The sequence below is a fragment of the Caulobacter segnis genome, assembly GCF_023935105.1.
In the GTDB taxonomy this organism is placed as follows: domain Bacteria; phylum Pseudomonadota; class Alphaproteobacteria; order Caulobacterales; family Caulobacteraceae; genus Caulobacter; species Caulobacter segnis_B.
Window position 1 is genome coordinate 164305 of record NZ_CP096040.1, and the last position, 111645, is coordinate 275949.

Below are 111645 nucleotides of genomic sequence, written 5' to 3' on the forward strand. Positions count from 1 at the left end.
AGGGCCGGTCGGTCAGGCCGTCGAACACCGCGTCGGTCGACAGATGCACGAACGGCAAGTCGCGCTCGGCGCAGGTTTTCGCCATCTCGCCCGGCGCGATCGCATTGACGGCGAAGGCCTCGTCCGGCCGCGCCTCGGCCGGGTCGACCTGGGTGAAGGCGGCGGTGTTGAGAACCAGGTCGCAGTCGGCGGCCAGGATCGCGGCGCGGATCGCCTCGGGATCTTGCAGGTCGCAGTCGGCGCGGGAGAGAGCCATCACCTCGGCGCGCCCTTGGGCGCTGGCCTGGACGGCGGTGGCGACCTGGCCGGTCCTGCCGAACTGCAGGATCCTCATTCAGCCCATCTTCACTTGAGGGCCGGGACGCGATCACCCAGCACCTGGGCGACGAAGGCCCGCAGGTTGCCGCCCTTGAACAGATAGCCTGGCATGCCGGCGCGGTTGCCGGCCTCCACGTCGATGTGGCGGTCGCCGATGATCACCGCTTCCTCGGGCTTGAGGTTCCATTCGGCCAGGCCGCGCAGGACCATGCCGGGATTGGGCTTGCGATCGGGGTGGTCGGCGACGCGATAGGCCTCGACGATCGCCGTCTCATGGAAGGGCGAGTAGTAGAAGGCGTTGATCTGCCCTCCCAGCTCGGCCAGCTGGTCTTGCATGGCGTCGTGGAACCGGTCCATCGCCGCCTCGTCGAAATAGCCGCGGCCAATCCCCGACTGGTTGGTGACGACCAGGACCTTCAGTCCCGCCTTGGTCATCGCCGCCACCGCCTCGCGAGCGCCGTCGATCCACTCCAGCCGGGCCGGATCGAAAACATAGCCATGGTCTATGTTCAGGACGCCGTCCCGGTCCAGGAACACGGCCTTCAAGGGCGAAGCAACGGACGTGTCGATCATGACTTGAGCACTACTCCGGGCGGCGCCGAATCGCCAGAGCGACATCTTGGCCTGGACACACGATACGCTCTAGAAGGAGGCGCTTCTGGGAGCCTTCGATGACCAACGCCTTCGCCGACGCCGCCCGCCTGCGCGACCGCCTCAAGACCTGGGCGACCGAGGCCGCCTATCCGCTGTGGTGGGACAAGGGCGCCGATCCGGCCGGCGGCTTCTTCGAGAAGCTCTCGCTGGAGGGCGATCCGGTCCAGGGCCCACGTCGGGGCCGGGTCCTGCCGCGCCAGATTTATTCGTATTCTGTCGCCGGCGATCTGGGCTGGAGCGGCCCCTGGCGGAAGGCCGTCGAGCACGGCCTGTCCTTCTATCTGTCGAACTATCGTCGCCCGGACGGTCTGTTCCGCGCCCTGGTCGGACCTGACGGCGCCAGCCTGGACGACTCGGCCGCCCTCTACGACCAGGCCTTCGCGATGTTCGCCGCCGCCGCCGTGGCGCGGGTCGCGCCGGAGCGCGCGGACGCGATGCGCGCCCTGGCGACCGAGGTCCGCGGCAAGCTGATCGCCACGCGCAAGCATCCCCAAGGCGGCTTCTACCTGACCGATCCGCCCAGCCCGCCGCAGGGCTCCAACGAGCACATGCACCTGCTGGAGGCCTGCCTGGCCTGGTCCGAGATCGACGCCGATCCGGTCTGGCGCGCCCTGGCCGACGAGATCGCCGAGCTGACCTTGGCGAAGTTCATCCAGGCCGAGAGCGGCATGCTGCGCGAGTTCTTCGACCTGGACTGGAATCCCGCCTCCGGGCGCGAAGGCCGGATCTGCGAGCCGGGGCATCAGTTCGAATGGGGCTGGCTGCTGCTGCGCTGGGGCAAGCTCGCCGGCCGCGCCGACGCCACGGCCGCCGCCTTGCGGATGATCGAGGCGGGCGAGACCCACGGGATCAATCTGGAGAACGGCGTGGCGATCAACGCCCTGCTCGACGACTTCTCGATCGACGACGCCAACGCCCGCCTGTGGCCGCAGACCGAACGGATCAAGGCCGCGGTCCTGGCCGCCGAGATCACCGGCGAGGACAAGTATTGGGCGATGGCGGCGGCCGGCGCGGAGGGCCTGATGGCCTATCTGCGGACCCCGGTTCCGGGCGTCTGGCGCGACAAGATGCGGCCCGACGGCGACTTCATCGACGAGCCGGCGCCGGCCAGCTCGTTCTACCACATCCTCTGCGCGATCGTGGAGTTCGACCGGGCGGTCAGCGCGCATCCCGCCAAGGCGTGAACGGTTTGATGGAATGCGCGCCGGCGAAAGCTAGCGCGCCTTCGTGACCAGCAGGGTCGCCGCGCCGATGGCCCGGGCCCGGACCTCGGCCTCCAGCGGGATGATGGCGCCGGCGGCGTAGACGTCGCCGTCCATCTCCAGCACGCCTTCCAGCAGCTGCACGGTCGAGGCCGGCAGGGCGAAGGTCTCGCCGGCCGGGGCGCGGCGCAGCTCGACATCGAAGCCGTCGGTCGTGACCAGGGTCTCGATCCCGTTCGGCTGAGCGCTCTTGCGCGAGGCGATCGAGCGGCCCTTGGCCTTCAGGCCATCGACCAGGACCTTCACGGCCTGGCTGTCCTTGCGGTGGCAGACCAGCACCGCGTCCGGCTCGGCCACCACCACGATGTCGCTAACGCCGATCACCCCGACATAGGGACCGGTCGTGCGGACCAGGACGCCCGAGGCGCCATGCAGGTCGACATCGCCGTCCTGGGCGTTGCCGTCGTCGTCGCGGATCGAGGCTTCCCAGATGGCGTCCCACGCGCCCAGGTCGGACCAGGCGAAGGCGGCGGGGACGACCGCGGCTTTCGTGGTGTGCTCCATGATCGCGTAGTCCAGGGAGATCTTCTTGGCCTGGGCGAAGGTGTCGCGATCCAGGCGACCGATGCCGGCTTCCAATTCCAGCACCGCGATCGTCGCCTTGGCGGCGGCGGCGACGGTCGGCTCGAACGCCTCGAACTCGCCCATCAGGGTCGCGGCCTTGAACGCGAAGTTGCCGCTGTTCCAGAGATAGCCTTCCAGCAGATAGCGCTCGGCGGTCGCCTGGTCGGGCTTCTCGACGAAGGCGGCGACCGATCGCACCGAGCCATCCAGCAGCGCGTCGCCCGGGCGGATGTAGCCGAAGCCGGTGGCCGGCACGGTGGGCTGCACGCCGAAGGTGACGATCAGGTCGCTCTCGGCGGCCTTGGCGGCGGTGACCGCGGCCTCGCCGAAGATCTCCGGCTGGGCGATGTGGTGATCGGCGGCCAGCATCAGCACGACGCCTTCCGGATCCTGGTTTTCGACATAGGCGGCCGCCACAGCCACGGCCGGGGCGCTGTCACGCGCCTCGGGCTCGACCAGGATGGTCACCCAGGTGTCGATCTCGGCGGTCTGCTGGGCGACGAAATCGACCATGGCCTGGCCGGTGACGATGACGATCTCGGCCACGCCGGGAATGTCCTTCACCCGCAGCACGGTCTCCTGGAACGACGAGCGTTCGCCGACCAGCTTCAGGAATTGCTTGGGCTGGTCGCTGCGCGAAGCCGGCCAGAGACGCGTGCCTGAGCCACCGCACAGGATCACCGGATAGATCGAAGCCAAGATATGTCCCCACACTCTTCAGTCTTGCCCCCTTGATAGGGAGTCATTGCGAAGAGTGCTTAAAGGGAAAGTCCCGAGGAACGAAGAGTTTTCACCCGTTTGGCGTATTGGCGTGCAGCTCGGCCAACCAGGCATCCGCCGTGACGTCGGAAGGCATCCGCCAGTCGCCGCGCGGAGACAGGGCGCCGCCGGACGAAATCTTGGGCCCGTTCGGCACGGCCGATCGCTTGAACTGGTTGGCGAAGAACCGTTTCAGGAAAAGCTCCAGCCAGCGCTTGATCTCGGCCAGGTCGTAGGCGCGGCGGTCGTTCGCGGGCAGGCCCGCCGGCCAGCCGCCCTTGTCCGCGTCATGCCAGGCGCTCCAGGCCAGGAAGGCGATCTTGGACGGCGCCATGCCGTAGCGGGTCAGATAGTAGAGGTTGAAGTCCTGCAGGGCGTAGGGCCCGACGAAGCTCTCGGTCGCCTGGGTGACTTCGCCCGGCACCAGCTCCGGCGAGATCTCGGTGGCCAGGATGTCGTCCAGCAGGGCGGTGGTCGCCGCGTCGACATCGCCCGAATGGGCCACGAAGCGGATCAGGTGCTGGATCAGCGTCTTGGCCGCCCCGCAGTTGGGGTTGTAGTGGCTCATGTGGTCGCCGACGCCATAGGTGCACCAGCCCAGGGCAAGCTCCGACAGGTCGCCGGTGCCGACGACCAGGGCCGCGTTGTGGTTGGCCAGGCGGAACAGGTAGTCGGTGCGCAGGCCCGCCTGCACGTTCTCGAAGGTCACGTCATAGACCGGCTCGCCCCGCCCGAACGGGTGGTCGAGATCCTTTAGCATCTGGGTCGCGGCCGGCCGGATGTCGAGCTCGGCGGCGGTGACGCCGATCGCCCGCATCAGCGCCCAGGCGTTCGACTTCGTGCGGTCCGAGGTGGCGAAGCCCGGCAGGGTGTAGGCCAGGATGTTGGCGCGCGGCAGGCCCAGCTGGTCGACGGCCTTGGCCGCCACCAGCAGCGCCTGGGTCGAGTCCAGGCCGCCGGAGACGCCGATCACCAGCTTCTTCAGCCCGGAGGCCTCGAGCCGCCGAGCCAGGCCCTGGACCTGGATGTTGTAGGCCTCGTAGCAGTTCTCGCGCAGCTTGGCCGGGTCGGACGGCGTGAACGGGAAGCGCTCGATCGCGCGCGCCAGGGCCAGGTCGCCCTTCGGCGCGTCGAACACGAACGGCACGATGCGGAACGGGACCTTGGCCGGCGCCAGGGCCATGGCGTCGCCGAAGCTGCCGACCCGCATGCGCTCCTGGCGGATCCGCTCGACATCGACGTCGGCGAAGGTCCAGGCCGGACCGGTCGAGAACCGCGCGGTCTCGGCCAGCAGGGCGCCCATCTCGTGGATGTCGACATGGCCGTCCCAGGCCAGGTCCGTCGAACTCTCGCCGGCCCCGGCGGCCGAATAGACATAGGCCGCGATCATCCGCGACGACTGGCTGGCGCAAAGCAGGCGGCGGGTTTCGGACTTGCCGATGGTGATGTTGCTGGCCGAGAGATTCAGCAGGATTTCGGCCCCTGCCAGAGCCTGGGCCGTGCTGGGCGGGGTCGGCGTCCAGACGTCCTCGCAGATCTCGACGCCGATCGTGAACGGTGTCGGGCCGTCGGCCCGAAGCAGGATGTCGGTCCCGAACGGAACGGCCTGGCCGGCCAGGGTCAGGGTCTTGCCCGTGACGCCCGCGCCCGGCGTGAACCAGCGGCGTTCGTAGAACTCGCGATAGTTGGGCAGGAAGCTCTTGGGGACCACGCCCAGAACCTGGCCGCCCTGGATGGCCACTGCGGTGTTGTAGAGCCGGCCACCATCCCGCAGCGGGGCGCCGACCACGATCAGCGGCGCCAGCGCCTTGCTCTCGGTCGCCAGGGTCGCGATCGCGGCCTCGGCGGCGTCCAGCAGCGCTTCCTGCTGCAGCAGATCGTCGATCGTGTAGCCGGTCAGGCCCAGCTCCGGGAACACGATGACCGCCACGCCGGCCTCGTGCGCCTCGCGCGCCAGGGCCAGGACGCTCCGGGCGTTGGCGGCCGGATCGGCCAGTTTCACCTTCGGAACCGCCGTCGCCACGCGGACGAAGCCATGGCGATAGGGCGAGAAGAACGACGGACTACCCAAGGAACCGGCCTTTCAGGGTTATGCTGCAAATGAGCATAAGTCGGTCTCCAGCTATAACGCCTGCGGACGGTGTTGCATAGCGTCCTCGATACGTCGCCAGGACGCCCGCGCGGGTTGACCCTCGGGGGTTCCCATGCGACCTGCCCCCTCGCGCAGCCCTGCAAAACAAAGACAAGACGGAAGCCAACATGCCCGTTTCGCCCATCAAGATGGCCGACGCGATCCGCGTCCTTTCCATGGACGCCGTGCACAAGGCCAAGTCCGGACACCAAGGCATGCCGATGGGCATGGCCGACGTGGCGACCGTCCTGTGGGGCAAGTTCCTGAAGTTCGACGCCTCCAAGCCCGACTGGGCCGACCGCGACCGCTTCGTGCTGTCGGCCGGCCACGGCTCGATGCTGCTCTACTCCCTGCTTCACCTGACCGGCTTCAAGGCCGTGACGATGAAGGAGATCGAGAACTTCCGTCAGTGGGGGTCGCTGACCCCCGGCCACCCGGAAGTCCACCACACCCCCGGCGTCGAGACCACGACCGGTCCGCTGGGCCAGGGTTTGGCCACCGCCGTCGGCATGGCCATGGCCGAGGCCCATCTGGCCGGCCGCTTCGGCCATGACCTGGTCGACCACCGCACCTGGGTGATCGCCGGCGACGGCTGCCTGATGGAAGGCGTCAGCCACGAGGCCATCAGCATCGCCGGCCGCCTGCGCCTGAAGAAGCTGACGGTGCTGTTCGACGACAACAACACCACCATCGACGGCGAGGCGACGATCTCCGAGACCGGCGATCAGGTCGCCCGCTTCAAGGCCGCCGGCTGGGCCGTGAAGGTCGTCGACGGCCACGACCACGGCAAGATCGCCGCCGCCCTGCGCTGGGCCACCAAGCAGGACCGCCCGACCATGATCGCGTGCAAGACGCTGATCTCGAAGGGCGCGGGCCCCAAGGAAGGCGACCCCCACAGCCACGGCTACACCCTGTTCGACGACCAGATCAAAGCCGCTCGCGAGGCCATGGGCTGGGACGCCGCGCCGTTCACCGTGCCCGACGACATCGCCAAGGCCTGGAAGAGCGTCGGCCGCCGCGGCGCCAAGGTCCGCAAGGCCTGGGAAGCCAAGCTCGGGGCGTCCATCCACGCCAGCGACTTCACCCGCGCGATGAAGGGCGAACTTCCGGCCAACGCCTTCGAGGCCGTCGACGCCCACATCGCCAAGGCCCTGGAGACCAAGCCGGTCAACGCCACCCGCGTCCACTCCGGCGCGGCCCTGGATCACCTGATCCCGGCGATCCCCGAGATGATCGGCGGCTCGGCCGACCTGACCGGCTCGAACAACACCCTGGTCAAGGGCATGGGCGCGTTCGACTTGCCGGACTACACCGGCCGCTACGTCCACTACGGCGTGCGCGAGTTCGGCATGGCCGCGGCCATGAACGGCATGTCGCTGCACGGCGGCGTGATCCCGTATTCGGGCACCTTCCTGGCCTTCGCCGACTACAGCCGCGCCGCGATCCGCCTGGGCGCCCTGATGGAAGCCCGCGTCATCCACGTGATGACCCACGACTCCATCGGCCTGGGCGAGGACGGTCCGACCCACCAGCCGGTGGAACAGGTCGCGTCCCTGCGCGCCATCCCGAACCTCCTGGTTTTCCGTCCGGCCGACGCGGTGGAAGCCGCCGAGTGCTGGAAGGTCGCCCTGCAGCAGGCCCGCACCCCGTCGGTCATGACCCTGTCGCGCCAGAAGACCCCGCACGTCCGCACGCAAGGCGGCGATCTCTCGGCCAAGGGCGCCTACGAACTGCTGGCCGCCGAGGGCGGCGAGGCCGAAGTGACGATCTTCGCCTCGGGCACAGAAGTGGGCGTCGCCGTCGCCGCCCGCGATCTCCTGCAGGCCAAGGGCAAGCCGACCCGGGTCGTCTCGACCCCGTGCTGGGAGCTGTTCGCCAAGCAGGACGCCGCCTATCAGGCTTCGGTCATCGGCACGGCGCCCGTCCGGGTCGCCGTGGAAGCCGGCATCCGCATGGGCTGGGAGCGCTTCATCGGCGAGACCGGCAAGTTCGTCGGCATGAAGAGCTTCGGCGCCTCGGCCCCGTTCGAGGTGCTGTACCAGAAGTTCGGCATCACCGCCGAAGCCGTCGCCGAAGCGGCTCAATAGATCCGTCGGGCCTGGGGCGGACGCCTCAGGCCTCGACGACCCTACGCTCCAGCGCCGGCTGACCATGCCGGGTCGCCATGATCTCGCCGATCACCGCCACGGCCACCTCGAACGGGGCCTTGCCGCCCAGGTCGAGGCCGATCGGGGCGCGCAGCTTGGCGAGATCGCGGTCGGAAAGCCCGGCCGCCTTCAGCCGCGCCAGCCGCTCGGGCAGCCGGCGGCGCGCGCCTAGCAAGCCGACATAGGGCGCGGGCGAGGGCAAGGCCGCCCTTAGGGCCTCATGATCCAACTCCAGGTCATGGCCGCAGACGGCGACGGCGGTCCAGGCGTCCAGGCCGATCGCCGCCAGCGCTTCGCCGGCGGCGTCTCGGCGGTAGGCGACGTCCGGCAGCGGCGGCGGCGTCTCCGGCCCCTTGGGGCGGACCAGCGTGGTCTCGAAGCCCGATTGCGCGCCCAGGCTGGCCACCGCCAGGGCGGTCGGGTCGCCGCCCAGCACCACCAGGCGCGGGGCGGGATCGTAGGCGCGCTCGAACGCGCCGGTCCACGGCGCCTGGGGCTCCTCGACGCACAGCCGTCTCAGGCCGTCGCTGACCCAGAAGGCCGGGGCCCGGGCGGCGGCCAGGTCCAGCAGGGTTCGCGCCGCCGGATCGTCGGGCTCGATCTTCTCGACCAGGATTTCGATTCGCGCGCCGCACAGCAGGCGAATGTCCGGCCAGGGACTGCCCTCGCCATAGACCAGGCGCCGCGGCTGGCCGTCCGCCAGGCAGGCGCGGGCGTGGGTCTCAACGTCGGCCTCGATGCAGCCGCCCGACAGAAAGCCCGAAATAATATTTTTCCCGAACAACATCTGGGCGCCGACCGGGCGGGGACCGCCGCCGCCCAGGGCGATGATGGTGGCCAGGGCGGCGGGACCCCTGGAAAGCGCGACGGCCAAGGCCGGGCGGGCGTCGTCGGCCATCCCGTGCATCGGCCAGAGGGCGGCGGCGTCGTCTGAGCGGTCGTCGATCATCGGCGCGATATTAACCCCTCGGCAAGGTTCCAGAAACCTGATGTTCAAACCTTGGCGCGTACCGTTCGCCTCTGGTTGGTGTTTTGTCAGCGCGGATGGCGATGTCCATTTCGGTCTCAAAACTCGGTTTGGCTGCGGCCCAGTTCGGTCTCGATGGCGGAAGCTCATCGGCGCCGCGCGGCCGCTCGCCCGAAGCCGAAGCGCGCGACATGCTGACCATCGCCGCCCGCGCCCGCCTGTCCATGCTGGACGCTTCCGGCCTGTTCGGCCGCGCCGAGCAGACGCTGGGCGACCTGATTCCACGGCCGGTGCCGTTTCGCCTGACCATCGCCACGGCCCGCGCCGATCGCGGCCCCGACTTCGTCGAGGCCGAGGCCCGCGCCACCCTGCGCCGCCTGGGCGTCGAGCGCGCCGATCTCGATCATCGTCCATTCGCCCGCGGAGCTTTTCGGCCCGCACGGCGCGGCCCTGTGGGATCGCCTGCAGCGGCTGAAGGACCAGGGCCTGTTCGCAAAGGTCGGCGTCGCCGCCCACGCCAGCGACGACCCCGTCGGCGTGGCCAAGCGCTTCAAGCCCGATATCCTGCAGGCGCCGGCCTCGCTGCTCGACCAGCGCCTGCTGGCCGACGGCTCGCTGCAACGCATCGCCGGTATGGGCGTCGAGGTGCACCTGCGCTCGATCTTCCTGAACGGTCTGCTGTTCCTGCCGCCCGACCGTGTTCCGGCCCAGCTGAAGGGCGCTTCGGGCCGTCTGTCGCGCGTGCGCCGCATGATCGCCGAGGGCCGCTCGGATCCGCTTCAGGCCGCCCTGGGCTTCGCCCTGTCGCGCCCGGAAGGCTCGGCCGTGCTGGTCGGCTGCAACTCGGCCGCCGAACTTTCGGCCGTGGTCGCCGCCGCCTCGAGCCCGCCGCCGGACCTCGACTGGGACGAGATGGCGATCGACGACCCGGTCGCGCTCGACCCGCGACGTTGGGTCGCCTGACCCACACCTAGAATCGCCTGAGACAGTTCGAACGGCTTGATCGGCCGCGTGTCGTCGCGCGTTCGCGGCCGCGGATTGAGCTTATCGGGTAAGATCTTTTAATCGTCTGATTCACCTGGGTTTTATGAGTCTGGTCTAGCTTGGTCCTAACGAAGGGAGACCGCGTCATGATCCTCGCCGTCCTGCAGGCCCGCATGGGGTCGTCTCGCTTGCCCGGCAAATCGATGGCCACGCTCCAGGGCGAGCCGATGATCGTGCGCCAGCTGGAGCGCCTGCGCGGCGCGCGGACCCTGTCCAAGATCATCGTGGTGACCAGCACCGACGCGGCGGATGACGCCCTGGCCGGCTTCCTGGTCTCGCGCGGCCACACCGTCCATCGCGGGGCCGGCGCCGACATCCTGGCCCGCATCGCCCGCTGCGCCGACGCGATCAGCGCCGTCAGCCACGTGGTGCGCCTGAAGGGCGACGCGCCGTTTATGGATCCGGGCGTCATCGACGACGCCGTCCGCATGGCCCTGGCCAGCGGCGCCGACTACACGTCCAACCGCGTGCATCGCACCTTCCCGGCCGGCCTCGAAGTCGAGGTGATCAAGGCCGGCGTGCTGCGCCAGGCCGCCGCCGAGGAACGCGACCCGATGGCCCGCATCTCGCCGACCGCCGCCATCCGCAACCAGCCGCAGCGCTGGAGCCAGGCTCATCTGAAGGCCGCTCGCGACTGCTCGCGGCTGGACTGGCGCGTCAAGACCGCCGCCGACCTGGCCTTCGCCCGCTCGGTCTACGACGCTCTCCATCCGGTCGACCCGGGCTTCCGCATGGGCGACGTGCTGGATCTGGTCGAGAGCCGCCAGGACATCGCCCGCTTCGCGGCGTGAGCCCCGGGTAACAACTGGAACAGATAGCCGTCTTCCCGGCGAAAGCCGGGACCCAGATCGTAGAGCTGGGTGGCGCATACAGAAACGCCCGCGATCCTGTCCGGAACGCGGGCGCTCTTACATCTGGGCCCCGGCGTTCGCCGGGGAAGTGGAATGGGGCAGCGCCTACTTCCAAGCCCCATACGGATCCACCGACGTCTTGCCCAGCGCCTCGGCCACGGCCGGGTGGGTCAGTTCGCCCTTCAGCACGTTGAGGCCGCGCGCCAGGTGGACGTTGGTCTTCAAGGCGTCCAGGCCCTTGTCGGCCAAGGCCAGGCCGAACGGCAGGGTGGCGTTGCCCAGGGCTTCGGACGAGGTGCGCGGGGCCGCGCCCGGCATGTTGGCCACGCAGTAGTGGACGACGCCGTCGACCACATAGGTCGGCTCGGCGTGGGTGGTCGGCTTGCTGGTCTCGAAGCAGCCGCCCTGGTCGATCGAGACGTCCACGAGGACCGAGCCCGGCTTCATCTGCTTGAGGTGCTCGCGGCGGACCAGCTTGGGCGCGGCCGCGCCGGCGGTCAGCACCGCGCCGATGATCACGTCGGCCTTGAGGATCTCTTCCTCGACGGCGGCGAAGGTCGAATAGCGGGTCAGGATGCGGCCTTGATAGAGGTCGTCCAGCTCGCGCATGCGCGGGATCGAACGCTCCAGCACCACGACCTCGGCGCCCAGGCCGGCGGCCATGCGGGCGGCGTTGCTGCCGACCACGCCGCCGCCCAGCACGGCCACGCGGGCCGGGGGCACGCCGGGCACGCCGCAGAGCAAGAGGCCCATGCCGCCGTTGTGCTTGAGCAGGGTCTCGGCGGCCGAGAACACGGCGATCCGGCCGGCCACTTCCGACATCGGGGCCAGCAACGGCAGGCCGCCGCGCGCGTCGGTGACGGTCTCGTAGGCGATGGCGGCCGCACCGCTCTTCAGCAGGCCCTCGGTCTGGGCGGGATCGGGCGCCAGATGCAGGTAGGTGAACAGGATGTGGCGCGGCTCGAGCTTCTCCCACTCGACCTTTTGCGGCTCCTTGACCTTCACGATCATGTCCGCGCCGGCGAAGACCGCGGCCGCGTCGGGGGCGATGGTCGCGCCGGCCTTCACATAGACGTCGTCGGCATAGCCGGCGCCGAGGCCCGCGCCTGACTGGACCAGCACGGTGTGGCCGTGGCCGACATACTCGCGAACGGCCGTGGGGGTGAGCCCGACCCGGTGTTCGCCCGGTTTGATCTCGGAAGGGACGCCAACGCGCATGATGCTTCCTCCAAAAGCGCTTTGATCGAGACTGTGCGCCCAGCCGGGCGCAGTTTCCCTGGTGATTTCGTGTCCGCAGACCGCTGTTGCGCAGGATTCCTGCGTGCTATGACGGCGATATGAAGAAAGCCGCCGTTGACCTGGATGGTTTCGACCGGAAGCTCCTGCACCTGCTCCAGCGGCGGGGTCGAGCCAGCTATGTGGAAATGGCCGAGGCGGTGAATCTTTCCGAATCCGCCTGTCTGCGCCGGGTGCGGGCGCTTGAGGAGGCCGGCGTCATCGGCCGCTACGCCGCCGTGATCGACGAGCGGGCGGTGGGGCTGCCGCTCAGCGTCTTCGTCACCGTGACCTTGTCCTCCCAGGCCGAGACCGCGCTGAGCGCTTTCGAGAAGGCGATCACCAATGTTCGCGAGGTGGCCGAGTGCTACCTGATGACCGGCGGCTCGGACTATCTGCTGCGCCTGGTGGTGCGCGACGTCGACGACCTGGAGCGGGTCCACGCCCAGGAGCTGACCCGCATCCCCGGCGTGATCCGGGTCAGCAGCAGCATCGCCATGCGCACAGTCGTTAAGCGCGCCGAATTGCCGCTGTGAGCGCCTGATTAATCTTTCCTGAGCCGTTCCTGGCTAGGCTTTCGCCCGACATTCAAGGCCACGTCGGGGGACGAGATGGTTTCGAGACGGATCCTGCTGGGGGCCCTGGCGGGCCTGGCCGCGCCAGCCCTGGCCTTCGCCGAGGGCGACGGTCCGGCGCCCAACCTGCTGACCCGCAAGGGCCGCCGCACCTCCAGCGCCCTGAGGCATCAGGCGACCGACAAGGCCGCGCTGGACAAGGCCCTGGCCACCGTCAAGCCGCTGGAAACCGAGCCCGCCCACGCCGCGCCCGCCGCCGAGCCGGCGCAGGCGGTCTCGCCCGACGAGGCCCTGGGTCGCCTGAAGCAGGGCAACGCCATCTTCGCGCGCGGCGGCGCCAACCTCGTCCTGCCGACCACGGCTCGGGTGGCCGAGCTGGCCAAGGGCCAGGCGCCGTTCGCGGTGGTGATCGGCTGCGCCGATAGCCGCACCGCGCCGGAGCTGGTCTTCGACTGCAATCTCGGCGAGCTGTTCGTGATCCGCGTGGCTGGCTCGACCGTCAGCCGCGAGGGTCTGGGCTCGATCGTCTACGCCGTCGAGCACCTGGGCGCGCCGCTGATCGTGGTGCTGGGCCACACCAAGTGCGGCGCCGTGGGCGCGGCCGTGGACGTCGCCAAGAAACATTCGGAGCTGCACGGCGCCCTGCACGAAATGGTGCTGCCGATCCTGCCTGCCGTGCTGGAGGCCGACGAGACCCATCCCGCCGACCTGCAGGACGCCGCCATCCGCCGCAATGTCCGCGACATCGCCGGTCGCCTGAAGGTCGCCGATGGCGTCCTGGCCGAGCGCATCCACGAGGGCCGGCTGAAGGTCGTCTCGGCCTGCTACGACCTGACCACCGGCGTAGTGAGTTTCGACGCCTAAGCTCTACCTTAACGCTGTCATTTCAATGCCGTTGACCCCTGGTCGTGCTTGGGCTCAAGTCTCCCCAATCAGCGCAAATCAGGTGGGAGACTACGGATGTCGACGGACGAGACGCCGCCGGAAGGCGGGCGCGACCTCCGCTCATCTCTGACAGCGCGCTGGAACGCCTTACGCGCCGGGGTCTCCGAACGCTGGCCCGCCGCCCTCAAAGGCCCCGTGGCCATCGCGGTGGCCGGGGCGTTGATCGTCGGCTTCGGTGGCGGCTTCGCGGCCGGCAAGGGCGGCTGGTTCTTCGGCGGCGGCAAGCCGGCGGGTGTCGAATCGGTCAAGGGCGAGGCCTGGTCGCTGTTCGGCAAGCCGCGCGGCGCCAACGCGCCTCGACGCGGGATCCCCAAGCCCGAGGGCTTCGCGGTCTGGCAGACCCGCGTCGATAGCAGCGGCCCCGACCCGCTGGCCTGCATCCGCATGAGCAAGGCGCTGGATCCGTCCAAACCCTATGCCGACTTCGTGCTGGTCTCGCCCGACCTGGGCCGCCAGCCCTCGGTGCGGGTCAAGGACGACGAGCTGTGCCTGGGCGGCATCGGCTTCACCGATCACCGAATCACCCTGCTGAAGGGCCTTCCCGCCAAGGGCGGCGACACGCTCACCGCCAATGCCGACGTCGATTTCACCTTTGGTGAAAAGCCCCCTTATGTCGGCTTCGCCGGTGACGGCGTGATCCTGCCGCGCGAGGAGGCGGACGGCGTCGCCATCGAGACCATCAACGTCCAGACCCTGGCCGTCGAAGTCTGGCGGGTGCCGGACCGCAACCTGGTCCGCAAGTCGATCAGCGCGCCCGATCCGACGGGCGAGGGCGACTGGGCCGGCGAGTATGGCGACGACGCCGTGGGCGACGACGGCCGCCGGGTCTGGAAGGGAACCGTGCCGGTCACCGGCGGCGCGACCGGTCAGAAGGCGACCACCGTCTTCCCGCTGGGCGCGGTGCTGAAGGACATGAAGGCCGGCGCCTTTGTCATCAAGGCGCGCGACGCCTCGGGCGGCCGTGATCCCGACGCCGAGAGCGGCGGCGACAACAACCCCGCCCAGGCCCGCCGCTGGATCGTGTTCACCGACATGGCCATGCTGGCCTATGACGGCTCGGAGAGCCTGGACGTGGTCGTCCGCTCGCTGAAGAGCGCCAAGACCCTGTCGGGCGTGCGCGTGGCCCTGGTGGCCGCCGACGGCGAGTCCCTGGCCGAAAGCAACAGCGACGCCGACGGTCGGGTTCGTTTCCTGCGTCCGCTGCTGAAGGGCCAGGGCGCCGAGCGCGCCAAGATGGTCATGGCCTATGGGCCTCAGGGCGACTTGGCGGTGCTGGACCTGGACCGCTCGCCGGTCGACCTCAGCAAGCAGGGCGTGGGCGGCCGCACCGAAGGCGGCGTCGACGGGCGCAGCGTGGCCGCCGACATCGACGGCTACCTTTATGCCGACCGCGGCATCTACCGGCCCGGCGAGACGGTCCACCTGACCGCCATGGTCCGTGACCGGATGGCCAAGGCCGTCTCCGACCGCAAGGGCGAGATCGTCGTCAAGCGGCCGTCGGGCGTGGAGTTCAAGCGCTATCCGTTCAGCCGGGCCGACGCCGGCGCGGTGCTGACCGATATCGCCCTGCCCCGTTCGGCGCCGCGCGGCCGCTGGACCGCCGAGCTGCATATCGAGGGCATCGAGGAGGAGACGGGCAGCCTGTCGTTCTCGGTCGAGGACTTCGCCCCGCAACGCCTGGCGGTCACCGCCACGGGCCAGGAATCCGTCCCGGTCGCGGCTGGCGAGACCCGCAAGGTCGACGTCTCGGCCCGCTTCCTCTACGGCGCGCCGGGCGCGGGCCTGCAGACGCAGGGGGAAGCCCGCCTGCGCGCCGACAGCGATCCGTTCCCGGCCTACAAGGGCTTCGAGTGGGGCGACCAGTCCAAGACCTTCGACGAGAAATATATCGACCTGGGCACGACCGTCACCGACGGCGAGGGCCGGGCGATCCTGTCGGTCGGGACCACCGACGCCGGCGACACCGCCCAGCCGCTGGCGGCCTCGGTCACGGCCTCGGTGTTCGAGCCGGGCGGCCGTCCGGTCCGCGAGGGCCTGGACCTGAAGGTGCGTCCGAAGTCGGTCTATTACGGCGTCAAGATCGACCAGGGCGAGGCCGGCAAGGGCGATCCGCCCGTCAGTCTGGACATCATCGCCGTCGACGCCGCCGGCAAGCGCATCGGCGCGACCGCGACCTACACCCTGGTGGCCGAGCGCTGGGATTACGACTGGTTCCAGCAGAACGGCCGCTGGCAGTGGCGGCGCAGCAGCCGCGACGCGATCGTGGCCAAGGCGCAGGTCAATATCGGCGCCGGCTCGCCCGCCAAGCTGACTCGCCGCCTGGGCTGGGGCGACTATCGCCTCGAGGTCGAGGGCGCGGATGGCGCCCGCACCGTCACCCGCTTCTCGGCCGGCTGGGGCGCCCCGCCCGCGAGGGCGAGGCTCCCGACGTGGTCCGGGTGACCGCCGGGACCCGGACCTACAGCCAGGGCGACACCGTCGAGATCACCCTGAAGCCGCCCTATGCCGGCGAGGCCCAGATCGCGGTCGCCACCGACCGCCTGATCGACCTCAAGACGGTCAGCGTCGGCGAAAACGGGACCACCGTGCGCCTGAAGACCTCGGCCGCCTGGGGCGGCGGGGCCTATGTGATGGTCAGCGTCATCCAGCCGCGTGACCCGGTCGCTTCACCCAAGCCTCGCCGGGCCCTGGGCCTGGTTTACGTCCCGATCGATCCCAAGGGCCGCAAGCTGACGGTCGACCTCGGCACGCCAACCAAGATCGACAGCAAGGCCCCGGTCGAGATCCCGGTTAAGGTGTCGGGCCTGGGCTTTGGCCAGAAGGCCAAGGTCACCATCGCGGCGGTGGACGAGGGCATCCTGCGCCTGACCCACCAGGACAGCCCCGACCCGGTGAAGTGGTACTTCGGCAAGCGGGCCCTGACTCTGAACTACCGCGACGACTATGGCCGCCTGCTGGATCCCAACCTGGGCGCGCCGGCCAACGTCAATTTCGGCGGCGACGAGGTCGGCGGGGAGGGCCTGACGGTCACGCCGATCAAGACCGTGGCCCTGTGGTCCGGGATCGTCGAGACGGGCCTGGACGGCAAGGCGGTGGTCAAGCTGCCGGCCGCCGAGTTCAACGGCGAGCTGCGCATCCAGGCCGTGGCCTGGACCGACACCGCCGTCGGCTCGGCCTCCAAGCCGCTGACCGTGCGCCAGCCGGTGGTGGCCGATCTGAACCTGCCGCGCTTCCTGGCGCCGGGCGACCAGGCCTACGCCACGCTGGAGCTGCACAATGTCGAGGGCAAGCCGGGCCCCTACACGGCCGAGGCCTTCTCGACCAATGGCCTGAAGGTCGCCTTCAAGAAGGTGTTCCAGCTGATCCTGGGCCAGCGCATCGCCGAGAAAATCCCCTTCCTGGCGCCCGATGTCACGGGCATCGGCAAGATCGGCTTCAAGGTCGCCGGCCCGGGCTTCCAGACCAGCAAGGACTATCCGATCCAGACCCGCCTGGGCTGGGGCGACGTGGTGCGCACCACCACCGAGATCCAGCGTCCGGGCGAGGCCTATACGCCTTCGTACCAGCTGCTCTCGGGCCTGGCGGCGGGCGACGTCACGATGCAGGTCAGCTATTCGCCTATCCGGGGCTTCGACCCCTCGGCGATCGCGGTCGCCCTGCAGCGCTATCCGTACGGCTGCACAGAGCAGTTGGTCTCGACCGCCTATCCGCTGCTGTACGCCCAGACCTTCTCCAGTGACCCGAAGCTGAAGCGCACCCCGGCGGCCCTGGCCGGCGCGGTGGGCAAGCTGCTGGATCGCCAGACCCTAGACGGCGCCTTCGGCCTGTGGCGGGTGGGCGATGGCGAGGCCGATCCGTGGCTGGGCGCCTATGTCGTCGACTTCCTGCTGGAAGCCCGCGCCCAGGGCGTGGCCGTCCCCGACAGCGCCATCGACAAGGCGGTCTCGGCCATGCGCCAGGTCAGCCGTCCGGAAGGCTGGGCCTCGGTCGCCTATCGCATGGAATATCCGGGCTGGTGGGCCTCCAACGAGGACGCCTCCAAGAAGGCCACCGAGCGGATGCGCCGTCGCGCTTCGGCCTATGCCCTTTACGTGATGGCCAAGGCCGGCAAGGGCGATCTCGCCCGCCTGCGCTGGTGGCACGACGTGCAGATGAAGGACGAGAGCCAGCCGGTCGCCAAGGCTTATGTGGCCGCCGGCCTGGCCCGCATGGGCGACAACGCCCGCGCCCGCTCGGCCATGCGCCAGGCGGTCTCTTCTTTGGGCTATCGCGACGAGCAGGACTGGTACCAGTCGACCCTGCGCGACACCGCAGTGGTCACCGCCCTGGCGGCGGAGTCCAACATGATGGACATCGCTCGCCAGATGCAGGGGCGTCTGGAGAACGTCAGCAAGGACCCGGACAGCCTGAACACCCAGGAGCAGGCGGCGCTGCTGCACGCGGCCAACGCCCTGATCCAGGCCTCGGGTCCGATCTCGATCGACGCCAAGGGCGCCAACGCCCTGCCGCCGGCCGGGGCGCGCCGCGCTGGGCGGTGGGCAGGCTGGCCGACGCCCGCTTCGTCAACACCGGCAAGGGAACCCTGTGGCGGACCGTATCGGTGCGCGGCACGCCGATCTCGGCCCCGCCGGCCGAGGCGAAGGGTCTGTCAGTCTACAAGCGGCTGCTGTCGATGAGCGGCGGCGCGATCGACCCGGCCACGATCCGCCAAGGCGATCGGATCATCGTGCTGGTGGCCGGCAGCAACCAGCAGGCCCGCTCGACGGCCCTGGTGGTCGATGACGCCTTGCCGGCCGGCTTCGAGATCGAGACCACCCTGGGCGCCGACGACGCCCAGAACGGGCCGTTCAAGTTCCTGGGCGAGCTGACCGCCGCCGATGTCCAGGAAAGCCGCGACGACCGCTTCATCGCCGCCCTGGACCTGGCGGGGAACAAGAGCTTCGCCCTCGCCTATGTGGCGCGGGCGGTGACGCCGGGCTCGTTCTTCCTGCCCGGCGCGGTGGCCAAGGACATGTACCGTCCCGCCGTGGTCGGCCGCTCGGAAGCCTCGCGCGCGACCATCGCGCCGGGACCGTGAGGCGCGACGCCGTATCGGCCTTCTTCCCCCTCTGGGGGAGGAGGGCCGCAGGCCCGGAGGGGGCCCGTCAGTGAATGATCTTGGTGATACCGGCGCGTCATCTTCGACTCGCCCCCTCCGGATGCTGCGCATCCTCCTCCCCCGGAGGGGGAAGACGGGTCATGGCGTCCCCCGCCTGACAAAGGTCCTGGTCGGCCTGCTCGCCGCCGAGCTCACCCTCTTCACCCTCAGCGCCATCTTCCCGCCTGACATGACCCGCGCGCGGCATTCCTCGCCGGTCGTGCTGGACCGGCGTGGGGCCTGGCTGCGGGCCCTGCCGGTCGAGGACGGGCGGTGGCGGATCCGCGCCGATCTTCAGCGCACCGACCCGACCTTCCAGAAGCGCCTGATCAAGGTCGAGGACGCGCGGTTCTTCTGGCACCTGGGCGTTGATCCGCTGTCGCTGGCCCGGGCCATCGGCTCGGCGGTGATCCACGGCCGGGTGACCTCCGGGGCCTCGACCCTGACCATGCAGACCGCGCGCCTCTTGGAGCCGCGCCCGCGCACGGTCGGCGCCAAGTTGATCGAGATGGTCCGCGCCGTGCAGCTGGAATCGCGCCTGTCCAAGCGCGAGATCCTGGCCCTGTACCTGACCCTGGCGCCCTATGGCGGCAATCTGGAGGGCGCGCGGGCGGCCAGCCTCAGCTATTTCGGCCATGAGCCCTCCAGCCTGACCGACGGCGAGCAGGCGATGCTGATCGCCCTGCCGCAGTCGCCCGAGGCCCGCCGTCCCGATCGCCGCCCCGAGGCCGCCAAGGCCGCTCGCCGCGCGGTGCTGGACAAGATGGTCCGCGCCGGCGCCATCAGCCAGGCCGCCGCTTATGAAGCCGAGAACGAACCCCTGCCGCGCCGGACGCCGTTCCCGGCCTTGGCCTGGCATGTGGCCGGCGAACTGGCTCGGAACGCGCCCGCCAGCCAGGCCAGCGTGATCTCGACGATCGACGCCGACCTGCAGGCCCGGCTGGAGCCGATGGCCGGCGCGGCGGCCGCCGCGCAAGGACCGGACGCCACCGCCGCCATCCTGGTGGTCGAGATCAAGACCCGCGCTGTCCGCGCCGCCGTCGGCTCGGCGGGCCGCGATCGGGCCGGCGGCTGGGTCGACATGACCCGCGCCCTGCGCTCACCGGGGTCGGCCCTGAAGCCGTTCATCTACGCCATGGCCATGGACGACGGCCTGGTCGCCGCCGACACCCAGCTGGCCGACAGCGCCACCCGCTTCGCCGACTACCAGCCGGAGAACTTCGACCGGGTGTTCCACGACAAGGTCACCGTGCGCGAGGCCCTGGCCCACTCGCTGAACGTCCCGGCCGTGGCCACGCTGGAGAAGCTTGGCCCCGAGACCTTCGCCGGCCGGATCGAGGCCGCTGGCGCCCATCTGGCCCGGCCCAAGGCCCAGCTGAAGGCGGCCGGCCTGGCCCTCGCCCTGGGCGGCGAGGGGATCACCTGGCGCGATCTGGTCATGCTGTACGCGGCCCTGGGCGACAACGGGATCGCCAAGCCGCTGGCCTGGACCGAGGACGAGGCCAAGATGCGCGAGCACGCCGGCGGGACGCGCCTGGTCCGCCCCGAGGCGGCGCGGCAGGTGCTGGATATTCTCCGGGAAGCCCCGGCGCCGCGCGGCCGCGCGCCCTCGGCCCTGACGCGGGGCGGGCCGTCGATGGCCTTCAAGACCGGCACCTCGTACGGCTTCCGCGACGCTGTGGCGGCGGGGGTGGTCGGCGGCTATGCGATGCTGGTCTGGACAGGCAGGGCGGACGGCGGCGCGCGCGGCGGCCTGACCGGCCGCGACGCGGCCCTGCCGCTGCTGTTCGACGTCGCCGACGCGGTGGGTGCCCCGACCTCGGCCCCGCGCCCGATCGCGCCCAAGGCCGCACCGCTGGCGCTTCAGAAGCTGCAGGCGGCCGACGCCGGTCCGCGCCTGATCTTCCCACCCGACGGGGCGTCGGTGCAGGTCGACGGCTTCGAGCCGGGGGCGAGAGGCCTCGTCCTCGCCGCTGAGGGCGAAGGCCTGACCTGGTATGTCGAGGGACGGCCCCTGGACCTGGATCTGGTCAGCGGCCGTGCGATCTGGAAGCCCGCCGCGCCGGGGTTTTACAAGCTGTCGGTGATCGATACGCAGGGGCGGCGAGTCAGCGCCAGGGTGCGGATCAAAGGGGAGTAGCGCCGGAAACCTCGTCCTTCGACAGGCTCAGGATGAGGTTTCCTACTGCGGCCGAAAATAGTCCTCACCCTGAGCTTGTCGAAGGGCGAGGACGCTTGGCTCAGCCCTACTCGTCCCGCTTCCAGAACGGCCGGTCCTGCACGATCGTCTCGGCGATCGCCCGCTCGTAGTCCTCGCGGCTGCTGATGCCGATGTTCAGGTCGTTCACCAGGCCGTCGTGCAGCGAATAGACCCAGCCATGCACCGACAGCGACTGGCCGCGGGCCCAGGCGTCCTGGACGAAGACGTCGGCGGCGACGTTGCGGACCTGGCGGGCGACGTTCAGCTCGGTCAGGCGGTCCAGCATCTCGCGCTTGTCGCCGATCTCCTCCAGCTCGTGCTTGTGCTCGGCGTGGACCTCGCGGATCGGATGAAGCCAGTGGTCGACCAGGCCCCGGCGCTGGCCGTCGATGGCCGCCGCCACGCCGCCGCAGCCGTAGTGGCCCACGACCATGACGTGCTTGACCTTCAGCACGTCGACCGCGAACTGCAGCACGGACAGGTAGTTGGCGTCCTGCGGCGGGGCCAGGTTGGCGACGTTGCGGTGGACGAACAGCTCGCCCGGATCCAGGCCGACGATCTCGTTGGCCGGCACGCGACTGTCGCTGCAGCCGATCCAGAGATATTCCGGGCTCTGCTGGCCTTCCAGGCGCTTGAAGAATTCGGGATCGACCTCGGTCTTGCTCTTCGACCAGGCGGCGTTGTTGGCTTTCAGGTCCTCAAGCATCTAGCGCTCCGGATGATGGTCGGGATGGGCGGCGGCGATGGCCGGGTGCTTGGCCGCGCGGGTCGCGGCGGCGGCGATGGCCGGGAACGGGGAAAGGTCGATGTTAAAGCGACCGGCGTTGAACACCTGCGGCACCAGCAGGCAGTCGACCAGGCCCGGCGCGTCGCCATAGGCGAAGCCGCCCGAGTGCTGGGCCACCATCGGCTCCAGCGCCCGGAAGCCGTCGCTGATCCAGCGGGCGACCCAGGCGTTGCGGTCGGTCTCGCCGATCTCCAGCGCGGTCAGCTGGCGCAGGACCCGCAGGTTGTTCAGCGGGTGGATGTCGCAGGCGATGATCTCGGCCATGCCCCGCACGATGGCCCGCTCGAACGGGGCGGTGGGCAGCAGGCGCGGCTCGGAGACGACCTCGTCCAGCCACTCCAGTATGGCCAGGCTCTGGGTCAGGGGACGGCCGTCGACCTCCAGGGTCGGAACCAGGGCCTGGGCGTTCAGCGCGCGATAGCCGTCGGCCTGATGGGCGTTCGCCACCAGGTCCACGGGACGCAGGTCATAGGCCAGTCCCTTCAGGTTCAGGCCGATGCGCACCCGGTAGGGCGCGCTGGCGCGCTTGGCGCTGTGCAGGACGAGCTTCATGTCAGGCCCTAGACCAGGGTGAATTCCAGACGGCCGACGCCCTCGACCTCGCCCACGACCTTATCGCCGCGGACGATGGCGCCGACGCCCTCGGGGGTGCCGGTGAAGATCAGGTCGCCGGCGGCCAGGGTCCACAGTTCGCTGGCCTTGGCGATCACCTCGCCGATGTTCCAGATGAGATCACCGACCTCGCCGCGCTGGCGCTCGGCGCCGTTGACCGACAGGGTGACGGCGGCCCGCGCCGGCGGAGCGTCCATGACCCGGATGGCGGTGATCGGGGCGCTGGCGTCGAAGGCCTTGCCGGCCTCCCACGGGTGGCCCTTGGCCTTGGCCGCGCCTTGCAGGTCACGGCGGGTCAGGTCGACGCCGACGGCGTAGCCGAACACGGCTTCCAGGGCCTGGTCGGGTGTCAGGTTCGCGCCGCCGCTCTTCAGCGCGACCACCAGCTCGATCTCGTGGTGCAGGTCGCTGGTCGCCAGCGGATAGGCGACCTCGCGCGGCGCGACGACGACCGCGTCGGCGGGCTTGGCGAAGAAGAACGGCGGGTCGCGCTCGTCCGCGCCCATCTCGCGCGCATGGGCGGCGTAGTTGCGGCCGACGCACAGGACGCGGCGGATGGGGAAGACCGCATCGGATCCCTCCACCGGGACCGTCGGGATGGCGTGCGGAGGGAACGCGTAGGTCGTCATGGCGCCTCCTGTAGACCCAAAACCCGCGCGCCAAAACCCCCGCTGGGAAGCTGCCGCATGGTCAATCGCCATGACGCCGCAAAGTGGTCGCCGTTCAGAAATCCTGCGGTTGAACGCTGGCCCTAAACGTTCTTTCACTTGCCGGGGTCCGCGCCATCGCGTCATGTCGGCGGCGGGGATAGGGCGAGTTCAATCGGGGGCTTTAGGACGCGCATGCTGATCATCGAGAATCTGACCCATGTCTATGGCAACGGCACCCGCGCCCTGGACGAGGTCAGCCTGACGATTCCGCGCGGCATGTACGGGCTTCTGGGTCCGAACGGGGCCGGCAAGTCCACCCTGATGCGCACCATCGCCACCCTGCAGGCCCCGACGTCGGGCCACATCCGGTTCGGCGACATCGACGTCCTCAAGACCCCCGAGGCGCTGCGCGAGACCCTGGGCTACCTGCCTCAGGACTTCGGCGTCTATCCGCGGGTCTCGGCCTACGACATGCTGGACCACATGGCGGTGCTGAAGGGCATTTCCGGGCCCAAGGAACGCAAGGCCACGGTCGAGCACCTGCTGAACCAGGTGAACCTGTGGACCGTGCGCAAGAAGGCCATCGCCGGCTTCTCCGGCGGCATGCGCCAGCGGTTCGGCATCGCCCAGGCCCTGATCGGCGACCCGCGCCTGATCATCGTCGACGAGCCCACGGCCGGCCTCGACCCCGAGGAGCGCAACCGCTTCCTGAACCTCCTGGCCGAGATCGGCGAGAACGTGGTGGTGATCCTGTCGACCCACATCGTCGAGGACGTCAGCGACCTCTGCCCGGCCATGGCCATCATCTGCGACGGCCGCATCGTCAGCGAAGGCGCCCCCAACGACCTAGTGGCCAAGCTGCAGGGCCGGATCTGGAAGAAGATCATCGACAAGGCCGAACTGGAGGCCGCCAAAGCCCGCTACAAGGTCATTTCCACCCGCCTGCTGGCCGGCCGCACGGTCATCCACATCCTGTCGGACGACAATCCGGGCGAGGGCTTCACCCCCGTCGAGGGCGGGCTGGAGGACGTCTACTTCTCCACCCTCTCGACCACGCGGCGGGCGGCCTGACGGGGAGCGGCGCGATGTTTCGCAAGATCGCGGGCTTCGAGCTCCGCTACCAGCTGAAGTCGCCCGTCTTCTGGGTGGTGGCGACCATCTTCTTCCTGCTGACCTTCGGGGCGGCGACGATCGACCAGATCCGCATCGGCGGCGGCGGCAACATCCACAAGAACGCCCCGTTCGCGATCGCCCAGACCCACCTGATCCTGTCGATCTTCTACATGTTCGTGACCACGGCCTTCGTGGCCAACGTGGTGGTGCGCGACGACGAGACCGGCTTCGGGCCGATCCTGCGGTCCACCCGGGTGAAGAAGTTCGACTATCTGTACGGCCGCTTCACCGGGGCCTTCCTGGCGGCGGCGATCTCGTTCCTGGTCGTGCCGCTGGCGATCTGGATCGGTTCGTTCATGCCGTGGATCGATCCCGAGCGGCTGGGTCCCAATGACCTCCACGCCTATCTCTTCTCGTACTTCGCCCTGGCGCTGCCCTCGATCCTGCTGACCTCGGCGCTGTTCTTCGCCCTGGCCACCATCACCCGCTCGATGATGTGGACCTATGTCGGCGTCATCGCCTTCATGGTGCTGTGGATCGTCGCCAACATCGCGCTGGATCGGCCGGAATTCGAGAAGGCCGCCGCCTATTGGGAGCCGCTGGGCACCGCCGCCTACGGTCTGGTGACCAAGTATTGGACCGCCAGCGAACGCAACGGCCTGACCCCGCCTCTGGCCGGCGCCCTGCTGTTCAACCGCGTGTTCGTGCTGATCCTGTCGTCCGGCTTCCTGGCCCTGGCCTATGTCCTGTTCCGCTTCCAGTCGGCCGATCTCTCGGGCCAGCGCAAGGTCAAGGCGGGCAGGAAGGCCGAGGCCGAGGCCGCGCCGACGGCCCTGAGCGGCCCGTTGCCGACACCGGTGTTCGATCGCAAGACCGCCTGGGCCCAGCTGGTCGTCCGCACCCGGCTGGACATGGGGCAGGTGTTCAAGAGCCCGGCCTATTTCGTGCTGCTGGCCCTGGGCCTGGCCAACGCCATGGGCTCGCTGTGGTTCGCGACCGACGCGGGCCGCTACGGCGGCGTCGTCTATCCGGTCACTCGCGTGCTGCTGCAGCCGCTGCTGGGCTCGTTCGGCCTGATCCCGATGATCATCGCCATCTACTATTCGGGTGAGCTGGTCTGGCGCGAGCGTGAGAAGAAGACCCACGAGATCATCGACGCCACCCCCGTGCCCGACTGGGCCTTCGTGGCGCCCAAGACCCTGGCCATCAGTCTGGTGCTGGTCTCGACCCTGCTGGTCAGCGTGGTCGCCGCCGTGCTCAGCCAGGCCTTCCACGGCTACTTCAACTTCGAGCTCGACAAGTACCTGCTGTGGTACGTGCTGCCCCAGGCCGTCGACTGGATCCTGCTGGCGGTGCTGGCCGTGTTCCTGCAGGCGATCAGCCCGCACAAGTTCATCGGCTGGGGCCTGATGGTGATCTACATCGTCACCACGCTCACGTTCGTGAACCTCGGCTTCGAGCACAAGCTCTACAACTACGGCTCCGTCACCGACACGCCGTTCTCCGACATGAACGGCCTGGGCAAGTTCTGGATCGGCGCCTGGTGGCTGCGCGCCTACTGGACCGCCTGCGCCCTGCTGCTGCTGGTGCTGGCCTATGGCCTGTGGCGGCGCGGAACCGAGACCCGGCTGCTGCCGCGCCTGCGCCGCCTGCCCTCGCGCCTGAACGGCGGGGCGGGGATCCTGGCCGGCGTCGCCTTGGTCGCCTTCGTGGCCCTGGGCGGGTTCATCTACCTGAACACCAACGTCTGGAACGACTACCGGACCAAGATCGACAACGAAAAGTGGCAGGCCGACTACGAGAAGACCCTGCTGCCGTTCGAGACCACGCCGCAGCCCAAGATCGTGTCCATGACCCTGGACGTCGATCTCAAGCCCCACAACCCCAGCGTCGAGACCAAGGGCTCGTACGTGATCGAGAACCGCACCGGCGCGGCGCTGAAAGAAATCCACGTCCGCTTCGACCGCGACCTCAAGGTCAAGGGGCTGTCGATCGAGGGTGCGCGGCCCAAGAAGACCTTCGAGAGGTTCAACTACCGGATCTTCGCCTTCGACACGCCGATGGCGCCGGGCGAGCGCCGCAAGATGAGCTTCATCACCGACCGCGGCCAGCTGGGCTTCCCCAACAGCGACCAGGAGCACCGGGTCGTCGACAACGGGACCTTCATCAACAACCTGGAGATCGCGCCGATCCTGGGCATGTCGCGCGACGGCCTGCTGCAGGATCGCGCCAAGCGCCGCAAGTACGGCCTGCCGCCCGAGCGCCGCATGGCCAAGCTGGGCGACGTCCCGTCCCGCCAGTTCAACGGCCTGCGCAAGGACGCCGACTTCGTCACCTCCGACATCACCGTCACCACCGAGGCCGACCAGACGCCGATCGCGCCGGGCTACAAGGTCTCGGACACGATCAAGAACGGCCGCCGCGTCGCGCGCTTCGTCACCGAGGCGCCGATCATGCCGTTCGTCTCGATCCAGTCGGCCCGCTACCAGGTCGCCAAGGAGAACTACAAGGGCGTCGAGCTGGCGGTCTATTACGACGCCCAGCACACCTGGAACATCGACCGCATGAAGACGTCGATGAAGCGGTCGCTGGACTACATGAACGCCAATTTCAGCCCCTACCAGTTCCGCCAGCTGCGGTTCCAGGAGTTCCCCGACTACGAGCAGTTCGCCCAGTCGTTCGCCAACACCATCCCGTGGTCGGAGGGGATGTTCTTCATCTCCGACTACCGTGACCCGACTAAGATCGACATGGTCACCTATGTCGGCGCGCACGAGATCGGCCACCAGTGGTGGGCCCACCAGGTGATCGGCGCCGACCAGCAGGGCGGAGCGATGCTGTCGGAGACCTTCGCCCAGTACTCGGCCCTGATGGTGATGAAGCACACCTATGGCGAGGACCAGATCCGCAAGTTCCTGAAGTTCGAGCTGGACAGCTATCTGCGCGCGCGCGGCGGCGACGTCATCGACGAGCAGCCGCTCTACAAGGTCGAGAGCCAGCCCTACGTCTATTATCGGAAGGGCTCGCTGGTCATGTACCGGCTGCAGAGCGAGCTGGGCGAAGAGACGGTCAACCGCGCCTTGCGCAAGCTGATCGCCCAGTACGCGTTCAAGGGCGCGCCCTATGCGATCACGACCGACTTCCTGACCCTGTTGCGCGCCGAGGCCCCGGCCGACAAGCAAGCCTTGATCACCGACCTGTTCGAGAAGATCACGCTCTACGATCTCAAGACCAAGAGCGCCTCGGTGAAGAAGCGGGCCGACGGCCGGTTCGACGTGACGGTCACGGTCGACGCCCAGAAGAAGTACGCAGACGGCAAGGGCAAGGAGACCGCCGCGCCCCTGAACGAGGCCATGGAGATCGGCCTGTTCACGGCCAAGCCCGGCGACAAGGGTTTCGACGCCAAGGACGTCGTCGCCTATGAGCGACGTCCGATCCGCTCGGGCGTGCAGACCTTCACCTTCACGGTGGCCAAGGCGCCGACCTTCGCCGGGATCGATCCCTACAACACGGTGATCGACCGCAACGGCGACGACAACACGGTCAAGGTGGGACAGTAGGGCCAAAGGTGAGGCAGCAGGCATGAAAAGGCGGCCGTCGCGGGTGCGGCGGCCGCCTGATCTTTTCCCGATCCCCTCATCCCGCCTTTGCGCGGGGTGAGGGGCTGGAAGCCAATCCGGGCTTAGTGGCCTTCCTTGGCCTTGGCGACGTCTTCGCCGGTGTCGAAGCCCTTCTTCAGGCCTTCGGCCATGTTCAGGTGCTCCTGGACCTTCGGGGCCGTGGCGGCGGCGAAGGCCTTGATGGCCGGGGTGTCGCCGTCCTGGGCGTAGCGCTGCAGCAGGTTCAGGGCCGCCTGGTGGGCGTCGACCTGGCTGTCGGCGTACTTCTTGTCGAAGTCCTTGGCGTCGGCCTTGTTCAGGTCGTCCAGCTTGCCCTGCAGGTCTTCCGGCAGCATCGTCGGCGGCGTGATCGACGCGCCCGAGGCGGCGATGGCCGACTTCAGTTCCGCGGTGGTGGCCGTGTGGGCCTTTTCCATGGCGGCGGCGAACTTCTTCACCGACGGATTGGTCGAGCGCTTGGCGGCCAGCTTGGCGGCCTCGATCTCGAACATGTCGCTGGCGGCGGCCTTGGCGACGAAGACGTCGGCCTTGGTCTCGTCCGACGGGGTCGGGACGGTCGCGGCGGGGTTGGCGTCCGGCGTCGCGGCCTGTTCGGCCGGCGTGGCGGCGCCCTTGGTCTCATCGGTCTTTTGGCCGCAGGCGGCCAGGCTCAGCGCGGCGACGGCGGCGCCGGCGATCATAAGGTGACGGGTCATGGCTCTGTCTTTCCCTGGGTTCTTTTTTGTAGAGAGGGATGAAGGCGGCGCCGCGGTTCGCCGTCGTGCCACAAAGAACATCACGGGGCCGTGAACGGTTCCCGTGAAGCCCGAGGAACATCGATATGGCTGAAGGCCCGCTTTCCGAACTGCGCGTGATCGAGATGGGATCGCTGATCGCCGGGCCCTTCTGCGGTCAGGTGTTGGGCGACTTCGGGGCCGAGGTCATCAAGCTGGAGGACCCCAAGGTCGGCGATCCGATGCGCCAATGGGGACGGTCCAAGCCCAAGGGCCTGTCGCCCTGGTGGCCGGTCATCGGCCGCAACAAGAAGTCGGTCACCGTCGACCTGCGCACCGACGAGGGTCGCGACATCGCCCGCGCCCTGATCGCCAAGGCCGACGTGGTGGTCGAGAACTTCCGCCCCGGCACGCTGGAAAAGTGGGGCATGGGCTACGGGGATCTGGCCAGGACCAATCCGGGCCTGGTGATGGCGCGGGTCTCGGGCTTCGGCCAGACGGGACCCTACGCCAAGCGCGCCGGCTACGCCCTGGTCGGCGAGGCCATGGGCGGCCTGCGCCACATCACGGGCGAGCCCGACCGCAATCCGGCCCGGGCCGGAATCTCGATCGGCGACAGCCTGTCGGGCCTGAACGCCGCCCTGGGCGTGATGATGGCCCTGCACGCGCGCCAGCGCACCGGCAAGGGCCAGGTGGTCGACGCGGCGATCTACGAGAGCGTGCTGACGGTGATGGAGAACCTGATCACCGAGTACGACCTGACCGGCTATGTCCGCGAGCGCTCGGGGGCGGTGCTGCCCGGCATCGCGCCGTCGAATGTCTATCCCACCAAGTCCGGAGAACTTGTACTGATCGGGGCCAACCAGGACACCCTGTTCAAGCGCCTCTGCGACCTGATGGGCCGGCCGGACTTGGCCGAGGACGTCCGCTATCGCGACCACGCCGCTCGCGGCGTCCACCAGCACGAGCTGGACGCCCGCATCGCCGCCTGGACCGCCGACCAGGAGATCGACGACCTGCTGCCCAAGCTGGAGGCCGCCGGCCTGGCCACGGGCCGCATCTACCGCGCCCCCGACATGCTGAAGGACCCGCAGTTCGCGGCGCGGGACTCGATCGTGACCGTCGATCACCCGGTGTTCGGCCCGATCAAGATGCAGAACGCCTTTCCGAAGCTGACCGAAACGCCGGGCGGCGTGCGCTGGCCGGGACCGACCCTGGGCGAGCACACCGACGCGGTGCTGGCCGAGGTGGCGGGGATGGACGCGGAGACGCTGAGCAAGCTGCGGGCGAAGGGGATTGTCGGCGAGGCTCCCCCCACCTGACCGCTTCGCGGTCGTCCGCCGCCAAAGGCGGGCGGAAGGAAGGCGCACGACCTTCTTCCCCCTCCGGGGGAGGAGCGCCGAAGGCGCGGAGGGGGCAAGTGAGCCGCTAGACCCGCCCCGTCACCCCCGCCACCGCCCGGGCGATCTGGTGGACGTTGTAGGGCTTGCGCACGATCGGGGCGTCGAAGCCCATCGGGGCGGCCTTGTCGGCATAGCCGGTGGCGAACACGAACGGCCGGCCGATGGTGCGCAGGATCTCGGCCACCGGGGCCACGGACTGACCGTTGAGGTCGGCGTCCAGCACCGCCACGTCGAAATCCAGCTCGACCATCGACAGCGCCTCGCTCAGCTCGGCGGCGCAGCCGACCACCTCGACGCCGGCGTCCTCGAGGCCCGCCTCCAGCTCCAGGGCCAGCAGCAGGGAATCCTCGACGATCAGCACCTTGAGGCCGGCGATCGCGCCCGGGCGGACGGTCTCGTCGGCGGCGACGACGGTCTCGACGATGCGTTCGGGGGCGGCGCTCTCCACCTCGACCGGCGGCGCGTCGGCCAGGGCCTCGGCCGCGCCCTGGATCATGGCGGTGACGCCGCTGGGCTTGTAGTTGATCCGGGCCGAACCGCCCAGCTCGCGACCGGCGACGTCCTCGATCAGGGTGGCGCCGAAGCCCTTGGTCTTGGGCTCGGTCGCCGGCGGACCGCCGGTCTCCAGCCATTCCAGGGCGAAACCGCCCTCGGGCGTGCGCCGCCAGACGACCTCGACCTTGCCGTTCTCGCTGGAGAGCGAGCCGTAGCGCATGGCGTTGACCGCCAGTTCGTGCAGGGCCAGCGACAGGGCCGCCGCGGCGCGCGGCGTCAGGAACATCTCCGGCCCGTCCCAGCGGGTCTGGGTCGGGGACAGCCCGCCCAGCTCGGCGGCGGCGATCCGCGCCAGGGTCGCGCCACGCCAGCGGGCGGCGGTCAGCAGATCGTGGGCCGAGCTCATCGACTTCAGCCGGCCGGCGAAGGTCTTCAGGAACACGTCCAGCGAGGCCGACTTGCGGGCCGACTGGGCCGCCACCGACTGGACCACGGCCAGCAGGTTCTTGATGCGGTGGTCCAGCTCGACGACCAGGTTCTCGCGCTGCTCTTCCTCGGCCCGGCGCTCGGTGATGTCCTGGACGACGCCGATCAGATAGGCGGGCTCGCCGTTCGCGTCGCGCAGGATCACGCCCGAGCCATGGTTCCAGATCTCGCGCCCGTCGGGGCCGTTGGGGCGTCGGTACTCGGCCTCGTAGCGGTCGGTCTCCGCCAACTGCCGGTCGACCGACTCCTTCAGCCAGGCCTGATCGTCGGCATGTAGGTAGCGATACAGAGCCTGGCCGTTCTCGCCAGGGATCTCGCCCGCCGGGATGTCCGAGATCTTGGCCAGGCGCGGGCTGATCTTGAAGACGTCGCGTTTGACGTCCCACTCGAACTCGCCGAGGCTGGCCGCCGAGATGGCCAGGTCCAGGCGCTCGCTTTCCAGATTGCGCGCCGCGCACGGCTTGGCCGCCAGGCTGATGGCGGCCAGATCGGCCAGGTCTTCCAGCGCCTGCAGGTCGTCGTCCGACGCGACCCCGGTCGTGCCCGGTCCCTCGACGACCAGCGCGCCCAGCGCGTGGCCCTGGGTGTCGCGGATCGGGACCGCCAAGCCGATGGGCGCATTGGCGGCGACCACGCGGGCGGCCAGATCGCCGTCGCGCGGGCCCTCGGGGCCGGGATAGCCGACATAGGCCATGCGCCAGATGCGGTCCGCGTCGACCAGGACCAGCGCCGCCTTGGGCGCGTCGAACAGCTTGGCCGCGAGACGGGCGAAGCGCAGGAACCGCGGCTCGTTCGGGGCGCCGTTCAGGATGTCCAAGGCCCTCAAGGCGTTGAGACGGGCGGTTTCCTGGCGGTCGTCGCTGACGATGGGGGCGTCCTCCATGATTCGAGCTTAGACCCGCTTCGCGTTTGGCGCGAGCGCCTTTGAAATCATAGGAAGGATCGCGCGAAGGCGGGCCTCAGGGGAATCCCCAGTGGTGAAGCTTGTCGACCTTGAGTATCTTGGAACCGCAGCGCTAAGCTCGGCGTTGACGGGGCGCAGCTTCCGCGCCCAAGACTTCCTCGTTTCAAGTCGGTCGCGTCGCGAACAGGAGATGACCATGCCCGCCAATCCCGCCGCCAAGGAAGCCGACAAGGCCAAGAGCGCCGCCCTGGAGGCCGTCGAGCACGCCGAGCGCGGTTTCGCGCAGGCCGCCGACGCCGCCCGCGTCCAGTTGACCGAAGCCGCCAAGCGCGTCGAGAAGTCGGTGGCTGAAGGCTTCGAGACCCTGCGCGCCCAGAGCCGCGCCTATACCGACACCGCCGGCCAGCAGCTGGAAGACGCCCAGCGCTACGTCTCCGAGCGCGTGCGTGAACGTCCGATCACCGCCACCTTGGCCGGGCTTGGCGTGGGCGTGCTGCTCGGCCTGCTGATCGCTGGCGGCCGCCGCAGCAGCGACCGGTGATTTTCGAAAAGACCCTGATGACGCTGGCCGCGGCCGCGGCGATCGCCGCCGCCGCCGCCGTCAGCGTCGTGTCCGCCGCCTTTGCGATCTACGCGGTGCTGGTCCCGCTGGTCACGCCGGCGGGCGCGGCCGCCATCGTGGCCGCCGTCGCGGCCCTGATCGTCGCCATCGCCGGCATGATCGCCGCCCGCAAGGTCGAAGGTCATCGTGATCGCCACCAGGCCGCCCCGCCGCCGGGCGGCTTCGACATGACCGGCCGGATCGTCGAGATCGTCCGCGATCGCCCGATCCTGTCGATCGGCGTCGGCCTGGCCGCCGGGATCTTCGCGCTGAAGAACCCGACCCTGACCGCCGCCGTGGCCAAGGCCTTTCTGGATCCGAAGCCACCACAGCGCTGATCGCGCGTTGTATGGATGCGAACCCCGCCGCCGGGCCTGGCTCGGCGGCGTTTTCGTGTCTTGAGATTTCCCAGCCTTTAGATTTCGGGGAAACCCCAAGTTTCAAAGGGAATTTCTCAACTAAAGTTGAGCGCGTCAGGCCGCTTTAGAAGCTTACGCTTTGGCCCTGCCCGTTCTAGATGCCTTCCGCGCGTTCCCTTCCTCTCCATGGGAACGCCTTCCCCATGGAGTGATCATGACGTACTCGCTGCCGGACCTGCCCTACGCCTATGAGGCGCTGGAGCCGACCATTTCCGCCAACACCCTGCGCTTCCACCACGACAAGCACCACGCCGCGTACGTCACCGCGCTGAACGGCCTGCTGGACGGCGACGACAAGGGCTCGCTGGAAAACGTCATCAAGACCGCCGGCCCCGGCAAGGTGTTCAACAACGCCGCCCAGGCCTGGAACCACGCCTTCTTCTGGGACGGCCTCTCGCCGACCAAGACCGCGCCGGGCGCCGATCTGGCCGCCGCCATCGACTCCACCTTCGGCGGCCTGGACGCCCTGAAGGAAAAGTTCGTCGCCGAGGGCATCGGCCACTTCGGTTCGGGCTGGGTGTGGCTGGTCTCGGACGCCTCGGGCGCCCTGAAGGTCATCTCGACCCACGACGCCGAGAGCCCGGTCACCCAGGACCTGACGGCCCTGGTCGTCGCCGACGTCTGGGAGCACGCCTACTACCTGGATTACCAGAACCTGCGTAAGGCGTTCCTGGAGGCCGTCTTCGACAAGCTGGTCAACTGGACCCTGGCCGACAGCCAATACGCGGCCGCCAAGTCGGGCGCCCAGGGCTGGGCCTATCCGGCGCCGACCTAAGGTCCTTCGATCTCCGGAACGCCCGGCGAGCCGGGTGCGTTGTTTCGAAGCGAGGCCGTGAGCTTCGATCGCAACAACCGCCCTGGCGTCCGCCGGGCCTATCCGGAGAAGTCCCATGCTGAATTGGGCCGTGACCTTCCTGGTGATCGCCCTGATCGCCGCCCTGCTGGGTTTCACCAGCATCGCGGGGACGGCGATGGGTATCGCCAAGATCCTGTTCTTCGTGTTCCTGATCCTGTTCGTGGTGTCGCTGGCCAGCCATGCGTTCCGCGGACGCGGCGCGCCGCGATAGGCGGGAACGAAGACACGGAATGACGAGCGGCGCGGCCTTCGGGTCGCGCCGTTTTCGTTTGGGCCTCAGCCCCGGCGATCGAAGGCCCAGGTGCGCCAGACGTCGAAGCGGCCGCGCTCGTAGGCCATGGCCGCCACCCGCACGCAGCCGGGCTCGATCTCGATGACGTTGAAGCCGGGCGCCGCTCCGCGCTCGCGGTGGGACAGGGTGCCCGAGCCCACCGCCTGGGTCTTGCCGTCGCCGAACGGGATGGCGGTGACGAACGGCAAGTGGATATGGCCCGACAGGATGACGTCGGCCCCCGCCTGGACGAAGCGATTGGCCGCGTCGACGCCGCCTCGCACCTTGGCAGTCATCGGGCCGCCCAGGATCTCCATCAGCGGATGGTGGCAGACCACCACCTTCAGGTCGCCGGCCGGAGCGGCCTCCAGCTCGCGGACGACCCGCCGGACCTGGCCGTGCGACACCGCCCCCTTCGACCAGTTCCAGCGGATCTGGGCGACGCGGGCGCTGTTCAGCGAGGCCACGGTGAGGCCTGGCGTGCGCCAGGCCGCGCCGTCCTCGTCGCCGAACCGGTCCTTGAACCGGCCCCAGCCGCGCGCGAAGCGCGCCCAGAGTTCGCGCGGACCGACGAAGGGCGTGTCATGGTTGCCGGGAACGACGATCTGCGGATCGGGCAGGCGCTGGAGCCAGGTCGCGGCGGCGTCGAATTCGGGGATCTTGCCGTCCAGGGTCAGGTCGCCGGCGGCGATGACCAGGTCCGGCGCGGCCGCGATGATCCAGGCCGTGGCCGCCTCGACGGCTTCCTTGTTCTCGCCGCCGAAGTGGATGTCCGAGACCTGGATCAGCTTCATGAGCTGGTCTCGTCCGGCGGGACCAGAGCGCGGAAGGCCTTGGGGCGGAAGCGGATCGACGCCTCGGGATCCAGTCGCGCGGGCTCACCGTCGAAGATCGCCGGGATTCGGCCGCGCGCCCAGACCTTGCCCACCCGGCAGCGCCCCACCGCGACGGAGGGATCCTCGCGCCACTGGCCGCGCGCGGCGTTGAAGCCCAGGCGGAAGACGTCCAGCGCGCTGGACGGGTCCAGGGCCGCCGCCTCCAGGGCTCGCTCCTCGGCGTCCAGGGCGGTCGAGACCAGCGGACACATCAGGGTCAGGGCCTCGGCCTTCATCTTGGGACGGCCGTCCAGGGTGAAGCGCAGCCGGCCGGAAAAGGCGTTGCGGAAGGCCCGCCGGGCGCGCGCCAGGGCGATGTCGATCCGTCCCTCCCGCGCGGCCTCGCGCGCCGTCGCCCACAGGGCGGGGCTGCCCAGGATGGCGGCGACGAAGAACAATCGGCCGCCGACCTCGCCGCCCGAGATCATCCGGGCCTCGCCGCCTTCCAGGCAGGCCCTCATCGCCGCTTGCCAGTCGCGCTCGCCATAGAGGGCGCGGGGCAGCATGTTCATGGTCCCGCCCGGCAGGGGCGCGATCAACGGGCCGTCGGGGCCGGCCATCTCGGCCGCCGCCCGGGCCGTGCCGTCGCCGGCCAGGACCAGCACCGCGTCCGGCGCGCCGTCGATCACCGCCCGCAAGCAGTCGGTCAGCTCGCCGGTCGCGGGCGCATGGACGACGCCAGAGACGCCATGCTCGGCCAGAAGCCGCTCGGCGACCGCGGGCGCGTCCGGACCCACCGAGCCGGAAGCGATATTGGCGATGACGTCGATCCTGCGCACGCGCGTCCCCTCGCGAAAACTCCGGGACGCAACGGCCCGACGCGGGCCATGGTTCCGCTTGCCAACGGAACCGTCGACCCGGGGAGTCGTTTGCTGCAGCAGGGGACAGGAAGCTCGGATCGGAGAGCCAAGATGAAAATGACCATGATCGCCCTGATGGGCGTGGGTGTGATCGCCTCGGCGTGCACCTCGACGGGCAATGTCGAACGTAACGCCGCTGGCGGCGCCGCCTTGGGCGCGCTGGCTGGCGCGGTGATCGGCAACAATGTGGGCGGCGGCAGCGCCAGCACCGGCGCGGCGGTTGGCGCGGCCCTCGGCGGCACCGTCGGCGCCGTGAAGGGCTGCCGCGAGGACGGCGGCTGTGGCGCGAACAGCGTCAATCGTCGCCAGTACTATGACGAACGCGCGGGTCGCTATTATTACTACGACTCCCGCAGCGGTCGTTACTATTGGGAAGACGGCAGCACCCGCTACTAGTCGGCGGTCAGGCGACGACGCCCCAGTAAAAGGCGATCGGCCCTGCCGGTCGCCTTTTTCGTATCCGGCGGCGGTGGTTCGAAGAGGAGGGTTCGAATGAAGACGACGACGAAGCTCATCGCCTTGGGCGCGATCCTGGCCCTGGCCGGCTGCGCCGAGACGCAAGGACCGTGGCGCACGCTGCGCAAGCCCGTGGCGGCCGCGCCGCCGACCTGTGGCGACTTCCAGTCGTCGGTCTATTTCGAACAGGACAGCGCCGCCCTGACCCGCGAGGCGAAGATGGTGCTGTCCAACGCCCAGGACCAGGCGCGCGGCTGCGCGGTGAAGTCGGTGCGGGTGATCGGCCTGGCCGACGCGGTCGGGACCTCCGACGCCAACCTGGCGCTCTCCCGGCGTCGAGCCCAGACGGTGACCGAGGCCCTGGCCAAGGTCGGTTTCGGCAAGGTGGACATCGACGCGGCCGCCGTGGGCGACGCTGGCGCCGTGGCCGCCTCGGGCGCGGCGGCCCCGCTGCGCCGCCGGGCGGACATCCTGTTCGCCTTTGAAGCGCGGTAGCAGCTTTCGAATCCCACACCCGCTCTCCCCGGCGCGCGAGAAGGCGCGTCAGCCCTAATCTCTCCGGATGAATATGGGCCCCGGCTTTCGCCGGGGAAGCGGGGACTGGGGCATGTTGCTGAGCTATATGGCGCTCACCGCCGTGATCCCACGAAGAAAGGCGGGCCGGTGATCCGGTCCGCCTGAGTTCGCATCAACAAAGGGGGGTGCGAAGGCGGCAGGCTGGCTTGCGCCAGCCTCAAGTCGGGGGGGCGTCGCCGCCTTCGCAGTGATGAAAACGAGAAGCCGCGCGATGGGTTCCCGCTTCGCGCGATTTTTTTTGCAGGCGTTTTCCGCGGGCCTTTCCGGCCGTCGATTCGGGGAACGGCAGCGGCGGCAAGACGTTGAAATTCCAAGCGGACATCGTGTCCGTGGGAAAGGGGAGCAACGTCGTGATCCGGACTTACGTGGCCGAACATGGCGGTACGGTTTTCATTTCGGCGCCGACCCAGCGTCAGAAAAAGCTGCGCTCGCGGATCATGGCCTTGGCCGTGATCGTCGCGGTCGGCGCCTCCGCCGGGATGGTGCAGGCGTTCAACGACCGCCAACACGCGGACGCGGCCCGCATGTGGACTCCATAGGAGGTAGAAATCATGCCCGCCGACATTCATCATCAGGCCACGCCGGAACACGCGCCGCGCCTGAACGCCACCCGGGCCCGTCAGGGCCGCTGGGGCAAGCACGTCTTCTGGGTGCTGATCGCCTCGACTGTCCTCGCGGCGCTCGCCCTGTTCGGCGCCTGGACGTGGCGCGCGCCCGACCTGGCCTCGGTCGAGGTCAACAACGGCGCCAAGACCCCCGCCGAGGCCCAGCGTTACGACACCCCGCAGACCCCGGCGAAGCAGACGCCTTAAAGGGCCTTTACCGCCCCTCTCGCCTTGCGGGAGAGCCGGCCCACCAAATGGGTCAGGTGAGGGGTTGAAGACAAGATTCGCCGCGACTGGCCTCACCGCTGGTCGCGGTGGTTTTCGTTTGCGCGACCCCTCATCCTTCTCCCGCAAGAGGAGAAAAGGGAGCTTCAACGAAAAACGGCCTCCCTTTCGGAAGGCCGTTTCGCGTTCGGGACGTTCGAAACCCTTATGCCGCCTTGCGGGTGCGGCGCGGGTGGAAGAACAGCGCCTGGCCGATCGCCGCCTTCACCGTTTCCGGCTGGAAGGGCTTGGTGATCAGGAAGGTCGGTTCCGGGCGTTCGCCGGTCAGCAGGCGTTCCGGGAAGGCGGTGATGAAGATCACCGGCACGTCCATGCGGCCCAGGATGTCCTTGACCGCGTCGATGCCCGACGAGCCATCGGCCAGCTGGATGTCGGCCAGGACCAGGCCCGGGCTGTGACGGGCCACGGCCTCGACGGCCTCGCCGCGCGTGGCGGCGATGTCGATCACTTGGTGACCCAGTTCCTTGACCAGGGCTTCGATGTCGGCGGCGATGACCGGCTCGTCCTCGATGATCAGGACGTCGGTCGCCAGTTCGGCGTCGATTTCGGCCTGGGCGTCGGAGATCAGCCGTTCGACCTCGCCGAAGTCGCAGCCCAGGATCTGGGCGGCCTCGGTGGGCGTGAAGCCCTCCAGCGCCGTCAGCAGGAAGGCCTGGCGCGAACGCGGGGCGATGCGCAGCAGGCGCTGGGCGGCGTCGTCGCCGGTGGCGCTTTCGTCGCGGCGCGCTTCCAGCTGGGCGCCGGAGCTGAGCCAGATGGCGTGGAACACGCGGTACAGCGCCACGCGCGGCGACAGGTCGGCGTCCAGCGAACGCTCGCCGGCCGCCAGGGCCTCCAGGGCCACGCGGACATAGTGGTCGCCGGTCTGCTGGTCGCCGGTCAGGGCGCGGGCGTAGCGGCGGATATAGGGTAGATGCGGCGCCAGCCGAGCAAGAAGACTCATGACCCCTCCCGATGCGGTGTCTTCGGAAACATACCTAACGAACGGCGAAGCTGCGCCGTTCCGTCGAAGGTCGATAACGTTCCCTCAACTGAGCGGTTCCGTGAAACGCGGAATTTTGACATCCTATGCCCAAGCTTATGGAACCTGGTACGGAAAACCACGTTGTCGTCTGGCGGAAAGACATTCGGCCAAAGGGGGCGGACGCCGATGCATCTCGGTGTCGAGGATATGATCGAACACGTACCCATGGAAGACAAACGCAAGAGCGCCGCGGCGCTGGACGAAGCGCGTCTGCGTCAGCAGGCCATCGGCGTGAAACTGCGCCAGATGTTCGACGAGGTCGTCAACGAGGCTGTGCCTGACGAATTCCTCGAGATCCTTCGCAAGGCCGAGCCGCCGGCGGGAGGTCGCTGAGCATGGGCGAACCGCAAGTCGGCCGCTCGCCGCCCGATCCCGTCCGCGACAACCAGTTCAAGCGCGAGCTGGTCACGCTCATCCCGCATCTGCGCGCCTTCGCCCGCACCCTGACCGGTGATCCGACGGCCGCCGACGATCTGGCGCAGGACGCCATGATGAAGGCGTGGGACGCCCGTGCGTCGTTCCAGCTGGGCACCAACATGAAGGCCTGGACCTTCATGATCCTGCGCAACCAGTTCTATTCCGAGAAGCGCCGCAGCTGGCGCCAGAGCCAGCTGGACCAAGAGGCCGCCGAGCGGACCCTGGTGGCGGTCGACGATCCGGAAGCGCCCGTCGCCTTGGACGAACTCCGCCTGGGCCTGGCCATGTTGCCGGCCGAACAGCGCGAAGCCCTGATCCTGGTCGGGGCCGGCGGCTTCGCCTACGAGGAGGCCGCCGACATCTGCGGCTGCGCCGTCGGTACGGTGAAGAGCCGGGTCAGCCGGGCCCGTCGGGCCTTGCAGGCCATTCTCGAGGCGGGGGCCTATGATCGTGACGGCGGCGCGGCGGGCGACGCCATGCACGCGATCCTGGCTGACGCGGAGCGGCTGAGCTCTCTTCGGTGAACGCCTTAGCCGGCCGCGCCGCGCAGGCCGTTACATCCATCCGGGTCCGCCTGGCGGTCGCGCTGTTCGTAGCGCTGCTGCCCGTGCTCCTGCTGGGCGTCGCGCAGTCGATCTTCGCCTTCCGGGCCGAGTCCGACGCGCGCCGTCAGGGGCTGGAGTTGGCCGCCGCGCACAGCGCCTTCAGCGCCCGCACCCGCATCGAGTCGGCCGGGGTGCTGCTGCAGACCCTGGGCCCCGGCTCGGTGGGGCTGGAGTGCGCCCAGCGCCTGGCGGATGTCCGCGCGCGCCTGTCGGGCTACGCCAACCTGATCCGCTTCGACAGCCGTGGCCGGGTGGCCTGCGCGGCCGCCACCACGCCCTATGACACCCAGCGCGGCGCGCGGCCCTGGTTCCAGTCGCTGCGTAACGGCGCCCGCATGGTGGTGGCCGCCGCTCCCGGCGCGGCCTATGCCAACGAGCCGGCGGTGCTGGCCGCCGTTCGGGCCGGCACGCCTGAACGGTTCGACGGCGCCATGGCCGCCGTCCTGACCCTGGAAGACCTGAAGCTTGAGACCACCAGCCGGATCATGCCCAACGGGGCCGAGGTGGCCCTGGCCGACAGTAATGGCCGGATCTTCGCCGCCACCGATCCGCTGACCTTCGGGCCCGTCGCCGAACGCTGGCGGCGAGAGGCCAAGGAGGATGGCTCGGCCCTGTGGAGCGGCCACGACCCGCGCAAGCAGGCCCGCACCTATTCGGCCGCGCCCCTGGCCGACGGCGACGTGTTCGTGATCCTGTCGTCGCCCGCCCCCGCCTTGCTGTCCTGGGCCTGGATCAATCCCATCTCGCGCATGCTGCTGCCGTTGCTGGCCTTCTTCCTGGCCCTGGCCACGGTGTTGTGGGTGGCCGAGCGCGGCGTGGTTCGCTGGATCGTCTACCTGCAGCGCGTGGCGGCGATCTATGCGCGCGGCCGCTTCACCGTCCGCCCGCTGCAGGCCGAGCGCGCGCCGCCCGAGATCCGCGAGCTGGCCGCCACTCTGGACGCCATGGCTGGCACCATCGTCACCCGCGACGCCTCGCTGATGGACAGCCTGGCCGAGAAGGACGCGCTGATGCGCGAGATCCATCACCGGGTGAAGAACAACCTGCAGATCATCACCTCGCTGCTGAACATGCAGCAGCGGGCGCTGGCCGATCCGGCGGCCAAGGCGGCGATGAATGACACGCGCCAGCGGATCACCGCCCTGGCCCAGATCTACCGGGCCCTCTACCAGGGGCCGGATCTCAAGCGGGTGGACCTGCGGCCGTTCCTCGAGGAGCTGACCGCCCAGCTGCTGGCCAACGACATGACCACCTCGCCTCTGGTGCGCACCGAGGTCCACGCCGACCCGCTGGTCATCGACCCGGACCGTCTGGCCCCGATCGCCCTGTTCGCCGTCGAGGCCATCACCAACGCCCAGAAGCACGCGTTCGGCCCCAACGGCGGCACGCTGGTGGTCGGTTTCCACGTGCGCGGCGAGGAGGCTGAGCTGTCGATCAGCGACGATGGTCCAGGCGCGGCCGACAGCCTGGGCGGCGGTGTGGGGCGCACCCTGATGACGGCGTTCGCGCGCCAGCTGCGCGGCAAGGTCTCGTTCGAAAGCCAGGCGCCGAGGGGCCTGACCGTGCGCCTGATCTTCCCCACGCCGCAGGTCATGGCGCCCGCCGCATGAATCCGGAACCTAGCTTCGCCGCTGGCGTTCTCTCGGGGCAGTTATTCACACGCCCCGCCTCCCCGATGTCTGGGGCCGAACACCGGAGAAGACCATGCGTAAACTCGTGATTATCGCCGCCGCCCTCGCCTCTCTGTCGGTCGCGGCGTGCAACACCGTCGAAGGCGCCGGTAAGGACGTCTCGTCGGCCGGCAAGGCCGTCAGCGACACCGCCAAGGACGTCAAGTAAGGGCCTTTCGACCCTTCCTGATTTGAAAGCCCGCCGGTCTCGCCGGCGGGCTTTCTTGTCTTTCAGCAAGTGTTTCGGCTCTGCAACCTCAGGGCGGTCCGCCGCCATCGCGCTGAAAAACGGACAGGCCACGCTCGGGCTCTTATCGAGGGGCATCGGGCGCTTGCCGAACACCAAGACGATCTTTATCCACAGCGGCTGGCGCTGTTCCAGCACCTATGTCTGGCATCGCTTCCGGGGCCTGCCGGACGTGCGCGCCTATTACGAGCCGTGGCACGAGCAGCTGGCGCGGGTGACAGAGCGGACGATCAACGCCGAGACGCCCGACAACAGCGGCCTGCGCCACCCGGGCGGGACCGACCCCTACCTCAAGGAATTCGAGGTCGTCTTGGACCCCGCCGGCGGGGTCAGGGACTTCGACGCCAGTTTCGCCCTCGACCGCTTCTGGATCGAGCCCGAGGCCAGCGACCTGGCCCAGCAGGCCTATGTGCAAGGACTGGTCGACGCGGCCCGCCAGCGCGGTGAGACGCCGGTCCTGGCCTGTTGCCGCACCCTGGGCCGGGTGGGCTGGCTAAAGCGCCGGTTCGGCGGCTTCCATGTCATGCTGGTCCGTGATCCGGTGCAGCAGTGGCTGTCGTTCTATTCGCTGCGCAAGCGCCCCCGGCCGACCTATTTCGAGCTCTGCCACTACGTCCTGCTGTCGGAAATGGCGGGCTGCGAGGACGTCGCGCGCACCCTGCTGGGCCATGCGTTCGACGGGACGGGACCGTTGGACCGCCGCCTGGCCGCCGTGCGCGGCAGGCTCAAGCGCGCGCCGGCCAGCGTCTCGTTCCAGGCCTTCCTGGCGGTGTGGCTGCGGTCCTACCTGAAGGCCCTGCCGCAGGCCGACCTGGTGGTCGACGTCGACCGCCTGGCCCGCGACCAGGCCTATGCCCGCGAGGTCGAGGCGGCCATCGAGGCCGCTTGCGGTCTGAGGCCCGACTTCTCCGACTGCCGCGCCCCGGCCCAGCATGGCATCGCGCCGCCGGTGCAGTGGCGCCGCGCGGCGCGCGAGGTGGTCGACCTTATGGCGCTGCATCAGGCCATCGTCGGGCCCGAGGCGCACCCGATCCTGTTCCGCAAGCTGGCGCCGTCGTTCGCGGCGCTGACGCCGGCGCCGGTGGGGCCGATCACGAAACTGGGCGAGGCGGTGGGCGGCCTGATGGGCGGTGCGGCCTTGGCCCGCGCGCCCGCTAAGGCTTATGCGGCGGCCGCGCGCACCGACGGGTCGCGCAGATAGACGCCCGCTCCGCCGGGGGCGGCGGCCAGCAGGTGGTCCAGTCCGGTGATGTCGTCCTCAGGATCCAGCACCAGCACGCCGTCGGACGGCAGCAGGGCGACCAGCGACTGGGTCACCTTGGACCGCAGCGTCGGGTGCATGCCGCGCAGCACGCCACGTAGCAGGATCACGTCGAAACGGCCCATGGCCGACAGGTCGGCCAGCAGGTTGATCCGCTTCCAGCGCACCATCTGGCGGATGCGCGGCGAGATCGCCCAGGTGTCGTCCTGGTTCTCGAAATACTCGACCAGCAGGCGGATCGGCAGGCCGCGCTGGACCTCGAACTGGGTGTAGAGGCCCGCCTGGGCCTTCTCCAGGCAGCGCTCGGAAAGGTCCGAGCCGAAGAACTCGAAGCGCGTTCCGGTCGCCAGGCCCGTCGCCTCGTTGGCCGCCATGGCGATCGAATAGACCTCCTGGCCCGTGGCGCAGGCGGCGCTCCAGATGCGGATCGGCGCCTCGCGCCGCCGCGACAGGGCCGGCAGCACCTCGTCGCGCAGCTGGGCGAAGGCCTCGCGGCCGCGGAAGAAGGTGGTCTCGCAGCGGCACAGGGCCTCGACCACGGCCCAGATCAAGCGCTCCTCGCGATGGGCGCGCAGGCCCGCGATCAGGGCCTCGATCGACTCGTAGCCCTCGCGCCTCGCCAGCGGCGAGAGGCGGCTTTCGACCAGGTAAGGCTTTTCGATCTCGACCCGCACGCCGGCGCGGGCGCGGCCCAGGGCCGCCAGCAGGTCCATGTCCTCTGGGGTCACAGCAGCCCCGCCTCGGCGAACTTCGCCTCGATGATGTCGCCGTCGAACGGCTTCATGATGTACTCGTCCGCCCCGGCCTCGAGCGCCGCGCGGATATGGTCGATGCTGTTCTCGACCGTGCAGAAGATGACCTTGGGCGCGTCGCCGCCGGGTTCGGACCGCAGCTGGCGCAGGAACTCGATGCCGTTCATCACCGGCATGTTCCAGTCCAGGAGCACGGCGTCGGGCATGGCCGCGCGACACCACGCCAGGGCCTCGATGCCATCGGCGGCCTCGGCGATTTCGAAGCCGATGTCCTCGAGGACCCGGCGGGCGACCTTGCGGATCACCCGGCTGTCGTCGACCACGAGACAGGTCTTCACGGCGCGCTCCAATCCAGACGGCCATCGTCGCGCGGTCTGGTTAAGGAGCGGTTTGCCGAACCCCGGATCGGGGTGCGACAAATCAAAACAGTCGAAATGGGGTGGAAAACCCTTCTAGGCCGGGACCCAGGCGGCGATCGAGGCGCGTTCCTCGCCGATCTCGACGGCGATCTGGCCACCGGCTGCGCGGACCAAGGCGTTCAGATAGGCCGCCTGCACCCATGGGCCGCCCAGCCCCTCGGCCAGCGGCTCGCCCTTCAGGCCGGCCAGCACCTCGGGCCGCAGGCGGGCGCGGGGACCGTTGGCCTCGGCGATGATCGAAAAGCGCCCGTCCGAAGCCAGGCCCTTGACCGTCGCCACGCCGCCGGCCGGCAGGGCGCTGGCGGCGATCTGGGCGATGTTGAGGATGGCGCGCGAGGACGGCTTGTTCATCGCCTGCGGCTCGATCTGCCAGTCCAGGGTCGGCCGGACATGGGCGAATACGCCTTGGGCCAGCTTTTCCAGCTCGCGCGAGTCGAAGTTCTCGGCCGAGGCCGAGGCGCCGAACGCCACCCGGGTGAACTGCAGTAGATCCGCCAGCTTGCGGGCCGACGAGGCGATCAGGTTCATGGCGTCGTCGCGCATATCCTGGGCGGCCGGATCGTCCAGCAGGTCCAGGCCCGAGACGATGGCGCTGGCCGGGCTGATGAAGTCGTGGCACAGGCGCGCGGCCAGCATGGCGGCGAAGTCGGGGCCTTGGACGTCCGTTTCGGGGGACGCGGGAGCCGGGGTCTCGGAAACGGTATCGGTCATGGCGGCGAACTTTGCCGTGATTTGAGGCTTTGGCAAACCGGGCGGGTCCCTCTAAACGAAGCCCGTGATCGATCCGTTTCTAGAGCCTGGCGTCCTGGTGCGCCATCCGAGCCAGCCCGACTGGGGTTTGGGCCAGGTTCAATCCGTGGTCGGACACCGTGTGACCGTGAATTTCGAAGACGCCGGCAAGCAGACCATCGACGCCAATCACGTGCGTCTGGTCTTCGTCGGCGACGACCCCAGAGACCTGGGGTGAGGGGGCAGGAATGAGCAGCGAGAACCTGGCGGCCGAAGACCTCGCGGATTGGGGCCGCGCCCTGGCCAGGATCACCGAGGAGGCGGCGGTGGTCATCCTGCCGTTCTGGAAGACCGAACTGGCCGTGGCCCAGAAGGCCGACGAGAGCCCGGTCACCGAGGCCGACCGCGCTGGCGAGCGCCTGATCCTGCAACGCCTGGCGGAACTTTATCCGGACGTGCCGGTGATCTCCGAGGAGCATGCCAGCGAGTTCGGCACGCCGGAATCGATCGGTCCGCGCTTCTTCCTGGTCGATCCGGTCGACGGCACCAAGGCGTTCGTGCGCGGAGACCCCAACTTCACGGTCAATATCGGCCTGATCGATCACGGCGTCCCGGTCGCCGGCGCCGTCTGCGCGCCCGCCACGGGCGAGGTGTGGTTCACCTCGGCGGGCGGCGCGATCAAGCGCACGGGCCCCGACGGCGTCGAGACGCCGGCGCGCATCCGCGCCTGGCCGCTGGGTCAGGCCCTGGGGCTGGTCAGCCACACCATGCGCGAGGAAAAGGCCGCCGAGCTGGCCGCCGAGTACGGCTTCGACCTGCGCGCGCCGATGGATTCGTCGATCAAGATGTGCCGCATCGCCGAGGGCTCGGCCGACATCTATCCGCGCCATGGCCCGACCTCGGAGTGGGACACCGCCGCCGCCCACGCGGTGCTGGTCGCCGCTGGCGGGACGTTCACCCAGCCGGACGGTTCGCCGTTCCTGTATGGCAAGGCTGACCAGGCGTTCCGCAACGGCTGGTTCGTGGCGCGCGGCGGATAGATTTCAATCCTCCGCCAAGCGGGGGGAGGATTTCAAATCACGGCGCGTCCTCGATCACCGTTTCCGGCGGCGTCGTCAGGATCGCGCCGGCCGAGGCCGCGACGATGGCGGCGATGGCCAGCCATTGGGTCAGGACCAGGCGCTCGTGCAGGATGACCAGGCCCGCCAGGGCCCCGGCCGCCGGCTCGAGGCTGAGCATGACGCCGAACGTTCGCTTGGGGATGGCGCGCAGGGCGATCATCTCCAGCGAATAGGGAATGGCGCTGGACAGCACCGCCGCCACCAGGCCCAGGGCGATCAGCTTGGGCTGGAACAGGGCGGTCCCGGCCGAGACGACGCCGATCGGCACCACGATCAGAGCCGCGGTCACCATGCCCAGGGCCACCGACCGGCCCGCGTGCAGGTGGCCGGTTCGCTTGCCCAGGATGATGTACAGCGCCCACATCACCGCCGCGACGCAGGCGAAGCCCACCCCGACGGGATCCAACCGCTGGGCGCCGGGATCGATCGGCAACAGCAGGGCCAGGCCCAGGACCGCCAGGCCGATCCAGACGAAGTGGATCAGCTTGCGCGAGCTGGCGACCGACACGACCAGTGGTCCGGTGAACTCGATGGCCACGGCCAGGCCCAGCGGGATGGTGCGGATGGCCATGTAGAAGCTGAGGTTCAACAGGCCCATCACCGCGCCGTACAGCGCGATCCGGCCGAGATCCGCGCGGGCGATCGGGTGGTTCCAGGGCCGCCAGACCAGGACCAGGATCAGGGCCGCGAACCCGACCCGATAGGCGCTGGTCCCCTGCGCGCCGACCAGCGGGAACAGCCCCTTGGCCAGCGAGGTGCCCACGCACAGCGTGATGATCGCGCCCAGCAGGGCGGCGTAGGGGAGGAAACGTTGGCGGGCGGCGGACATGAGGCCGCTTTTAGGGAGCGAGACAGCCGGGCGCTAGGGTTGCCCGACCCAGTCTTCGCTGGCGTGACGGACGCGCTGGACGAGGATATCCCCACGGTCGAGCCGGTAGACGATGATGTGGCTCTTGTAGGGATGGACGCGCGCCCCTCGCAGTTCGGGGCGCTCCGTCGCCGCGAAGGGAAAGTCCGACAGGAAGGCGAAGGTCTGTTCCAGGCCCTCATGGTAGCGCTCGGCCTGCTCGGGGCCGAACATCTCCGCGCCCGAGACATAGATCTGGATGATGTCGTCTTCGGCCTTCCGGCTGAGCCTATACGCCACGGCGTTCGGCGGCTTTGAGACGCGCCGCCGCCAGGACCTCGCTCATGGATCTGGGGCTGACGCCGCTCTCCTCGGCCTCTTCGATAAGGCGCTGCATCGCCGCGATCTTGTCGGCGCGTTCCTGGTCCCGGCGGATCAGATCACGCACATAATCGCTGGCATTGCTGTAGCGCCCCGTTCCAGCCTGTTCCTCGACCCACGCTTTCATGGCGTCGGGCAGGGACACGTTCATCGTCGCCATGACTCACCTCCGGGGTGATCGTGACATTCTTTGGCAAAGATTGCCATATTTTCAGGTAAGCGGCGGGCCAGACGGATGCCGTCTGGCCCGCATCGCCCTACTTCTTCACCCAGCCGCCATCCAGCGGCTTCCAGTACTGGCCGGGCGCCAGGCGGCTGTAGAGCTGCTTGGCAGTGGCCTGGCCGGCGGCCTCGGGGGTCACGCCGGTCTTGGCGGCGATGTCCTTGTAGGCGGCGGCGCGGCCGGTGTTGATCTCGGCCACGGCCGAGCGCAGGCCGGCGTCGCCGCCGGACACGATGCCCAGATAGCCGTCGGCCTGTTCGCCCACCGTTCCGGCGGCCTTGGCCGAGTCCACCGCGGCCTTGGCGGCGGCCGATTGGGCCAGCGCCAGGTTGGCGCCGCCGGCGGCCATCGCCAGGCCCAGCGCCAGAACCGTCATCGTCTTGCGGATCATGTCGGTCCCTCCTTCTTAGAACAGGTTCGGGTTTTGCTGGATCAGCGTCTGGACTTCCTTGTCCAGTCGCACGCGCACGTCGGCGTCCAGCTTGGCGTAGATGTTGATCGGATCGACCTTCACGCGGACGGTGGGCGTGCAGGCGGCCGCGCCGAGCGCTCCCGTCGCGATCAGGGCCATCAAGAGGGCGCGCTTTCTCATGCGTCTGGTCTCCAGTTCGTCATCAGGTTGCCCGGTCACGGTTGAACCGGACCTGAACGGGTTGGGGCCGCCGGCTCCTCGTCGGCGAACGAGCGGCGCCAAGCCGCCAGAAGCTCGTCGAAGTTCAGCGACGTGTCGAGGGTCAGGTCGACCGGCGTCTTGGCCGGCAGGGCGATGCGCTTGTTGAAGGCGCGGCCGCGGATCAGGTCCAGTATGCCCACGCGGGCCTTCTCGGCCACCTTGGGATCATGCTCGCCCTTGATATGGAACAGGATCCCCAGGCGGCCCTTGTCGGTGCTGTTAACGCCCGCTTCCAACTGGTCGAAGGCCAGGTTCTCCATGGCCTGGTAGGCGAAGTCCTGGATGGCGTTGACCTGGGCCGGCTGGGCGGGCGGCGCGCCCGGGGCGTCGGCGGGGCTGGCGGCGACATTGGTCAGAGCGCTGCGGGCGATCTCCAGACGGCCGGGCTGGATCGCTTGGATCTTGCCTTGCTGGAAGCGCAGGCCCTCGGGCCCGAAGGTGAAGGGCAGGCGGCCGTCGACAACGGCCTGGGCCTTGACCTTGTCGGCCAGGGACGAGGCGGCCAGCACCTCGCCCAGGTCCAGATGCTCGATGACGATGACGCCGCTGATGGTCTTGCCGGGTTCGAACGGCACGTCGGTCGGCTCGATCGAGATCCGGCCCTTGGCGGCCTCGAACGTGGCCTTGGAGATGTGCAGGGCGTCGGCCCCCAGCTGGAACACCGACTCGATCGCCGTCAGCGGCACAAGGCTGTCGATCTTGACGATCTTCAGGGTCTGGTTCGGGGCGGTGGTCAGCGGGGCCAGGCTGTCGAAGTCGACCGCGCCGTCCAGCGTGGCCACGAAGCCGATCGGACTGGTGAAGTCCATCTTGTCGACCACCAGCCGGCCCCGGCTGGTCGCGCCTTTCGCGTCCCAGGCGAAGACGCCGGTGAAGCTGGCCGGGCCCTGGGCGTTCTTGGCGAAGGCGGCCATCGGCGACAGGTCGGCGGGCTGCAGGCCGCCCTTGGCGAAGGCCAGTTTCGAGGCGTCGATGTCGGCCTGGCCCTTGCCGGTCGCCACCACGTGGCGCAGGCGGATCTCACCCAGCGGCTGACCCACCGGCGTCGAGCCCTGGAAGGTCCCGCCCCACACGCCGCCCGACAGCGTGAGGCCACCCTTGGCGAGAACGCTGTTGAAGCGGCGCTCGGGGGCGGCGTCGGTCACCGCCGCGCCGTCGACCCGGACGCTGGCTCGGTCGAAACCGCCGGCCCCGCCGAAGGTCGCCTCGCCCTTGACGTTCTGCAGCTTGGCCTGGGCCACGGCCAGTAACCCCTCGCCGTTCTCGAAGCGCAAGGCCGCGCTCCAGCCGTTGGCCCCGGCCGCGACCAGCGGGGCCTTGGCGGGGCAGAGACTGGCCTTGATGTCGGTGACCGGGTTCTCGCCCAGGGCGTAGGCCTTGGCGGTGATCGGAACGCACTTGGCCGTGGTCAGGGTGAAACGGCCGCCGGCGATGCGCGCCTGACCGTCGATGGCCCCGGTGACGCCCTGGATCGGGAGCAGGTCGAAAGCCTCGGTGGCGATCGAGAGGGGCGAGGTCATCACCCCGTCCTTCGCGCGCCAGGCCGGGGCGAGGACCTTCACGACCGGCAGGCTGCCGCCCGACAGCGAGGCCCGCAGCCCCCGCGCGCGCCGTCCGGGCCGGCGTCCAGCAGCAGGCCGTTCGGCGCGGCGGCGGTTAGGATCACGCCATTGGGGGCGGAAAGCCGCGCCTCGCGGGCCAGGCTCACGTGCGCGCGGCCGTCCCGCAGGTCCAGGCCGACGGCCGGCAGCGACAGGTCGAAGGTCCGCAGGGCCTGGGCCAGCGGCTTGCCGTAGGCGGGGTTGGGGATCAGGGCCGCCAGGCGCTGGGCGTCGGGGGCGGAGATTCCGCTGTGGCCGCCGGCCGAGCCGTCCAGCGCCAGGGTCAGGCCTCGCGGCCCGTGGTCGATCCGGCCCTTGGCGTTCAGACGGGCCGAAGCCAGCGCCAGGGCCCCGCCGGCCAGCCGCGCGGCCTCGGCGTCGATGGCCAAGGGACCGCTGACCGAGACGGTCTTGTCGCGGGCCGTCAGGCCCAGAGTGTCCGAGCGCGCGCCGGCCCGCAGGCCGCGTACGGCCGTTCCGGCGGCCACGGCCTCGCTGGCCCGCAACTCGGCGCTGGCCGCGCCGCGCGCGGTGATCTGCCCCTGGGCGCGGCCGGCCGAGACGCGGGTGATGTCCAGGGCCAGGCTGGCGTCACGAGCGTCCAGCGACGGGGCCGACAGCCGCGCACCGCGCAAGGCCCCGCGCGAGCGGCCCAGGAAGGCGAAATTGTCGGGCCCGCCCTCGATACGGCCCGCCAGGGTCAGGTCGCCAGCCAGGTCCTCGGCCTGGCTTTCGCCCAACCGGCCGCCGTCGGCGCGCACGGCCAGCCGCGCCTCCAGCGGTCCGCTGGCGCTCAGCTTGGCCAGATCCGGATAGGGCAGGTCGGCCGACAGCGTGGCGGTGGCGCCGGTCAGGTCGGCGGCCTCGCTGTCCAGGCTGTCGATGGCCAGTGAGACCTCGACGGTCAGCCGGTCGCCGCGCTTGCGGGCCGAGACAGTCGCGCCCTTGCTGTCCAGGGCCAGGTTCCGGGCGGCGTAGCGCAGCGGCGCCAGGCGGCCGTCGAAGCGCAGGAGCTGGCCGTCGTCCAGGCTGGCGTCGCCGGTGATCCGGGCGTTGCCGCCGGGGGTGACCAGGTCCAGGCGCGCGTCCTCGACCAGGATGGCTGGGCCTGGGACGTTGGGCTTCTTCGGCGACTTCAGCGCCTCGTCGATCAGCGGCTGCAGCGCGCCGAAGCGCACCTGGCCCTTCTCGTCGATGCTGGCGCGCACGCGGGGCCGGACCAGGCGCACGGCGCGGGTCTGGACGCCGAACTTCTCGCCATTCCACGGCGCGGAGAGATCATAGGCGACCTCCAGCCGGTCGGCGGAGAACACGGGATTGTCGCGCGCGCCTAGGCGGACCCGGCCGGTGAAGCCGGTGGCGTCCAGGTCGTCCAGCTCGACGGCGGCCTCGATCCCGTGGTCGCGCAGCCAGGCCTCGGCCAGTTCGCGGCTGATCTCGCGCCGGCCCGACCAGACCACCAGGCCGGTCGCGATGAAGGCCAGCATCGACAGCGACACCGCTTCCAGGCCCAGATCGACCAGCCGCGCGCGATCCCAGGCGCGCTTCGTCCCGGCGCCGGGGGGCGAGGTCTTCGGTTCGGGCGGGGTGGTGGCGTCGGCCATAGGTCCTGGAAATCTGATCCCTAAGAAGCCCCCCGGCTAAGCTTTAGATCCCTATTTCGAAAAACCCAGCACGTCTTGCATGTCATAGAGGCCGGGCGGCTTGCCCCTGACCCAGACGGCGGCGGCGATGGCGCCGCGCGCGAACAGACCCCGGTCGATGGCCGAGTGCGACAGGGTCAGGCTCTCGGACTCGCCGGCGAAGATCACGCTGTGCTCGCCGATGATCCCGCCGCCGCGCACGACCGAGAAGCCGATCGCGCCCTCCTTGCGGGGACCGGTGACGCCGTCGCGGCCGCGGTCGGCGACCTGGCCTAGCCCGACCCCGCGTCCGTCGGCGGCGGCCTCGCCCAGCATCAGCGCCGTGCCCGAGGGGGCGTCGACCTTGCGCTTGTGATGGGCCTCGTAGACCTCGATGTCCCAGTCCTGGGCCGTCAGGGCGGCGGCCGCCTGGCGCACCAGGCCCATCAGCATGTTGACGCCCAGCGAATAGTTGCCCGAGCGGACGATGGCGATCCTCGTCGCGGCGGCGTCGATGCGGGCCAGCTGGCCGTCGGAAAAACCGGTCGAGCCGATCACCAGGGCCGGGGCGTGGCTATGATGCACGGCGCGGGCGGCGGCGGCCTCGGCCAGGAGCGCCGAGGCCTCGGGAAGGGTGAAATCGATCACGGCGTCGGCGGCGGCCAGGGCGGCGTCGGCGCTGACCAGGTGCTCGCCCTCGGCGCCCGGGCGGTCAAAGCGCGCGGCCAGCACCGCGTCGGCCCGGCCGTCCAGCGTCTGGATCACGGCTTGGCCCATGCGGCCAAGGGCGCCGGCGACGGCGATCTTCACAGGCTGGGACAAGACCGGCTCCAGGACAACGTGCCGAGCAAATCGCCCAATCCGCCCCCGAAGGTCAACCTCGCGTCCGCTTCCCGAAGGTCAGCGACGTTGACGCAACGCCAATTCCAACAAGCGTTTGCTGGAGTTTTTCGAGCTTCGACCGGTTGTGACGCTCCCTCCCGCTCGTTACGCTGGTCGCGCATAAGGGCGCGTTCGCATGGATCGGCGCGTCCCCTCTTCAACTTGCGCAGCAGGAATGGGAAACGCCGAATGAGCGACGCGGAACGCAAGACCTTCACGGACGCGGAGGCCTTGGCCTTCCACCGCTATCCGACCCCCGGCAAGATCGCCATCGTGCCGACCAAGCCGATGGCCACCCAGCGCGACCTGTCGCTGGCCTATTCGCCGGGCGTCGCCGTGCCCGTCCACGCCATCGCCGCCGATCCGGACCTGGCCTACGAGTACACCTCCAAGGGCAACCTGGTGGCGGTGATCTCCAACGGCACCGCGATCCTGGGCCTGGGCGACCTGGGCGCGCTCGCCTCCAAGCCCGTGATGGAAGGCAAGAGCGTCCTTTTCAAGCGCTTCGGCGACGTCGACTCGATCGACATCGAGGTGAGCTCCAAGGATCCCGACGAGATCATCACGGTGGTCAAGAACATCGGCGTCACCTTCGGCGGCATCAATCTGGAGGACATCAAGAGCCCCGAGTGTTTCCGCATCGAGACCGAGCTGCAGGACCTGCTGGACATCCCGGTGTTCCACGACGACCAGCACGGCACGGCCATCATCTGCGCCGCCGGCCTGATCAACGCCTGCCACATCACCGGCAAGAAGCTGGAGGACGTGAAGGTCGTGCTGAACGGTCCTGGCGCGGCGGGCATCGCCTCGCTGGAGCTGATCAAGGCCATGGGCGTGCGCCCGGGCAATGTCATCGCGGTCGACTCCAAGGGCGTGCTCTACGAGGGCCGCACCGAGGGCATGAACCAGTGGAAGAGCGCCCACGCGGTCAAGACCGACAAGCGCACCCTGGCCGATGCGGTTGAAGGCGCCGACGTGCTGCTGGGACTTTCCGCCAAGGGTGCCTTCACGCCTGAGATGATCGCGACGATGGCCCCCAATCCGGTCATCTTCGCCATGGCCAATCCTGATCCCGAGATCACGCCCGAAGAGGTGCACAAGGTCCGCAAGGACGCGATCATGGGCACGGGCCGGTCGGACTATCCCAACCAGGTCAACAACGTCCTGGGCTTCCCCTACATCTTCCGCGGCGCGCTGGACGTGCGGGCCCGCCGCGTCAATCACGAGATGAAGATCGCCTGCGCCCAGGCTCTGGCCATGCTGGCCCGCGAGGACGTGCCAGATGAGGTCGCCGCCGCCTATCATGGCCGTCAGCTGAAGTTCGGCCCCAACTACATCATTCCGTCGGCCTTCGATCCGCGCCTGATCTGGTACGTGCCGCCGTTCGTGGCCCAGGCGGCGATGGACACCGGCGTCGCCCGCCGGCCGATCGCCGACATGGACGCCTATCGCGCCAGCCTGGCCCAGCGCCTGGATCCGACCGCCGGCTTCCTGCAGAAGATCTCGGGCGCGGTCCTGGCCAATCCCAAGCGCATCGTGTTCGCCGAGGGCGAGGATCCCAGCGTCATCCGCGCCGCCTACGCCTATCAGACCGGCGGCTATGGCCGGGCCATCCTGTGCGGCCGCGAGAACCTGGTGCACGAGAACATGAAGCTGGTCGGCCTGGATCCCGAGACCGCCGACCTGGAGATCGTCAACGCCCGGCTGTCCGATCGCAATCCGGACTATGTCGACGCCCTCTATTCGCGCCTGCAACGCCAGGGCTATCTGAAGCGCGACGTCCAGCGCCTGATCAACCAGGACCGCAACAGCTTCGCCGCCTCAATGGTGGCGCTGGGCGAGGCCGACGGCATGGTCACCGGCGTGACCCGCAGCTTCGACCAGGCGCTGGAAGAGGTGTTGCGGGTGATCGACCCGGCCCCCGGCGGCCGGATCATGGGCATGTCGGTGGTGCTGGCCAAGGGCCGCACGATCTTCGTGGCCGACACCAACGTCACCGAGCTGCCCGAAGCCGACGAGATCGTCGAGATCGCCTGCGAGGCGGCTCGCGCCGTCAAGCGCCTGGGCTTCAAGCCGCGCGTGGCCTTCATGAGCTACTCGACCTTCGGCAATCCGATGGGCCTGCGCTCGGAGAAGGTGCGCGAGGCGGTGGCCATGCTCGACGAGATGACCGTCGACTTCGAGTACGAGGGCGAGATGCCGCCCGAGCTGGCCCTGGATCCTGAAAAGCGCGCCAACTATCCGTTCATGCGCCTGACCGACAGCGCCAACATCCTGATCATGCCGGCCATCCACTCGGCCTCGATCGCCACCAAGCTGGTGCAGTCGCTGGGCGGCGCCACGGTGATCGGGCCGGTGCTGCTGGGCCTGGGCAAATCGGTGCAGATTGCGCCGCTGTCCGCCTCGGTGTCCAAGATCCTGAACATGGCGATGATGGCCGCCTACGACCAACCGGAGGATGACGCGGCGGCGTAGGCTCGGCCAAAGCCGCCGCGACAGGGCGCCGCACGCTCTTCAACGCCGGGCGTCCGGTCCCATCTAAATCCTGTCGGCAACAGTACGCCGACGCGTAAGCCCTCCGGCCGGCGTCCAACCCCTTGCGGCGCCGGCCGGCCCTTACAAGGGATGGAGCGGCCAGCGCCGCTGGCCCCCACCTGACCACGCTGCGCGTGGTCGTCCGCCCCCAAAGGGGGCGGAAGGTGATCCCCGCCGTCCTTCTTCCCCCTCCGGGGGAGGAGCGCCGCAGGCGCGGAGGGGGCGAGTAAGGGGATTAGAGCGGCTGTATCCTCGGAATTCACGATATCGAACCCAGCGAAATCAAGCGCTTGTCGATTTTACGCGCTCTTGAATGATCCGCGTTGAATCCCACCCTCATACTGCTTGTCACCTGATGGCTCGGAAGGGACGTCCGGCCGGCGATCGAGACGGCTGTCAGGGGTGGTCGAGCGGGAAGCGCTCGCCGGGTCTCTCTCGGGAGGCTCGTCTTCGCGACGGATCCAGATGCGGGCTCCCTGAAACATCGGGACGAAGCCCCAGATCCTTCCCTTAGGGGGCGGCGAAGATCAGGCGAACGCGGCAGGTCCGGGCTGAAATCGCCCGAGCGTTCCGGGACCGGGGTCGTCGCCCTGGCCCGCCCGTCGGGGGCCTCTCGTGGGAGCGGGTTAAGACCCCGCCGCCTCGCGGGCTCACCGAATAACGAACTACGCGGAGCGTCCTGGCTTCGTCGAAACGGTATCAAACTGCTCATCCTCCGGGCGACGCCCGGCGCTCCGCGTCCCTTTCCATGCCTTCAGCGGCACGCCGCGTGAAGCGGCGCCGTCGTGCGACAACGCGTCTCTTGAGCGACTCGCTCAGCAGGCGGACGCTTCTCCTCTCTTTCGCGTGGAGTGTCCTCGATGGCGTTCAGTGCGTTCGAACTGCAGCTGCAGGGCTATGGCCTGACCACGGCCGAGATCCATTATCACCTGCCCGATCACCCCCACCTGCTGCAGCTCTATGTCTGGCAGGAGTACGACCTGGCCCCGAAATTCCCGACCCTGAAGGGCTTCCTCGACTTCTGGAGCCGCGAGCTGGACGGGGTGCTGCACTCGGTCAGCATCGCCCACAACCGGCTGGTCGGACCCCGCGAATGGCGGGCCGTGAACGGGGTGCTCACGCTGCATTGAGATTTGCTGGGCTTGCGCCAGGGCCTTCCGGACCGTAACTCCCCCGCGATGACCACGGCCAAGATCTGCGGACTGTCGACGCCCGAGACGGTGAAGGCCGCCTTCGACGGCGGGGCGGCTTTCCTGGGCTTCGTCTTCTTCGAGAAGAGCCCGCGCAACGTCGCGCCCGAAACGGCGGCGCGGCTGGTCGAGCCGGTTCGCGGTCGCGGCGTGAAGACGGTGGCCGTGACGGTCGATCCCGACGACGCCCTGATCGACCGCCTGATGGCCACGATGAAGCCCGACCTGATCCAGGTGCATGGCAAGGAGACGCCCTCGCGGGTCCGCGAGATCGCCGCCCGGTCCGGCGTCGGCGTGATCAAGGCCTTCTCGGTCGCCGCGTCGGCCGATGTCGACCAGGCCGCCGCCTTCGACTCCGTCGCCGAGCACCTGATGTTCGACGCCAAGCCCGTGGAAGGTTCCGCCTTGCCGGGCGGCACGGGCGCAAGGTTCGACTGGGGACTGCTCGAAGGCCGGCGTTTTTCTCGCCCACATTTCCTGGCCGGAGGGCTGGACCCATGGAACGTCGCCGAGGCGATCCGGGTCTCCGGAACCCCGATCGTCGACGTTTCCTCTGGCGTGGAGCGCGGTCCGGGCCTAAAGGACCCCGCTCTGATCTCGGCGTTTCTCGACGCCGTCAAACGCGTCTAGCTTTTGGATGAGCCTTTGAACGCCCCCAACAAGCCTAACGACTGGTCCGCCTATCCGGACGCCAAGGGCCGCTTCGGCGACTATGGCGGCCTCTATGTGGCCGAAACCCTGATGCCGCTCGTGCTCGAGCTGGACCGCGCCTACACCGAGGCCAAGAACGATCCCAGCTTCCAGAAAGAGCTGAAGGGCTACCTGACCCATTATGTGGGCCGCCCTTCGCCGCTCTATTTCGCCGAACGGCTCAGCAAGCATCTCGGCGGCGCCAAGATCTATTTCAAGCGCGAGGAGCTGAACCACACCGGCGCGCACAAGATCAACAACTGCATGGGCCAGATCCTGCTGGCCCAGCGCATGGGCAAGACGCGGATCATCGCCGAGACCGGCGCCGGCCAGCACGGCGTGGCCAGCGCGACCGTCACGGCCCGCTTCGGCCTGCCCTGCGTCGTCTATATGGGCGCCGTCGACGTCGCCCGGCAGAAGCCCAATGTCTTCCGCATGAACCTCCTGGGCGCCGAAGTGCGACCGGTGACCTCGGGCGCGGCGACCCTGAAGGACGCCATGAACGAGGCGATGCGCGACTGGGTCACCAACGTGCACGACACCTACTACATGATCGGCACCGCCGCCGGTCCGCACCCCTATCCCGCCATGGTCCGAGACTTCCAGGCGGTGATCGGCAGCGAGACCCGCGAACAGATCCAGGAAGCCGAGGGCCGGCTTCCAGACGCCGTCGTGGCCTGCGTCGGCGGTGGTTCGAACGCCATCGGCATGTTCCACCCGTTCCTGGCCGACGAGAGCGTCAAGATCTACGGCGTCGAGGCCTCGGGCCACGGGCTGGAGACCGACAAGCACGCCGCGTCCCTGACCGGCGGCCGCCCAGGCGTGCTGCACGGCAACAAGACCTACCTGCTGCAGGACGACGACGGCCAGATCCTGGACGCCCACTCGATCTCGGCGGGGCTGGACTATCCGGGCATCGGGCCGGAGCACTCGTTCCTGCACGACATCGGCCGGGCCCAATACCTGACCTGCACCGACGACGAGGCCCTGAAGGCCTTCCAGCTGTGCGCCGAACTCGAGGGCATCATTCCCGCCCTGGAAAGCGCCCACGCCCTGGCCAAGCTGCCCCAGCTGGCCAAGGAGATCGGCGAGGGCGGCGTGATCGTGCTCTGCCTGTCGGGCCGAGGCGACAAGGACATCTTCACCGTCGCCGACGCGCTCGGGCGGACGATCTAGAGGCCGTATGACCAAGGACCGTATCGACCGTCGCTTCGCGGCGCTGAAGGCCGGGGGCCGCGCCGCTTTCGTGGCCTATGTCATGGCCGGCGATCCGGACGCGGCGACCGCGCTCGAGATCGTCAAGGGCCTGCCGGCCGCCGGCGCCGACATCATCGAGCTGGGCTTCCCGTTCTCGGACCCGATGGCCGAGGGCCCGACCATCCAGCGCGCCAGCCAGCGCGCCCTGGCCCAGAAGATGACGCTGAACGGCACGCTGGACATCGTCCGCGCCTTCCGCGAAGGCGACCAGGACACGCCGATCATCCTGATGGGCTATCTGAATCCGCTGGTGAACCGCGGTTTCGAGACCTTCGCCAAGCAGGCCAACGAAGCCGGTGTCGACGGTCTGATCGTGGTCGATTGTCCGCCGGAAGAAGCCGATCCGCTGTCGGACGCGCTGGAGGCCGAAGGTCTCGCGCTGATCCGCCTGGCCTCGCCGACGACGGATGACAAGCGCCTGCCGGCCGTGATCCGCCGCACCTCGGGCTTCGTCTATTACGTCTCGGTCGCCGGGGTGACCGGCGTCAAGGAAGCCGACGCCGACGCCGTGGCGCCGGCGGTCGAACGCATCCGCAAGGCCTCGGGCCTGCCGGTCGCGGTCGGCTTCGGCATCCGCACGGCCGAACGCGCCGCCGAGGTGGCCCGCGTGGCCGACGCGGCGGTGGTGGGTTCGGCGCTCGTGGATGAAATCGAATCCGCGGCGCGGTTGAACGAAAACGTGACTGACAAGGTTCTTCTAAAAGCGTCGGAGCTGGCTAAGGCTGTGCGTTCGGCGCGAGTCGGGACGAAGTGAGGCTCTAAGGCTATGGCTATGGCTGAACCCCAGGACCCGAAGAAGGGCGACAAGAAAGTGGCTACCGACCGCCGAGGCGGCTGGCTGTCGCGGATCGCGCCGGGTGTGCGCGGCGCGTTCGCCAAGCGCGAGACGCCCGAGAACCTTTGGGTCAAATGCCCAGACACGGGCGAAATGATCTTCCGCTCCGACCTGGAGGCGGCCCTGTGGGTCACGCCGGCCGGTCGCCACATGCGGATCGGGCCGGAAGCCCGCTTCAAGTTCACCTTCGACGATGGCCAGTACGAGGCCCTGCCGACTCCGGCGGTCGTCGAGGATCCGCTGCACTTCTCGGATGGCAAGCCCTACAAGGACCGCCTGGTCGCGGCCCGCAAGGCGACCGGCGAGCCGGACGCCATGGCCATCGGCTACGGCAAGGTGGCCGGCGTTGACGCCGTGGTGCTGGTCCAGGACTTCGCCTTCATGGGCGGCTCGCTGGGCATGGCCGCCGGTGACGGCTTCATCGCCGCCGCCAAGGCCGCGCTGGAACGCCAGGTCCCGATGATCGCCTTCACCGCCGCCGGCGGGGCCCGCATGCAGGAAGGCGCGCTGTCGCTGATGCAGATGGCCCGCACCACCCTGGCGATCAACGAGCTGAAGGACGCGGCCCTGCCCTACGTCGTGGTCCTCACCGACCCGACCACCGGCGGCGTCACCGCCTCCTACGCCATGCTGGGCGACGTCCACCTGGCCGAGCCGGGCGCCCTGATCGGCTTCGCCGGTCCGCGCGTCATCGAGCAGACCATCCGCGAGACCCTGCCGCCGGGCTTCCAGCGCTCGGAATATCTGGTCGAAAAGGGCATGGTCGACCGCGTCACGCACCGCAAGGACCTCCCCGAGGTGCTGGGCTCGATCCTCGGCACCCTGATGATGGGCCGCAACCGCAAGGCGGCCTGAGCGCCGCCTTGGCTGAGCTGCTCCGCGCCCATGACGCCGCCCTGGAGCGGCTGAAGGCGCTGCATCCCAAGCTGATCGACCTGTCGCTGGACCGGATGCGGCGGCTGTGCGCGGCGCTGGGCGATCCGCAAGACCGCCTGCCGCCCGTCATCCACGTCGCCGGCACCAACGGCAAGGGCTCGACGGTCGCCTGTCTGCGGGCCATGGCTGAAGCCGCTGGCCTGAAGGTTCACGTCTTCACCTCGCCGCATCTGGTCCGTTTCGCCGAGCGCATCCGGCTGGCCGGGACCCTGATCACCGACGCCCACCTGGCCGGCGTGCTGGACCGGGTCGAGGCCGCCAATGCCGGCCAGCCGATCACCTTCTTCGAGATCACCACGGCCGCGGCCTTCGTCGCCTTCGCCGAGGTTCCGGCCGATCTCTGCATCATCGAGGTCGGACTGGGCGGCATACTCGACGCGACCAACGTCGTGACGCCCAAGGTCAGCGTCATCGCCCCGGTCGACATCGATCACCGGGAGTTTCTCGGCGACACGATCGACAAGATCGCCTTCGAGAAGGCCGGGATCATCAAGCCCGGCGCCCCGGCCGTCTCGGCCCGGCAGCAGGTCCAGGCCGAGGACGTGATCGACACCGCCGCCGCCCTGGCCGGGGTCGAGTTGACCCTGATGGGCCGCGACTTCGACGCCTGGAACGAAGGCGGCCGGCTGCTGGTCCAGACGCAGGATCACCTGCTGGACCTGCCCGCGCCGTCCTTGCCGGGCGAGCACCAGTTCGCCAACGCCGGTCTGGCGGTCGCCGCCCTGCTGGCCCTGGGCGATCCGCGCATCGACGAGGCGGCCATGGGGCGCGGGATCGCGGCCACGGTCTGGCCCGCCCGCTTTCAGCGCCTGACCGCCGGCCCGTTGGCCGAGCGCGCCAAGGCGGCCGGCGCCGACCTGTGGCTGGACGGCGGCCACAATCCGCATGCCGGCCGGGCGGTCTCCCGCGCCGTCGCCGACTTGGCCGCCCGCGATGGCCGGCCGGTGGCGCTGATCTCGGGCCTGCTGGCCAACAAGGACGCGACAGGCTTTTTCGGGGCCTTCCGGGGCGTGGCGGCCAAGGTCTTCGCGGTGACCTTCGAAGGCCAAGCCGCCGCCAGCGCCGCCGAGACCGCCGCCTCGGCCGAACTGGCCGGGCTGCGCGCCGCGGCCTGCGACAGCGTCGAGGACGCCCTCGAACGGGCCCTGGCGCTGGAGCCGACGCCCCATGTCCTGATCTGCGGCTCGCTCTACCTGGCCGGCGAAGTGCTGGCGATGAGCCCCGAGACCTGGCCGTCCTGACGGAACCCAAGGTCGAGTTCGCCGCTCTAGGGAAGCCTGGCCTTGGAGAGATTCCGCATGACCATGACCTTCCTCTACCGCCTGGGCGGTCTGGCCTGTCTGGCGATCGGCGTCTTCATGGGCTGGATCGCGATCCTGAAGCCGTTGCAGGCGGCCCAGAGCCATGCGCCGGTAGTCGACTACGACGTGAAGGCCTTCGCCTTCGTGCCCATGATGCTGGTCTTCGGCCTGTTCTTCCTGATCGGCGGCGATCGCTGGCCGTATCGCGACGTCGAGCGCAAGACCCTGACGCCGGCCGGTTGGGCGCTTATGGCGGTGATCGCCCTGGCGGGTCTGGCGGGCTTCCTGCTGTTCAAGCAGCAGTTCACCGCGCTGGGCTACGCGGCGGGCTGAGCGCTGGCCATGGCGTTGCGCATCGACGGGGCGTAAGGCTGCCGTACGCCGATAGGGCGGCGCGGCCCGTCGGACATCCTCGGCGAGCGCGATCGTCCTGGCAGGAACCACCGATGGCCAAGGGTCAGAAGAAGTCGAACAAGGAAATCCGCAAACCGAAGGCCGACAAGAAGCCGCCGCCGGTCGCCGCTTCGCCGTTCATCGTCACCGGCAAGAAATAGCGCTCAACGAAAAACGCCCGCCCCGGGAGACCGGAGCGGGCGTCTTCAGTTTCGGAAGAAAAGCCGGTCAGGCCGGTTGGACGCCGGCTTCGTTCAGCCATTCCAGGATCTTGGCCTTGGGCATGGCGCCGACCTTCATCGAGGTCATCTGGCCATCGCGGAACAGCATCATGGTCGGGATGCCGCGGACGCCGTAGCGCGACGGGGTCGTCGGGCTGTCCTCGATATTGACCTTGGCGACGGTGACGACGTCGGCCAGCTCTTCCGAGATCTGCTCCAGGGCCGGGGCGATCTGCTTACAGGGGCCGCACCACTCGGCCCAGAAGTCCACCAGCACGGGCTTGCTGGCCTTCAGGACGTCGGCTTCGAAGGTGGCGTCGGTCACCGCAACGGTGCTCATGGCTTGCTCCAGTCTGGCGTCACGCGCTCGGCGCGGAGGACGCGATAAGGTCAATGTGACCGGATTCGCTCCGATCGCTTGTCGAAGATGTAAGAGGCCATGATCCCTCCGGCAACGGCCTAAGCCAGGCGGGCGAGTGCGTCGGCCATCACCTTTTCTGGAACCGGCATCAGTTTGGGGCCGTCCGTCCACACCAGCGCCGCCTCGACGGTCCGACCGGGGAACACCTCGCGCAGCACGGCGGCATAGACCGCCATCTGGGCCAGATAGGCCGGGTCGGCGTCCTCGATCTGGTCCGGCGAGGGCCGGTTGGTCTTGTAATCGATGACCAGGACGCGACCTTCATCGACCACCAGCCGGTCGACGCGACCCGAGACCGCCAGGCCCTTGGGCAGGTGGGCGCTGGTCCCGGCCAGGGCGACCTCGGCCCGCGAGCCGGGGCCGAAGACGGCGGCGAACCGCGTATCGTCCAGCACGCCGAATGCGGCGGCGGCCATCTCCTCGCGCTGGTCGTCGGTCAGGTCGCGCTCGGCGGCCAGCAGGCGGCGGGCGGCGCCGGCGCGCTGGTCCGGCGTGACGTCGGGCAGCAGCTGCAGCAGCTTGTGAACGATCTCGCCCCGGCGATAACGGCCCAGGCCCGAAACGCGGGCCAACGGCGAGGGCGCCGGAACGCGGGCGTTGTCCTCGATCCGCGACGGGGCGGCGTAGCGGGCGGCGGCCGGCTCTGGCGGCGCCTCGGCCCGGATCCAGGCGGGGGCGCTCGCCAAGACGCGGAGGTCCTCCTCGACACGCGGCGCGGGGAGGGGATCGGGGCCGTAGCGCAGGAAGCCGGTTTCCTCGTCGCCAATCGTCCGCACCTCAGGCGCAATGTCGGTATGGGCGAAGGCGGCACGAGCGGAGGCGTACCAGCCGCCGACCTTGTCGTCCTTGGTGCGGGCGTCGATGCGGCCACACAGGATCAGCCGGTCCCGCGCTCGGGTCAGGGCCACGTACAGCAGGCGCAGGGCCTCCTGGCTCTCTTTGTCCTCGCGCAGCTTGCGGGCCCTGGCCGAGGCGTCGCAGTCGCCCTTGCTCGAGCCGCACCACAAGAGCGCGCCGTCCTCGGTGACCAGCAGCGGCGAGCCGCCGGCCCCGCGCTTTACGGTGGTCTCGGGCAGGAAGACGATCGGCGCCTCCAGGCCCTTGGAGCCGTGGGCGGTCATCACCCGCACCTCGCGGCGGGCGCCTTCCATCTCGCGCTTGACCACGATGTCCAGGGCCGCGAAGTCCGCGACCAAGGCCTCCAGGTCGCGGACGCCCCGCTGCTCGGCCTCCATGACCTGGGCCAGGAACTCGTCCAGCGCCTCCTCGGCCTCGGCCCCCAGGCGGGTCAGCACCTTGGCGCGGTGCGAGCGGCCGTCGGCGTCAGACAGGCCCAGCCAGCCGGCGAAGAACTCGAACGGCTGTCGACGGCGGCCCTCGGTCAGAGCCCAGTCCAGGACGGTCCGCGCCGCCGTCCATTCGGGACGTTCCTCGCCTCGCCGGCGCAGCTCGGCCCACAGCGTGGCGCGGCGGCCCTTGGCCAGGGCGTAGACGTCTTCGTCGGTCAGCGCGCAGAACGGCGTCTTCAAGAGGGCGGCTAGGGTCAGGTCGTCGTCCGGGAACAGGATGAACCGCCCCAGGGCCAGCAGGTCCTCGAAGGCGATGTGGCTGGACAGCGACAGGCGGTCGGCCCCGGCCACCGGCACGCCACGCCGCTTCAGAGCCCGCAGGATCTCCTCGAACAGCACCTTGCGGCGGCGGACCAGCACCAGAATATCGCCGGCATGGGCGGCGCGATGTCGGCCGATCTCCTTGTCGAAGACCGCGTCGCCGCGCTGCAGGATCGCGGCCGTCTCGGCGGCGATGGCCTCGGCCAGGCGGCGGTTGGCGCTGCGCTCGCCCTCCTCGTCGAGCGGCTTCTCCCAGGCCTCGCGCTCCTCGCCGGGCAGCTCGCGGGTCAGCGGCCACAGGTCGACGCAGCCGGGATGGCCGTGGCGAAACAGCTCGTGGCGGACTAGGTCCTGACCCACCGGCGGCGGCACGCCCTCGCGGGTCTCTGGATCGGAGAACAGGGCGTCGACGAAGCTCAGCACTTCGCGGGTCGAGCGGTACGACACGGTCAGCGGCACGCCCTTGCCGACCGCGCCGACCGCCTCGATGCGGGCGATGTAGCCTTGGGTCTCGATCAGCAGCCGCTGCGGATCGGCGCCCTGGAAGGAGTAGATCGACTGCTTCTCGTCGCCGACCACAAACAGGGTCCGCTCGGCCCGCCGACCGCTCCAGCCTTCGGACGTCTCGCCGGCGAAGAAGTCGGCGGTCAGGGCGCGCAGGATCTCCCACTGCTCGGGCGCGGTGTCCTGAGCCTCGTCCAGCAGGATGTGGTCGACGCCGCCGTCCAGCTTGTAGAGCACCCAGGCGGCCTCGACCTTCTCGGTCAGCAGCACCCGGGCCTTGTCGATCAGGTCGGTGAAGTCCAGCGCGCCCCGCGCTTCCTTCTCGATCCGATGCGATTCCACATAGAGCACCGCCAGGCGCAGGGCGTCGGCGGTGTCCTCGGCGACCTTGGCGGCGCGGGACCGCTCGCGGGCGGCCTCCAGCTTGGCCTGGTCGAGCAGCAGCGCCTCGCGCAGGTCCTCGCGGCTCTTCAGGCCCGAGGTCTTGGCCGGCCAGGTCGCCGGCGTGCCCTCGCCGCCTTCGGTGAACAGGGCGCGCAGGGCCAGATCCAGCGTGGCGTCTGGATCGTGGGCCACGGCCGCCAGCGCCTCGGCATATTTGGCGTCCTGCTTGCCGCCGCCGTCAAACAACACCGTGGCCGCCGCTCGCCAGGCGCCGAGGTCCAGTCGCGCCATGGCCTGAGCCGCGAGATCGGCGGCCGAGGTCGGCGCTTCGAAACCGCAGCGCGCCCAGGCGTCTGCCATGGCTTCGGTGAGGCCGCCGCAGCGCCGGACATAGTCCATGATCTGGCCGCGCCGGGTCTCGAAGCCGGCGAACATGTTCTCGAAGCTCTGGAAGTCCAGCGCCACCGAGAAACGGGCATAGGCCTCGGCGAAGGCGTCCTGGTGGCTGTCGACCCAGTGGGCGGTGGCGCGGCGGGCGGCGCGGGCGATGGCGGCGCCGGCCTGGTCGTCCATCACCGTGAAGCCGGGCGAGACCCCGGCCTCCAGCGGGAAGCGCCGCAGCAGCTTCTCGCAGAAGGCGTGGATGGTCTGGATCTTCAGGCCGCCGGGGGTTTCCAGGGCTTGGGCGAACAGGGCGCGGGCTTCCGACAGGCGCTTGGCGTCGTAGATGGCCTCGGCTTCGCCGACCAGCTTGGCCAGCTCGGCGCGCAGATCCGCGTCGCTGGTCACCGACCACTTGCCCAGCCGCTCGAACAGGCGCCGCTGCATCTCGGCGGCGGCGGCCTTGGTATAGGTCACGCACAGGATCGCCTCGGGCTTGACCCGCGCCAGCAGCAGGCGTGCGACCCGGTCGATCAGGGTCTTGGTCTTGCCCGAGCCGGCATTGGCCGTGACGAAGGCCGAGATCGCCGGATCAGCGGCGATGCGTTGGGGATCGAGCATCTGCGGGGGCGCGCTCATTCGCCCTCCCCGTCGTCGCCGCTGGTCGACCACTCGAACACGCGGGCCAGGTGGGCGTAGTCGCCAGGGTGCTCCTTGACGAACTGCGGCGCGACCCGCGAACGGTAGGGCTCGGCCGGGTCGTCATAGCGGGCGATCAGGGTCGAGAGGCCGTCCAGCGCCTTGGTCGCCGCCGCGATGCTTTCCTCGCCCGCCAGGGCGCGAACCTGTTCTTCGCCGGCGGGACGCCGGCCGGTGACGCGAACATAGGTCAGGTCGCCGGGCGTGGGCTTGCCCAGGTCCGGGAAGCCGCCGTGCATCAGGATCGCCGCCGTCAGGGTCAGTTGCGGCGAGAAGCCGGTGTCGACCTGTTTCTGCGACGGTGCTGCCCCGGTCTTGTAGTCGAGGATGTGGGCGGTCCCATCGGCGGTCGGCTCGATACGGTCGGCCTTGGCGGTCAGGGTGAAGGGGCGGCCGTTGATCGACAGGGCCAGCTCGCCCGCCGCCTCGACCACGACCTTGCGGGCGGTCGCGCGGCGCTGGCGCTCCCAGTCGGCGACCCACAGGGCGGCCTCGCGGGCCAGCGCCTTTTCGCGGGCCAGAGCCGTCGGCGGCATGCCGGCGCCGACCAGGGCCTCGACGTAGAGCTTCTCGAACACGGCGGCCGCGTCGGCCGGCATGGCGTCGGGGAACAGCTCGGCGAAGGTCTCGAACGCCGCGTGGATGGCCGTGCCGCGCGCCCGGGCCTCGACCGGCTCGTCGGGGCGCTCCAGCGGATAGAGCTTCAGGATGTCGCGGGCCCAGACGGCGTAGGGATCGCGGGTCAGGGCCTCGATGCGGGTGACGGCCATCTTGCGCGGCCGGTCCTCGACGGGCGGGACCGGGGCCGGGCGGCCTATCGGGGCGTAGGGGGCGGGCGCGTCGAGGGCGCGGACCCAGTCCAGCACGTCATCGCGGCGCGGCAGGGTCAGGCTCGCCCCGGCGGCCAGGGTTTTCAGCCGCCACAGCCATCGCGACTCTACCGCTGGCGCGCCGCCGCGTCGCTCGCAGTGGACCAGCACCACATCCGGGGCGCTGGCGGCCTGGGCGAAGTCGTGGGCGGTCAGGCCCACGCGGCGCTCGGGCGGTGGCAGGCCCAGGCGCGAGCGCATGGGCCGCGACAGGAACGGGTCGATCGGCGCGCCCCGCGGCCAGACGCCCTCCTCGAGGCCGGCCAGCACCAGACGATCGGCGCGGACCAGGCGGGCCTCGATGGCGCCCAGAATCCTCAAGCGGGGATGGGTGGCGCCGCCGACGCGGACGGTCTCCTCGTTGACCAGCCGGTCCAGGATGTCGGCGAAGGCCTGGGGTGAGGCGTCGGGCAGCGGCTCGCCGTCCTGGATCAGGGCGGCCATCAGGGCGCCCAGGCACTCACCGGCCCCGCCGGCCCACAGCCGGTTCGGGGCGATCAGCCCTTCCAGCGCCTCGACCAGGGCCTGGGCGGCATGGCATGGCCGGGCGAACCCGTCGACATAGGGCGCGGCGGCGTGGTCGATGGCGGCCAGGACGCGGTCACATAGGGCCAGGGCCTCCGGGGCGTCCTTCAGCCGGGCGCGCAGCACGGCCTTCGAACCCGGCGCGGCGCCGCGCAGGCCCTTGCGTTCCAACTGGGCGGCGGCCGGGGCCTCGTCTTCACCCAGAACCAGCGGGTGCTTGACGAAGGCCAACAGGCGGACCGGATTCAGCGGCTCTTCGACCAGGCGCGCCAGGTGCAGGGCCAGGATCGCCGCGCCGGCGGCGGCCAGGGCGCGCCGGCCGAGCTGTCGGGGATGACGCCCCACCGCTGCAGGCGGGTCATCACCCGCCGGGCCAGGGTCTGGTCAGGCGTGACCAGGGCGGCGGTCCGCTCGGGATCCTCCAGCGCCTCGCGCAGCAGCAAGGCGCAGGCCCCGGCGGCCTCCTCCTCGGCGCGTGCGGCGATGACCGAGAAGCCGGTCAGGCCCTCGGCGATGGGGTCCAGGCCGGGAGCCTCGGCGCGCAGGGCGGCGATCTGGGCCAGCCAGTCGGCGGTGGCCTCGGCCGGGCGCAGCGCCTCGTTGACGATCCGCCGCCGCCAGCGGCCGCGGCTGTCGACGTCGGGGACCCAGGCGCGGACGTCGGCGCGCGAGACGCCGGCGCGGTCCAGCAGCCGCTTCATCGCGCCTTGCGGATGCTGCTCGCCCTGAGAGCCTTCGATCTGCGTCCAGGCGCTCTCGGCCAGGTCTTCGTCGAGGCCAGGCAGGACCACCGCGCCCTTCGGGGCGGCGGCGACGACGCGCAGCAGGTCGGCGGTGGCCGGGGCGGTGCCGGTCGAGCCGGCGGCGACCAGCACCTCGGTCGGCGGGTTCTCGGACCACTGCGCCTCCAGGGCGCGGAGCAGTCTCACCCGGCGCTCGGAGACGTCGATCAGGCCCAGCGCCTCCAGCCGCTGGGGCCAGGCGCGGAGCACGGCCTTCAGGAACCGAGCCGAGACCTGCCAGTGCTGGGCCAGGTCGCCCTCGGCCAAGCCGTCCAGCCGGTCCTCGAAGGCGATCTCCTCGATCTGGCAGCTGTCGAGGAAGTCCGACAGCGCCTTGGCCAGCTCCAGGGCCTGCACGGGGCCGGGCTTGAACGACAGCTTGTCGCCGTGGTCGACGACCAGACGCGCCAGCTCGAACCGGCGGCGGCGGGAGGAGATGGCGGGCGGCAGATCAAGGGCCAGGTCGCCCGGCTCGAACGGCGGCTCGCCTTCGTCGAGGTCGCCCAGCGGCCGGATCTGCGGCAGCAGCAGGGCCCGCCCGCCGCCGACCGCCAGGAAGGCGTCGGCCAGGGCGCGGGCGCCGCGGCGGGTCGGGGTCAAGACGGTGGCGCGGGGCAGGGCCTCGGGGCCGAGCGGCTCCAGGGCGTTCAGCAGGCCGCGCGCCAGATCGTCGACGAACGGCCGGTGGGCGGGGATCGAGAACCAGCGCGGCCCCGGTCTTTCGAAGAAGGGGGCCGGGCCGCTCATTCCTGAGCGAGCCTGGCCTCGGCCGCCAGCTTGGCGTCGGGATCGCCGACGTGCATCCAGAGGCCAGCGGGGGCAACGCCGTGGACGCGGTGGTCGGCGGCCAGCCGCTTCCACAGCGGCAGCAGCGAGAACGGCCCTTCCGGCCCATCGGCGGTGATCGCCGGCTTGCAGATGTGGACGCCGACATAGACCAGCGGGGCCATCTCGCCGGGGTCCTTGAAGCGGACCAGGCCATCGTCGCTCAGGAACACGTCGCCGCTGTCGTGAAAGCCCAGCGAGCCGGCGGTCGAGGCCAGCATCAGGCAGACGTCCATCGCCTCGGGATCCCAGGCCGCGGCCACGGCGTCGACGGCCGCGCCAGCGTGCTCGATCCAGATCGAGTCGATATTGGCCACGAACACCGGACCCTCGCCCAGCAGCGGCAGGGCGTGCTTGATCCCGCCGCCGGTCTCCAGGGCCTGGGCGCGTTCGTCGGAGATGACGATGCGCGGGCCGAGGCCCTTGGCCTCGCGGGCCTTCAAGTGGGCTTCGACCAGGTCGGCGAAGTAGTGGACATTGACCACGGCGGTCTCGACCCCGGCGGCGACCAGGCGATCCAGCATGTGGTCGATCAGCGCCTTGCCGGCGACCTCGACCAGGGCCTTGGGCCTGTCGTTGGTCAGGGGGCGCATGCGGGTGCCGAGGCCTGCGGCCAGCACCATAGCGACTTTCGGACCGCTCATCGGCGAGCCTCCGCTGGGACGTAGCGGTCGAACCAGGCCTTGAGGCCGGCCATCGCCGGATCGTTCAGGTTCCGCTCCAGGTAGCGCCAGGTGCGCGGCATGTAGGCTTCGTACTGGCGGCGACCCAGCAGGGCCTGGCGAGCGAAGACGCGGCCGAGGATGCGCGCGGCGTTCGAGGCGGCCAGGGCGCGGTAGTCGGCGATGAAGGCCTCGCGCTCGATGCTGGGGCGGGCGGCCATGTAGCGGTCCAGCATGGTCGTCTCCAGTTCCGGCGACACGTCGCGGCGGGCGTCCTGCAGCAGGTGCGTGAGGTCCCAGGCCGGGTGGGCGCGCAGGGCGTCCTGGAAGTCCAGCAGACCGACCCGCGCCACGCCCTCCCGCTCCGGCAGCCACAGCAGGTTCTGGGCGTGATAGTCGCGGTGGGTGAAGACGTTGGCCCCGGCCTCGCCGCGCACCCAGACCGGCGCCCACAGCGCGTCCCATTCGGCCACGGCGTCCGGGGCGAAGGCCGGGATGCCGGCGAACTGTGGCCACCATTCCAGGAAGGTGTCGGTGGCGTGCTTGAGGGCCAGGGTGTCGTAGGTCAGCAGCGGCCAGCGGATCTCGTCGACAGCCAGCACATCCGGCGGCGTCTCGGCGTGCAGGGCCACCTGCAGGTCCACGGCGGCTTCGTAAAGCGGCCGCTCGTCCTGACCCTCGGCGATCAGGGTGGCGTAGAGGCCGTCGCCCAGGTCCTCCAGCACCGCCAAACCCTGCCCGACGTCATAGGCGAAGATACGCGGGGCCGAGAGGCCGCGCTGGCGCAGATAGTCGGCCGTGGCCACGAAGGCGGCGACGGAGCCGGCGGCCAAGCGGGCGGCGGCGTTGTAACCCAGCGCCAGGCGTTCGGCGTCGGTAGCGCCCGGCGGGCAGACGACGCTTTCCAGCGCTGGAGGCTGGTCCATGAAGATGAAGCGCTCGTCTCCACGATGCAGGCGCTCGTAGCTCCGCGTCGAGGCGTCGCCGCCCAGCGGCTGGCGGCGGACGTCGCCGAAGCCATTGGCGGCAAGGAACGCGGCCTTGGCCGTCTCTCTCTCGGACATATGGGGCCGCTCAGAACTCAAGGGTACGTCCTTCGAAACTACCGTGCGCCACGATGACGGCGCGGCGTGCGTCGCCATCCAGGGCGATGTCTATATCGAGCCGATTCGCGGGCAAACGCCCTTCCAGCCGTTGAGGCCATTCGATCAGGGCCACGCCGCCGTCCAGGGCCTCGTCCAGGCCGATCTCGTAGGCCTCGTCGGGGTTCGACAGGCGGTAGAGGTCGAAGTGGGCCAGCGGAAACGTGGCCGTCTCGTAGAGCTGCACCAGGGTGAAGGTCGGGCTGGGCACCTCCTCGTCCGGCGTCGTCAGGGCGCGGATGAGGGCGCGGGCCAGGGTCGACTTGCCGGCTCCCAGCGGACCGGTCAGGCACAGGGCGTCGCCAGGCCGGAGCGACGCGGCCAGCGCTCGGCCCAACTGCTGGGTCGCGGCCTCGTCGGGCAGGTGCAGGGTGGTCATATGTCTCCCATAGCGCGTCGCCCGGTCGATGTTGAGGGGCGTGAAGGCCCTTCCCCTCAAGCGTCTCACGCGCTAACCGCAGTCCCCGATGCCGACATCTCTTCGCACCGCCTATCGCGAGCGCCTGGCCCAGGGCGAGATCAAGCCCGACGTCGCCCAGGCCGCCGCCGTCGAGGCGCTGTCGCGACTGGAGGCCGATCTGGACGCCGCCGGCGAGCCCGGCTTCTCGCTGTTCGGCCGCAAGCCCAAGAGCCAAAGGGGCGTCTATCTCTGGGGTCCGGTCGGCCGCGGTAAGTCCATGCTGATGGACCTGTTCTTCGACAGCGCGCCGGTCGCCAGGAAGCGACGCATCCACTTCCACGCCTTCATGGCCGAGGTCCACGCCGACATCGACGGCTGGCGCAAGGGCGACGCGGCCGCCCGCAAGGCGCGCTTCGGTCAGCACAAGGGCGACGACCCGATCGCCCCCACCGCCGAGCTGATCGCCCAAAATGCCCGCCTGCTGTGCTTCGACGAGCTGCAGGTCACCGATATCGCCGACGCCATGATCCTGGGCCGGCTGTTCGAGGCCCTGTTCGCGCGGGGCGTGACCCTGGTGGCCACCTCGAACCGGCCGCCGGAGGACCTCTACAAGGACGGCCTCAACCGCCAGCTCTTCCTGCCGTTCATCGACATGCTGAAGTCGGCTTTGGACGTCGTCGCCGTGCGTGGTCCGGTCGATTTCCGTCTGGATCGCCTGCGCGCGGCCCGCACTTGGCTGGCGCCCAATGACAAGGCCAGCCAGGCCGAGTTCGAACGACTTTGGAGCGACATGCTGGACGGCGCGGCCGAGACCGGCGCGACGCTGGAGGTGCTGGGCCGCAAGATGCGCCTGCCGCGCGCCGCCGGCGGCCTGCTGCGGTCGTCCTTCGCCAGCCTGTGCCAGCAGGCCCTGGGGCCGCAGGACTATCTGGCCGTCGCCGAGCGCTTCCACACGATTTTCCTGGAGGACGTGCCGTTGCTGTCGCCGGCCCGGCGTGACGCGGCCAAGCGGTTCAACACCTTGATCGACGCCCTCTACGAGGCGGACGCCAAGCTGGTGGCCCTGGCCGAGGCCGAGCCCGAGACGCTGTATCCTGAGGGCGACGGCGCTTTCGAGTTCGAGCGCACCGTCTCGCGCCTGCAGGAGATGCGTTCGGCCGACTACGTGGCGCGAGTGCGGGACTAGGAGACAAGATGAGCGTCAAGGATCGGGTCCGCGTCCGCGAGACCAAGCTGCTGTCCGACAACTGGTACGTCCTGAAGACGACGACCTTCGACTGGCAGCGGCGCGACGGGACGTGGCAGACCCAGAGCCGCGAGCACTACGACCGGGGCAACGGGGCGGTGCTGCTGCCCTACAATCTGGCCCATCGCACCGTGCTGCTGGTGAAGCAGTTCCGCTATCCGGCCTTTGTGAACGGCCACGACGACCTGCTGATCGAGGCCGCCGCGGGCCTGCTGGACGACGCCGAACCCGAAATCCGCATCCGCGCCGAGGTGGAGGAGGAGCTGGGCTATCGCCTGGACGCGGTGCGCAAGGTGTTCGAAGCCTTCATGAGCCCGGGCTCGGTGACCGAGGTCCTGCATTTCTTCGTCGCCGAGTACGACGCCTCGATGCGGATCGGCGATGGCGGCGGCCATCCCGACGAGGGCGAGGACATCGAGGTGCTGGAGTCGACGATCGACGAGGCCCTGGCCATGATCGCCGACGGTCGTATCCGCGACGCCAAGACCATCATGTTGCTGCAGCACCTGGCTCTGACGGTGTTCTGGACCGCCTAGGCGAAGTCGCGGGCCAGGGGCGTCTCGAAGCGGACGATCAGGCCGGTCTCGCCGTAGTCGGCCTCGATCGTCCCGCCCAACTCGCCGGTGATGCTGCGCTCGATCAGGCGCGAGCCGAACCCCTTGCGGTCCGGCCGCCGGGCGGGCGGACCGTCCATCTCGCGCCATTCGAACCGCAGCGCCTCGCCATCCTCGGACAGCGACCAGGTCAACCGCAGCCGACCGCTGGTCGACAGGGCGCCGTACTTGGCGGCGTTGGTGGCCAGTTCGTGGAACACCATGCCCAGCGACAGGGCGACGCGGGCGGGCAGGTGGATGTCCGGGCCGCCGACATGGATCCGCTCGGCGCCGTAGGGGCCCAGCTCCTGCATCAGGATCTGACGCAACTCCGCGCCCGCCCACTGGCTGTCAGTGAGGGCGTTGTGAGTCTGGGACAGGGCCAGCAGCCGGGCCTCGAAGGCGTCGGCGAAGATCTCGGGCGTGGCCGCCCCGCGCAGCGTCTGCTGGGCTATGGCCTGGACGGTGGCCAGGGTGTTCTTCACGCGGTGGTTCAGCTCGTCCAGCAGCAGGCGCTGACGCTGATCGGCCACCGCGCGGTCGGTCATGTCCGAGCCCTCGACGAAGACGCCGGAGACGATGCCGTCGGCTTCGACGATCGGCTGATAGATGAAGTCCAGGAAGCGTTCCGAGGGTGGCGCGCCGGGTTCGCGGGCCAGCATTACCGGGACCTCGCGGCCGATGAACGGTTCGCCGGAGCGGCGCACCTCGTCCAGCAGCTGGATGAACCCCTGATCGCGGATCTCCGGAAGCGCTTCGGCCAGGGGTTTGCCGACCACGTCCTGGCGTCCGATCAGCCGCAGATAGGCTTCGTTGGCGAAGTCGAAGACGTGGTCGGGCCCGCGCAGCACCGCCACGAAGCTGGGCGCGCGCATGAAGAGCCGGCGGATCTGCACGCTCTGCGACTGCAGGACCTCGACCCGGCGCAGGATGGAGTCGCCCAGCATGGTGGTGGTCGGCGGGGCCTCGGGCAGGAACGCGGCGTCCTTCAGGCGTCGCAGCTCGGTGATGTCCTGGGTGTTCTGCAGGATGAAGCCGCGCTCGCTCGTCGCCGGAACGAAGGTGTGCGTCGCGCTCCAGTAGCGGTCTTCGAAGCCGCCGCCGTCGCTGCGCGGGATGGCGTAGTGCAGAAGCGCGATCACGTCGGTTTCGCCGGTGTCGCGGGTTCGCAGGAGCGACTCTTCCAGAAGGCGGCGACTCTGCCCCTCGGACGGGAAGACGTCGAATACGTACCGGCCCTGCATCTCTTCGCGCGAGCGTCCGGTCACATCGACGTACGCCTGGTTCATCTCGAGGATGATCAGGTCGTGATCCATCAGCATGTGCGGTGTCGAGATCCGGTCGAACACCGCTCTGAAATCGATCGGACTGGACATGAACGCTCTTGTTTCCCCCTGGAGCGAGCGACGTTAACGCAACCTTGGCTTTTGGGGTTCCCGGCGCACCCGAAACGGGAACTGCGAACGTTTCTCAAGAGGGCGCCGTTTAATTGACACCCGGGCCTTCGCGCTTAAAAGCGTCCCGCAACGCACAAAGGCTACTGAGGTTGGACCTCCCATGACCGACACGAGCCGGGGGCTTCCCGAGCGCCCGATGTCGCCGCACCTGCAGGTTTGGCGCTGGCATATCACCATGGCCTGCTCGATCCTGCACCGCGCCTGTGTCGTCGGCCTGTGGGTCGGCGCCGTGATCCTGGCCGGTTGGGCCGCGGCCCTGGCGGCCGGCCCGGACGTCTATGACACCTACCGGGGCGTCCTGGGCTCGCCGATCGGCAAGCTGGTGCTGCTGGGCGAGACCTTCGCGGTCTTCTTCAACGTCGCCTACACGATCCGCCAGACCTTCTGGGACACCGGCAAGGGCTTCCAGCCCCGCATCGCCGACATGACCGGCGCCATGGCGATCGCCTTCGCGGTCGTGGCGACGATCGTCACCTGGGTCATCGCCGGCGCGAACGGAGCGTTCTGATCATGAGCAAGAACGACCTCTTCCAGCCCCAGCAGTTCCGCACGCCGCTGTCGCGGGCTCGCGGCATGGGCTCGTCGCACCACGGCGTCAGCCATTTCATCACCGAGCGCGTCTCGGGCCTGGCCCTGGCGCCGCTGAGCCTGTGGGGCGTCTACAGCGCCCTGAAGCTGATCGGCGCGGACCAGCACACCGTCGCCGCCTGGCTGGGCCAGCCGTTGAATGCCGTGCTGCTGGCGCTGCTGCTGCTCTCGGCCCTGGTGCACCTGTCGAACGCCGTCCAGGTGGTGATCGAAGACTACGTCCACCGCTTCACGAGCAAGTCGGCCCTGGTGATCGGCAATCTGTTCGTCTGCGTGCTGGCCGGCGCCGTGGGGGTCTTCTCGATCCTCAAGGTCGCCCTGACCGTGACCGGAGCCCATTGATGTCGGCCTACAAGTTCATCGACCACAAGTTCGACGTCGTCGTCGTCGGCGCCGGCGGTTCGGGCCTCCGCGCCGCTCTGGGCGCCGCCCAGGCCGGTCTCAAGACCGCCTGCATCACCAAGGTGTTCCCGACCCGCAGCCACACCGTGGCGGCGCAGGGCGGCATCTCGGCCTCGCTGGGCAACATGGGCCAGGACGACTGGCGCTGGCACATGTTCGACACCGTCAAGGGTTCGGACTGGCTGGGCGACCAGGACGCCATCGAGTACCTGACCCGCAACGCGCCGGCCGCCGTCTACGAGCTCGAGCACTGGGGCGTGCCCTTCTCGCGAACCGCGGAAGGCAAGATCTATCAGCGCGCCTTCGGCGGCATGACCAAGAACTACGGCGAAGGCCCGATCCAGCGCACCTGCGCGGCGGCCGACCGCACCGGTCACGCCATGCTGCACACGATGTACGGCCAGTCGCTGGCCCACGACACCGAGTTCTTCATCGAGTACTTCGCCCTCGACCTGATCATGGACGACGGCGTGTGCCGCGGCGTGACCGCGTGGAAGCTCGACGACGGCACCCTGCACCGCTTCCAGGCCCAGATGGTCATCCTGGCCACGGGCGGTTACGGCCGCGCCTACTTCTCGGCGACCTCGGCCCACACCTGCACCGGTGACGGCAACGCCATGGCGCTGCGCGCCGGCCTGCCGCTGCAGGACATGGAGTTCGTGCAGTTCCACCCGACCGGCATCTATGGCGCCGGCTGCCTGATCACCGAGGGCGCCCGCGGCGAAGGCGGTTACCTGACCAACTCAGAAGGCGAGCGCTTCATGGAGCGCTACGCCCCGTCGGTTAAGGACCTGGCGCCCCGCGACATGGTCAGCCGCGCGATGACCATCGAGATCCGCGAAGGCCGCGGCGTGGGCCCGAACAAGGACCACATCTTCCTGCACCTCGACCACCTGGATCCCAAGATCCTGGCGGAGCGCCTGCCGGGCATCTCGGAGACGGCGAAGGTCTTCGCCGGCGTCGACGTGACCAAGGCCCCGATCCCGGTGCTGCCGACCGTCCACTACAACATGGGCGGCATCCCGACGAACTATCACGGCGAGGTCGTCACCAAGTCGGGCGATAACCCCGATCAGGTGATCCCGGGCCTGATGGCCGTGGGCGAAGCGGCCTGCGTGTCGGTGCATGGCGCCAACCGCCTGGGCTCGAACTCGCTGATCGACCTGGTGGTGTTCGGTCGCGCCGCGGCCCTGCGCTGCGCCGAGATCATCAAGCCCGGCGCCAAGCAGCCCGAGCTGAAGGACGTCCAGACCGACGGCCACCTGGCCCGCTTCGACCGCTTCCGCAACGCCTCGGGTTCGACCCGCACCGCCGAGCTGCGTCTGGAGATGCAGAAGGCCATGCAGGAAGACGCCGCGGTGTTCCGCACCGGCGAGAGCCTGGTCAGCGGCGTCGACCGCCTGCAGGCCGTCTGGGACAAGAAGGCCGACCTCCAGGTCAGCGATCGGGGTCTGGTGTGGAACACCGACCTGATGGAGACCCTGGAGTTCGACAACCTGATCGGTCAGGCCGTCGTGACGGTGAACGGCGCGGTCAACCGCACCGAAAGCCGCGGCGCCCACGCCCGCGAGGACTTCGCGGACCGCAACGACACCGAATGGATGAAGCACACCCTGGCCTGGCTCGACATGGAGTCCGGCAAGGTGAAGATCGATTACCGTCCGGTGCACAGCTACACGATGTCGGACGACATCGCTTACATCCCGCCGAAGCAACGGGTCTACTGAGGGTACGATGGTCGAACTCGCACTCCCCAAGAACTCGCAGGTCAAGTCGGGCAAGCACTGGCCGGCTCCGGCGGGCGCCAAGAAGGTCAAGACCTTCAAGATCTACCGCTACGATCCGGAAGCGGGCGGCAACCCGCGTTGGGACACCTACGACGTCGACATGGACGCCGTGGGCCCGATGGTCCTGGACGCCCTGCTGTACATCAAGAACACCATCGACCCGACCCTGGCCTTCCGCCGGTCGTGCCGGGAGGGCGTCTGCGGCTCGTGCTCGATGAACATCGGCGGCCGCAACACTCTGGCCTGCACCCACGGCTGGGCCGAGGTGCCGGGCAAGGCCGTCCAGATCAGCCCGCTGCCGCACATGCCGGTGGTCAAGGACCTGATCCCGGACCTGACGCTGTTCTACGCCCAGTACGCCTCGATCGAGCCCTGGCTGCACACCGACACGCCCGAGCCGCAGACCGAGTGGAAGCAGAGCCCCGAGGACCGCGAGAAGCTCGACGGTCTCTACGAATGCATCCTGTGCGCCTGCTGCTCGACCTCGTGCCCCAGCTACTGGTGGAACGGTGACAAGTACCTGGGCCCGGCGGCCCTGCTGCATGCTTATCGCTGGCTGATCGACAGCCGCGACGAGGCCACCGGCGACCGGCTCGACGCGCTTGAGGATCCCTTCAAGCTCTATCGCTGCCACACGATCATGAACTGCGCCCAGGTCTGCCCAAAGGGCCTGAACCCGGCCAAGGCGATCGCCGAGATCAAGAAGATGATGGTCGAGCGCGTCGTCTGACGGGCTCTCCATGGAGACAAACGCGGGGCGGCTTCGGAAACGGGCCGCCCCGTTCTATATGCGGCCTTGTCGAAGGCGCTTGCCAATAGGTGACGCCGGCGTCATTTTTGATGAAACGGGAGGGCGTCCTTGAGCGCTGAAGCCAACCAGAACGCATGCGTCGTCATCGTCGGCGCGGGCCATGCCGGCGGTTCGGCCGCGGCGTTCCTGCGCCAATACGGTCACGAAGGCCGCATCGTTCTGATCGGCGACGAACCGCTTCTGCCCTACCAGCGTCCGCCGCTCTCCAAGGCCTGGCTGAAGGGCGAGGCCGATGCCGACTCGCTCTCCCTGAAACCCGCCGAGTGGTACGCCGAAAACAACGTCATGCTGCGCCTGGAGGGCGTGGCCGAGCGGATCAACCGCTCGGAGAAGACCGTGACCCTGGCCTCGGGCGAGGTCATTGCCTACGACGTCCTCATTCTCGCCACCGGCGCTCGCGCCCGTGAGCTGCCGATTCCCGGCTCGGACCTGGCCGGTGTCCTGGCCCTGCGCACGGCGGCCGACGCCGAGCTGCTCAAGCACGCTTTGGGCCCCGACAAGCGCCTGGCCGTGATCGGCGGCGGCTATGTCGGACTCGAGGCGGCGGCTTCGGCGCGCGCCCTGGGCAGCCACGCCATGGTCGTCGAGCGCGAGAGCCGGGTCCTGGCCCGTGTCGCCTGCGAGACCCTGTCCCTCTTCTTCCAGGACTATCACGGCAAGCACGGCGTCGCGTTCGAGCTGAACGCCGGCGTCGCGGGCTTCGAGGGCCAGGACGGCCACGTCACCGGCGTGCGCTTCTCCGACGGCCGGGTGGTCGCCTGCGACGTCGCCCTGGTCGGCGTCGGCGCGGTTCCCAATGACGAGCTGGCCAAGGACGCGGGCCTCGCGACCGCCAATGGCGTGGTCGTCGACCTCGAGGCGAGGACGAATGACCCGTCGATCTTCGCGATCGGCGATGTCACCCATCGGCCGCTCCCGCTCTACGACCGCCAATTCCGGCTGGAAAGCGTGCCCAACGCGCTGGAGCAGGCCAAGCAGGCCGCTTCGGCGATTCTCGGCCGGCCAGGCCCTTCTCCGGAAGTGCCGTGGTTCTGGTCCGACCAATATGACCTGAAGCTGCAGATCGCCGGCCTGCCGTTCGAGGCTGACCGTCAGGTGGTGCGTGGCGACGTCGCCGCCGCCAAGTTCGCGGTCTTTCACCTGAAGGGTGACCTGCTGCAGGCTGTCGAAGCGATCAATGCGCCGCCCGAGTTCATGGCCGGCAAGCAGCTGATCGCCAAACGCACGCCGGTGAGCGCCGAAAAGCTCGCCGATCTCACGGTGTCCATGAAAGAGGTGGCGGCCTAAGTCCGCCCAAGGGGAACAGAGAGCCACATGGCCAAGATCACCTACATCGAACACGACGGGACCGAGCACGCTCTGGACGTGAAGTCGGGCCTGACCGTCATGGAAGGCGCCGTGAAGAACAATGTGCCGGGCATCGACGCCGATTGCGGCGGGGCCTGCGCCTGCGCGACCTGCCATGTGTATGTCGACGACGCCTGGCTCGATAAGACCGGCGACAAGTCGGCCATGGAAGAGTCGATGCTGGACTTCGCCGAGAACGTCGAGCCCAACAGCCGCCTGTCGTGCCAGATCAAGGTGAGCGACGCGCTGGACGGCCTGATCGTGCGTCTTCCGGAAAGCCAGCACTGAGCGCGCCCCTCTAGGTCAGGGGTGTCGCCGGCGCCGAAAAGGTTCCCGGCGATGTTAAAAGAGCGTCGTTATATTGTCGCGAGGGGGTTGCCAGTCGTCCGAGGGAGGACTAGATCACCGCCTCGCTCGGAACGGCATCGCGACCGGACGACGCGGCCCCCGAAAGGGAGTTGCATCGGTTCAGACGCTTCGCTAGACACCGCGCTCCAATCGACTCGATGACGGATCCGCAAGGGCGGCCACGGCGGCCCAGGGATCCTCTTTTTGTCTCTTCGATCCTGGATTTCCAGGGCCTCGAAAAAGTCGAAATGAGTTGGTTGACTTCGGAGTATCGCCTCTTTAGAAGCGCCGCTCCGAAACATCGCAGACAAGAGTTCGCAAGAATTCAGCGGCGCGATGTTGAGTTAGACAAGTAATCGTTTCAAAGTTTCTTTGAAATAATCTCTTGACTGGCTTTGGTGGTTTCTTTAGAAGCTGCCAACTTCGACGGCTTCGGGATCTCCCGGCTTCGTCGGCTTGGTCAGAAAGTTTTGAAAAAAACGATTTGACATGGGTTTCGAGGTTGGGTAGATAGCCGCCTCCGCCGACACCGGGCGCAAAACGGTGGGGCCGCTTCGGTGGTTCGGGTCTTTGACATTGTTGATTTGGAAAGAGAAACGCAGGCGGCGGCGCTCTGGCGGTAGACTTCTGGTCTACCTTCGACGCTGACAAATGCGGTCTCTTGAAGACACCATTAATACGGTGGCCGACTTTGGTTGGTCATTGTGTGATGGGAACTCGTCAAGAAACTATGCAAACCAGATACGCGACTGAGGTTTTCCCCTCGGTCAAATAGCTGGAGTCAATGTCAACTCAACCTGAGAGTTTGATCCTGGCTCAGAGCGAACGCTGGCGGCAGGCCTAACACATGCAAGTCGAACGGATCCTTCGGGATTAGTGGCGGACGGGTGAGTAACACGTGGGAACGTGCCCTTTGGTTCGGAACAACTCAGGGAAACTTGAGCTAATACCGGATGTGCCCTTCGGGGGAAAGATTTATCGCCATTGGAGCGGCCCGCGTCTGATTAGCTAGTTGGTGAGGTAAAGGCTCACCAAGGCGACGATCAGTAGCTGGTCTGAGAGGATGATCAGCCACATTGGGACTGAGACACGGCCCAAACTCCTACGGGAGGCAGCAGTGGGGAATCTTGCGCAATGGGCGAAAGCCTGACGCAGCCATGCCGCGTGAATGATGAAGGTCTTAGGATTGTAAAATTCTTTCACCGGGGACGATAATGACGGTACCCGGAGAAGAAGCCCCGGCTAACTTCGTGCCAGCAGCCGCGGTAATACGAAGGGGGCTAGCGTTGCTCGGAATTACTGGGCGTAAAGGGAGCGTAGGCGGACTGTTAAGTTAGAGGTGAAAGCCCAGGGCTCAACCTTGGAATTGCCTTTGATACTGGCAGTCTTGAGTACGGAAGAGGTATGTGGAACTCCGAGTGTAGAGGTGAAATTCGTAGATATTCGGAAGAACACCAGTGGCGAAGGCGACATACTGGTCCGTTACTGACGCTGAGGCTCGAAAGCGTGGGGAGCAAACAGGATTAGATACCCTGGTAGTCCACGCCGTAAACGATGAGTGCTAGTTGTCGGCATGCATGCATGTCGGTGACGCAGCTAACGCATTAAGCACTCCGCCTGGGGAGTACGGTCGCAAGATTAAAACTCAAAGGAATTGACGGGGGCCCGCACAAGCGGTGGAGCATGTGGTTTAATTCGAAGCAACGCGCAGAACCTTACCACCTTTTGACATGCCTGGACCGCCACAGAGATGTGGTTTTCCCTTCGGGGACTGGGACACAGGTGCTGCATGGCTGTCGTCAGCTCGTGTCGTGAGATGTTGGGTTAAGTCCCGCAACGAGCGCAACCCTCGCGATTAGTTGCCATCAGGTTTGGCTGGGCACTCTAATCGTACTGCCGGAGTTAATCCGGAGGAAGGCGGGGATGACGTCAAGTCCTCATGGCCCTTACAAGGTGGGCTACACACGTGCTACAATGGCGACTACAGAGGGCTGCAATCCCGCGAGGGGGAGCCAATCCCTAAAAGTCGTCTCAGTTCGGATTGTTCTCTGCAACTCGAGAGCATGAAGTTGGAATCGCTAGTAATCGCGGATCAGCATGCCGCGGTGAATACGTTCCCGGGCCTTGTACACACCGCCCGTCACACCATGGGAGTTGGCTTTACCCGAAGGCGCTGCGCTAACTCGCAAGAGGGGCAGGCGACCACGGTAGGGTCAGCGACTGGGGTGAAGTCGTAACAAGGTAGCCGTAGGGGAACCTGCGGCTGGATCACCTCCTTTCTAAGGATGCTTCTCCAGCCTCTCACGAGGTTATTGAAGCTCCGATTAGTGCGCTTGACGCACACAAATGAGCGGATCGCCGCCGTCTTCGTTTCTCTTTCCACTTGTTTCGAGCCGTCGAGGTTCGAAGCACGATCGCGAGCCCTGGAGCGGATCAACTGATCCGATCTGAGCGGCCTATGGGCCCGTAGCTCAGTTGGTTAGAGCGCACGCTTGATAAGCGTGAGGTCATAAGTTCAAGTCTTATCGGGCCTACCACTCTTTCCAAACATACGGACCGCACCGACCAGCTCCGCTGGGCAAGCAACTCACACCGAGTGTGAGGGGCCATAGCTCAGTTGGTAGAGCGCCTGCTTTGCAAGCAGGATGTCGTCGGTTCGAATCCGTCTGGCTCCACCATTTCCCTCGCAATCCTCGCTACCGCTTCGCTGCTTGAGCGAGGCTAGCTGGTAGGATTGGGAAAATCGCGATCGAGGAATGATCAAGTTTGCACTGGCTCTTGAGCCAGCTGCGAAATGACATTGTGAAGGCAGGGTTCCTCCGCCAACCGTAGCTCACCCCTGGGATACGGACCTGGTTCAAGGATGGACTTAAGAAGACATCATTGTCTGACTAAAGGTAGAGCTCATGCTCGATCTCTTCTCACGTGAGTGACAAGAGACGATTATGCATGGGTTTTGCTGAGAACGATCAAGCGCATAAGGGCTTCTGACGGATGCCTTGGCATTGAGAGGCGATGAAGGACGTGGCACGCTGCGATAAGAGCCGGGGAGGCGCGAGCACCCTTTGATCCGGCTATCTCCGAATGGGGAAACCCACCTTTATGGTCACCCGACTTTGCTTCAGCTTCGGCTGGAGCGGCGATCGGTTGATCAGAAGAGGTATAATGACCTGAATACATAGGGTTCATTAAGCAAACCCGGGGAACTGAAACATCTCAGTACCCGGAGGAAAGGACATCAACCGAGACTCCCGTAGTAGTGGCGAGCGAACCGGGACCAGGCCAGTGCTGTCGTGACATAAAGCTGAATGTGTTGGGAAACACAGCCATAGTGGGTGATAGCCCCGTAAGCGTCAAATAGCGACAGACTCGAGTAGGGCGGGACACGTGAAATCCTGTCTGAACATGGGGGGACCACCCTCCAAGCCTAAGTACTCCTCAATGACCGATAGCGAACAAGTACCGTGAGGGAAAGGTGAAAAGCACCCCGACAAGGGGAGTGAAACAGATCCTGAAATCGGAAGCCTACAAGCAGTCGGAGCCACCGCGCGTGGTGACGGCGTACCTTTTGTATAATGGGTCAGCGACTTCATGTGCCGTGCAAGCTTAAGCCGTTAGGTGTAGGCGCAGCGAAAGCGAGTCTGAATAGGGCGAATAAGTACGTCGCATGACGACCCGAAACCAGGTGATCTATCCATGAGCAGGTTGAAGGTAAGGTAACACTTACTGGAGGACCGAACCGGTGAATGTTGAAAAATTCTCGGATGACTTGTGGATAGGGGTGAAAGGCCAATCAAACCTGGACATAGCTGGTTCTCCGCGAAAACTATTTAGGTAGTGCCTCGGACGTATTCCTTGGGGGGTAGAGCACTGAATGGATGCGGGCGGCGCGAGCTGTACCAATTCTAATCAAACTCCGAATACCCAAGAGAACTATCCGGGAGACACACGGCGGGTGCTAACGTCCGTCGTGAAAAGGGAAACAACCCTAACCATCATCTAAGGCCCCCAAGTACTGGCTAAGTGGGAAACGATGTGGGTTTGCTTTGACAACCAGGATGTTGGCTTAGAAGCAGCCATCATTTAAAGAAAGCGTAACAGCTCACTGGTCAAGCGAACCTGCGCGGAAAATGTAACGGGGCTCAAGCCAGTCGCCGAAGGTATGGGTGTGCACTCTGTGCACGCGGTAGCGGAGCGTTCCGTAAGCCGATGAAGGTGAGGCGTGAGCCTTGCTGGAGGTATCGGAAGTGAGAATGCTGACATGAGTAGCGATAAAGAGGGTGAGAGACCCTCTCGCCGAAAGCCCAAGGGTTCCTGCGTAAAGCTAATCTGCGCAGGGTTAGTCGGCCCCTAAGGCGAGGCCGAAAGGCGTAGTCGATGGGAATCAGGTGAATATTCCTGAACCAGTTGGAAGTGACGGATCTGGTAAATTGTCAGGGCTTATTGGATTGCTCCTGGCAGTGAACAGGTCCCTGGAAATAACTCCAACGGAGACCGTACCCGAAACCGACACAGGTGGGCAGGTAGAGTATACCAAGGCGCTTGAGAGAACTATGCTGAAGGAACTCGGCAAATTGCACGCGTAACTTCGGGATAAGCGTGACTCTCTTTTGGGCAACCAGATGAGAGTGGCACAAGCCAGGGGGTAGCGACTGTTTATCAAAAACACAGGGCTCTGCGAAGCCGCAAGGCGACGTATAGGGTCTGACGCCTGCCCGGTGCCTGAAGGTTAAAAGGAGGGGTGCAAGCTCTGAATTGAAGCCCAGGTAAACGGCGGCCGTAACTATAACGGTCCTAAGGTAGCGAAATTCCTTGTCGGGTAAGTTCCGACCTGCACGAATGGCGTAACGACTTCCCCACTGTCTCCAGCATAGGCTCAGCGAAATTGAATTCCCCGTGAAGATGCGGGGTTCCCGCGGTCAGACGGAAAGACCCTATGAACCTTTACTGCAGCTTCGCCTTGGCGTTAGCAGCAACATGTGTAGGATAGGTGGGAGGCTATGAAACCGGGGCGCCAGTTCCGGTGGAGCCATCCTTGAAATACCACCCTTATTGTTGCTGACGTCTAACCGCGGCCCGTTATCCGGGTCCGGGACATGGCGTGGCGGGCAGTTTGACTGGGGCGGTCGCCTCCCAAAGTGTAACGGAGGCGCGCGATGGTGGGCTCAGACCGGTCGGAAATCGGTCGTCGAGTGCAATGGCATAAGCCCGCCTGACTGCGAGACTGACAAGTCGAGCAGAGACGAAAGTCGGCCATAGTGATCCGGTGGTCCTGCGTGGAAGGGCCATCGCTCAACGAATAAAAGGTACTCTAGGGATAACAGGCTGATTTTGCCCAAGAGTCCATATCGACGGCAAAGTTTGGCACCTCGATGTCGGCTCATCACATCCTGGGGCTGGAGCAGGTCCCAAGGGTTCGGCTGTTCGCCGATTAAAGTGGTACGTGAGCTGGGTTCAGAACGTCGTGAGACAGTTTGGTCCCTATCTGCCGTGGGTGTACGAGACTTGAGAGGATCTGTCCCTAGTACGAGAGGACCGGGATGGACACACCTCTGGTGGACCTGTCATGGCGCCAGCTGTGCAGCAGGGTAGCTAAGTGTGGAATAGATAACCGCTGAAAGCATCTAAGCGGGAAACTAACCTCAAAACAAGGTCTCGCTGAGAGCCGTGGAAGACCACCACGTTGATAGGCCGGGTGTGGAAGTGCGGCGACGCATGGAGCTTACCGGTACTAATAGCTCGATAGGCTTGATCGTTCTTCAGTCAAACCCATGCAAAAGCATGGCTCTACTTCAGACACTGATGTCTTCTTCACAATCCTCTCCAATGGGCGAAAGCCCAAAGGGAAGAGTGATATCCTTTTCGCTGACCTGGTGGCTTTGCCGGGGGTTCCCCACCCGATCCCATTCCGAACTCGGTCGTTAAGTCCCCCTGGGCCAATGGTACTTCGTCTCAAGGCGCGGGAGAGTAGGTCGCCGCCAGGTCCGCCAAAAGGATATCAAACCCAAAGTCCAAACCCTGCCATCACAATCCAATACACCCTGACGCGGGGTGGAGCAGCCCGGTAGCTCGTCAGGCTCATAACCTGAAGGTCACAGGTTCAAATCCTGTCCCCGCACCCAAGGGTCTTTCAAGAAACAGCCGCCTTCGGGCGGCTTTTTTCGTTTCTGGCCTCTTCGTCCTTCGTCCTCACCAGAAGGGCTTGGCGTCCAGCAGGTCGTCCAGCGCCCGGCGGGCTCGGTCCAGCAGATCAGCCTCGTCATCGGCCAAGGCGACCCGGGCGGCGTCGCGGGCGGTCGCCTCGTCGCCGTGACTGACGGTCTCGATCAGGGTCTGGCGGACGCTGCGGTCGTTCAGCGCGCCCAGGATGTCCTGCACCGCGCGCGAGGCGGCGATGAAGCGTTCGGCGCGCTTGGGATGCTCCGGAAACAGCGGCGCCAGGTCCTCGGCCGCGTAACGCAGGGTCTTGCCCTTCAGGCGCAGCTTGTGGCGGGCCGGGGCGTCGAGGTCGGAGAACGACTTGGCGCGCTTCCTCACCTGTCCCAGACGGTGTTCCAGCACCGCGGCGCCGTGGGCCGCGGCCGGAACGTCGCGGATCTCGGCCAGCGCCGGATCGGTCGTCCAGGCGCCGGCTTCCAGCCAGGCGGCGGCTTCCAGCAGCACATCGCGGGCGCGCGGGCTTTCCAGCGCCGCCTCCATGCGCAGATAGGCGTTGGCGCGGGCCGCCTCGAGACCGCGCTCGAAATCGCCGCGCCCGGCGAAGGCCGCGCCGGGGGCGCTGGCGTTCCAGACCTCGCCGACGAAGACGTCGAGATCCCGCGCGGCGTCGAACTCGCCCGCCAGCCAGGACAGCTCGTCGTCCAGCCGCTGGGCGGCCGCGTCGCGGGCCAGGGGCTTGAAGATCTTCAGCAGGGCCCGCAGCCGTCGGGTGGCCACCCGCGCCTGGTGGACGCCGTCCGGCTCCGGTCGTTCGCGCAGGGCCTCGAGGCTGGCGCAGAGGTGGGCCAGATCGGCCTGACCAAGCGCCTGCAGCGCCTCGCCGACGCGGGCGGCCGGGTTCAGGGTGGCGGCCTGCCGGCGCGGCGCCGGCGCGTCGTCGCCCGCCGCCAGGCCGTAGCCCCGCTCGGCCTTGCTGACCAGCGACAGCCGAAGCGGCGCGCGCTTGGCCAACTGGCGGGCCAGGTCGAACAGCGCCTCCGGCTGGCCGGCCTTCAGTTCCAGCTCCAGTTCGCAGACGGGCGCGCGCCGGCCGTCCGCGCTGAGCTCGCCCCGGTCGAGCGCCGCCTCGATGATGGCTTCGCCGACATGGACGATGTGGACGATGCGCTCGACACGGGTGGTGAAGACCGGCGTCAGGGTCTCGCCGTCCAGCATGGCCGCCGCCGGCGTCCGGGCCAGGGCGTCGCGGTCCGGATCGGGCCCGGCGATCGCCGTCTCCCATTCGCCGCGTGAGAACACCCCGCCGGCCGAGGCCGACTTCAGGGTCTGCTTGCGGCCGCCCTCGCCGTCGCGGACCCGCAGGCCGAAGCCGGCCTTGCGCAGGGCGTGATCGGGGGTGTCGAAATAGGTGGCGTCCAGCTGGCGCACGGCGCCTTCGCCGTGCAGCTGGGCCAAGGCCGACGCCGCCGACTCCGGCGGGATCAGGAATTTCAGCTCGATCTCGCGATCCATGACCTGATCAACTCCAGAGCGCCCGCCTGGCTCCGACAGCGCTATGACCTGTCTCCACCGTCTTGCCAAGTGTATGACGCGGGTCCAAACGTGCGCGCCATGAGCCAAATCAACACCGCACCCCGCCACGACTGGACGCTTCCCGAGGTGGAGGCCCTGTTCGACCTGCCGTTCATGGAGCTGGTGTTCCAGGCGGCCAACGTGCACCGGGCCGGGTTCGATCCGTCGGAAGTGCAGCTGTCGCAGCTGTTGTCGGTCAAGACCGGCGGCTGCGCCGAGAACTGCGGCTATTGCAGCCAGAGCGCCCACTTCAAGACCGGCCTCAAGGCCGAGAAGCTGATGGCGGCCGACGACGTGGTGGCCAAGGCCCGCGCCGCCCGCGACGGCGGCGCCCAGCGCTTCTGCATGGGCGCGGCCTGGCGCGAGCTGAAGGACCGCGACCTGCCCAAGCTGACCGAGATGATCGGCGAGGTGAAGGCCCTGGGCCTGGAGACCTGCGCCACCCTGGGCATGCTGACCGCCGACCAGGCCAAGGCGCTGAAGGCCGCCGGGCTCGACTACTACAACCACAACCTCGACACCGGTCCGGACTATTACAAGGACGTGGTGACCACCCGCACCTATCAGGAGCGGCTGGACACCCTGGCCCACGTCCGCGACGCGGGCATGAGCACCTGCTGCGGCGGCATCGTCGGCATGGGCGAGACGCGCCGCGACCGCGCCGGTCTGCTGCACCAGTTGGCCACCCTGCCGGCCCATCCCGACAGCTTGCCGATCAACGGCCTGGTGCCGGTCAGCGGCACCCCGCTGGGCGACAGGATCCTGGCCGACGGCAGCAAGCAGATCGACTCGATCGAATTCGTCCGCACCATCGCCGTGGCCCGCATCGTCTGTCCGAAGTCGATGGTCCGCCTGTCGGCCGGCCGCGAGGGGATGAGCCGCGAGCTGCAGGCCCTGTGCTTCCTGGCCGGCGCCAACTCGATCTTCGTCGGCGGCAAGCTGCTGACCACCCCGCTGCCGGGCCTGGACGAGGACAGCAAGCTGTTCCAGGACCTGGATCTGCGTCCCATGGGCGGCAAGGTCCACGTCGAGGCGCACGACCACGCGCACGAGGTGGTCGCGGCGGAATAGGGCGGCTACGGCCGCTCGGCCTGTCGCGCCTCATGGACGAGGCGGTCTAGCACCGGCGTGCGGCTGGGCGTCAGCAGGTCGGCCCGCGCCTCGGCGAAGAGCCGTCGATTGTTGGCGCAAGTAGCCCGCATGATCGCCAGTTCCTCGGGCGGAACCCGGTGCGCCAACCGTTCGGCTTCGCGCTCGGCGCGGGCGGTGATGCGCTCGAGATCATCGTAGAAGTCGAGCATGGACCGCGTGCGATTGGTGAGATGCCGTTGGCGCTTGCGGCGTGGCGGCTTGGACTTGGGCATGAGTCTTTCCTTTGGGCATGGCTTCGCCGCTTCACGCGACGATTCGCTGAAGGGTGCTGGGGAGGCGACGGAGCGGCCGGGCGAACCCGGAGTACCGTGATTGTTTGTTTGCGTTTCGGCTCGGACGTCCGCTCCGCCAGGCTGTTTTGACCGTGAGGATGGGGGGCGTGAGCGTTTTGAGCTCGGGACCCCATAGCCCCCGGACGGGCGCGGACCGAACCGAACGGCTTTTCCGTATCGGTCCCGACGATCCGCGATAGGCGGCTTTCGCGATCACCGCCCTGTCGACCCGCTCCCGGCTTTTGCCCCGGGGAACCCGGTCACGGCCGTTCCCGTAGGAGACGACGCGCGCCGCATCTGACCCGGGAACCGAAACCGGCCCCGCTCAACCTATCCCCGCCGCCGCTTTGGGCCGGATCCAAGCGCCCTCCCCCTGCGACGGGGACAGCGATCAGTATGGGGGCAGGATTCAACGCGGATCATTCAGCGGCGTCTAAAATCGACAAGCGTTTGACTTCGCTGGCTTCGATCTCGCGAATTCCGAGGATACAGGCGCTCCAATCCCCCTTCTCTCGCAAGGGGGGAAGCCCGCGGCGGCCGGCCCTTAACCTTGTTTAGTCAGGTCGGCTTAAGGCTTCCGCCGCAGATTGGCGGCGCTTTCCCGAAGGACGTCGCCGTGCAGGTTTCCGCCACCAACGCCGCTGCCCAATATGTCGCGCCGCGGTCCGCGGCTCCAACCCAGGCTCCGGCCGCCGACCTGACGCAGCTGGCCGTGGCCCAGACCAACGTCAAGATGACGGCGGCGGCTGGCGCGGCCCTGGGCCAGACGTCCGGCGAACTGACTGGCGTGCTGGTCAATATCTCGGCCTGAGCCGAAGGACTCCCAAATCCCCGAACGGGCCGTCACGCGAAGCGCCTGGCGCCGGCCACGCACAGGACGATCACGGCGGTGACGCCGATCATGGCCGGGGCGATGGGCTCGTGCAGCAGCAGCCCGGCCAGGGCCAGGCCGAAGAACGGCTGGAGCAGCTGCAGCTGACCGACCTGGGCGATGCCGCCCAGGGCCAGGCCGCGATACCAGAACACGAACCCCACCAGCATGCTGAACACCGAGACATAGGCCAGGCCCAGCCAGGCCGGCGTCCCCACGCCGCGCCAGCTGGCGGGCAGGGTGGCGAGGGCGACCAGGGCCATGACGGGCAGGGCCAGCACCAGGGCCCAGCAGATCACCTGCCAGCCGCCCAGGCGGCGCGACAGCACCGCGCCCTCGGCATAGCCCAGGCCACAGGCGACGATCGCCGCCACCATCAGCAGATCGCCTGTCAGGGATCCAGCGCCGCCCCGCGAGGCGGCGAAGCCGGCGACCGACAGGCCGCCGACGACCGAGAAGATCCAGAAGGCGGGGCGGGGCCGTTCGCCGCCGCGCAGGACGGCGAAGACCGCCGTGGCCAGGGGCAGCAGACCGACGAAGACGACGGAGTGGGCCGCCGAGACGTGGCGCAGCGCCAGGGCGGTCAGCAGCGGAAAGCCGACCACCACGCCCAGCGCCACGACCGCCAGCGGACGCAGGTCGGACCGGGGCGGCGGCTTCTGCCTCAAGGCCAGCAGCAGGACCGTCCCCAGCAGGGCGGCGATCACGGCGCGGGCCGAGGTCAGGAACACGGGCGGCAAGCCTTCCACGGCGACGCGGGTGGCGGGCAGCGAGCCGCTGAAGATGATCACGCCCACCAGGCCGCTGCCCCAGCCTCGCGCTGAGTCCCGCCCTGATTCCTGCCCTGTCCTGTCCACCCGTCATCCTCCGTCGGCGCGGGTCGAGGCATAGGCGGGCCGACGGGCCGTGGCCCAGGAACGGTCCATACAATCTGGACCGAACTGTATGCTATCAAGCGCCATACAGTTGGAGCGCGCCCATGGCCCAGACGACGAGCCGGACCGGCGAGGTGATGGAGGCGATCCGGGCGCGCATCGCCAGCCGGTCGCTGTCACGCGGTGACAGATTGCCCTCCATCCGCGCCCTGGCCGCGACCCTGAAGGTGTCGCCCTCGACCGTCGTCGAGGCCTATGACCGCCTGGCCGCCGAAGGCGTCGTGCTCTCGCGGCCGGGCTCGGGCTTCTACGTCTCGGCCGAGGTCGTCACGCCGGCGGTCAGCGATCTGGGGACGCGCGCCGATCGCGCCATCGATCCGTTGTGGGTGTCGCGTCAGTCGCTGGATGCGGCGGCGGCGGCGCTGAAGCCCGGCTGCGGCTGGCTGCCGCCGGACTGGATGCCCGACGCGATCCTGCGGCGCGCCATGCGCGGCCTGGCTCGCGCCGACGACGCCCTGCTGGCCGACTACGGCCCCTCGCGCGGCCTGCCCGAACTGCGGCGGCTGCTGGCCCGGCGCTTCGCGACCGAGGGGCTGGACATCGGACCCGACCAGGTGCTGCTGACCGCGTCCGGCACCCAGGCGATCGATCTGATCTGCAGAACCCTGCTGCGCCCGGGCGACGCGGTGCTGGTCGACGATCCCTGCTACTTCAATTTCCAGGCCCTGCTGCGGGCCCACAAGGCGCGGATCGTCAGCGCGCCCTACACGCCGAACGGCCCCGACGTGTCGAGCTTCGCCCGGGTCGTGGCCGAGGCGCGGCCGCGCCTCTACATCACCAATTCGGCGATCCACAATCCGACCGGCGCGACGATGTCGGCCCAGACCGCCCACCGGCTGCTCACGGTCGCCTCGGCGCACGGCCTGGTCATCGTCGAGGACGACATCTTCGCGGAGTTCGAGCCGGAGCCGTCGCCGCGCCTGGCGGCCTTCGACGGCCTGGTCAACGTCATCCGCATCGGCAGCTTCTCCAAGACGCTGTCGGCCTCGATTCGCTGCGGCTATATCGCCGCGCGGCCCGACTGGATCGAGGCGATGGTCGACCTGCAGGTAGCCACCCATTTCGGCGGCGCCAGCCCGGTGGCGGCCCGGGTGGTCTTCGACAGCCTGATGGACAGCGGTTATCGCCGGCACGTCGAGGCGCTGCGGCGGCGACTGTCAGGCGCGCGGCGCGAGGCGGCGGCCCGGCTGGCTGACCTCGGCGTGCGGACCTGGGTGACGCCGCGCGGCGGCTTCTACCTGTGGGGACGGCTGCCGGACGGCCGGGATGGGTCCGACCTAGCCCGCCTGGCCCTGGACGAGGATGTGATTTTGGCGCCGGGAAACGTGTTCAGCGCCGCCCAGAGCGCGCCGGACTTCATGCGGTTCAATGTCGGCCAGATGCGCGATCCGCGGGTCTTCACGGTGCTGAAAGGCGCGCTGGCGCGGAGGTGAGGGGCCTACCGCTCCTCGTCGAACCGGTTCTCGACCAGTTCGCACAGGGCCTCGACGGCGGCCTGGGCTTCCGGGCCCTCGGCGGTGATGTCGATGGTCGAGCCGATGCCGGCGGCCAGCATCATCAGGCCCATGATCGAGCGGGCGTCGACCGAAGCGCCGTCGCGGCTGACCGTCACCTCGGCGTCGAAGCCGGACGCCGTCTTCACGAACTTGGCCGAGGCGCGGGCGTGCAGGCCGCGCTCGTTGATGATCTCGACCGTCCTTGACGTCATGCCCGTCACTTTTCCCCGGCGAGCACGTAGGAGGCCACGGAGATGTACTTGCGTCCAGCCTCCTGGGCGTGGGCGACGCAGGCCTGCAGGCTCTCGCGCTGGCGCACGCTGGCCAGCTTGATCAGCATCGGCAGGTTCAGGCCGGCGATGACCTCGGCCTTGGTCTGCTCCATCACCGAGATGGCCAGGTTGCTAGGCGTGCCGCCGAACATGTCGGTCAGCAGGATGACGCCCTCGCCGTCGACGTCGACGGCGGCGCAAGCCTTCAGAATATCCGAGCGGCGACGTTCCATGTCGTCTTCCGGGCCGATGCAGATCGCCTTCACGGCGGCCTGCGGCCCGACCACATGCTCCATGGCGGAAACGAATTCCTCCGCCAGACGCCCGTGCGTCACGATCACGAGCCCGATCATGCCTTGTATCTCAAACGGGATCCCCAATTCCCTTCGCGACGGGAGAGCGTCGCGCGGGCGGCCTTGATACGCCCGTTAGGATTGGACTCCAAGAGACTGCATCATGCGTCGGATTTTCGAAGGCGCGGCGGGTTCTCGCGGCCACAGGTCGAAGACCGGGACGGCAATGCCCAGGATCGTCTCGGAACGGGGATCGGGCAGGCGCTCGACGGCCTCGGGACGGTCGACGCAGCGGATCAGCACGGCGATCTCGCAGAAGGGCAGGGCGGGCTCGACGATCACGCCCAGTCCGCGCGCTTCGATCAGGCCGGCCAGCGGCTCGGGGGCCTTGCCGTAGAGGCGGCCGCCGGCGGTGAACACGACCACCCGGTCGTCGGCCGCCAGGCGAAAGCCGGCCTCCAGGGCGCGCAGGGCCAGGTCGCTCTTGCCGACACCCGAGGGCCCCTCGATCAGGGCGCCGCGCCACAGGCCGTCCTGGCGCAGGGCGATCAGGCCGGCGTGGCGGATCTCCGGGTTCGCGTTCATTCGTGAACGCTCGGCAGCTCGACCACGAAGCGGGCCCCGGCGATGGCCCCGGCGACGTCCATCCGGTTCTCGGCGCGAATCGTCCCGCCATGCGCCTCGACGATCTGGCGGGCGATCGACAGGCCGAGGCCCGAATTGCCGCCGAAGGCCCGGCCCTTGGGACGCGAGGTATAGAAACGCTCGAAGATGGTCTCGAGATTGTCGGGCGGGATGCCGGGACCGTCGTCCTCGACCGAGATCAGCAGATGGCCGCGGGTGCGGGCCATCTGGATCCGCACCTCGCCATCGGCGGGGCTGAACGAGCGGGCGTTGTCGATCAGGTTGCGGAACACTTGGCCGATCGGCGTCTCGCGGGCCAGGATCGTGGACGGCGGCGAGGGATCGGTGATCCGCAGGCCGACCCGTACGCTGCCGGGGGCGTCGCCGGGCCGCAACTGCGCCTCGTAGAGGCTGGCGATCTCGGTCAGCAGGCGTGAGAGGTCCAGCACCTTGGGATGCTCGCGCGACAGCTCGGCGTCCAGGCGCGAGGCGTTGGAGATGTCGGTGACCAGCCGGTCCAGGCGGTTGACGTCGTTCTGCAGGATGGCCAGCAGCCGGGCGCGGGCGGCGGGGTCGGTGACCAGGTCCAGGGTCTCGATGGCCGAGCGGATCGAGGTCAGCGGGTTCTTGATCTCATGGGCCACGTCGGCGGCGAAGCGCTCGATGGCGTCCATGCGCTCGGACAGCGAGTGGGTCATGTCTTCCAGCGAGCGGGACAGGTCGCCGACCTCGTCACGGCGCTCGGAGAGGTCGGGCAGCGAGATGGCGCGCGCGCCCTGCAGGCGGACATGGTCGGCGGCGCGGGCCAGGCGCAGCACCGGCACGGCGATCAGGCGGTGCAGCAGCACGCTGGAGATGATGATCGCGATCATCGCCACGACGATGAACGGCAGCAGGGCCTTGCGCTCGGCCGAGATGATCTCGTCGACGCCACCGGCCTCTAGAGTCAGCACGCCCAGCACCGCCTGGACCCGCTGGATCGGGATCGAGACCGACACGACCCGCTCGCCGTCCTCGGAGACGCGCATGCCGGTGACGGGGCGGCCGGTTCGCGTGGCCTGGGCGATTTCGCTGGTGAGCGCCTGGCGGGCCGCCTCGGCCTTGGCCTCCTCGCGCGGGCCCAGGCGGTCGCCGTCGTTGTTCTGGCCGGGCTTGCGGGCGGGGGGCAGGACCTTCCAGTCCACGCGGTCGGCGACCACGAAGGAGTCCGCCAGGACCTTGCCCTGGGCGTCGAACAGCCGGGCGCGCTGCGAGTGCTGGATGAACAGCACCTGCAGGATCTGGCTGGCGGCGGCGGCGTCGAGGGTGGGCTCGGTGTCGCCCTGGCTGGTGGCCAGTTCGTTGATCACCTTGGCGATCAGCTGGCCCTGGGTGGTCAGGCTGTCGATGCGGGCGTTGACCAGGCCCGAGCGCAGTTCGTTCAGCACCAAGGCCCCGACGATCACGATCGCCAGGGCCAGGACGTTCAGGGTGATGATCAGCCGGCCCAGCCGCGAGCCGCGCGGCCAGGCGAAGCGCCGCCGGGGCCCGGTCTCGCCCGGGGACCCGACGGCGCCTTGAGAGTCTGGCTCAGGCTTCGCGATAACGGTAGCCAACGCCGTACAGGGTCTCGATGGAGTCGAATTCCGGATCGACCTGACGGAACTTCTTGCGCATGCGCTTGATGTGGCTGTCGATCGTGCGGTCGTCGACATAGACCTGATCGTCGTAGGCGGCGTCCATCAGGTTGTCGCGGCTCTTCACGAAGCCGGGGCGCTGGGCCAGGGCCTGCAGCAGCAGGAACTCGGTGACGGTCAGGCGCACGGGGCGACCGTCCCACAGGCTGTCGTGGCGGGCCGGGTCGAGGGTCAGCTTGCCGCGCTTCATGACCTTGGAGCCGGCGGCCCCGGCCGACGCCGAGCCGGCGAGCTCTTCTTCCTCGGGGCGGGCGCGACGCAGCACGGCCTTCACCCGCTCGAGCAGCAGGCGCTGGCTGAACGGCTTGTGCATGTAGTCGTCGGCGCCGAGGTTGAAGCCGAGGATCTCGTCGATCTCGTCGTCCTTGGACGTCAGCATGATCACCGGGATCTCGGTCGTCTGGCGCAGGCGGCGCAGCACTTCCATGCCGTCCATGCGCGGCATCTTCACGTCCAGGATCACCAGGTCGGGCGGGCTGGCCTCGACGGCTTCGAGCCCCGCGACCCCGTCGTAATAGGCCTTCACCGCGTGGCCGTGGCTTTCCAGCGCCAGCGAAACCGAGGCGACGATGTTCTCGTCGTCGTCAATGAGGGTGATGGCGGCCATTTCGTCGTTCTTGTCCTGTATCTTCGGAGCCTGTCCGTTCCGATGGAGGCCATCAGAACGGATGAACAGGCTACGCTTCAATAGTCAGAGTGTGGCAGGCGCCGAAACCGCTCACACTTTCGGCTGCCACACTCGTCCGTCAGGCGATCTTATCGATCGACCGACACAGCTTCAACGCGTGGCGCGGTAAAGCTTTCCCAGAGCTTCTCTCCGGGCTTTGCGGCCCCAGGAAGGCGTGATTGGGGCGTGGATGCCCGTCTCTGTATCGAAAACCTGCGCCTCAACCTCACCTTAAGGTCTTGAGACCCATAGTGAGGGTTCCTGGACCATTAAGGTTTCCTGGGGCGAGTGGGGCATGAGCCAAGTCCATTACGAGCTTTTTGTCCGGCGGAAAGCCGGCGCGCAGTGGACGCTCGAGATCGCCTCGGAAAACCGCGCGCACGCGCTGCAGGTCGCCGAGGACGTCCTGGAACAGGGCCGGGCCGTCGCCGTCCGGGTCAGCAAGGAAACCCTCGACCCGTCGTCGGGCGAATACAAGTCCATCGCCATCTTCACCAAGGGCATGGTGGACGGCGGCAAGCCCAAGAAGGAGGTCGAGGAACGCGACCCCCTCTGCGTGCAGCCGGCCGACCTCTATACCGCCCACGCCCGTGACCGCATCGGCCGCCTGCTGGAAGGCTGGCTGAACCGGCACAAGGCCACCCCGTTCGAACTGTTGCACCGCCCCGACCTGGTCGAACAGCTCGAGGCGTCCGGCACCGACCTGCAGCACGCGCTGCAGAAGATCGCCATTCCGGAAGCCGAGGCGCGCGGCCAGACCGTGCACGAGGTCATCCGCCACTTCCAGGGCCTGGTCGAGCGCACCGTCGCCAACCTGATGAAGGCCTTCAAGCGGGGCGACCTGCCGGACCTCGACAAGGAAGGCTTCGCCAAGGCCGCCGAGCGCCTGGTCGCCGATCCGGACCGCGCCTTCCTGCTGGGCGCCGGCGTCGCCGCCTCGATCGCCCCGGCCGCCAACTGGTCGGAGAAGATCGCCCGCCTGCTGGACCTGGCCGACGCCGCGCCGCAAGACCCGCGCGCCCGCGCCGCCGCGCTGGCCGCCATCGAGCAGCCGCTGGCCGAGATCATTGGCTCGCGCGCCGGCATGGCCGACCTTCTCGACACCAAGGACGACCTGGGCTCGACCCTGGCGGCCATGACCCGCATGACCGGCGGCGCCGCCGTCGAGGCCCTGATCCGCATCGAGGCCAGCGTCCGCGGCTGCATGCCCGAGCTGTCGGGCACGGCGCGCCGTCTCAGCGAATGGCTGGGCGGCGACGATTTTCCCAGCGTCCGCAAGGCCATCGCCGAGCGCGTCCTGACCGAGCTGAACGGCGTGCGTCGCCTGAAGCCGGCCGACGCCGAGGCCGAGATCGAATATCTGCGCGCCCTGGCCATGAGCCTGACGGCCGCCGCCGGCCGTATCCTGCAGGCCGAGGACATCCAGGGCGCGTTCACCACGCGCTCCAAGACCCTGCTGAACGGCGACTTCATCGAGTCGCTGCTGGGCCGCGACCGCTCGGCCCACGAAGAGATCAAGATGCTGATCCGCCTGGCCGAGAACGTCATGGGCGCGGTCAACAAGCGCAACGCCGCCCGCTGGCTGAACGCCAATATCAGCGCCATGCGCTTCGAGAAGGAACTGCGCCAGGGCCCCGACTCGCCGGTCGCCAAGCTCAGTCACCTGGCCGTCCTCCAGCGTTCGCTGACCCGGTCGGGTCTGGTGTGCGAGGACTACCAGCCGCTTTGCGCCAAGCTGGGCGACATCGGCGCCCTGATCGAAGCCGACTCGCGCCTGCTGACCATGCTGGTCCGCGCGCCGGCGCCGTTGCCGCACCGCCTCACCCTGCTGGCCAAGCTGGCCATGGGCGAGGCCGGTCCGACCGGTCCGGTGGCCGAAAAGGCCCGGGTCGAGGCGCTGAAGCTGGCGCGGGATCCGGGCTCTCGCGAGCAGCTCCAGGACTCGCCCCAGACCATGGACCTGATCAAGACGCTGGTCGGCCAGGCGGCCTGAGTCGGGCGAAAGTCGCGCCCTACGGTCAAGTTTCCGCCGCCCCGGTCTCGACATTCGCGGGCGACTCGACTTCCCTTCGCTTGTCGGTTGAATCGGTCTGACCGGGCGGCGCGACGTCCTGACACTTCATATCGAGAGAACCACCATGTCGAAGAAGAGCGTGGGCGACCTGATCGCCATCGCGCGCGCGGGCGGCGGCTTCGAGCTGAGCGCCAATGATTACACCCCCGAGGAGCTGGAGGCGGTCGCCAACAAGCTGGTGAACGGCGCTCGGATGACCGTTCGCGACACCGGCGCCCTGGACGTCAAGGAGCTGGCCGCGATCGCCCAGTCCGGTCCGCCAGGCTCGGTCTTCCTGGTTTTCTGACGAACCCTTTGACTCTTCCCCGACGGCGCCCGGTAGCTTGAGATCCGGGCGGCCGTTGGGGCCGCCATCGCTCCGCCCTTCTGGAGATCGTCATGGCCGTGTTCACCGTCCTCTATCCCGCCAGCGACGGCGCGAAGTTCGACTACGCCTACTACGAGAACACGCACATCCCGCTGGCCAAGGCGGCGTTCACCGCCACCGGCCTGACGGGCGTTCAGATCCTGAAGGGCCTGGCCGGCGGGGGCGGCGCGCCGGCGCCTTACCTGGTCATCGTCAACCTGATCTTCCGCGACGCCGAGGCGCTGCAGGCGTCCCTGGGCGGCCCGCGCGGGGCCGAGGTGACGGCCGACGTCGCCAACTTCACCAACGTCCAGCCGATCGTCCAGATCAGCACGGAGGCGTAGGGCGGTGAACCTTTCCTCCCCTCTGGGGGGAGGTGGCCCAGAGGGCCGGAGGGGGCTAGCTCGGCATAGGCCGCATTAGCCCCCTCAGTCGGCTTCGCCGACAGCTCCCCCAAAAGGGGAGCAGAGTTCGCGACGGGTGGATTGCGGACAGTCCAGTCCCTGACCACCACGGCCCTTAGCGGACATGGCGATCAACCGATCGGCCAGCAAGCCGCCAAGGCTCCATGCGGGCGTTGTGAGCCTTCAGACCTGGGCCATGCCGCCATCCACGCACAGTTCCGCGCCGGCGATGTAGCTCGCCTCGTCGCTCAGCAGGAAAACGACGGCGGACGCGACTTCGTCGGGTCGACCAAGCCGACCGAGCGGGATGGGCGCAAGCAGCGCCGCTCGTTCCTCAGGACCCACCGCGGCCATCATCGCGGTGTCGGTCGGCCCGGGGCTGACGACATTTACGCGGATGCCTCGCGGCGCCAGCTCCGCGGTCCATGTCCGCGCATAGGAGCGAAGCGCCGCCTTCGAGGCGGAGTAGGAGCCCCGTGTGGGCACGCCAATCGTGTCGGCGATCGAGCCGATCAGGACGATAGATCCGCCAGCGCCCATGGCTTTCAGGGCGGCCCGCGCGGCCAGAACAGGGCCGCGAACATTCAGCGAAAAATGTCGGTCGAAGTTGTCGGCGCTTTCCTCGTCCAGTGAAGCCGGCTCCGAAATCCCGGCATTGAGAACGAGCGCGTCGATCCGCCCGAAGGCCTTTTGAACGGCGGAGACGGCGGCCTCGATCTCCTCCGGTTTGCCTGCGTCAGCCACCAGGCCGCGAACGCTCGGGCCAATCGACGCCGCGGCGGTGGTGACCTCCGAAGCATTGCGGCCTGTAATGGCGACGCTGGCGCCTTCCGCCGCGAGCCGCTCGGCAATGGACAGGCCGATGCCCTTCGCACCGCCCACGACCAGGGCGATCTTGTCCGTCATTCTCGCCATCGAAACCTCCAAGGTGATGATGGCGATCTAGATATAGCGCTTATATCTGGTATCAATTACGCACTTTGAGGTGAGTAGATATGGCCGACGATACCGACCTCGACATCGTGTCCGCCTGCGCGCTGCAGAATATGACGCTGGTGCGCCCGGTGCTTGATCGGATCGCGGACAAGTGGACGATCCTGATCCTGACGGTCCTTTGCCCCCGGCCCGCTCGCTTCAATGAGATCAAGAGGCGCGTGGGGTGCATCACACACAAGGCCTTGGCGGACGCTTTGAAGCGCCTCGAACGCAATGGGCTGGTGACCCGCACGGTGCTGCCAACCAGCCCCGTCGGCGTCGAATATGCGATTACGCCTCTTGGCCACTCGCTCCGGGTCCCCTTCGAGGCGCTCTGCGACTGGGCTGTCGCCAACGGGCCGAGCTTTCTGGAAAACACGAGTTCGCCAAGCGCCGACGCCGCATAGGCGCGGCCAGCGCGTGGCGATGTTGCCGGTCCGGGCGTCTGGCGCCCGAGCCCAGCTACCCCAAGACCGCCGCCAAGGCGTCGACCACCCGCTCGACGTCGCCGTCGGTCATCGCGGGATACAGCGGCAGGGTCAGGCAGCGGGCGTACCAGGCGTCGGCGCCGGGCAGGTCGGCCAGGCCTTGGCGGTTCACATAGTAGGGCTGGCGGTGCACCGGGATGTAGTGGACCTGGGTCCCGATCCCGCGCGCCTTCAGATCCTCGACGACCGCGCGGCGCGTGACGCCCAGGGCCTCGAAGTCGATCAGCACCGTCAACAGGTGCAGGGCCGGGTTCGAGTGCGCCGGGCTGGCGGCCAGGCGGGCGCGGGGCGCGCGTTCGGCCAGCAGCGTGGCGTACAGCGCGGTCAGCGCCCGCCGGCGCGCCACGAACCGGTCCAGCTTGGCCAGCTGCGACAAGCCCAGGGCGCACAGCACGTCGGGGATGCGGTAGTTGAAGCCCAGCTCGGGCATCTCGTACCACCACGGATCGCCGCCGGGCGGGCGGACCATGCCGTGCGAGCGCAACAGGCGGGCCCGGGCCGCGAGCGCGGCGTCGTTCGTGGTCAGCATGCCGCCCTCGCCGGTGGCCAGGGTCTTGACCGGGTGGAACGAGAAGCTGGCGAAACTGGAATAGGCGCCGTCGCCGACCGGATGTTCGACGTCGTCGAAGGTTCCGATCGAGCCCAGGGCGTGGGGGGCGTCCTCGACCAGAACCGCGCCGGCCGCCTCGGCCAGGGTCTTCAGCGCCGGCAGGTCGCAGACGTCGCCGCGCAGGTGGACGGGCAGCACCGCCCGAACCCGCCGGCCGTGCGCGTCGTCCAGGGCCTTCGCCAACGTCTCCGGGGTCATCAGGCCGCTGTCGGGATCGACGTCGGCGAACACCACCTCGGCTCCGACGTAGCGGGAGCAGTTGGCGGTGGCCAGGAAGGTGACCGAGGGCGCGATGCAGACATCGCCTCCACCGACCCCCAGCGCCAGCATCGCCAGGTGCAGGGTGGCCGTGCCGTTCGAGACGGCGACGGCGTGCCGGGCCCCGACCTTCGCGGCGAAGGCGGTCTCGAATGCCTCGACCGTCGGGCCGGTGGTCAGGAAGTCGCCGCGCAGGGCTTCCGCGACGGCGGCGACATCATCGTCCTCGATCGTCTGCCGGCCGTAGGGAAGAAAGGCCCCGCTCATCGCGCGGTCTTCTCCTCCAGCATGGCCAGCAGGCCCTCGGGCGAAAGCCAGTCGTGGTTGTTGTCGCTGCTGTACGAGAAGTCCTCGGCCACCGGCTTGGCGCCGTCGGCGGCGGCGTAGGGCGTGCGGCCGAACTCGGCGAAGTTGGGCTCGATGGCGAAGCGGTCCTCGAACTCGACGGTCGAGCGCGCGTCGTCGGCGCTGATCATGATCTCGTGCAGCTTTTCGCCGGGACGGATGCCGATCACCTTTATGCCGGCGTCCGGCGACATGGCCTTGACCAGGTCGGGCATGGCCATGGAGGGGATCTTGGGCACGAAGATCTCGCCGCCGCGCATCAGGGTCAGCGACGACAGCACGAAGTCGACGCCCTCGTTCAGGGTGATCCAGAAGCGGGTCATGCGCGGATCGGTGACCGGCAGCTCGGTCGCGCCATTGGCCAGCAGCCGGCGGTACAGCGGCACCACGCTGCCGCGCGAGCCGACGACGTTGCCATAGCGCACGACGCAGAAGCGCGTGCCGATGTCGCCCGACAGGTTGTTGGCCGCCACGAAGGTCTTGTCCGAGGCCAGCTTGGTGGCGCCATAGAGGTTGGTCGGGTTGCAGGCCTTGTCGGTCGACAGGGCCACCACCTGCTTCACGTGGTTGGTCAGGCTGGCCCAGACCACGTTCTCGGCGCCCAGCACGTTGGTGTGGATGCATTCGGACGGATTGTATTCGGCCGCCGGCACCTGCTTGAGGGCCGCGGCGTGGATGACGATGTCGACGCCGCGCAGGGCCAGGGTCAGGCGCTCGCGGTCGCGGACGTCGCCCAGGAAGAAGCGCATCTTGCTGACGGTCTTGTCGTCGAACTGCTCGCGCAGCTCGATCTGCATGTCGCTCTGCTTCAATTCGTCGCGGGAATAGACGATGACCTTCCGCGGGTCATAGCGGCGCAGCACGGTCTCGATGAAGCGCCGGCCGAACGAGCCGGTCCCGCCGGTGATCAGGATCACCTTGCCGTCCAGATCGAGGGATTTGGGGGAGAAACGGCCCAAGGTCAGCCTCCTGCGACGTTCACCGGCTTCCAGGTCCAAGAGGGGCTCGGCGACGAATCGTGGTTAACGCCCCTTGATGCGCGCAGAGGCGTAAAGAGGACGTCAACCGCCTCGCGGTAGCAAGGTGGCATGCGCCGCCATCGTCTCCTTTCGATCGCCCTGGCCGCCGCCCTCGTCGGCGGTCCGCTGGCCGTGCCCGCTCCCGCCTTCGCCTCCTCGCACGGCAAGGAGGAGCAGAAGGCGCCGCCGACCTATTTCCAGCTGGATCCGATCAACGCGGTGGTCCTGCGCCGCGACGGTCGCCGGGGGGTGATGTCGGTGGAGACCGGCATCGAGGCCAAGGATCCGGTGCTGATGGCGCGGGCCCAGGCCTCGACGCCGCGCCTGCGGGCGGCCTTCGCCCAGGTGCTGATGGTCTATGCCGCCGGCCTGCGCGGCGGCATCGCGCCGGACATGGACTATGTCGGCCGCGAGCTGCAGAAGGCCTGCGATCAGGTGCTGGGCAAGCCCGGCGCGCGGGTCCTGATGGGCTCGGCGATGCTCAGCTAGGCTTCTTGCGACGGGCCCTGAAGAAGCTCCGCAGCAATGTGGCGCTTTCCTCGGCGAGCACGCCGCCGGTGACCTCCGGCCGCCAGTGGCAGGTGGGCTGGGCGAAGAACTTCGGGCCGTGGACGACCGCGCCGCCCTTCGGATCCTCGGCCCCGAACACCACCCGTCCAATCCGCGCGTGGCTGATCGCCCCGGCGCACATGGCGCAGGGCTCCAGGGTCACGACCAGGGTCAGGTCGGTCAGGCGGTAGTTTTCCAGCCTGGCGGCGGCCGCGCGCATCGCCGCGATCTCGGCGTGGGCGGTGGGATCGTGGGCGGCGATCGGACCGTTGCCGGCCGTGGCGATGACCTCGCCGGTCCGGGGATCCAGGATCACCGCGCCCACGGGGTCTCCCCGCCTCGGCGGCCGCCCGGGCGGCGTCGAGGGCTAGGCGCATCATCCGCCGATCCTGCTCCGAGCCTTGATCCTCGTCCTGATCGGTGTGCATTACCTGAAACAGCCCATCGAGAGATGCGCCCAGCCCGAGAAGGACGCCGAAAATGACCAAGCCACACGATCCCCTGTACGAGCCTGAACTGGACGGTCAAGACGGGGAGCTCGACGGCGGTCCCGGCGAGCGGGTCGCCAAGGCCCTGGCGCGGGCCGGCGTGGCGTCGCGGCGCGAGGTCGAGCGGCTGATCGAGGCTGGCCGCGTGGCGATCAACGGCAAGGTGCTGACCACCCCGGCGGTCAAGGTCGCGCCCGGCGACTTCCTCACCGTCGACGGTCAGCTCGTGGCCGAGCGCGAGCCGACGCGGATCTTCCGTTACCACAAGCCCACCGGGCTGATGACCACCCACAACGACCCCAAGGGCCGGCCGACGGTGTTCGGCTCGCTGCCCAAGGAGCTGCCGCGCCTGATCTCGGTGGGACGCCTCGACCTCAACTCCGAGGGCCTGCTGCTACTGACCAATGACGGCGAGCTGTCGCGGGCGCTGGAGACCCCCAGCAACGCCTGGGTCCGCCGCTATCGCGCCCGGGCCTTCGGCGACACCACCCAGGCCAAGCTGGACGCGCTGAAGGACGGCATCACCGTCGAGGGCGTCAAGTACGGGGCGATCGAGGCCCGGCTGGACAAGGCCCACGAAAAGGCCGGCGGCGGCAAGAACGTCTGGATCACGGTCTCGCTCTCGGAAGGCAAGAACCGCGAGGTCCGCAAGGTGCTGGAAGCGCTGGGCCTCAAGGTCAACCGCCTGATCCGCATGTCCTACGGCCCGTTCGCGCTGGGGCCCCTGGAAGCCGGCCAGATCGAGGAAGTCGGGCCTCGGGTGATCCGCGAACTGCTGGAAGGCATCGTCTCGGACGAGAACATGCCGACGGGCGACCGCCCGAAGTTCGGCGGCGTCGCCAACGCCGTGAAGGCGCCCGGCACGGCGGGCGGCGGTGATCTCCAGCGTCGCGGCGCGCCGCGCGCCGACCGGATCCCGCAGCCCCAGGGCGCCGAAAAGCCCGAGAAGCCGGTCTACAAGGCCGGCTGGGCCAAGCCGAAGAAGAAGGTCTCGCCCCACGCGCCGAGCAAGGGTGGTTTGGCCAAGGGCGCCAAGGCCCCCGCCAAGCGAGCCCCGAAATCGATCGAGAGCAAGTTCATCGACATCGGCAAGCCCGCCGTGCGGGGCAAGCCGGCGGCGGCGCGTCCCGGGGCCAAGCCCGCCGACGGCGCGGCTCGGCGGGTGTCGGAAAAGCCGGGACGTGCGGCGCCCCGACCCAGCGCAGCCAAGCCTTCGCGGGGTTCGGCGCCGTCGCGCGGCGGACCCGTCCCGCGGGGTGGCCCCAAGCGATAGGTTTTCCGCTCAATCCTCAAACTGATTTCCTAGGCCTTGTGCCTAGGACCCAGCGTTCCGCGTCGCTGAGCGTCCCGGGTGCTCGCCCGTGCTGGCGGAGCGCACTCGATGGCGCGCCTGCGCCCTGCAGATCCATGGGTCCTAGGCACAAGGCCTAGGAAGGCAATTTTGGGATAGGGCACAAGGGGGAAGCGCCCCTAAGCCGCCGCCGTCCGCACGCCGGTCCAGCGACGCAGGGCCGGCCAGCGGACCGACAGCTCGGCCACGCCGATGAAGCCGGCCAGAACCACCAAGGCGCTGGCGATCAGCCCGGCCTTGAACTCGTGCGGCGCGTCGGGGCGGGTGGTCATCGGCCGGATCAGCAGCAGGATCACGGCGTTGTTGGCCGCGTGGGCGCCGATGCCCAGCTCGATGCCGCCCAGCCGCAGCGCCATCCAGGTCAGGCCCATGCCCATGGCCGCGCGGACCACGAAGGCGTCGATGTTGGGGTCCAGGTGGATGGCGGCGAACAGCAGGCCGTTCAGGACCATCAGCACGACCGGGTCGCGCACATAAGCGGCGCTCTGCTTGAGCAGCCAGCCTCGGAACACCAGTTCCTCGGCCGCTGCGGCCAGGACCAGCAGGCCCACGGCCACCATCGCGTAGAGCGCCCGGCCGGCCAGGTTCGGCGAGACCTTCCACAGCGGCGGGTCCAGCGCCTCGCCGGTCAGGGCCGCGACGGCGGTCATGGCGATCATCGCCACCCCGACCAGGACGAGGCCGCCGACCAGCAGGCGCCAGCGCACGGGCTCGCCGCGATTGACGTAGTCGGTGATCTTGCGGTGGTGGATGGCGCCGGCCGCGAACACGAAGCCGACCGCCGCGCCCAGGTTCACGCCCGCCAGCACCGCCAGGATGAACAGCGACTGGCGAGCGCTGGGCTCGGCCAGGTTGGGATCGGAGAACACGGCGAACAGGTCGCCGGCGACGGGCGCGCCGTCCAGGCCGCTGACCACCAGCATCGTCACCAGGATCGCGATGGCTCCGCCCGCCAGCGCCGCCACGGCGCCGGCCAGGACGCCGACCGGCACGGCGAACACGCTGCGCCAAGGGTCGCGGTCATAGGGCGACAGGTCGGCCAGGAAGCGCGACCGCCTCACCGCCTCCATCAGCTCGCCCACGCGCATCGCTTCATCGTCCCTTGTCTTGGCCCTCGGCCATTTCGGCGACTAAGAGGGCGCGACCGCGATCTTGTAAAGCGCGCGCTTGCCGCGACAGCGCGAGAACGGCACACATCCGGTTACCGTGTGTAAGGGGCAGTAAGGGGATTGGCATGAGCGACAAGAATTCGGGCGATTCCAGCCCCGGGCACCTGCACCGGCTGGTGCTGTTCTCGGACGCCGTCTTCGCGATCGCCATCACCCTGCTGGCCATCGAGATCCACCCGCCCCACCACTGGCATGGCGTGGCGGACCTGTTCAGCCAGATGGGCCCCAAGCTGCTGGCCTATGCTGTCTCGTTCGCGGTGATCGGAATCTGCTGGTTCAGCCATCGCCGGGTGTTCGCCCGCCTGGCCCGCGCCGACGGCCGCCTCGACTTCCTGAATTTCCTGGTGCTGGGCGTGATCGCCCTTCTGCCGCTGGCCACCGAACTCTTGTGGGAAGGCGGTGGTCAGGCGCTGCCGATCTATGTCGGGCTGGTGGCGCTGAGCGGCCTGGCCATGGGCTTGCTTTGGGCCTACGCCGCCTTCGTCGGCAAGCTGGTCCAGCCGACGCCGACCGGCGAGGCCTGGTTCATGCTGCTGCGGGTGACGGTGCTGCCGGGCCTGCTGTGCGGCCTGACCCTGTTCAGCCTGGTGCGGCCATGGGGCTGGATTCTGATCGCCGCGCTGCTGGCGGGCCTGTCCTGGCTGGGCCGCAAGCTGAAGGTCGCCTGATGCGCATCGTCTCGGGCCAGTATCGCGGCAAGGCCATCGTCGCGCCGCCAGGCGAGGCCACCCGTCCCACCTCCGACCGCGCCCGCCAGGCCGTGTTCAATATCCTGGAGCATGCCGCCTGGGCGCCGGAACTGCACGGCGCGCGGGTGATCGACGTCTTCGCTGGCTCGGGCGCGCTGGGGCTGGAGGCCCTGTCGCGGGGCGCGAGCTTCTGCCTGTTCGTCGAGACCGACGACGCCGCGCGCGGGGCGATCCGCGAGAACATCGACGCCATGCACCTGTTCGGCGTCACCCGCGTGCATCGCCGCGACGCCACCGACCTGGGGCCTCGTCCCGCCAGCGCCGGCGCGCCGTTCGACATCGCCTTCCTGGATCCGCCCTACGCCAAGGGTCTGGGCGAGAAGGCGGTCGCCGAGCTGAAGGCCCACGACTGGCTGGCTCCCGGCGCGATCCTGATGTTCGAGCGCGGCCGCAGCGAGATCGACCCCGTGCTGGACGGCTTAGAGCAGATCGACGCGCGCGACTACGGCGCCGCGCGGGTGCTGTTTTTCAAGCGGCTGTAAAAGACCTCAACCGCACCCCAATGTGTCACCCCGGACAGCCTCAGTGAGGCTTCCGGGATGACACGAAAGAAAGCGGTTCAGGTGGTGGGCCTCACCACGCCTTCGCGCCCACCCGATTGTCGAGCTGGGCGCGCAGGCTGCCCAGGCCCAGCCGGGTGATCCGGTAGGGGCCCCCGTCCTGGCTAGCGATCAGCCGCTTGCGCTTCAGGGATTGGAAGACGCCGACCGTGCAGTCGGTGAGGGTCCAGCCGTCGCGGGTGAGGCAGTCCGCCGAGGTGATCTTGCCGTTGTCGTCGCGTTCGAGTTCGATGCGGCCGCCCTGGGCCAGGGCGTGCAGGGTCCGCTGCTGCGGTTTGGAGATGTTCAAGGGAATTGTCCGAGAGATCGAGGCGCGTAATCGCGCGTCCACCGGCTGGGGGAGCGCGGGCGGAGCGGGCCTATCGACTTTCGAACCGAGGGCTCGGAGCCTGTTAGGCCCGGACCTCGCGCACAATCTCGGACATGAACCACACAAGAGAGGTTGGTGGCGGAAAGATGGGGCAGGACGTGGCGAAGCTCAAGCCGTGATCTTCCCGCGCGGCGGCCGGCGGTATAGGGTCGCGCGGTCGAAAAGGACCTGGATCGGCAGACGGTAAGCCCGATCCCTTCGTCGCTGGACGAGGCTCCGTTCCCGCCCCCATGCGGCGAACCCACGGCAGGCTTCGGCGCGCCCCGCGCCGGCGGTCTGCGCGTGGCGAACATTCGATCCCACGACCGCGCGCGGGCCATTTCGAATGGAGCAATGCGCGTGCCTCTGATCCGAGCCGCCACCGGCGTCATCACCCAGATCAACATCTTCACCGTGCCCGAAGGCGGCCAGCAGGCGCTGATCGACCACCTGGCCGAGGCGGCCGCCTATGCCCGCCAGGAGCCGGGATGGCTGTCGGCCAGCCTGCATCGCAGCCTGGATGGGACCCGCGTGGCCAACTATGCCCAGAGCGAAAGCCTCGACGCCGCCCGGGCGGTGGTCGCGCGCCTGACGGAGGCCGGGTTCATCGATCGCAACCGGCGGTTCGGCGAGGCCCATCCGGGTCTCTACGAGGTCGCCATGACCTTGGAGCGCTGACGAACAGGCGAGCGTCGGCGCCGAGGACCTATGTCTTCTCGCGGCGCCGACGCGCGCCATTCCGCCATGAGCGGTCCGCTCACCCGTCCCGGAACGCTGGGTCCTAGGCGCAAGGCCCGGGAAAACGGGGATGGTTTAGGCTCGGCTTGGGTCCCTGTTTTCGCGAATCGCCGACGAACGACGAGGCGCCCCGGGGCCGTCGTCCTACGGCGCCTTGCTGACGCTGTTGTCGACGCCCGAGATGTTGACGCGGGGCGGCTTGGCCGAGCGCCAGCGGACCGACTGATCCGTGCCGTTGACCTCCACGAGGGCGCCGGGCTTGAGGTCGATGACGATCTTGCTGCCGCTGCCCGACAGCGTCAGGCTGGCGCAGGCGCCGGTGAAGGTCAGGACGTGATCCACCCCGTCGACGACGACGTCGCGCCCCTCGCAGTCGATCGAGCGCTGATGCTCCACACCGCTGATTTCGATCGGCGCCTTGGCGGGGCCGGCGGCGAGACCAGCGACGAGCGCGAGCAGGGCGGTGAAGACCATCGTGGAGATCCTTCAAGGCGACAGGAAAGCGCGCCAGGCCTTCGAGGCGCGGCGTCAGCTTGAGCTTAAATGCGCGAGCCGCACGAAGGCTCCACTAGAGGTGGCGCCGCTCGCGGGTTTTATTTCTTGGGCTTAGCCGGCGTCGTCTGGGTCACCTTGACCGGGGCGCCGGACTGGCGGGCCTCGCTGACCAGGCCGGCGCAGTCGGCGTCCTTGGCCTCACCGGTGGTGACGAAGGGCAGCAGGGCGGCGAGCGGGTTGATCAGCGAGCCCAGAGCCGCGGCGACGCCGCCCTGGCCGACGGCCTTGCCGGGCTCCAGCCCGATCTTCGGGGCCAGGAACGGACCCTTGATGGTGATGGGGATGAACAGACGCACCAGGCGCGGCTTCTTGCTGTCGCCCTCGATGCGGAGATCCATCCGCTCGGTCTCCAGATTGATCGTGCCGCGCCCCTTGGCCAGCACGACGCCGGTGTCGGCCACCAGGTGGTTGGTGGTCATGACGCCGTTCCGGACGTCGAAGTCGGCGACGGCGCAGCGCACCGGCGTTTCCTTGTCGCTCTTCGACAGCAGCAGGATCAGGCCCTTGGAGGCGTTGACACCCAGCAGTTCGGCGAAGGCCTGGCGGATCTCGCCGCGCGGGGCCACGAAGGTGACCGAACCGTTGGCGGTCGAGGCGGCGCGGTGAACGCTGTTCCCGCTCCCCGACAGCTTGGCGCGGGCCATGACCGGCCCTTCGATGGCGCGCTTGCCGTCGCTCATGATCGGGATGAAGTCCTCGAGCCGGGCGTTGGTCAGGCGCAGGTCGACATCGGTCTTCGGCGTGGCCGGACGGGCGTCCAGCCGCACGGTCCCCTTGAGATCGCCGCGCGAGAAGGTGAAGGCTAGCGGGTCCATGGTCAGCACGCCCTTGTCCAGGGTCAGCTCCAGGCTGACCTTGCGCAGCGGCAGGTTGGGCGCGTTCACCGCGTCGGCGCGATAGCTGACCTTGGCGTCCATGGCCCGCACGCGATCGACCTGCAGGGTGGCGTCGGGCAGCAGGCGCTGGGTGGCGTCGCGCTGGGCGGCCTCGATCTTCTGGCCGGCCGAGGCGGTCTCGCCACGCCCGGTGGCGGGGGCGGCGCCGAACAGGCTGCCCAGGTCGTCGAAGTCCAGGCGGCGTGAGCGCAGGTCAGCCTCCAGATAGGGCCGTTCGCGCCCGGTCAGCACGAACAGATCGCCGCCGATGTCGCTGTCGCCGACGCGACCCGACAGCTTCTCGAAGTCGTAGCGGTCGCCCTTGCGCACCAGATGGCCCGAGACCTTGTAGGGCGGCGTGTTGGGCAGGGTCAGGCCGGTCAGGTCGTGCAGGCGGTTCAGGTCGGCGCCCGAGATGGAAAGCTGGGTCTCGAAGCGGCCCAGGTCGAACGGCTTGGTGACATTGCCCTCGGCGGTGATGTGGGTCGCGCCGGCGCGGATGTCCGCGTCGAAGGGATAGGGCCGATGGGGCGAGATGTTCAGCAGCGGTCCGCCGGTGACCTGGGCCACGAACGCGGACCGGTTGAGGCTGCCCTTGCCTTCCAGCACGAAGCGGCCGCCCTGCTGGCCCGCCCTTTCCTGGGCGTTGACCGTGCCGACGAACAGCGCGCCGCGCTGGCGGTCGTCGACGCGCAGCTTGCCGTCGTTGATCACGAAGCGCTGGATGGCCGGCAGCTTCAGCGGCTTGTCGCTCTTGCGCGCCCCGAAGGTCCAGTTGGCCTTGCCGTCCTTGGCGCGCAGCAGACGCACGTCGGGCTTGTCGACGGCCAGGAACGGTAGGATGACGTCGCCGCGCAGCAGCGGCAGGATCTTGATTTGCACGGCGATGCGCTGGATCCGGGCCATCTGGCCGGCCTCGGGATCGACGCCCTTGGCCCAGTCCGGCTGGCCGATGCGGACGCCATAGACCTCGGCCTTGGGCTGGAACGACCAGGGATGGACGCGCAGGTCGCCGGTGATGGTCACCTCGCGCTGCATCTGGGCCGAGGCGTAGCGGCTGACCGGACCGCGCAGCCAGTTCCAGTCGAAGATGACCAGGAAGACGATGATCGCCGCCACCAGCGCCAGGGCCGCGCCGATGCCGATCCGGGCGCGCCGCGACAGGCCCCGGAAGGGATTCCGCGGCGGCTTGGGGGCGAGAGTGGCGTCGGCGGTCGACAGGATCGTGGCTCCGATTGATCCCTCTCAACGCGCGAGGCCCACGGTCGCGTTCCCGATCGGGTCGGGCTTCCCCTTGGCGCTCGGCGGCTATAGCTTGAGTCAAACAGTTGTTTCATGGGGGCGGCCGATGGCGATCGAGGCGGTGATCTGGGATTTCGGCGGCGTGTTCACCACCTCGCCGTTCGAGGCCTTTCGCCGCTACGAGACCGAGAAGGGCCTGCCCCGCGACTTCATCCGTACCGTCAACGCCACCGACCCGGACGTGAACGCCTGGGCGCGGTTCGAGCGGGCCGAGATCGACGCCGCCGCCTTCGATGGGCTGTTCCTGGAGGAGGCGACGCGACTGGGCCACGCCGTGCGCGGGGGCGAGGTGCTGCCGCTGCTCTATGGCGACCTGCGGCCTCGGGTGATGGACGCGCTGAAAGCCTGCAAGGCGCGATTCAAGGTCGGCTGCATCACCAACAACGTCCCCACCGGCCACGGACCCGGCATGGCCCAGAGCGCCGAGAAGGGGCGGGCGGTCGGCGAGATCATGGCCCTGTTCGACGCGGTGATCGAAAGCTCCAAGGCCGGGGTGCGCAAGCCCGACCCGCGCATCTACCAGATGATGTGCGAGCGGCTGGACGTCGCGCCGGAGGCCTGCGTCTATCTCGACGACCTGGGGATCAACTGCAAGCCGGCGGCGGCCCTGGGCATGACGGCGATCAAGGTCTCGACCGAGGATCAGCTGCTGGCCGACCTTGCCGAAGCGACCGGATTGGCGTTCTGAGAGGGCGAAGTTCTTCCGGAGAAGGTCCATGTCCCGCCCCAGGATCGGCGCCGCCGCCGCGATCGCCCAGCTCGATGGCTGGAGCGCCGCGCCGGATCACAAGGACGCCATCGCCAAGACGTTCAAGTTCGCCGACTTCAACGCGGCCTTCGGGTTCATGACGCGCGTGGCCCTGATGGCCGACAAGCTCGACCATCACCCCGAGTGGTTCAACGTCTACAACCGCGTCGAGGTGCTGCTGACCACCCACGACGCCGACGGGGTGACCGAACTGGACGTCCAGCTCGCGAAGTTCATGGACAGCGCGGCCTGAAGAATTCAAACTCCCGTTTGAATTATGCGGGAGGACGCCGAACATGGCGCAGAGCACGGGCCGGGTCGCCGGCAAGAAGGCCTTCATCACCGGTGGGGCACAGGGCTTGGGCGCGGCGGCCGCGCGCCGCCTGGCCGAGGAAGGCGCCAAGGTCACGGTGGCCGACATCAACCTGGCCGGGGCCGAGGCCGTGGCGGCCGAGCTCAACGCCAGGCACGGCGCCGGCACCGCCTTCGCCCTGCCTTTGGACGTCACCCAGGAAGACCAGTGGATCGAGGCCCTGGAGAAGGCCAATGGCCTGATGGGCGGCATCTCGGTGCTGCTGAACAACGCCGGCGTGGCGGGCGACAAGCCGCTGGAGGCCATGGAGTTCGACCTCTGGAAGCGGATCATGGCGATCAATGTCGACAGCGTCTTCCT

101 protein-coding genes, 3 tRNA genes, 3 rRNA genes and 7 pseudogenes (2 of these 114 cut by a window edge) are annotated in these 111645 nt (G+C 68.6%); 65 read left to right on the top strand and 49 right to left on the bottom strand.

What is annotated here, in order from left to right; translation table 11 throughout:
- Together rfbD and MZV50_RS00875 are read right to left on the bottom strand one after the other, a co-directional pair.
- Positions 1–334 carry the beginning of a dTDP-4-dehydrorhamnose reductase gene (gene rfbD, locus MZV50_RS00870; RefSeq protein ID WP_252632505.1) on the bottom strand. It extends 548 nt beyond the left edge of the window, so the window shows 334 of its 882 coding nt (coding positions 1–334); the start codon lies at positions 332–334; its stop codon lies beyond the left edge, outside the window.
- Between the two features lie 11 nt (positions 335–345).
- Positions 346–891, bottom strand: a complete 546-nt coding sequence (locus MZV50_RS00875) for a D-glycero-alpha-D-manno-heptose-1,7-bisphosphate 7-phosphatase (protein ID WP_252632507.1) — start codon at positions 889–891, stop codon at positions 346–348.
- A 98-nt stretch (positions 892–989) separates the two neighbouring features.
- Between MZV50_RS00875 and MZV50_RS00880 the strand changes: the two genes are divergently transcribed.
- Positions 990–2156, top strand: a complete 1167-nt coding sequence (locus MZV50_RS00880) for an AGE family epimerase/isomerase (RefSeq protein WP_252632508.1) — start codon at positions 990–992, stop codon at positions 2154–2156.
- 30 nt (positions 2157–2186) lie between these two features.
- Here MZV50_RS00880 and MZV50_RS00885 read toward each other — a convergent pair whose 3' ends face one another.
- Both MZV50_RS00885 and MZV50_RS00890 read right to left on the bottom strand, forming a co-directional pair.
- Positions 2187–3497, bottom strand: a complete 1311-nt coding sequence (locus tag MZV50_RS00885) for a mannose-1-phosphate guanylyltransferase (RefSeq protein WP_252632510.1) — start codon at positions 3495–3497, stop codon at positions 2187–2189.
- A 91-nt stretch (positions 3498–3588) separates the two neighbouring features.
- Positions 3589–5628, bottom strand: a complete 2040-nt coding sequence (locus tag MZV50_RS00890; RefSeq protein ID WP_252632512.1) for an NAD(+) synthase — start codon at positions 5626–5628, stop codon at positions 3589–3591.
- Between the two features lie 188 nt (positions 5629–5816).
- Here MZV50_RS00890 and tkt point away from each other — a divergent pair, with 188 nt between their 5' ends.
- Positions 5817–7775 carry a transketolase gene (gene tkt / locus MZV50_RS00895; RefSeq protein WP_252632514.1) on the top strand — a complete coding sequence of 653 codons (1959 nt, stop codon included), beginning with the start codon at positions 5817–5819 and terminating at the stop codon, positions 7773–7775.
- A 25-nt stretch (positions 7776–7800) separates the two neighbouring features.
- On the opposite strand, the pseudogene MZV50_RS00900 reads toward tkt, so the two are convergent.
- Positions 7801–8893, bottom strand: a pseudogene (locus MZV50_RS00900) (XdhC family protein).
- Here MZV50_RS00900 and MZV50_RS00905 point away from each other — a divergent pair.
- Together MZV50_RS00905 and MZV50_RS00910 are read left to right on the top strand one after the other, a co-directional pair.
- Positions 8886–9765: pseudogene (locus MZV50_RS00905) on the top strand (bifunctional regulator KidO). The pseudogenes MZV50_RS00900 and MZV50_RS00905 sit on opposite strands and share 8 nt — an antisense overlap.
- A 167-nt stretch (positions 9766–9932) precedes the next feature.
- Positions 9933–10637, top strand: coding sequence for a glycosyltransferase family protein (locus MZV50_RS00910; protein WP_252632516.1), 705 nt, complete (start codon positions 9933–9935; stop codon positions 10635–10637).
- 165 nt (positions 10638–10802) lie between these two features.
- On the opposite strand, the gene ald is transcribed toward MZV50_RS00910, so the two are convergent.
- Positions 10803–11915 (bottom strand): alanine dehydrogenase, encoded by a 1113-nt coding sequence (gene ald / locus MZV50_RS00915; RefSeq protein ID WP_252632518.1) that lies wholly within the window; start codon positions 11913–11915, stop codon positions 10803–10805.
- Between the two features lie 119 nt (positions 11916–12034).
- On the opposite strand from ald, the gene MZV50_RS00920 reads away from it, so the two are divergent.
- The 4 genes and pseudogenes from MZV50_RS00920 (at position 12035) to pbpC (ending at position 20769) form a co-directional block, all read left to right on the top strand.
- On the top strand, positions 12035–12508 hold the full coding sequence (locus MZV50_RS00920) for an Lrp/AsnC family transcriptional regulator (RefSeq protein WP_252632519.1): 474 nt from the start codon (positions 12035–12037) through the stop codon (positions 12506–12508).
- A gap of 75 nt (positions 12509–12583) precedes the next feature.
- A complete protein-coding gene (locus tag MZV50_RS00925) occupies positions 12584–13411 on the top strand; it encodes a carbonic anhydrase (protein ID WP_252632520.1) in 828 nt (275 codons plus the stop codon).
- Between the two features lie 96 nt (positions 13412–13507).
- A pseudogene (locus tag MZV50_RS00930) lies at positions 13508–18569 on the top strand (alpha-2-macroglobulin family protein).
- 121 nt (positions 18570–18690) lie between these two features.
- Entirely contained in the window at positions 18691–20769 is a 2079-nt protein-coding gene (pbpC, locus tag MZV50_RS00935; protein ID WP_252632521.1) for a penicillin-binding protein 1C, read from the top strand.
- On the opposite strand, the pseudogene MZV50_RS26645 reads toward pbpC, so the two are convergent.
- The 4 genes and pseudogenes from MZV50_RS26645 to MZV50_RS00950 form a co-directional block, all read right to left on the bottom strand.
- Positions 20756–20858, bottom strand: a pseudogene (locus MZV50_RS26645) (hypothetical protein); the annotation flags it as partial. The gene pbpC and the pseudogene MZV50_RS26645 overlap by 14 nt on opposite strands.
- Before the next feature lie 17 nt (positions 20859–20875).
- Complete coding sequence (locus tag MZV50_RS00940; protein WP_252632523.1) at positions 20876–21535, bottom strand: carbonic anhydrase; 660 nt, start codon at positions 21533–21535, stop codon at positions 20876–20878.
- The gene (maiA, locus tag MZV50_RS00945; protein ID WP_252632525.1) at positions 21536–22168 is read right to left on the bottom strand and encodes a maleylacetoacetate isomerase; all 633 of its coding nucleotides are present in this window, start codon (positions 22166–22168) and stop codon (positions 21536–21538) included.
- 8 nt (positions 22169–22176) lie between these two features.
- Positions 22177–22857: a fumarylacetoacetate hydrolase family protein gene (locus tag MZV50_RS00950; RefSeq protein WP_252632527.1), complete on the bottom strand. Its 681-nt coding sequence runs from the start codon at positions 22855–22857 to the stop codon at positions 22177–22179.
- 213 nt (positions 22858–23070) lie between these two features.
- Here MZV50_RS00950 and MZV50_RS00955 point away from each other — a divergent pair, with 213 nt between their 5' ends.
- Positions 23071–23949, top strand: a complete 879-nt coding sequence (locus MZV50_RS00955; protein ID WP_252632528.1) for an ABC transporter ATP-binding protein — start codon at positions 23071–23073, stop codon at positions 23947–23949.
- Between the two features lie 14 nt (positions 23950–23963).
- Positions 23964–27551 carry an ABC transporter permease/M1 family aminopeptidase gene (locus tag MZV50_RS00960; RefSeq protein ID WP_252632529.1) on the top strand — a complete coding sequence of 1196 codons (3588 nt, stop codon included), beginning with the start codon at positions 23964–23966 and terminating at the stop codon, positions 27549–27551.
- 122 nt (positions 27552–27673) lie between these two features.
- On the opposite strand, the gene MZV50_RS00965 is transcribed toward MZV50_RS00960, so the two are convergent.
- The gene (locus MZV50_RS00965) at positions 27674–28306 is read right to left on the bottom strand and encodes a DUF4142 domain-containing protein (RefSeq protein WP_252632530.1); all 633 of its coding nucleotides are present in this window, start codon (positions 28304–28306) and stop codon (positions 27674–27676) included.
- A gap of 125 nt (positions 28307–28431) precedes the next feature.
- On the opposite strand from MZV50_RS00965, the gene MZV50_RS00970 reads away from it, so the two are divergent.
- Positions 28432–29646: a CaiB/BaiF CoA transferase family protein gene (locus tag MZV50_RS00970; protein ID WP_252632532.1), complete on the top strand. Its 1215-nt coding sequence runs from the start codon at positions 28432–28434 to the stop codon at positions 29644–29646.
- Between the two features lie 106 nt (positions 29647–29752).
- Here the strand turns inward: MZV50_RS00970 and MZV50_RS00975 are convergent, their stop codons facing one another.
- On the bottom strand, positions 29753–31591 hold the full coding sequence (locus tag MZV50_RS00975) for an HWE histidine kinase domain-containing protein (protein WP_252632533.1): 1839 nt from the start codon (positions 31589–31591) through the stop codon (positions 29753–29755).
- 217 nt (positions 31592–31808) lie between these two features.
- Here MZV50_RS00975 and MZV50_RS00980 point away from each other — a divergent pair, with 217 nt between their 5' ends.
- The 4 genes from MZV50_RS00980 to MZV50_RS00995 all read left to right on the top strand — a co-directional run bounded on the left by MZV50_RS00980 (position 31809) and on the right by MZV50_RS00995 (position 33699).
- Entirely contained in the window at positions 31809–32153 is a 345-nt protein-coding gene (locus MZV50_RS00980; RefSeq protein WP_252632535.1) for a hypothetical protein, read from the top strand.
- On the top strand, positions 32150–32551 hold the full coding sequence (locus MZV50_RS00985; protein WP_252632536.1) for a hypothetical protein: 402 nt from the start codon (positions 32150–32152) through the stop codon (positions 32549–32551). The genes MZV50_RS00980 and MZV50_RS00985 overlap by 4 nt, the downstream gene beginning before the upstream one ends.
- 235 nt (positions 32552–32786) lie before the next feature.
- Complete coding sequence (locus tag MZV50_RS00990) at positions 32787–33407, top strand: superoxide dismutase (RefSeq protein WP_252632538.1); 621 nt, start codon at positions 32787–32789, stop codon at positions 33405–33407.
- A gap of 115 nt (positions 33408–33522) precedes the next feature.
- Positions 33523–33699 (top strand): DUF1328 domain-containing protein, encoded by a 177-nt coding sequence (locus MZV50_RS00995; protein WP_252632539.1) that lies wholly within the window; start codon positions 33523–33525, stop codon positions 33697–33699.
- Between the two features lie 65 nt (positions 33700–33764).
- Here the strand turns inward: MZV50_RS00995 and MZV50_RS01000 are convergent, their stop codons facing one another.
- Positions 33765–34553 (bottom strand): metallophosphoesterase family protein, encoded by a 789-nt coding sequence (locus MZV50_RS01000; protein WP_252632540.1) that lies wholly within the window; start codon positions 34551–34553, stop codon positions 33765–33767.
- On the bottom strand, positions 34550–35413 hold the full coding sequence (locus tag MZV50_RS01005) for a diacylglycerol/lipid kinase family protein (protein ID WP_252632541.1): 864 nt from the start codon (positions 35411–35413) through the stop codon (positions 34550–34552). The genes MZV50_RS01000 and MZV50_RS01005 overlap by 4 nt, the downstream gene beginning before the upstream one ends.
- A 132-nt stretch (positions 35414–35545) precedes the next feature.
- On the opposite strand from MZV50_RS01005, the gene MZV50_RS01010 reads away from it, so the two are divergent.
- The 4 genes from MZV50_RS01010 to MZV50_RS01025 all read left to right on the top strand — a co-directional run bounded on the left by MZV50_RS01010 (position 35546) and on the right by MZV50_RS01025 (position 37338).
- Positions 35546–35890 (top strand): YMGG-like glycine zipper-containing protein, encoded by a 345-nt coding sequence (locus MZV50_RS01010; protein WP_252632542.1) that lies wholly within the window; start codon positions 35546–35548, stop codon positions 35888–35890.
- Positions 35891–35986: 96 nt separating this feature from the next.
- A complete protein-coding gene (locus tag MZV50_RS01015) occupies positions 35987–36445 on the top strand; it encodes an OmpA family protein (protein WP_252632544.1) in 459 nt (152 codons plus the stop codon).
- 383 nt (positions 36446–36828) lie between these two features.
- The gene (locus MZV50_RS01020; RefSeq protein WP_252632546.1) at positions 36829–37065 is read left to right on the top strand and encodes a hypothetical protein; all 237 of its coding nucleotides are present in this window, start codon (positions 36829–36831) and stop codon (positions 37063–37065) included.
- A gap of 12 nt (positions 37066–37077) precedes the next feature.
- The gene (locus tag MZV50_RS01025; RefSeq protein WP_252632547.1) at positions 37078–37338 is read left to right on the top strand and encodes a hypothetical protein; all 261 of its coding nucleotides are present in this window, start codon (positions 37078–37080) and stop codon (positions 37336–37338) included.
- 223 nt (positions 37339–37561) lie between these two features.
- Here the strand turns inward: MZV50_RS01025 and phyR are convergent, their stop codons facing one another.
- The gene (gene phyR / locus MZV50_RS01030; protein WP_252632549.1) at positions 37562–38359 is read right to left on the bottom strand and encodes an anti-anti sigma factor/receiver protein PhyR; all 798 of its coding nucleotides are present in this window, start codon (positions 38357–38359) and stop codon (positions 37562–37564) included.
- 228 nt (positions 38360–38587) lie between these two features.
- On the opposite strand from phyR, the gene nepR reads away from it, so the two are divergent.
- The 5 genes from nepR (at position 38588) to MZV50_RS01055 (ending at position 42580) form a co-directional block, all read left to right on the top strand.
- Positions 38588–38773 (top strand): anti-sigma T factor NepR, encoded by a 186-nt coding sequence (gene nepR, locus MZV50_RS01035; RefSeq protein WP_252635326.1) that lies wholly within the window; start codon positions 38588–38590, stop codon positions 38771–38773.
- Positions 38774–38775: 2 nt separating this feature from the next.
- A complete protein-coding gene (locus tag MZV50_RS01040) occupies positions 38776–39381 on the top strand; it encodes a sigma-70 family RNA polymerase sigma factor (protein ID WP_252632550.1) in 606 nt (201 codons plus the stop codon).
- Positions 39378–41072 (top strand): sensor histidine kinase PhyK, encoded by a 1695-nt coding sequence (gene phyK / locus MZV50_RS01045; RefSeq protein ID WP_252632551.1) that lies wholly within the window; start codon positions 39378–39380, stop codon positions 41070–41072. Before MZV50_RS01040 ends, phyK begins: the two co-directional genes overlap by 4 nt.
- A 94-nt stretch (positions 41073–41166) precedes the next feature.
- Entirely contained in the window at positions 41167–41301 is a 135-nt protein-coding gene (locus MZV50_RS01050) for an entericidin A/B family lipoprotein (protein WP_099575337.1), read from the top strand.
- Positions 41302–41464: 163 nt separating this feature from the next.
- A complete protein-coding gene (locus MZV50_RS01055; protein ID WP_252632552.1) occupies positions 41465–42580 on the top strand; it encodes a hypothetical protein in 1116 nt (371 codons plus the stop codon).
- Here MZV50_RS01055 and MZV50_RS01060 read toward each other — a convergent pair.
- From MZV50_RS01060 to chpT, 3 genes are all read right to left on the bottom strand, one after another.
- Entirely contained in the window at positions 42541–43368 is an 828-nt protein-coding gene (locus MZV50_RS01060) for a CheR family methyltransferase (protein WP_252632554.1), read from the bottom strand. The genes MZV50_RS01055 and MZV50_RS01060 overlap by 40 nt on opposite strands.
- Positions 43365–43742, bottom strand: a complete 378-nt coding sequence (locus tag MZV50_RS01065; RefSeq protein WP_252632555.1) for a response regulator — start codon at positions 43740–43742, stop codon at positions 43365–43367. The genes MZV50_RS01060 and MZV50_RS01065 overlap by 4 nt, the downstream gene beginning before the upstream one ends.
- A gap of 102 nt (positions 43743–43844) precedes the next feature.
- Positions 43845–44522 carry a histidine phosphotransferase ChpT gene (gene chpT / locus MZV50_RS01070; RefSeq protein ID WP_252632557.1) on the bottom strand — a complete coding sequence of 226 codons (678 nt, stop codon included), beginning with the start codon at positions 44520–44522 and terminating at the stop codon, positions 43845–43847.
- A 64-nt stretch (positions 44523–44586) separates the two neighbouring features.
- Between chpT and MZV50_RS01075 the strand changes: the two genes are divergently transcribed.
- Entirely contained in the window at positions 44587–44778 is a 192-nt protein-coding gene (locus MZV50_RS01075) for a DUF3553 domain-containing protein (RefSeq protein ID WP_252632558.1), read from the top strand.
- A 10-nt stretch (positions 44779–44788) separates the two neighbouring features.
- Complete coding sequence (gene cysQ, locus MZV50_RS01080; RefSeq protein ID WP_252632560.1) at positions 44789–45580, top strand: 3'(2'),5'-bisphosphate nucleotidase CysQ; 792 nt, start codon at positions 44789–44791, stop codon at positions 45578–45580.
- A 37-nt stretch (positions 45581–45617) separates the two neighbouring features.
- On the opposite strand, the gene MZV50_RS01085 is transcribed toward cysQ, so the two are convergent.
- The 8 genes from MZV50_RS01085 to dapB all read right to left on the bottom strand — a co-directional run bounded on the left by MZV50_RS01085 (position 45618) and on the right by dapB (position 51830).
- Positions 45618–46490 (bottom strand): EamA family transporter, encoded by an 873-nt coding sequence (locus tag MZV50_RS01085; protein WP_252632562.1) that lies wholly within the window; start codon positions 46488–46490, stop codon positions 45618–45620.
- Positions 46491–46523: 33 nt separating this feature from the next.
- Positions 46524–46808 (bottom strand): type II toxin-antitoxin system RelE/ParE family toxin, encoded by a 285-nt coding sequence (locus tag MZV50_RS01090; RefSeq protein WP_252632564.1) that lies wholly within the window; start codon positions 46806–46808, stop codon positions 46524–46526.
- Positions 46798–47049 carry a type II toxin-antitoxin system ParD family antitoxin gene (locus MZV50_RS01095; RefSeq protein ID WP_252632566.1) on the bottom strand — a complete coding sequence of 84 codons (252 nt, stop codon included), beginning with the start codon at positions 47047–47049 and terminating at the stop codon, positions 46798–46800. Before MZV50_RS01095 ends, MZV50_RS01090 begins: the two co-directional genes overlap by 11 nt.
- A 97-nt stretch (positions 47050–47146) precedes the next feature.
- Complete coding sequence (locus MZV50_RS01100) at positions 47147–47503, bottom strand: YdbL family protein (RefSeq protein ID WP_223392274.1); 357 nt, start codon at positions 47501–47503, stop codon at positions 47147–47149.
- A 15-nt stretch (positions 47504–47518) separates the two neighbouring features.
- A complete protein-coding gene (locus MZV50_RS01105) occupies positions 47519–47704 on the bottom strand; it encodes a YnbE family lipoprotein (protein ID WP_252632567.1) in 186 nt (61 codons plus the stop codon).
- Between the two features lie 35 nt (positions 47705–47739).
- The gene (locus tag MZV50_RS01110) at positions 47740–49305 is read right to left on the bottom strand and encodes an intermembrane phospholipid transport protein YdbH family protein (protein WP_252632568.1); all 1566 of its coding nucleotides are present in this window, start codon (positions 49303–49305) and stop codon (positions 47740–47742) included.
- 38 nt (positions 49306–49343) lie between these two features.
- On the bottom strand, positions 49344–50990 hold the full coding sequence (locus MZV50_RS01115; protein ID WP_252632569.1) for a hypothetical protein: 1647 nt from the start codon (positions 50988–50990) through the stop codon (positions 49344–49346).
- A 51-nt stretch (positions 50991–51041) separates the two neighbouring features.
- On the bottom strand, positions 51042–51830 hold the full coding sequence (dapB, locus tag MZV50_RS01120) for a 4-hydroxy-tetrahydrodipicolinate reductase (RefSeq protein ID WP_252632571.1): 789 nt from the start codon (positions 51828–51830) through the stop codon (positions 51042–51044).
- Between the two features lie 249 nt (positions 51831–52079).
- Between dapB and MZV50_RS01125 the strand changes: the two genes are divergently transcribed.
- The 10 genes and pseudogenes from MZV50_RS01125 to MZV50_RS01170 all read left to right on the top strand — a co-directional run bounded on the left by MZV50_RS01125 (position 52080) and on the right by MZV50_RS01170 (position 61188).
- Positions 52080–54365: an NADP-dependent malic enzyme gene (locus tag MZV50_RS01125; protein WP_252632573.1), complete on the top strand. Its 2286-nt coding sequence runs from the start codon at positions 52080–52082 to the stop codon at positions 54363–54365.
- A 200-nt stretch (positions 54366–54565) separates the two neighbouring features.
- Positions 54566–54655: pseudogene (locus tag MZV50_RS01130) on the top strand (hypothetical protein); the annotation flags it as partial.
- Between the two features lie 630 nt (positions 54656–55285).
- The gene (locus MZV50_RS01135; RefSeq protein ID WP_252632574.1) at positions 55286–55555 is read left to right on the top strand and encodes an usg protein; all 270 of its coding nucleotides are present in this window, start codon (positions 55286–55288) and stop codon (positions 55553–55555) included.
- 48 nt (positions 55556–55603) lie between these two features.
- Complete coding sequence (locus MZV50_RS01140; protein ID WP_252632576.1) at positions 55604–56245, top strand: phosphoribosylanthranilate isomerase; 642 nt, start codon at positions 55604–55606, stop codon at positions 56243–56245.
- A gap of 15 nt (positions 56246–56260) precedes the next feature.
- Positions 56261–57481, top strand: coding sequence for a tryptophan synthase subunit beta (gene trpB, locus MZV50_RS01145; protein WP_252632577.1), 1221 nt, complete (start codon positions 56261–56263; stop codon positions 57479–57481).
- Between the two features lie 7 nt (positions 57482–57488).
- Entirely contained in the window at positions 57489–58316 is an 828-nt protein-coding gene (gene trpA, locus MZV50_RS01150) for a tryptophan synthase subunit alpha (protein ID WP_252632578.1), read from the top strand.
- Between the two features lie 12 nt (positions 58317–58328).
- Complete coding sequence (locus tag MZV50_RS01155; protein ID WP_252632579.1) at positions 58329–59252, top strand: acetyl-CoA carboxylase carboxyltransferase subunit beta; 924 nt, start codon at positions 58329–58331, stop codon at positions 59250–59252.
- A gap of 8 nt (positions 59253–59260) precedes the next feature.
- A complete protein-coding gene (locus MZV50_RS01160) occupies positions 59261–60574 on the top strand; it encodes a bifunctional folylpolyglutamate synthase/dihydrofolate synthase (protein WP_252632580.1) in 1314 nt (437 codons plus the stop codon).
- Positions 60575–60631: 57 nt separating this feature from the next.
- On the top strand, positions 60632–60967 hold the full coding sequence (locus tag MZV50_RS01165; protein ID WP_252632582.1) for a hypothetical protein: 336 nt from the start codon (positions 60632–60634) through the stop codon (positions 60965–60967).
- Between the two features lie 113 nt (positions 60968–61080).
- Positions 61081–61188 (top strand): hypothetical protein, encoded by a 108-nt coding sequence (locus MZV50_RS01170; RefSeq protein ID WP_252632584.1) that lies wholly within the window; start codon positions 61081–61083, stop codon positions 61186–61188.
- Between the two features lie 67 nt (positions 61189–61255).
- On the opposite strand, the gene trxA is transcribed toward MZV50_RS01170, so the two are convergent.
- From trxA to tsaE, 6 genes and pseudogenes are all read right to left on the bottom strand, one after another.
- On the bottom strand, positions 61256–61588 hold the full coding sequence (gene trxA / locus MZV50_RS01175; protein WP_252632586.1) for a thioredoxin: 333 nt from the start codon (positions 61586–61588) through the stop codon (positions 61256–61258).
- Positions 61589–61707: 119 nt separating this feature from the next.
- Positions 61708–65169 (bottom strand): double-strand break repair helicase AddA, encoded by a 3462-nt coding sequence (gene addA / locus MZV50_RS01180; protein WP_252635327.1) that lies wholly within the window; start codon positions 65167–65169, stop codon positions 61708–61710.
- 14 nt (positions 65170–65183) lie between these two features.
- Positions 65184–68170: pseudogene (gene addB / locus MZV50_RS01185) on the bottom strand (double-strand break repair protein AddB).
- Positions 68167–68892, bottom strand: a complete 726-nt coding sequence (gene murU, locus MZV50_RS01190) for an N-acetylmuramate alpha-1-phosphate uridylyltransferase MurU (RefSeq protein WP_252632587.1) — start codon at positions 68890–68892, stop codon at positions 68167–68169. The pseudogene addB and the gene murU overlap by 4 nt, the downstream one beginning before the upstream one ends.
- Positions 68889–69974: an N-acetylmuramate/N-acetylglucosamine kinase AmgK gene (amgK, locus tag MZV50_RS01195; protein ID WP_252632588.1), complete on the bottom strand. Its 1086-nt coding sequence runs from the start codon at positions 69972–69974 to the stop codon at positions 68889–68891. Before amgK ends, murU begins: the two co-directional genes overlap by 4 nt.
- 10 nt (positions 69975–69984) lie before the next feature.
- A complete protein-coding gene (tsaE, locus tag MZV50_RS01200; protein ID WP_252632589.1) occupies positions 69985–70431 on the bottom strand; it encodes a tRNA (adenosine(37)-N6)-threonylcarbamoyltransferase complex ATPase subunit type 1 TsaE in 447 nt (148 codons plus the stop codon).
- A gap of 88 nt (positions 70432–70519) precedes the next feature.
- On the opposite strand from tsaE, the gene zapE reads away from it, so the two are divergent.
- Both zapE and MZV50_RS01210 read left to right on the top strand, forming a co-directional pair.
- Entirely contained in the window at positions 70520–71638 is a 1119-nt protein-coding gene (gene zapE, locus MZV50_RS01205) for a cell division protein ZapE (protein ID WP_252632590.1), read from the top strand.
- Between the two features lie 8 nt (positions 71639–71646).
- A complete protein-coding gene (locus MZV50_RS01210; protein WP_252632592.1) occupies positions 71647–72234 on the top strand; it encodes an NUDIX domain-containing protein in 588 nt (195 codons plus the stop codon).
- Here MZV50_RS01210 and MZV50_RS01215 read toward each other — a convergent pair.
- Positions 72231–73667 carry an HWE histidine kinase domain-containing protein gene (locus tag MZV50_RS01215; protein ID WP_252632593.1) on the bottom strand — a complete coding sequence of 479 codons (1437 nt, stop codon included), beginning with the start codon at positions 73665–73667 and terminating at the stop codon, positions 72231–72233. The two genes, MZV50_RS01210 and MZV50_RS01215, sit on opposite strands and share 4 nt — an antisense overlap.
- A 181-nt stretch (positions 73668–73848) precedes the next feature.
- On the opposite strand from MZV50_RS01215, the gene sdhC reads away from it, so the two are divergent.
- The 12 genes from sdhC (at position 73849) to MZV50_RS01275 (ending at position 85153) form a co-directional block, all read left to right on the top strand.
- A complete protein-coding gene (gene sdhC, locus MZV50_RS01220) occupies positions 73849–74256 on the top strand; it encodes a succinate dehydrogenase, cytochrome b556 subunit (RefSeq protein ID WP_252632595.1) in 408 nt (135 codons plus the stop codon).
- Complete coding sequence (sdhD, locus tag MZV50_RS01225; RefSeq protein ID WP_252635328.1) at positions 74223–74678, top strand: succinate dehydrogenase, hydrophobic membrane anchor protein; 456 nt, start codon at positions 74223–74225, stop codon at positions 74676–74678. The genes sdhC and sdhD overlap by 34 nt, the downstream gene beginning before the upstream one ends.
- Positions 74678–76465, top strand: a complete 1788-nt coding sequence (gene sdhA / locus MZV50_RS01230; protein WP_252632597.1) for a succinate dehydrogenase flavoprotein subunit — start codon at positions 74678–74680, stop codon at positions 76463–76465. The genes sdhD and sdhA overlap by 1 nt, the downstream gene beginning before the upstream one ends.
- Positions 76466–76472: 7 nt before the next feature.
- Positions 76473–77255 (top strand): succinate dehydrogenase iron-sulfur subunit, encoded by a 783-nt coding sequence (locus MZV50_RS01235; protein ID WP_223392249.1) that lies wholly within the window; start codon positions 76473–76475, stop codon positions 77253–77255.
- A gap of 129 nt (positions 77256–77384) precedes the next feature.
- On the top strand, positions 77385–78623 hold the full coding sequence (locus MZV50_RS01240) for an NAD(P)/FAD-dependent oxidoreductase (protein ID WP_252632598.1): 1239 nt from the start codon (positions 77385–77387) through the stop codon (positions 78621–78623).
- 27 nt (positions 78624–78650) lie between these two features.
- A complete protein-coding gene (locus MZV50_RS01245) occupies positions 78651–78971 on the top strand; it encodes a 2Fe-2S iron-sulfur cluster-binding protein (RefSeq protein ID WP_252632599.1) in 321 nt (106 codons plus the stop codon).
- A gap of 853 nt (positions 78972–79824) precedes the next feature.
- Positions 79825–81310 (top strand): 16S ribosomal RNA (locus MZV50_RS01250).
- A gap of 181 nt (positions 81311–81491) precedes the next feature.
- A tRNA-Ile gene (locus MZV50_RS01255) sits at positions 81492–81568 on the top strand.
- 65 nt (positions 81569–81633) lie between these two features.
- A tRNA-Ala gene (locus tag MZV50_RS01260) sits at positions 81634–81709 on the top strand.
- Positions 81710–81998: 289 nt separating this feature from the next.
- A 23S ribosomal RNA gene (locus MZV50_RS01265) occupies positions 81999–84787 on the top strand.
- A gap of 113 nt (positions 84788–84900) precedes the next feature.
- Positions 84901–85015: ribosomal RNA gene (gene rrf / locus MZV50_RS01270) — 5S ribosomal RNA — on the top strand.
- Together the 16S, 23S and 5S rRNA genes with 3 tRNA genes alongside form the textbook arrangement of a ribosomal RNA operon.
- Positions 85016–85076: 61 nt before the next feature.
- Positions 85077–85153: transfer RNA gene (locus tag MZV50_RS01275), tRNA-Met, on the top strand.
- 67 nt (positions 85154–85220) lie between these two features.
- On the opposite strand, the gene MZV50_RS01280 is transcribed toward MZV50_RS01275, so the two are convergent.
- Positions 85221–86702 carry a CYTH and CHAD domain-containing protein gene (locus MZV50_RS01280; protein WP_252632601.1) on the bottom strand — a complete coding sequence of 494 codons (1482 nt, stop codon included), beginning with the start codon at positions 86700–86702 and terminating at the stop codon, positions 85221–85223.
- A 99-nt stretch (positions 86703–86801) separates the two neighbouring features.
- Here MZV50_RS01280 and bioB point away from each other — a divergent pair, with 99 nt between their 5' ends.
- Complete coding sequence (gene bioB / locus MZV50_RS01285) at positions 86802–87833, top strand: biotin synthase BioB (protein WP_252632603.1); 1032 nt, start codon at positions 86802–86804, stop codon at positions 87831–87833.
- 5 nt (positions 87834–87838) lie between these two features.
- On the opposite strand, the gene MZV50_RS01290 is transcribed toward bioB, so the two are convergent.
- A complete protein-coding gene (locus MZV50_RS01290; protein ID WP_252632605.1) occupies positions 87839–88126 on the bottom strand; it encodes a hypothetical protein in 288 nt (95 codons plus the stop codon).
- A gap of 676 nt (positions 88127–88802) precedes the next feature.
- Here MZV50_RS01290 and MZV50_RS01295 point away from each other — a divergent pair.
- On the top strand, positions 88803–88997 hold the full coding sequence (locus MZV50_RS01295; RefSeq protein WP_252632607.1) for a hypothetical protein: 195 nt from the start codon (positions 88803–88805) through the stop codon (positions 88995–88997).
- Between the two features lie 32 nt (positions 88998–89029).
- Here the strand turns inward: MZV50_RS01295 and MZV50_RS01300 are convergent, their stop codons facing one another.
- A complete protein-coding gene (locus MZV50_RS01300) occupies positions 89030–89854 on the bottom strand; it encodes a DMT family transporter (protein WP_252632608.1) in 825 nt (274 codons plus the stop codon).
- A gap of 182 nt (positions 89855–90036) precedes the next feature.
- Between MZV50_RS01300 and MZV50_RS01305 the strand changes: the two genes are divergently transcribed.
- Complete coding sequence (locus tag MZV50_RS01305; protein WP_252632610.1) at positions 90037–91425, top strand: aminotransferase-like domain-containing protein; 1389 nt, start codon at positions 90037–90039, stop codon at positions 91423–91425.
- A 5-nt stretch (positions 91426–91430) separates the two neighbouring features.
- On the opposite strand, the gene MZV50_RS01310 is transcribed toward MZV50_RS01305, so the two are convergent.
- The 5 genes from MZV50_RS01310 to MZV50_RS01330 all read right to left on the bottom strand — a co-directional run bounded on the left by MZV50_RS01310 (position 91431) and on the right by MZV50_RS01330 (position 94960).
- On the bottom strand, positions 91431–91709 hold the full coding sequence (locus MZV50_RS01310) for an HPr family phosphocarrier protein (RefSeq protein ID WP_252632611.1): 279 nt from the start codon (positions 91707–91709) through the stop codon (positions 91431–91433).
- Positions 91706–92113, bottom strand: coding sequence for a PTS sugar transporter subunit IIA (locus MZV50_RS01315; protein ID WP_252632612.1), 408 nt, complete (start codon positions 92111–92113; stop codon positions 91706–91708). Before MZV50_RS01315 ends, MZV50_RS01310 begins: the two co-directional genes overlap by 4 nt.
- 75 nt (positions 92114–92188) lie before the next feature.
- The gene (locus tag MZV50_RS01320; protein ID WP_252632613.1) at positions 92189–92638 is read right to left on the bottom strand and encodes an HPr kinase/phosphorylase; all 450 of its coding nucleotides are present in this window, start codon (positions 92636–92638) and stop codon (positions 92189–92191) included.
- Entirely contained in the window at positions 92635–94272 is a 1638-nt protein-coding gene (locus MZV50_RS01325) for an ATP-binding protein (RefSeq protein ID WP_436792198.1), read from the bottom strand. Before MZV50_RS01325 ends, MZV50_RS01320 begins: the two co-directional genes overlap by 4 nt.
- Positions 94247–94960 (bottom strand): response regulator transcription factor, encoded by a 714-nt coding sequence (locus tag MZV50_RS01330; protein WP_252632614.1) that lies wholly within the window; start codon positions 94958–94960, stop codon positions 94247–94249. The genes MZV50_RS01325 and MZV50_RS01330 overlap by 26 nt, the downstream gene beginning before the upstream one ends.
- A 355-nt stretch (positions 94961–95315) precedes the next feature.
- Here MZV50_RS01330 and MZV50_RS01335 point away from each other — a divergent pair, with 355 nt between their 5' ends.
- The 3 genes from MZV50_RS01335 (at position 95316) to MZV50_RS01345 (ending at position 97784) form a co-directional block, all read left to right on the top strand.
- Entirely contained in the window at positions 95316–97013 is a 1698-nt protein-coding gene (locus tag MZV50_RS01335) for a hypothetical protein (RefSeq protein ID WP_252632615.1), read from the top strand.
- A 145-nt stretch (positions 97014–97158) separates the two neighbouring features.
- Positions 97159–97380, top strand: coding sequence for a hypothetical protein (locus tag MZV50_RS01340; RefSeq protein ID WP_252632616.1), 222 nt, complete (start codon positions 97159–97161; stop codon positions 97378–97380).
- Positions 97381–97472: 92 nt separating this feature from the next.
- The gene (locus tag MZV50_RS01345) at positions 97473–97784 is read left to right on the top strand and encodes an EthD family reductase (protein WP_252632617.1); all 312 of its coding nucleotides are present in this window, start codon (positions 97473–97475) and stop codon (positions 97782–97784) included.
- A 243-nt stretch (positions 97785–98027) separates the two neighbouring features.
- On the opposite strand, the gene MZV50_RS01350 is transcribed toward MZV50_RS01345, so the two are convergent.
- On the bottom strand, positions 98028–98750 hold the full coding sequence (locus MZV50_RS01350) for an SDR family NAD(P)-dependent oxidoreductase (protein WP_252632618.1): 723 nt from the start codon (positions 98748–98750) through the stop codon (positions 98028–98030).
- Between the two features lie 89 nt (positions 98751–98839).
- Between MZV50_RS01350 and MZV50_RS01355 the strand changes: the two genes are divergently transcribed.
- A complete protein-coding gene (locus MZV50_RS01355) occupies positions 98840–99226 on the top strand; it encodes a winged helix-turn-helix transcriptional regulator (protein WP_252632620.1) in 387 nt (128 codons plus the stop codon).
- A gap of 55 nt (positions 99227–99281) precedes the next feature.
- On the opposite strand, the gene pseC is transcribed toward MZV50_RS01355, so the two are convergent.
- Both pseC and pseB read right to left on the bottom strand, forming a co-directional pair.
- Entirely contained in the window at positions 99282–100442 is a 1161-nt protein-coding gene (pseC, locus tag MZV50_RS01360; protein ID WP_252632621.1) for a UDP-4-amino-4,6-dideoxy-N-acetyl-beta-L-altrosamine transaminase, read from the bottom strand.
- Positions 100439–101479: a UDP-N-acetylglucosamine 4,6-dehydratase (inverting) gene (gene pseB, locus MZV50_RS01365; RefSeq protein WP_252632623.1), complete on the bottom strand. Its 1041-nt coding sequence runs from the start codon at positions 101477–101479 to the stop codon at positions 100439–100441. Before pseB ends, pseC begins: the two co-directional genes overlap by 4 nt.
- Positions 101480–101608: 129 nt before the next feature.
- Between pseB and MZV50_RS01370 the strand changes: the two genes are divergently transcribed.
- Positions 101609–102028, top strand: coding sequence for a hypothetical protein (locus tag MZV50_RS01370; protein WP_252632624.1), 420 nt, complete (start codon positions 101609–101611; stop codon positions 102026–102028).
- On the opposite strand, the pseudogene tadA reads toward MZV50_RS01370, so the two are convergent.
- A pseudogene (tadA, locus tag MZV50_RS01375) lies at positions 102021–102516 on the bottom strand (tRNA adenosine(34) deaminase TadA). The gene MZV50_RS01370 and the pseudogene tadA overlap by 8 nt on opposite strands.
- Positions 102517–102568: 52 nt before the next feature.
- Here tadA and MZV50_RS01380 point away from each other — a divergent pair.
- A complete protein-coding gene (locus MZV50_RS01380; RefSeq protein WP_252632626.1) occupies positions 102569–103849 on the top strand; it encodes a pseudouridine synthase in 1281 nt (426 codons plus the stop codon).
- Between the two features lie 197 nt (positions 103850–104046).
- Here MZV50_RS01380 and MZV50_RS01385 read toward each other — a convergent pair whose 3' ends face one another.
- The gene (locus MZV50_RS01385) at positions 104047–105015 is read right to left on the bottom strand and encodes a CPBP family intramembrane glutamic endopeptidase (RefSeq protein ID WP_252632627.1); all 969 of its coding nucleotides are present in this window, start codon (positions 105013–105015) and stop codon (positions 104047–104049) included.
- A 146-nt stretch (positions 105016–105161) separates the two neighbouring features.
- On the opposite strand from MZV50_RS01385, the gene MZV50_RS01390 reads away from it, so the two are divergent.
- Both MZV50_RS01390 and rsmD read left to right on the top strand, forming a co-directional pair.
- Complete coding sequence (locus MZV50_RS01390; RefSeq protein WP_252632629.1) at positions 105162–105764, top strand: TMEM175 family protein; 603 nt, start codon at positions 105162–105164, stop codon at positions 105762–105764.
- Positions 105764–106327 (top strand): 16S rRNA (guanine(966)-N(2))-methyltransferase RsmD, encoded by a 564-nt coding sequence (rsmD, locus tag MZV50_RS01395; RefSeq protein ID WP_252632630.1) that lies wholly within the window; start codon positions 105764–105766, stop codon positions 106325–106327. Before MZV50_RS01390 ends, rsmD begins: the two co-directional genes overlap by 1 nt.
- Positions 106328–106418: 91 nt before the next feature.
- Here rsmD and MZV50_RS01400 read toward each other — a convergent pair whose 3' ends face one another.
- Entirely contained in the window at positions 106419–106694 is a 276-nt protein-coding gene (locus MZV50_RS01400; RefSeq protein WP_252632632.1) for a YjhX family toxin, read from the bottom strand.
- A gap of 420 nt (positions 106695–107114) precedes the next feature.
- Here MZV50_RS01400 and MZV50_RS01405 point away from each other — a divergent pair, with 420 nt between their 5' ends.
- Positions 107115–107432, top strand: coding sequence for an antibiotic biosynthesis monooxygenase family protein (locus MZV50_RS01405; RefSeq protein ID WP_252632634.1), 318 nt, complete (start codon positions 107115–107117; stop codon positions 107430–107432).
- Between the two features lie 204 nt (positions 107433–107636).
- On the opposite strand, the gene MZV50_RS01410 is transcribed toward MZV50_RS01405, so the two are convergent.
- Positions 107637–107966: a DUF3060 domain-containing protein gene (locus MZV50_RS01410; protein WP_252632635.1), complete on the bottom strand. Its 330-nt coding sequence runs from the start codon at positions 107964–107966 to the stop codon at positions 107637–107639.
- A 119-nt stretch (positions 107967–108085) separates the two neighbouring features.
- Positions 108086–110041, bottom strand: coding sequence for an AsmA family protein (locus tag MZV50_RS01415; protein ID WP_252632636.1), 1956 nt, complete (start codon positions 110039–110041; stop codon positions 108086–108088).
- Positions 110042–110270: 229 nt separating this feature from the next.
- Here MZV50_RS01415 and MZV50_RS01420 point away from each other — a divergent pair, with 229 nt between their 5' ends.
- The 3 genes in view from MZV50_RS01420 to MZV50_RS01430 are tightly spaced (at most 43 nt apart) and all read left to right on the top strand, a layout consistent with a single transcriptional unit that may run on beyond the window.
- Positions 110271–110912, top strand: a complete 642-nt coding sequence (locus MZV50_RS01420) for an HAD-IA family hydrolase (RefSeq protein WP_252632637.1) — start codon at positions 110271–110273, stop codon at positions 110910–110912.
- A 28-nt stretch (positions 110913–110940) separates the two neighbouring features.
- On the top strand, positions 110941–111225 hold the full coding sequence (locus MZV50_RS01425; protein WP_252632638.1) for a 4a-hydroxytetrahydrobiopterin dehydratase: 285 nt from the start codon (positions 110941–110943) through the stop codon (positions 111223–111225).
- A gap of 43 nt (positions 111226–111268) precedes the next feature.
- A protein-coding gene (locus MZV50_RS01430) for an SDR family oxidoreductase (protein ID WP_252632639.1) crosses the window boundary here: on the top strand, positions 111269–111645 show its start. The gene runs 409 nt beyond the window's last position; only the first 377 of its 786 coding nucleotides appear in the window; it begins with the start codon at positions 111269–111271; its stop codon lies beyond the right edge, outside the window.

Bases quoted from the DNA above. Each gene is read 5' to 3' on its own strand.
- MZV50_RS00875 (WP_252632507.1), bottom strand. From the start codon at position 891: ATGATCGACACGTCCGTTGCTTCGCCCTTGAAGGCCGTGTTCCTGGAC.
- MZV50_RS00880 (WP_252632508.1), top strand. From the start codon at position 990: ATGACCAACGCCTTCGCCGACGCCGCCCGCCTGCGCGACCGCCTCAAG.
- tkt (WP_252632514.1), top strand. From the start codon at position 5,817: ATGCCCGTTTCGCCCATCAAGATGGCCGACGCGATCCGCGTCCTTTCC.
- MZV50_RS00910 (WP_252632516.1), top strand. From the start codon at position 9,933: ATGATCCTCGCCGTCCTGCAGGCCCGCATGGGGTCGTCTCGCTTGCCC.
- ald (WP_252632518.1), bottom strand. From the start codon at position 11,915: ATGCGCGTTGGCGTCCCTTCCGAGATCAAACCGGGCGAACACCGGGTC.
- MZV50_RS00920 (WP_252632519.1), top strand. From the start codon at position 12,035: ATGAAGAAAGCCGCCGTTGACCTGGATGGTTTCGACCGGAAGCTCCTG.
- MZV50_RS00925 (WP_252632520.1), top strand. From the start codon at position 12,584: ATGGTTTCGAGACGGATCCTGCTGGGGGCCCTGGCGGGCCTGGCCGCG.
- pbpC (WP_252632521.1), top strand. From the start codon at position 18,691: ATGCTGCGCATCCTCCTCCCCCGGAGGGGGAAGACGGGTCATGGCGTC.
- MZV50_RS00940 (WP_252632523.1), bottom strand. From the start codon at position 21,535: ATGCTTGAGGACCTGAAAGCCAACAACGCCGCCTGGTCGAAGAGCAAG.
- maiA (WP_252632525.1), bottom strand. From the start codon at position 22,168: ATGAAGCTCGTCCTGCACAGCGCCAAGCGCGCCAGCGCGCCCTACCGG.
- MZV50_RS00950 (WP_252632527.1), bottom strand. From the start codon at position 22,857: ATGACGACCTACGCGTTCCCTCCGCACGCCATCCCGACGGTCCCGGTG.
- MZV50_RS00955 (WP_252632528.1), top strand. From the start codon at position 23,071: ATGCTGATCATCGAGAATCTGACCCATGTCTATGGCAACGGCACCCGC.
- MZV50_RS00960 (WP_252632529.1), top strand. From the start codon at position 23,964: ATGTTTCGCAAGATCGCGGGCTTCGAGCTCCGCTACCAGCTGAAGTCG.
- MZV50_RS00965 (WP_252632530.1), bottom strand. From the start codon at position 28,306: ATGACCCGTCACCTTATGATCGCCGGCGCCGCCGTCGCCGCGCTGAGC.
- MZV50_RS00970 (WP_252632532.1), top strand. From the start codon at position 28,432: ATGGCTGAAGGCCCGCTTTCCGAACTGCGCGTGATCGAGATGGGATCG.
- MZV50_RS00975 (WP_252632533.1), bottom strand. From the start codon at position 31,591: ATGGAGGACGCCCCCATCGTCAGCGACGACCGCCAGGAAACCGCCCGT.
- MZV50_RS00980 (WP_252632535.1), top strand. From the start codon at position 31,809: ATGCCCGCCAATCCCGCCGCCAAGGAAGCCGACAAGGCCAAGAGCGCC.
- MZV50_RS00990 (WP_252632538.1), top strand. From the start codon at position 32,787: ATGACGTACTCGCTGCCGGACCTGCCCTACGCCTATGAGGCGCTGGAG.
- MZV50_RS00995 (WP_252632539.1), top strand. From the start codon at position 33,523: ATGCTGAATTGGGCCGTGACCTTCCTGGTGATCGCCCTGATCGCCGCC.
- MZV50_RS01000 (WP_252632540.1), bottom strand. From the start codon at position 34,553: ATGAAGCTGATCCAGGTCTCGGACATCCACTTCGGCGGCGAGAACAAG.
- MZV50_RS01010 (WP_252632542.1), top strand. From the start codon at position 35,546: ATGAAAATGACCATGATCGCCCTGATGGGCGTGGGTGTGATCGCCTCG.
- MZV50_RS01015 (WP_252632544.1), top strand. From the start codon at position 35,987: ATGAAGACGACGACGAAGCTCATCGCCTTGGGCGCGATCCTGGCCCTG.
- MZV50_RS01025 (WP_252632547.1), top strand. From the start codon at position 37,078: ATGCCCGCCGACATTCATCATCAGGCCACGCCGGAACACGCGCCGCGC.
- phyR (WP_252632549.1), bottom strand. From the start codon at position 38,359: ATGAGTCTTCTTGCTCGGCTGGCGCCGCATCTACCCTATATCCGCCGC.
- nepR (WP_252635326.1), top strand. From the start codon at position 38,588: ATGATCGAACACGTACCCATGGAAGACAAACGCAAGAGCGCCGCGGCG.
- MZV50_RS01040 (WP_252632550.1), top strand. From the start codon at position 38,776: ATGGGCGAACCGCAAGTCGGCCGCTCGCCGCCCGATCCCGTCCGCGAC.
- MZV50_RS01050 (WP_099575337.1), top strand. From the start codon at position 41,167: ATGCGTAAACTCGTGATTATCGCCGCCGCCCTCGCCTCTCTGTCGGTC.
- chpT (WP_252632557.1), bottom strand. From the start codon at position 44,522: ATGACCGATACCGTTTCCGAGACCCCGGCTCCCGCGTCCCCCGAAACG.
- cysQ (WP_252632560.1), top strand. From the start codon at position 44,789: ATGAGCAGCGAGAACCTGGCGGCCGAAGACCTCGCGGATTGGGGCCGC.
- MZV50_RS01085 (WP_252632562.1), bottom strand. From the start codon at position 46,490: ATGTCCGCCGCCCGCCAACGTTTCCTCCCCTACGCCGCCCTGCTGGGC.
- MZV50_RS01095 (WP_252632566.1), bottom strand. From the start codon at position 47,049: ATGGCGACGATGAACGTGTCCCTGCCCGACGCCATGAAAGCGTGGGTC.
- MZV50_RS01100 (WP_223392274.1), bottom strand. From the start codon at position 47,503: ATGATCCGCAAGACGATGACGGTTCTGGCGCTGGGCCTGGCGATGGCC.
- MZV50_RS01105 (WP_252632567.1), bottom strand. From the start codon at position 47,704: ATGAGAAAGCGCGCCCTCTTGATGGCCCTGATCGCGACGGGAGCGCTC.
- MZV50_RS01110 (WP_252632568.1), bottom strand. From the start codon at position 49,305: ATGACCTCGCCCCTCTCGATCGCCACCGAGGCTTTCGACCTGCTCCCG.
- MZV50_RS01115 (WP_252632569.1), bottom strand. From the start codon at position 50,990: ATGGCCGACGCCACCACCCCGCCCGAACCGAAGACCTCGCCCCCCGGC.
- MZV50_RS01125 (WP_252632573.1), top strand. From the start codon at position 52,080: ATGAGCGACGCGGAACGCAAGACCTTCACGGACGCGGAGGCCTTGGCC.
- MZV50_RS01135 (WP_252632574.1), top strand. From the start codon at position 55,286: ATGGCGTTCAGTGCGTTCGAACTGCAGCTGCAGGGCTATGGCCTGACC.
- MZV50_RS01140 (WP_252632576.1), top strand. From the start codon at position 55,604: ATGACCACGGCCAAGATCTGCGGACTGTCGACGCCCGAGACGGTGAAG.
- trpA (WP_252632578.1), top strand. From the start codon at position 57,489: ATGACCAAGGACCGTATCGACCGTCGCTTCGCGGCGCTGAAGGCCGGG.
- MZV50_RS01155 (WP_252632579.1), top strand. From the start codon at position 58,329: ATGGCTATGGCTGAACCCCAGGACCCGAAGAAGGGCGACAAGAAAGTG.
- MZV50_RS01165 (WP_252632582.1), top strand. From the start codon at position 60,632: ATGACCATGACCTTCCTCTACCGCCTGGGCGGTCTGGCCTGTCTGGCG.
- MZV50_RS01170 (WP_252632584.1), top strand. From the start codon at position 61,081: ATGGCCAAGGGTCAGAAGAAGTCGAACAAGGAAATCCGCAAACCGAAG.
- trxA (WP_252632586.1), bottom strand. From the start codon at position 61,588: ATGAGCACCGTTGCGGTGACCGACGCCACCTTCGAAGCCGACGTCCTG.
- addA (WP_252635327.1), bottom strand. From the start codon at position 65,169: ATGCTCGATCCCCAACGCATCGCCGCTGATCCGGCGATCTCGGCCTTC.
- murU (WP_252632587.1), bottom strand. From the start codon at position 68,892: ATGAGCGGTCCGAAAGTCGCTATGGTGCTGGCCGCAGGCCTCGGCACC.
- amgK (WP_252632588.1), bottom strand. From the start codon at position 69,974: ATGTCCGAGAGAGAGACGGCCAAGGCCGCGTTCCTTGCCGCCAATGGC.
- tsaE (WP_252632589.1), bottom strand. From the start codon at position 70,431: ATGACCACCCTGCACCTGCCCGACGAGGCCGCGACCCAGCAGTTGGGC.
- zapE (WP_252632590.1), top strand. From the start codon at position 70,520: ATGCCGACATCTCTTCGCACCGCCTATCGCGAGCGCCTGGCCCAGGGC.
- MZV50_RS01210 (WP_252632592.1), top strand. From the start codon at position 71,647: ATGAGCGTCAAGGATCGGGTCCGCGTCCGCGAGACCAAGCTGCTGTCC.
- MZV50_RS01215 (WP_252632593.1), bottom strand. From the start codon at position 73,667: ATGTCCAGTCCGATCGATTTCAGAGCGGTGTTCGACCGGATCTCGACA.
- sdhC (WP_252632595.1), top strand. From the start codon at position 73,849: ATGACCGACACGAGCCGGGGGCTTCCCGAGCGCCCGATGTCGCCGCAC.
- sdhA (WP_252632597.1), top strand. From the start codon at position 74,678: ATGTCGGCCTACAAGTTCATCGACCACAAGTTCGACGTCGTCGTCGTC.
- MZV50_RS01235 (WP_223392249.1), top strand. From the start codon at position 76,473: ATGGTCGAACTCGCACTCCCCAAGAACTCGCAGGTCAAGTCGGGCAAG.
- MZV50_RS01245 (WP_252632599.1), top strand. From the start codon at position 78,651: ATGGCCAAGATCACCTACATCGAACACGACGGGACCGAGCACGCTCTG.
- MZV50_RS01280 (WP_252632601.1), bottom strand. From the start codon at position 86,702: ATGGATCGCGAGATCGAGCTGAAATTCCTGATCCCGCCGGAGTCGGCG.
- bioB (WP_252632603.1), top strand. From the start codon at position 86,802: ATGAGCCAAATCAACACCGCACCCCGCCACGACTGGACGCTTCCCGAG.
- MZV50_RS01290 (WP_252632605.1), bottom strand. From the start codon at position 88,126: ATGCCCAAGTCCAAGCCGCCACGCCGCAAGCGCCAACGGCATCTCACC.
- MZV50_RS01305 (WP_252632610.1), top strand. From the start codon at position 90,037: ATGGCCCAGACGACGAGCCGGACCGGCGAGGTGATGGAGGCGATCCGG.
- MZV50_RS01315 (WP_252632612.1), bottom strand. From the start codon at position 92,113: ATGATCGGGCTCGTGATCGTGACGCACGGGCGTCTGGCGGAGGAATTC.
- MZV50_RS01320 (WP_252632613.1), bottom strand. From the start codon at position 92,638: ATGAACGCGAACCCGGAGATCCGCCACGCCGGCCTGATCGCCCTGCGC.
- MZV50_RS01330 (WP_252632614.1), bottom strand. From the start codon at position 94,960: ATGGCCGCCATCACCCTCATTGACGACGACGAGAACATCGTCGCCTCG.
- MZV50_RS01335 (WP_252632615.1), top strand. From the start codon at position 95,316: ATGAGCCAAGTCCATTACGAGCTTTTTGTCCGGCGGAAAGCCGGCGCG.
- MZV50_RS01340 (WP_252632616.1), top strand. From the start codon at position 97,159: ATGTCGAAGAAGAGCGTGGGCGACCTGATCGCCATCGCGCGCGCGGGC.
- MZV50_RS01345 (WP_252632617.1), top strand. From the start codon at position 97,473: ATGGCCGTGTTCACCGTCCTCTATCCCGCCAGCGACGGCGCGAAGTTC.
- MZV50_RS01350 (WP_252632618.1), bottom strand. From the start codon at position 98,750: ATGACGGACAAGATCGCCCTGGTCGTGGGCGGTGCGAAGGGCATCGGC.
- MZV50_RS01355 (WP_252632620.1), top strand. From the start codon at position 98,840: ATGGCCGACGATACCGACCTCGACATCGTGTCCGCCTGCGCGCTGCAG.
- pseC (WP_252632621.1), bottom strand. From the start codon at position 100,442: ATGAGCGGGGCCTTTCTTCCCTACGGCCGGCAGACGATCGAGGACGAT.
- MZV50_RS01370 (WP_252632624.1), top strand. From the start codon at position 101,609: ATGCGCCGCCATCGTCTCCTTTCGATCGCCCTGGCCGCCGCCCTCGTC.
- MZV50_RS01380 (WP_252632626.1), top strand. From the start codon at position 102,569: ATGACCAAGCCACACGATCCCCTGTACGAGCCTGAACTGGACGGTCAA.
- MZV50_RS01385 (WP_252632627.1), bottom strand. From the start codon at position 105,015: ATGCGCGTGGGCGAGCTGATGGAGGCGGTGAGGCGGTCGCGCTTCCTG.
- MZV50_RS01390 (WP_252632629.1), top strand. From the start codon at position 105,162: ATGAGCGACAAGAATTCGGGCGATTCCAGCCCCGGGCACCTGCACCGG.
- rsmD (WP_252632630.1), top strand. From the start codon at position 105,764: ATGCGCATCGTCTCGGGCCAGTATCGCGGCAAGGCCATCGTCGCGCCG.
- MZV50_RS01410 (WP_252632635.1), bottom strand. From the start codon at position 107,966: ATGGTCTTCACCGCCCTGCTCGCGCTCGTCGCTGGTCTCGCCGCCGGC.
- MZV50_RS01420 (WP_252632637.1), top strand. From the start codon at position 110,271: ATGGCGATCGAGGCGGTGATCTGGGATTTCGGCGGCGTGTTCACCACC.
- MZV50_RS01425 (WP_252632638.1), top strand. From the start codon at position 110,941: ATGTCCCGCCCCAGGATCGGCGCCGCCGCCGCGATCGCCCAGCTCGAT.